The 115,343-nt window shown below is 46.8% G+C and carries 103 protein-coding genes and 2 pseudogenes (2 of these 105 cut by a window edge); 37 read left to right on the top strand and 68 right to left on the bottom strand.

Going from position 1 to position 115,343, the window contains the following annotated elements:
* Both ACJJIP_RS01565 and mnmH read left to right on the top strand, forming a co-directional pair.
* Positions 1 to 276: the final stretch of a sterol desaturase family protein gene (locus ACJJIP_RS01565; protein WP_353375599.1), read on the top strand. The gene continues 630 nt to the left of window position 1, outside the view; the window shows 276 of its 906 coding nt (coding positions 631–906); its start codon lies off the left edge, out of view; the stop codon is at positions 274 to 276.
* 483 nt (positions 277 to 759) lie between these two features.
* Positions 760 to 1,854, top strand: coding sequence for a tRNA 2-selenouridine(34) synthase MnmH (mnmH, locus tag ACJJIP_RS01560; protein ID WP_444946093.1), 1,095 nt, complete (start codon positions 760 to 762; stop codon positions 1,852 to 1,854).
* A 42-nt stretch (positions 1,855 to 1,896) separates the two neighbouring features.
* Here mnmH and ACJJIP_RS01555 read toward each other — a convergent pair whose 3' ends face one another.
* The 9 genes from ACJJIP_RS01555 to ACJJIP_RS01515 form a co-directional block, all read right to left on the bottom strand.
* Positions 1,897 to 2,826, bottom strand: coding sequence for an SDR family oxidoreductase (locus ACJJIP_RS01555; protein ID WP_020414412.1), 930 nt, complete (start codon positions 2,824 to 2,826; stop codon positions 1,897 to 1,899).
* Positions 2,827 to 2,831: 5 nt separating this feature from the next.
* Complete coding sequence (locus ACJJIP_RS01550) at positions 2,832 to 3,224, bottom strand: VOC family protein (protein WP_444946092.1); 393 nt, start codon at positions 3,222 to 3,224, stop codon at positions 2,832 to 2,834.
* Positions 3,225 to 3,278: 54 nt separating this feature from the next.
* Entirely contained in the window at positions 3,279 to 3,647 is a 369-nt protein-coding gene (locus ACJJIP_RS01545; protein WP_020414410.1) for a DUF2750 domain-containing protein, read from the bottom strand.
* A gap of 183 nt (positions 3,648 to 3,830) precedes the next feature.
* Positions 3,831 to 5,195, bottom strand: a complete 1,365-nt coding sequence (rlmD, locus tag ACJJIP_RS01540) for a 23S rRNA (uracil(1939)-C(5))-methyltransferase RlmD (protein WP_444946091.1) — start codon at positions 5,193 to 5,195, stop codon at positions 3,831 to 3,833.
* 47 nt (positions 5,196 to 5,242) lie between these two features.
* Complete coding sequence (locus tag ACJJIP_RS01535) at positions 5,243 to 5,950, bottom strand: M48 family metallopeptidase (protein ID WP_444946090.1); 708 nt, start codon at positions 5,948 to 5,950, stop codon at positions 5,243 to 5,245.
* Positions 5,951 to 5,979: 29 nt separating this feature from the next.
* Positions 5,980 to 6,408, bottom strand: coding sequence for a hotdog fold thioesterase (locus ACJJIP_RS01530; protein WP_020414407.1), 429 nt, complete (start codon positions 6,406 to 6,408; stop codon positions 5,980 to 5,982).
* 75 nt (positions 6,409 to 6,483) lie between these two features.
* Complete coding sequence (locus ACJJIP_RS01525; protein WP_444946089.1) at positions 6,484 to 7,095, bottom strand: DUF2799 domain-containing protein; 612 nt, start codon at positions 7,093 to 7,095, stop codon at positions 6,484 to 6,486.
* Between the two features lie 45 nt (positions 7,096 to 7,140).
* Positions 7,141 to 7,791 carry an MBL fold metallo-hydrolase gene (locus ACJJIP_RS01520; protein ID WP_020414405.1) on the bottom strand — a complete coding sequence of 217 codons (651 nt, stop codon included), beginning with the start codon at positions 7,789 to 7,791 and terminating at the stop codon, positions 7,141 to 7,143.
* A 37-nt stretch (positions 7,792 to 7,828) separates the two neighbouring features.
* Positions 7,829 to 8,722: a hypothetical protein gene (locus ACJJIP_RS01515; protein ID WP_020414404.1), complete on the bottom strand. Its 894-nt coding sequence runs from the start codon at positions 8,720 to 8,722 to the stop codon at positions 7,829 to 7,831.
* 435 nt (positions 8,723 to 9,157) lie between these two features.
* Here ACJJIP_RS01515 and malT point away from each other — a divergent pair, with 435 nt between their 5' ends.
* From malT to ACJJIP_RS01495, 4 genes are all read left to right on the top strand, one after another.
* Positions 9,158 to 11,872 (top strand): HTH-type transcriptional regulator MalT, encoded by a 2,715-nt coding sequence (malT, locus tag ACJJIP_RS01510; RefSeq protein ID WP_444946088.1) that lies wholly within the window; start codon positions 9,158 to 9,160, stop codon positions 11,870 to 11,872.
* A 245-nt stretch (positions 11,873 to 12,117) separates the two neighbouring features.
* Positions 12,118 to 13,767 (top strand): alpha-amylase family glycosyl hydrolase, encoded by a 1,650-nt coding sequence (locus ACJJIP_RS01505; protein WP_444946087.1) that lies wholly within the window; start codon positions 12,118 to 12,120, stop codon positions 13,765 to 13,767.
* A 318-nt stretch (positions 13,768 to 14,085) separates the two neighbouring features.
* Positions 14,086 to 16,617: a plasma-membrane proton-efflux P-type ATPase gene (locus ACJJIP_RS01500; protein WP_444946086.1), complete on the top strand. Its 2,532-nt coding sequence runs from the start codon at positions 14,086 to 14,088 to the stop codon at positions 16,615 to 16,617.
* Positions 16,618 to 16,659: 42 nt separating this feature from the next.
* On the top strand, positions 16,660 to 17,535 hold the full coding sequence (locus ACJJIP_RS01495; RefSeq protein WP_353375595.1) for a polyphosphate kinase 2 family protein: 876 nt from the start codon (positions 16,660 to 16,662) through the stop codon (positions 17,533 to 17,535).
* Positions 17,536 to 17,551: 16 nt separating this feature from the next.
* Here ACJJIP_RS01495 and ACJJIP_RS01490 read toward each other — a convergent pair.
* Both ACJJIP_RS01490 and ACJJIP_RS01485 read right to left on the bottom strand, forming a co-directional pair.
* Positions 17,552 to 18,297: pseudogene (locus ACJJIP_RS01490) on the bottom strand (alpha/beta hydrolase).
* 566 nt (positions 18,298 to 18,863) lie between these two features.
* Complete coding sequence (locus ACJJIP_RS01485; protein WP_282952334.1) at positions 18,864 to 19,274, bottom strand: GFA family protein; 411 nt, start codon at positions 19,272 to 19,274, stop codon at positions 18,864 to 18,866.
* A gap of 112 nt (positions 19,275 to 19,386) precedes the next feature.
* Here ACJJIP_RS01485 and ACJJIP_RS01480 point away from each other — a divergent pair, with 112 nt between their 5' ends.
* Positions 19,387 to 19,752, top strand: a complete 366-nt coding sequence (locus ACJJIP_RS01480; RefSeq protein WP_282952333.1) for a winged helix-turn-helix transcriptional regulator — start codon at positions 19,387 to 19,389, stop codon at positions 19,750 to 19,752.
* 94 nt (positions 19,753 to 19,846) lie between these two features.
* Here the strand turns inward: ACJJIP_RS01480 and ACJJIP_RS01475 are convergent.
* The 3 genes and pseudogenes from ACJJIP_RS01475 to ACJJIP_RS01465 all read right to left on the bottom strand — a co-directional run.
* Positions 19,847 to 20,098 (bottom strand): annotated as a pseudogene (locus ACJJIP_RS01475) (DUF1203 domain-containing protein); the annotation flags it as partial.
* A gap of 371 nt (positions 20,099 to 20,469) precedes the next feature.
* Positions 20,470 to 20,784, bottom strand: coding sequence for a cupin domain-containing protein (locus tag ACJJIP_RS01470; protein ID WP_444946085.1), 315 nt, complete (start codon positions 20,782 to 20,784; stop codon positions 20,470 to 20,472).
* Between the two features lie 57 nt (positions 20,785 to 20,841).
* A complete protein-coding gene (locus tag ACJJIP_RS01465) occupies positions 20,842 to 21,723 on the bottom strand; it encodes a LysR family transcriptional regulator (RefSeq protein WP_020414395.1) in 882 nt (293 codons plus the stop codon).
* A 121-nt stretch (positions 21,724 to 21,844) separates the two neighbouring features.
* On the opposite strand from ACJJIP_RS01465, the gene ACJJIP_RS01460 reads away from it, so the two are divergent.
* The 3 genes from ACJJIP_RS01460 to ACJJIP_RS01450 are packed head-to-tail and all read left to right on the top strand — an operon-like array spanning position 21,845 to position 23,356.
* The gene (locus tag ACJJIP_RS01460) at positions 21,845 to 22,519 is read left to right on the top strand and encodes a type 1 glutamine amidotransferase domain-containing protein (protein WP_020414394.1); all 675 of its coding nucleotides are present in this window, start codon (positions 21,845 to 21,847) and stop codon (positions 22,517 to 22,519) included.
* A 56-nt stretch (positions 22,520 to 22,575) separates the two neighbouring features.
* Positions 22,576 to 23,028 (top strand): DMT family transporter, encoded by a 453-nt coding sequence (locus ACJJIP_RS01455; RefSeq protein ID WP_020414393.1) that lies wholly within the window; start codon positions 22,576 to 22,578, stop codon positions 23,026 to 23,028.
* A 37-nt stretch (positions 23,029 to 23,065) separates the two neighbouring features.
* A complete protein-coding gene (locus ACJJIP_RS01450; protein WP_282952332.1) occupies positions 23,066 to 23,356 on the top strand; it encodes a putative quinol monooxygenase in 291 nt (96 codons plus the stop codon).
* Between the two features lie 145 nt (positions 23,357 to 23,501).
* On the opposite strand, the gene ACJJIP_RS01445 is transcribed toward ACJJIP_RS01450, so the two are convergent.
* Both ACJJIP_RS01445 and ACJJIP_RS01440 read right to left on the bottom strand, forming a co-directional pair.
* Entirely contained in the window at positions 23,502 to 24,956 is a 1,455-nt protein-coding gene (locus tag ACJJIP_RS01445) for an aryl-sulfate sulfotransferase (RefSeq protein WP_444946084.1), read from the bottom strand.
* A 288-nt stretch (positions 24,957 to 25,244) separates the two neighbouring features.
* Positions 25,245 to 25,625, bottom strand: coding sequence for a DUF1269 domain-containing protein (locus ACJJIP_RS01440; protein WP_353375590.1), 381 nt, complete (start codon positions 25,623 to 25,625; stop codon positions 25,245 to 25,247).
* Positions 25,626 to 26,746: 1,121 nt separating this feature from the next.
* On the opposite strand from ACJJIP_RS01440, the gene ACJJIP_RS01435 reads away from it, so the two are divergent.
* Positions 26,747 to 26,986 carry a hypothetical protein gene (locus ACJJIP_RS01435; RefSeq protein WP_444946083.1) on the top strand — a complete coding sequence of 80 codons (240 nt, stop codon included), beginning with the start codon at positions 26,747 to 26,749 and terminating at the stop codon, positions 26,984 to 26,986.
* Positions 26,944 to 27,390 (top strand): L,D-transpeptidase family protein, encoded by a 447-nt coding sequence (locus ACJJIP_RS01430; RefSeq protein ID WP_169337133.1) that lies wholly within the window; start codon positions 26,944 to 26,946, stop codon positions 27,388 to 27,390. Before ACJJIP_RS01435 ends, ACJJIP_RS01430 begins: the two co-directional genes overlap by 43 nt.
* Before the next feature lie 51 nt (positions 27,391 to 27,441).
* On the opposite strand, the gene ACJJIP_RS01425 is transcribed toward ACJJIP_RS01430, so the two are convergent.
* Both ACJJIP_RS01425 and ACJJIP_RS01420 read right to left on the bottom strand, forming a co-directional pair.
* Entirely contained in the window at positions 27,442 to 28,848 is a 1,407-nt protein-coding gene (locus ACJJIP_RS01425) for an alanine/glycine:cation symporter family protein (protein ID WP_020414386.1), read from the bottom strand.
* 166 nt (positions 28,849 to 29,014) lie between these two features.
* Complete coding sequence (locus ACJJIP_RS01420) at positions 29,015 to 30,532, bottom strand: MFS transporter (RefSeq protein ID WP_020414385.1); 1,518 nt, start codon at positions 30,530 to 30,532, stop codon at positions 29,015 to 29,017.
* Positions 30,533 to 30,716: 184 nt separating this feature from the next.
* Between ACJJIP_RS01420 and ACJJIP_RS01415 the strand changes: the two genes are divergently transcribed.
* The 3 genes from ACJJIP_RS01415 to ACJJIP_RS01405 all read left to right on the top strand — a co-directional run bounded on the left by ACJJIP_RS01415 (position 30,717) and on the right by ACJJIP_RS01405 (position 38,561).
* Positions 30,717 to 33,158, top strand: a complete 2,442-nt coding sequence (locus ACJJIP_RS01415) for a glycoside hydrolase family 31 protein (protein WP_444946082.1) — start codon at positions 30,717 to 30,719, stop codon at positions 33,156 to 33,158.
* Positions 33,159 to 33,210: 52 nt separating this feature from the next.
* Complete coding sequence (locus ACJJIP_RS01410; RefSeq protein WP_444946081.1) at positions 33,211 to 35,142, top strand: alpha-amylase family protein; 1,932 nt, start codon at positions 33,211 to 33,213, stop codon at positions 35,140 to 35,142.
* Positions 35,143 to 35,444: 302 nt separating this feature from the next.
* The gene (locus ACJJIP_RS01405; protein ID WP_444946080.1) at positions 35,445 to 38,561 is read left to right on the top strand and encodes an FG-GAP repeat domain-containing protein; all 3,117 of its coding nucleotides are present in this window, start codon (positions 35,445 to 35,447) and stop codon (positions 38,559 to 38,561) included.
* 88 nt (positions 38,562 to 38,649) lie between these two features.
* Here ACJJIP_RS01405 and ACJJIP_RS01400 read toward each other — a convergent pair whose 3' ends face one another.
* Positions 38,650 to 41,196 carry an alpha amylase C-terminal domain-containing protein gene (locus tag ACJJIP_RS01400; protein WP_444946079.1) on the bottom strand — a complete coding sequence of 849 codons (2,547 nt, stop codon included), beginning with the start codon at positions 41,194 to 41,196 and terminating at the stop codon, positions 38,650 to 38,652.
* Between the two features lie 2,030 nt (positions 41,197 to 43,226).
* Here ACJJIP_RS01400 and ACJJIP_RS01395 point away from each other — a divergent pair.
* Positions 43,227 to 44,078 (top strand): universal stress protein, encoded by an 852-nt coding sequence (locus ACJJIP_RS01395; protein ID WP_020414378.1) that lies wholly within the window; start codon positions 43,227 to 43,229, stop codon positions 44,076 to 44,078.
* A gap of 60 nt (positions 44,079 to 44,138) precedes the next feature.
* Here the strand turns inward: ACJJIP_RS01395 and ACJJIP_RS01390 are convergent, their stop codons facing one another.
* Positions 44,139 to 45,791, bottom strand: a complete 1,653-nt coding sequence (locus tag ACJJIP_RS01390) for an alpha-amylase family glycosyl hydrolase (RefSeq protein WP_020414377.1) — start codon at positions 45,789 to 45,791, stop codon at positions 44,139 to 44,141.
* Between the two features lie 276 nt (positions 45,792 to 46,067).
* On the opposite strand from ACJJIP_RS01390, the gene ACJJIP_RS01385 reads away from it, so the two are divergent.
* The 4 genes from ACJJIP_RS01385 to ACJJIP_RS01370 all read left to right on the top strand — a co-directional run bounded on the left by ACJJIP_RS01385 (position 46,068) and on the right by ACJJIP_RS01370 (position 50,817).
* The gene (locus ACJJIP_RS01385; RefSeq protein WP_020414376.1) at positions 46,068 to 46,928 is read left to right on the top strand and encodes a DUF3014 domain-containing protein; all 861 of its coding nucleotides are present in this window, start codon (positions 46,068 to 46,070) and stop codon (positions 46,926 to 46,928) included.
* A 127-nt stretch (positions 46,929 to 47,055) separates the two neighbouring features.
* Positions 47,056 to 47,304, top strand: coding sequence for a hypothetical protein (locus ACJJIP_RS01380; protein WP_020414375.1), 249 nt, complete (start codon positions 47,056 to 47,058; stop codon positions 47,302 to 47,304).
* Between the two features lie 1,259 nt (positions 47,305 to 48,563).
* Positions 48,564 to 50,474 carry a VCBS domain-containing protein gene (locus ACJJIP_RS01375; RefSeq protein WP_444946078.1) on the top strand — a complete coding sequence of 637 codons (1,911 nt, stop codon included), beginning with the start codon at positions 48,564 to 48,566 and terminating at the stop codon, positions 50,472 to 50,474.
* 43 nt (positions 50,475 to 50,517) lie between these two features.
* On the top strand, positions 50,518 to 50,817 hold the full coding sequence (locus ACJJIP_RS01370) for a hypothetical protein (protein ID WP_020414371.1): 300 nt from the start codon (positions 50,518 to 50,520) through the stop codon (positions 50,815 to 50,817).
* Positions 50,818 to 50,968: 151 nt separating this feature from the next.
* On the opposite strand, the gene ACJJIP_RS01365 is transcribed toward ACJJIP_RS01370, so the two are convergent.
* From ACJJIP_RS01365 to ACJJIP_RS01345, 5 genes are all read right to left on the bottom strand, one after another.
* The gene (locus ACJJIP_RS01365) at positions 50,969 to 52,477 is read right to left on the bottom strand and encodes a tryptophan halogenase family protein (protein WP_444946077.1); all 1,509 of its coding nucleotides are present in this window, start codon (positions 52,475 to 52,477) and stop codon (positions 50,969 to 50,971) included.
* 135 nt (positions 52,478 to 52,612) lie between these two features.
* Positions 52,613 to 55,480 (bottom strand): TonB-dependent receptor, encoded by a 2,868-nt coding sequence (locus ACJJIP_RS01360; RefSeq protein ID WP_444946076.1) that lies wholly within the window; start codon positions 55,478 to 55,480, stop codon positions 52,613 to 52,615.
* A 167-nt stretch (positions 55,481 to 55,647) separates the two neighbouring features.
* Positions 55,648 to 56,610, bottom strand: coding sequence for a glucokinase (glk, locus tag ACJJIP_RS01355; RefSeq protein WP_020414368.1), 963 nt, complete (start codon positions 56,608 to 56,610; stop codon positions 55,648 to 55,650).
* Positions 56,611 to 56,838: 228 nt separating this feature from the next.
* Positions 56,839 to 57,147, bottom strand: coding sequence for a DUF1272 domain-containing protein (locus tag ACJJIP_RS01350; protein WP_211214947.1), 309 nt, complete (start codon positions 57,145 to 57,147; stop codon positions 56,839 to 56,841).
* Positions 57,148 to 57,711: 564 nt separating this feature from the next.
* Positions 57,712 to 58,011: a hypothetical protein gene (locus ACJJIP_RS01345; protein ID WP_444946075.1), complete on the bottom strand. Its 300-nt coding sequence runs from the start codon at positions 58,009 to 58,011 to the stop codon at positions 57,712 to 57,714.
* A gap of 453 nt (positions 58,012 to 58,464) precedes the next feature.
* On the opposite strand from ACJJIP_RS01345, the gene ACJJIP_RS01340 reads away from it, so the two are divergent.
* The gene (locus ACJJIP_RS01340) at positions 58,465 to 59,058 is read left to right on the top strand and encodes a TetR/AcrR family transcriptional regulator (RefSeq protein WP_020414365.1); all 594 of its coding nucleotides are present in this window, start codon (positions 58,465 to 58,467) and stop codon (positions 59,056 to 59,058) included.
* Between the two features lie 62 nt (positions 59,059 to 59,120).
* Here the strand turns inward: ACJJIP_RS01340 and ACJJIP_RS01335 are convergent, their stop codons facing one another.
* The 4 genes from ACJJIP_RS01335 to ACJJIP_RS01320 all read right to left on the bottom strand — a co-directional run bounded on the left by ACJJIP_RS01335 (position 59,121) and on the right by ACJJIP_RS01320 (position 64,705).
* A complete protein-coding gene (locus ACJJIP_RS01335) occupies positions 59,121 to 60,254 on the bottom strand; it encodes a hypothetical protein (RefSeq protein ID WP_444946074.1) in 1,134 nt (377 codons plus the stop codon).
* Positions 60,255 to 60,349: 95 nt separating this feature from the next.
* Positions 60,350 to 61,534 (bottom strand): hypothetical protein, encoded by a 1,185-nt coding sequence (locus ACJJIP_RS01330; RefSeq protein ID WP_444946073.1) that lies wholly within the window; start codon positions 61,532 to 61,534, stop codon positions 60,350 to 60,352.
* Positions 61,535 to 61,545: 11 nt separating this feature from the next.
* Positions 61,546 to 62,367 carry an outer membrane lipoprotein-sorting protein gene (locus tag ACJJIP_RS01325; RefSeq protein WP_444946072.1) on the bottom strand — a complete coding sequence of 274 codons (822 nt, stop codon included), beginning with the start codon at positions 62,365 to 62,367 and terminating at the stop codon, positions 61,546 to 61,548.
* Entirely contained in the window at positions 62,348 to 64,705 is a 2,358-nt protein-coding gene (locus ACJJIP_RS01320) for an efflux RND transporter permease subunit (protein ID WP_444946071.1), read from the bottom strand. Before ACJJIP_RS01320 ends, ACJJIP_RS01325 begins: the two co-directional genes overlap by 20 nt.
* Positions 64,706 to 65,521: 816 nt before the next feature.
* Between ACJJIP_RS01320 and ACJJIP_RS01315 the strand changes: the two genes are divergently transcribed.
* Positions 65,522 to 66,823 carry an amidohydrolase gene (locus tag ACJJIP_RS01315; RefSeq protein WP_444946070.1) on the top strand — a complete coding sequence of 434 codons (1,302 nt, stop codon included), beginning with the start codon at positions 65,522 to 65,524 and terminating at the stop codon, positions 66,821 to 66,823.
* Positions 66,824 to 66,867: 44 nt separating this feature from the next.
* Here the strand turns inward: ACJJIP_RS01315 and ACJJIP_RS01310 are convergent, their stop codons facing one another.
* Positions 66,868 to 68,343 carry a DEAD/DEAH box helicase gene (locus tag ACJJIP_RS01310; RefSeq protein ID WP_444946069.1) on the bottom strand — a complete coding sequence of 492 codons (1,476 nt, stop codon included), beginning with the start codon at positions 68,341 to 68,343 and terminating at the stop codon, positions 66,868 to 66,870.
* A gap of 447 nt (positions 68,344 to 68,790) precedes the next feature.
* Between ACJJIP_RS01310 and ACJJIP_RS01305 the strand changes: the two genes are divergently transcribed.
* Both ACJJIP_RS01305 and ACJJIP_RS01300 read left to right on the top strand, forming a co-directional pair.
* The gene (locus ACJJIP_RS01305; RefSeq protein ID WP_444946068.1) at positions 68,791 to 69,393 is read left to right on the top strand and encodes a GNAT family N-acetyltransferase; all 603 of its coding nucleotides are present in this window, start codon (positions 68,791 to 68,793) and stop codon (positions 69,391 to 69,393) included.
* Positions 69,394 to 69,896: 503 nt separating this feature from the next.
* Positions 69,897 to 70,556, top strand: a complete 660-nt coding sequence (locus ACJJIP_RS01300) for an alpha/beta hydrolase (protein ID WP_444946067.1) — start codon at positions 69,897 to 69,899, stop codon at positions 70,554 to 70,556.
* A 125-nt stretch (positions 70,557 to 70,681) separates the two neighbouring features.
* Here ACJJIP_RS01300 and ACJJIP_RS01295 read toward each other — a convergent pair whose 3' ends face one another.
* Entirely contained in the window at positions 70,682 to 71,740 is a 1,059-nt protein-coding gene (locus ACJJIP_RS01295) for a hypothetical protein (protein WP_444946066.1), read from the bottom strand.
* A gap of 425 nt (positions 71,741 to 72,165) precedes the next feature.
* Between ACJJIP_RS01295 and ACJJIP_RS01290 the strand changes: the two genes are divergently transcribed.
* Positions 72,166 to 73,677: a CoA-acylating methylmalonate-semialdehyde dehydrogenase gene (locus tag ACJJIP_RS01290; protein WP_026305203.1), complete on the top strand. Its 1,512-nt coding sequence runs from the start codon at positions 72,166 to 72,168 to the stop codon at positions 73,675 to 73,677.
* A 42-nt stretch (positions 73,678 to 73,719) separates the two neighbouring features.
* On the top strand, positions 73,720 to 74,610 hold the full coding sequence (mmsB, locus tag ACJJIP_RS01285) for a 3-hydroxyisobutyrate dehydrogenase (protein ID WP_444946065.1): 891 nt from the start codon (positions 73,720 to 73,722) through the stop codon (positions 74,608 to 74,610).
* A 132-nt stretch (positions 74,611 to 74,742) separates the two neighbouring features.
* On the opposite strand, the gene ACJJIP_RS01280 is transcribed toward mmsB, so the two are convergent.
* A complete protein-coding gene (locus ACJJIP_RS01280) occupies positions 74,743 to 75,465 on the bottom strand; it encodes an SDR family oxidoreductase (protein ID WP_020414351.1) in 723 nt (240 codons plus the stop codon).
* 121 nt (positions 75,466 to 75,586) lie between these two features.
* Between ACJJIP_RS01280 and ACJJIP_RS01275 the strand changes: the two genes are divergently transcribed.
* Positions 75,587 to 76,501, top strand: a complete 915-nt coding sequence (locus ACJJIP_RS01275; RefSeq protein WP_444946064.1) for a LysR family transcriptional regulator — start codon at positions 75,587 to 75,589, stop codon at positions 76,499 to 76,501.
* Positions 76,502 to 76,570: 69 nt separating this feature from the next.
* On the opposite strand, the gene ACJJIP_RS01270 is transcribed toward ACJJIP_RS01275, so the two are convergent.
* Together ACJJIP_RS01270 and ACJJIP_RS01265 are read right to left on the bottom strand one after the other, a co-directional pair.
* A complete protein-coding gene (locus ACJJIP_RS01270) occupies positions 76,571 to 76,843 on the bottom strand; it encodes a hypothetical protein (protein ID WP_282952299.1) in 273 nt (90 codons plus the stop codon).
* Positions 76,844 to 77,520: 677 nt separating this feature from the next.
* Positions 77,521 to 77,697 (bottom strand): hypothetical protein, encoded by a 177-nt coding sequence (locus ACJJIP_RS01265; RefSeq protein ID WP_444946063.1) that lies wholly within the window; start codon positions 77,695 to 77,697, stop codon positions 77,521 to 77,523.
* A gap of 255 nt (positions 77,698 to 77,952) precedes the next feature.
* Between ACJJIP_RS01265 and ACJJIP_RS01260 the strand changes: the two genes are divergently transcribed.
* A complete protein-coding gene (locus ACJJIP_RS01260) occupies positions 77,953 to 78,225 on the top strand; it encodes a histidine kinase (RefSeq protein ID WP_444946062.1) in 273 nt (90 codons plus the stop codon).
* A gap of 275 nt (positions 78,226 to 78,500) precedes the next feature.
* Positions 78,501 to 78,752, top strand: coding sequence for a LytR/AlgR family response regulator transcription factor (locus ACJJIP_RS01255; protein ID WP_353375725.1), 252 nt, complete (start codon positions 78,501 to 78,503; stop codon positions 78,750 to 78,752).
* 832 nt (positions 78,753 to 79,584) lie between these two features.
* Here ACJJIP_RS01255 and ACJJIP_RS01250 read toward each other — a convergent pair.
* The gene (locus ACJJIP_RS01250; protein WP_020414347.1) at positions 79,585 to 79,905 is read right to left on the bottom strand and encodes a hypothetical protein; all 321 of its coding nucleotides are present in this window, start codon (positions 79,903 to 79,905) and stop codon (positions 79,585 to 79,587) included.
* 325 nt (positions 79,906 to 80,230) lie between these two features.
* On the bottom strand, positions 80,231 to 80,713 hold the full coding sequence (locus tag ACJJIP_RS01245; protein ID WP_020414346.1) for a hypothetical protein: 483 nt from the start codon (positions 80,711 to 80,713) through the stop codon (positions 80,231 to 80,233).
* A gap of 659 nt (positions 80,714 to 81,372) precedes the next feature.
* Between ACJJIP_RS01245 and ACJJIP_RS01240 the strand changes: the two genes are divergently transcribed.
* Positions 81,373 to 81,840, top strand: coding sequence for a hypothetical protein (locus tag ACJJIP_RS01240; RefSeq protein WP_157533585.1), 468 nt, complete (start codon positions 81,373 to 81,375; stop codon positions 81,838 to 81,840).
* A gap of 190 nt (positions 81,841 to 82,030) precedes the next feature.
* Here ACJJIP_RS01240 and ACJJIP_RS01235 read toward each other — a convergent pair whose 3' ends face one another.
* The 23 genes from ACJJIP_RS01235 to ACJJIP_RS01125 all read right to left on the bottom strand — a co-directional run bounded on the left by ACJJIP_RS01235 (position 82,031) and on the right by ACJJIP_RS01125 (position 100,712).
* The gene (locus ACJJIP_RS01235; RefSeq protein ID WP_444946061.1) at positions 82,031 to 82,999 is read right to left on the bottom strand and encodes a contractile injection system protein, VgrG/Pvc8 family; all 969 of its coding nucleotides are present in this window, start codon (positions 82,997 to 82,999) and stop codon (positions 82,031 to 82,033) included.
* A 10-nt stretch (positions 83,000 to 83,009) separates the two neighbouring features.
* Positions 83,010 to 83,219, bottom strand: coding sequence for a tail protein X (locus tag ACJJIP_RS01230; protein ID WP_444946060.1), 210 nt, complete (start codon positions 83,217 to 83,219; stop codon positions 83,010 to 83,012).
* On the bottom strand, positions 83,209 to 83,613 hold the full coding sequence (locus ACJJIP_RS01225; protein ID WP_444946059.1) for a phage tail protein: 405 nt from the start codon (positions 83,611 to 83,613) through the stop codon (positions 83,209 to 83,211). Before ACJJIP_RS01225 ends, ACJJIP_RS01230 begins: the two co-directional genes overlap by 11 nt.
* Positions 83,613 to 85,328, bottom strand: a complete 1,716-nt coding sequence (locus tag ACJJIP_RS01220) for a phage tail tape measure protein (protein WP_444946058.1) — start codon at positions 85,326 to 85,328, stop codon at positions 83,613 to 83,615. Before ACJJIP_RS01220 ends, ACJJIP_RS01225 begins: the two co-directional genes overlap by 1 nt.
* A gap of 173 nt (positions 85,329 to 85,501) precedes the next feature.
* Entirely contained in the window at positions 85,502 to 85,774 is a 273-nt protein-coding gene (locus ACJJIP_RS01215) for a phage tail assembly protein (RefSeq protein WP_020414340.1), read from the bottom strand.
* Between the two features lie 99 nt (positions 85,775 to 85,873).
* The gene (locus tag ACJJIP_RS01210; protein WP_444946057.1) at positions 85,874 to 86,383 is read right to left on the bottom strand and encodes a phage major tail tube protein; all 510 of its coding nucleotides are present in this window, start codon (positions 86,381 to 86,383) and stop codon (positions 85,874 to 85,876) included.
* 33 nt (positions 86,384 to 86,416) lie between these two features.
* Positions 86,417 to 87,925, bottom strand: coding sequence for a phage tail sheath subtilisin-like domain-containing protein (locus ACJJIP_RS01205; protein WP_444946056.1), 1,509 nt, complete (start codon positions 87,923 to 87,925; stop codon positions 86,417 to 86,419).
* A gap of 39 nt (positions 87,926 to 87,964) precedes the next feature.
* On the bottom strand, positions 87,965 to 88,591 hold the full coding sequence (locus ACJJIP_RS01200) for a hypothetical protein (protein WP_020414337.1): 627 nt from the start codon (positions 88,589 to 88,591) through the stop codon (positions 87,965 to 87,967).
* A 17-nt stretch (positions 88,592 to 88,608) separates the two neighbouring features.
* Entirely contained in the window at positions 88,609 to 89,916 is a 1,308-nt protein-coding gene (locus ACJJIP_RS01195; RefSeq protein ID WP_020414336.1) for a phage tail-collar fiber domain-containing protein, read from the bottom strand.
* Between the two features lie 78 nt (positions 89,917 to 89,994).
* Entirely contained in the window at positions 89,995 to 90,543 is a 549-nt protein-coding gene (locus tag ACJJIP_RS01190; protein WP_020414335.1) for a phage tail protein I, read from the bottom strand.
* 13 nt (positions 90,544 to 90,556) lie between these two features.
* The gene (locus ACJJIP_RS01185) at positions 90,557 to 91,156 is read right to left on the bottom strand and encodes a prolyl hydroxylase family protein (protein WP_020414334.1); all 600 of its coding nucleotides are present in this window, start codon (positions 91,154 to 91,156) and stop codon (positions 90,557 to 90,559) included.
* A complete protein-coding gene (locus ACJJIP_RS01180; RefSeq protein ID WP_444946055.1) occupies positions 91,143 to 91,787 on the bottom strand; it encodes a 2OG-Fe(II) oxygenase in 645 nt (214 codons plus the stop codon). Before ACJJIP_RS01180 ends, ACJJIP_RS01185 begins: the two co-directional genes overlap by 14 nt.
* A 9-nt stretch (positions 91,788 to 91,796) precedes the next feature.
* Positions 91,797 to 92,738 (bottom strand): hypothetical protein, encoded by a 942-nt coding sequence (locus ACJJIP_RS01175; protein WP_444946054.1) that lies wholly within the window; start codon positions 92,736 to 92,738, stop codon positions 91,797 to 91,799.
* Between the two features lie 29 nt (positions 92,739 to 92,767).
* Positions 92,768 to 94,573: a collagen-like domain-containing protein gene (locus ACJJIP_RS01170; protein WP_444946053.1), complete on the bottom strand. Its 1,806-nt coding sequence runs from the start codon at positions 94,571 to 94,573 to the stop codon at positions 92,768 to 92,770.
* Positions 94,574 to 94,831: 258 nt separating this feature from the next.
* On the bottom strand, positions 94,832 to 96,670 hold the full coding sequence (locus ACJJIP_RS01165) for a hypothetical protein (RefSeq protein WP_444946052.1): 1,839 nt from the start codon (positions 96,668 to 96,670) through the stop codon (positions 94,832 to 94,834).
* Between the two features lie 13 nt (positions 96,671 to 96,683).
* Positions 96,684 to 97,046 carry a hypothetical protein gene (locus tag ACJJIP_RS01160; RefSeq protein WP_020414329.1) on the bottom strand — a complete coding sequence of 121 codons (363 nt, stop codon included), beginning with the start codon at positions 97,044 to 97,046 and terminating at the stop codon, positions 96,684 to 96,686.
* Positions 97,047 to 97,048: 2 nt separating this feature from the next.
* On the bottom strand, positions 97,049 to 97,999 hold the full coding sequence (locus tag ACJJIP_RS01155; protein ID WP_020414328.1) for a baseplate assembly protein: 951 nt from the start codon (positions 97,997 to 97,999) through the stop codon (positions 97,049 to 97,051).
* Entirely contained in the window at positions 97,996 to 98,337 is a 342-nt protein-coding gene (locus tag ACJJIP_RS01150) for a GPW/gp25 family protein (protein ID WP_020414327.1), read from the bottom strand. The genes ACJJIP_RS01155 and ACJJIP_RS01150 overlap by 4 nt, the downstream gene beginning before the upstream one ends.
* Before the next feature lie 8 nt (positions 98,338 to 98,345).
* A complete protein-coding gene (locus tag ACJJIP_RS01145; RefSeq protein WP_020414326.1) occupies positions 98,346 to 98,942 on the bottom strand; it encodes a phage baseplate assembly protein V in 597 nt (198 codons plus the stop codon).
* Positions 98,939 to 99,511 carry a hypothetical protein gene (locus ACJJIP_RS01140; RefSeq protein ID WP_020414325.1) on the bottom strand — a complete coding sequence of 191 codons (573 nt, stop codon included), beginning with the start codon at positions 99,509 to 99,511 and terminating at the stop codon, positions 98,939 to 98,941. The genes ACJJIP_RS01145 and ACJJIP_RS01140 overlap by 4 nt, the downstream gene beginning before the upstream one ends.
* Positions 99,512 to 99,692: 181 nt before the next feature.
* Entirely contained in the window at positions 99,693 to 100,130 is a 438-nt protein-coding gene (locus ACJJIP_RS01135; RefSeq protein WP_020414324.1) for a hypothetical protein, read from the bottom strand.
* Positions 100,127 to 100,429, bottom strand: a complete 303-nt coding sequence (locus tag ACJJIP_RS01130) for a hypothetical protein (RefSeq protein WP_020414323.1) — start codon at positions 100,427 to 100,429, stop codon at positions 100,127 to 100,129. The genes ACJJIP_RS01135 and ACJJIP_RS01130 overlap by 4 nt, the downstream gene beginning before the upstream one ends.
* On the bottom strand, positions 100,416 to 100,712 hold the full coding sequence (locus ACJJIP_RS01125; protein WP_020414322.1) for a hypothetical protein: 297 nt from the start codon (positions 100,710 to 100,712) through the stop codon (positions 100,416 to 100,418). The genes ACJJIP_RS01130 and ACJJIP_RS01125 overlap by 14 nt, the downstream gene beginning before the upstream one ends.
* Positions 100,713 to 102,626: 1,914 nt before the next feature.
* On the opposite strand from ACJJIP_RS01125, the gene ACJJIP_RS01120 reads away from it, so the two are divergent.
* Positions 102,627 to 102,986, top strand: a complete 360-nt coding sequence (locus ACJJIP_RS01120) for a helix-turn-helix domain-containing protein (protein ID WP_353375559.1) — start codon at positions 102,627 to 102,629, stop codon at positions 102,984 to 102,986.
* The gene (locus ACJJIP_RS01115) at positions 102,973 to 103,428 is read left to right on the top strand and encodes a helix-turn-helix domain-containing protein (RefSeq protein WP_020414318.1); all 456 of its coding nucleotides are present in this window, start codon (positions 102,973 to 102,975) and stop codon (positions 103,426 to 103,428) included. The genes ACJJIP_RS01120 and ACJJIP_RS01115 overlap by 14 nt, the downstream gene beginning before the upstream one ends.
* Before the next feature lie 10 nt (positions 103,429 to 103,438).
* Here ACJJIP_RS01115 and ACJJIP_RS01110 read toward each other — a convergent pair whose 3' ends face one another.
* Positions 103,439 to 103,969: a hypothetical protein gene (locus tag ACJJIP_RS01110; RefSeq protein ID WP_353375558.1), complete on the bottom strand. Its 531-nt coding sequence runs from the start codon at positions 103,967 to 103,969 to the stop codon at positions 103,439 to 103,441.
* A gap of 54 nt (positions 103,970 to 104,023) precedes the next feature.
* Positions 104,024 to 104,518: a hypothetical protein gene (locus ACJJIP_RS01105; protein WP_444946051.1), complete on the bottom strand. Its 495-nt coding sequence runs from the start codon at positions 104,516 to 104,518 to the stop codon at positions 104,024 to 104,026.
* 320 nt (positions 104,519 to 104,838) lie between these two features.
* Here ACJJIP_RS01105 and ACJJIP_RS01100 point away from each other — a divergent pair, with 320 nt between their 5' ends.
* The 3 genes from ACJJIP_RS01100 (at position 104,839) to ACJJIP_RS01090 (ending at position 106,575) form a co-directional block, all read left to right on the top strand.
* On the top strand, positions 104,839 to 105,639 hold the full coding sequence (locus tag ACJJIP_RS01100; RefSeq protein WP_444946050.1) for a helix-turn-helix domain-containing protein: 801 nt from the start codon (positions 104,839 to 104,841) through the stop codon (positions 105,637 to 105,639).
* A 51-nt stretch (positions 105,640 to 105,690) separates the two neighbouring features.
* A complete protein-coding gene (locus tag ACJJIP_RS01095; RefSeq protein ID WP_020414314.1) occupies positions 105,691 to 106,197 on the top strand; it encodes a hypothetical protein in 507 nt (168 codons plus the stop codon).
* Positions 106,198 to 106,329: 132 nt separating this feature from the next.
* Entirely contained in the window at positions 106,330 to 106,575 is a 246-nt protein-coding gene (locus ACJJIP_RS01090) for a hypothetical protein (protein WP_020414313.1), read from the top strand.
* A 370-nt stretch (positions 106,576 to 106,945) separates the two neighbouring features.
* On the opposite strand, the gene parE is transcribed toward ACJJIP_RS01090, so the two are convergent.
* The 6 genes from parE to ACJJIP_RS01060 form a co-directional block, all read right to left on the bottom strand.
* A complete protein-coding gene (parE, locus tag ACJJIP_RS01085; protein WP_020414312.1) occupies positions 106,946 to 108,832 on the bottom strand; it encodes a DNA topoisomerase IV subunit B in 1,887 nt (628 codons plus the stop codon).
* Between the two features lie 11 nt (positions 108,833 to 108,843).
* Complete coding sequence (locus ACJJIP_RS01080; protein WP_026305199.1) at positions 108,844 to 109,467, bottom strand: YqiA/YcfP family alpha/beta fold hydrolase; 624 nt, start codon at positions 109,465 to 109,467, stop codon at positions 108,844 to 108,846.
* A gap of 76 nt (positions 109,468 to 109,543) precedes the next feature.
* Positions 109,544 to 110,221, bottom strand: coding sequence for a hypothetical protein (locus ACJJIP_RS01075; protein WP_444946049.1), 678 nt, complete (start codon positions 110,219 to 110,221; stop codon positions 109,544 to 109,546).
* A 298-nt stretch (positions 110,222 to 110,519) separates the two neighbouring features.
* Positions 110,520 to 111,344, bottom strand: coding sequence for a 3',5'-cyclic-AMP phosphodiesterase (gene cpdA / locus ACJJIP_RS01070; protein ID WP_245556712.1), 825 nt, complete (start codon positions 111,342 to 111,344; stop codon positions 110,520 to 110,522).
* Between the two features lie 41 nt (positions 111,345 to 111,385).
* Positions 111,386 to 111,907, bottom strand: a complete 522-nt coding sequence (locus ACJJIP_RS01065; protein WP_020414307.1) for a DUF1249 domain-containing protein — start codon at positions 111,905 to 111,907, stop codon at positions 111,386 to 111,388.
* An 87-nt stretch (positions 111,908 to 111,994) separates the two neighbouring features.
* A complete protein-coding gene (locus ACJJIP_RS01060) occupies positions 111,995 to 112,657 on the bottom strand; it encodes an NUDIX domain-containing protein (RefSeq protein ID WP_020414306.1) in 663 nt (220 codons plus the stop codon).
* 157 nt (positions 112,658 to 112,814) lie between these two features.
* Here ACJJIP_RS01060 and ACJJIP_RS01055 point away from each other — a divergent pair, with 157 nt between their 5' ends.
* Positions 112,815 to 113,855: a glycosyltransferase family protein gene (locus tag ACJJIP_RS01055; protein WP_444946048.1), complete on the top strand. Its 1,041-nt coding sequence runs from the start codon at positions 112,815 to 112,817 to the stop codon at positions 113,853 to 113,855.
* Positions 113,856 to 113,894: 39 nt separating this feature from the next.
* Positions 113,895 to 114,950 (top strand): glycosyltransferase, encoded by a 1,056-nt coding sequence (locus tag ACJJIP_RS01050; RefSeq protein ID WP_353375556.1) that lies wholly within the window; start codon positions 113,895 to 113,897, stop codon positions 114,948 to 114,950.
* Between the two features lie 64 nt (positions 114,951 to 115,014).
* Here ACJJIP_RS01050 and ACJJIP_RS01045 read toward each other — a convergent pair whose 3' ends face one another.
* On the bottom strand, positions 115,015 to 115,343 hold the 3' portion of the coding sequence (locus ACJJIP_RS01045; RefSeq protein WP_444902540.1) for a DUF4136 domain-containing protein. 223 nt of this gene lie beyond the right edge of the window; only the last 329 of its 552 coding nucleotides appear in the window; its start codon lies beyond the right edge, outside the window; it ends in the stop codon at positions 115,015 to 115,017.

Here is a 115,343-nt window from a genome sequence, read left to right as displayed (position 1 = left end):
AATCGTGAGTATCTGGATAAAAATTATGCCGGTATTCTAATTATTTGGGACCGGATTTTTGGAACCTTTGCTGAGGAAAAATCAACTGTGCGGTACGGGGTTTTTCCCAGAATTAACAGCATCAACCCGTTTACCATCTTTTGCCACGGCTACGCCAAGCTATTCCGGCAGCTCTGGCAGGCTAATGGCTGGAAAGCACGCTGGCATCTATTGATAAAATCCCCTGAGTGGATATGGAAACATCACCAGAATCGCAATAGCTTTCAACAAAATTAAATACTGTGCACCAATAAAGGCAGATTTTTCTATCTATTAACTATAAATTAAATGGTTCTATCTCATAAGCTATTTTGACCATTTTTTGATAAGTGATACTCACGAACAAGCCTGAACTAGTTAACAAAGACAAAGCGATAATTGCACCCTATTTATTCTCATAACTTAATCTGGCATCAATGTGGCAGAGTATTTCTCCTAAAATCCCAATAGAGAAACAGAAGTAAAAGAGATCCATTTTGTTACGCTCAACAATTTCTCAGGAACAGCCCTGCCACTCGCTATATTTGTTGGATATTCCATATTACATACGGACTATTAGTGCTTTTTTACCATCGACAACATATCTTATCTTCCATATCTCAGTTTTCCTAACTCCGGCGAATGACTTTCAAAGCCAGGATATTCTCTTCAGGCATCTGGTTCACAGAAGCGGCATCAAGTATCTTATCGATATTCCCCATATTAATAGAGAGGCTTCCATTGCGGCAGGGTACATCCAATTACCGAGAAATTTTCCTCCGTGATACTCCACTACTGGATGTGCGCGCACCGGTAGAGTATCAGCGTGGGGCCTTCCCCTCTGCAGAAAATCGTCCATTACTGGATGATCACCAACGCGAACTCATCGGCACCGAATACAAACGGCGAGGACAGCAGGCCGCCATAACCCTTGGATGGAAACTCGCCACTCAAGAGGTGGTACAGGCACGTCTCACCGCCTGGGAGGCTTTTCTCGATGAGCACCCACAAGGCTATCTCTACTGTTTTCGTGGTGGCCTACGCTCACGTACTACTCAGAAACTGCTTCGCGACGCAGGTTTTGATTACCCTCTGGTAGAGGGTGGTTACAAAGCTATGCGCAACTACCTTCTTGGTGAACTGGAAATCCAAAGCCGGCAGTTATCATTTGCTGTTATTGCTGGCCATACCGGCAGTGGAAAAACGGAACTAATCCAGTCGGCCAGTCGAGCTCTGGACCTGGAGGGCATAGCCAAGCATCGTGGTTCCAGCTTTGGTCGCACCGGATACAAGCAACCAACGCAGATCAATTTCGAAAACCAAATCAGTATCGACTTACTCAAGCTGGCACAAACCTCTGAAAGGGTTTTTATCGAGGATGAAAGTCACCTCATCGGACGCTGTGCCCTCCCCCCCGCCCTGCAAAGCGCAATGAAAGCAGCACCACGTATACTGGTTGAGGAACCCGTAGAGAATCGTGCCCGCCGTATCGTGCGCGATTATATCAGTGAGGCCTTACCACGTTTTGACGACACTGAATCCCCTGCTGCGGCACTTGGAGCGGATCTGCATGAAAGCTTGGGGAAAATACGCAAACGCCTAGGCGGGCTGCGCTATCAGCAATTAGACACACAACTGGCCGAAGCCAATGGGGAGCTACAGCGCAGTGGCAACAGCGACGCCTATATTCCATTGGTGATGGCACTGCTGAAGGAGTATTACGATGGGAGTTATAGCTATCTGATGAAGAAGCGTGATAGTGAAGTCCTATTTCGCGGTACCTACGCTGAAGTGAAAGCCTGGTTGGCAGATTCGGAAACTCTTATCCCCAATTAACTTTCACCCAGCACGATTACCGCAATAATCAGAAGCTACACATCAAGCCTTATGTGCCAACCGATTCAATTTAAAGCGACGCAGCATTATCCAGTCCCGAAGTCCGCGGGGCAGCCAGCGTGCCAACCAGGGCAATAAGCTACTGCGGTTTCCAATACGTACCAGAGTTCGTGGCCGCTTTCGAAGTAACTCACGCACCAACTTACGTGCAAGCGTGCTGGCCAGAGTGGCATTTTGCTGCGACTCCTGTGCGCGGGAGCGCACGGCCTCCTCCTGGCGCTTATATAAAGAGTCCGGCGGCAGTAACCCGCGCAGTGATACCTCTGCATGACGGCCAAATTCCGAGGCGATAGCCCCCGGCTGCACCGTCATCACGCGAATGCCAAAAGGCTTTAACTCGAGACGCAGTACTTCGGAAAGTGAGTGAAGGGCAGCCTTGGAGGCACAATAAGCACCAGAGAAAGGTGTCGCCAGTACGCCGGACACCGAACCAATATTACAAACAACACCACCCTTGCCGGCACGCATTAACGGCACACAGGCGCGGATCAGTGCAAGCGGTGCGAATACATTAGTGCGAAACTGATTTTCCAGGGCCCGAGTATCCAACTCCAGCAACGGCCCCATCTGGCCATAGCCGGCATTGTTGATCAGAATATCGAGGCGGCCATAGGCGGCTTTAAGAGCGTGAACAACGCGGTTTATATCCGCCTGGCTGTTTACATCCATGGCTTCAGTGGCAATGCCCAAATCAGCAAGCTCCTGCAAGCTCTCCGGACGCCGCGCCGTGGCAATAACAATTGTACCGCGACGATGCAACGCCAGGGCCAGCTCACGCCCGATACCGCTGGAACATCCGGTAATCAGTGCGACTCGGTCTGGCGCCACATAGCCCCGTCCGATCTGGGCCAGGCTCTCAGCTGCAAAGCCCTGACTTGAAGTGCGAAAGCTGGATACTGGCGGTCTGTTCACGGGGACTACTCCGTTAACTGTTCCAAAACCTCCGGCTGAACTTGTGGGTGCTCAATCAACCCAAAAATATTGCCGTAGGGATCGAGAAAACTTGACATCAGCACGCCCTCGCCAACATCCACCACATCGCTATGTTGTCGCGCACCCATGGTTCCGAGACGTTCGACCTGTGTGGCCATATTCACAACCGCCCAATAGGCGACCACGCCATCCGCACGGCTGATCGCACTGCGCGCGTCTGGATTCAAGCCCAGTTCACATTGGCCAATTCGAAACCCCACATAACACTCACTATCAAAATAGGGTTTCTGCTGCAGTAATTGTGTGTACCAGTCTTTGGCTTCAGCAATATCTGTTACACCGTAAATAACCGTGTGCAAGCCGAGAATCTGCCCCATTTGAGACACCCTATTGTGTGATTTTTATCCACTGATGGGGCACTATGGCGCAGCTTACTGCAGTTCCTGCTCCAGCTGCTCCAACAGGTCGAGTGGTTCCAGCTCCACTCCCTCCAGTTCAACATTCCAATTCAACCCTACCAGCAGCACGTCTTCATGCATACCGGTAAGCCAATCGTCCATAAACTCTTCCAGATCGATAGCTACAGCTTCATACTCGGCCCAATCACCTTCACAGTGCATCTCAGCAAATTCACGCTGCGACCAAAACGGCATTACTTCAGTCTGTGCACGTTTTTCTGATTCACACAGCGCAAAACCCTCTTCCCCCTGTAGTGCCCAAACACAGCCCTGCTCAGCAGCCTCAGGCAAAAAGCGCGCACAGTTCTCTTCAAAATCATTCGTTAGGGGTGCACTTTGCATAACATCTTCGCTTAATGGATTTGCCAGCAGTGTACGTTAGTTTTCTCTTCGCACCAATGCAGTAACCTGGCGTAATTTTCCCGGCCTGGCCTTAGCGAGGCTCACCAGCCATTTTTAACTTATGCATAAAACCCAGCTAATTTTTTCTTTATCTCGAATATTTTTGCTTAGACAATTATCGGCTTAGGCATCCCTTTCAAATACCGCCATAGATTCAACGTGATCGGTATGGGGAAACATATCCATGACACACGCCTTTGTCAGGTGGTAACCGAGCTGTGTCAAGGCCCCCGCATCCCGCGCAAGGGTTGCAGGATTACAGGACACATAAACAATTTTCTTTGCATTAAAACTCGCAATACTCCGCACAGCCTGCAAAGCACCACTTCGCGGCGGGTCCAGCAGAATCTTATTAAAGCCGCCCTGGGCCCAAGGCTGATTTATTATTTCCTCATTCAAGTCTGCTGCGTAAAATTGCACATTATCCAAAGTATTCAGCTCGGCATTCTCTACACCGCGACGGGTGAGTGCCCCCACGCCCTCAATGCCAACCACCTCGCCGGCACATCGCGCCAAAGGCAGGGTAAAGTTCCCCAGGCCACAGAAAAGGTCCAATACCCGCTCATCGGGTTGGGGATCCAGCCATTGCAGGGCTCTACTTACCATTTGGCGATTAATTTCGAAATTGACCTGGATAAAGTCCAATGGCTGGAAACGCATGGTGAGATCAAACTCTGGCAGCGCGTAACTGAGGAAGGCCTCCCCCTGCTCCGGCCATAAACGTCGAACTGATGTCGAATCACCAGGTTGTATATACATGTGTATACCAGATACTTTTGCGAAGCTTATCCAGCGCTCTCGGTCACCTTCCGATAACGGCTTTAGGTGGCGCAGTACCAGAGCCGCAACATCATCACCCACAGCCACATCCAACTGAGAAAAATAGGCTTTGCCATCGCAGTCAGCCACAAGCTGTTTTAACGTCGGTATTTGTCTGGCAATTGCCGGGTGCAGTACATGGCATTCATCGATATCCGTCAGATCATTACTGCGTTTTTCACGGAAGCCAAAAATTAACTCTTTCCCCCTACGGGATTTTAACTGGCGAATGCCGATACGTGCCTTGCGCCGATAGCCGTAGGATGCAGCAACCAAGGGCGGTAATATCTCTTTGGGCTCAATACCAGCAAAACGAATAAGTTGGTCCAGCAGGATTTTTTGCTTCTCAATAATCTGCGCACCAATTTCCAGGTGCTGCAGAGAACAACCTCCGCAGAAGCTGATATGGGGACAGCAAGGCGCGCTACGCTGAAGTGATGCCTGCAAGATTTCCACCGCTGAGCCCTCATCGAACCGGGCCCGACGAGCGCTATAACGAAAAAGTACTTTTTCACCAGGCAAAGCGTTATCGATAAATACAGTTTTCCCCGCAACGCGGGCAATGCCACGCATATCATGGCTGAACTTCTCTACGCAGGCTTCGGCCTGCGCCGGCAAATTTTTTGTCACCGGCTTGCGCGAGGTAATAAAACGCGGTTTCTTGCTCATGTTAATTAATTGAAGAATTCGAAAGATCTGATTTGTACTGATATTTTTTACACAGTGAGGCGGTGGCCATTATCACGGAGCCAACGGCGCAATTCTTTGAAACGGGGACAAACACTTTGCACCAACTCCCAAAAGTCACGGCTGTGATTGTGATGTTGCAGATGGCAGACCTCATGGGCAATGAGGTAATCCACTACAGGTTCCGGAGCCAGACAAACCAACCAGTTGTACTGTAGCTCTCCACGGATACTGCAGTGCCCCCACTTGCTTTTAGTACGCCGTACCCGCACCGAAGAAAATGCCAGCCCCAGTCGATCCGCCACCAACTGGGACTTTTCCGTTAACAGGACCAGTGCTTCGCGCTGATACAAGCGCTGCAAAGCTCCTTGAAGTTGCTCCTGTTCAGGAAATTGGGTGCGGGTATAAAGAAGGATTGCCGCTTCACCAATTCCTGCAGCTTTAGCATTAGAGGCACGCGCAAGTGGCAATGACCTGCCGAGCCATGGAAATCGCTCACCAAAAGCATATCGGTAACGCGGCACCTGGGATGCCCGCTGACTGGCGGCCAGTAATTGGGCTCGCACCCACTGAATATTGTCCTGCAGAAACTGATGACCATGGCGAGCTGCACAGCGTTGAGGGATACGTACCTCTACCCCTGACTGCGCCAATATCAATCCCAATCGCTTGCGTCGGGGTGAACGCACCAAGCGATAGGGAATATCCTCAAAAATAAATTCATCCGCCTCACTCATTGGAGGCACCCCAAAAAATTTGGCATCTGCTAGCCACCGTGAGCCACCACCGCCATGGTGATTCGGGAAATACAGCTTAACTTGCCATTGGGTGCATAAATCAATATTTCCCAAACCTGGCTGCTTCGTCCAATATGCACAGGCTTAGCCCGGCCAGTAACTTCACCCTCCGGCACCGGTCGCAGGTGGTTGGCATTAATCTCCTGCCCAACACAGTAGTATTTATTGGGATCCACCAACAGATTGGCACCAATAGATCCCAGAGTCTCTGCCAGCACCACATTAGCACCACCGTGTAAAATCCCAAAAGGCTGGCGTGTACGGTGGTCCACCGGTAGTTTACCCTCTAAGTAATCTTCACCAATTGCCGTAATTTCCAAACCGAGATAGCCGGGCATGCAGTTAGCACTGCCCTGATTAATCTCTTCCAAGGTCGGAGTACTGTGCCAAATTGCCATGAAAAACTCTCTAGAAATGAAATCGTAAAGGTGATCATCTGAGTTTAACCACTCGGTAGCACACCACCGTTAAACTCACCAATAAAAAAAGGCGGAGGAGAAAAAACCACGGGGATAAAGACCGGGGATAAAATAACGAGGACCGAAAAGCCCATAGCGATGCAGCTCCAAATCCAACATGCGTAACTCCCACTCGAGCCGACTGTGCTGGAAATACAGGGCGCGGCGCTGGCTGTCACTGTCAGTGTGCCGGAGGGCATAATGCAGAGAGTAAAGCTCCCGCTCTAAGTTGTCGCGACGCCACAATAAGTTTTGATACTGTTGTTCGATACGGTATTCAACGAGTCCACGCTGGTAATTTTCGACGAAGAGATCAGCAGTAGGGCCTGTACATACCCCTTCATACTTGTACCCCCGACGCCCTTGCCGATAACCATTATCCGGGGTGCAGAACTGCTCTATACCTTCCTCATGACCGCGCAACCAAGCCTCATTATCCACATAGATTTCGTAACTCAGGCATTCCTGAGCCAACTCCTGCACCAGCAGCGGGGAGCGTCCGCGGGCACCGTCCTGAACGCCACGCTCATACCAGAGCCCAGCGCGGCACTCATCTTCGGAAATTACTGCACAACCACTTAACACAGCAGCAAAAATAAGTAGGTATAAACTCACTTTCGTAGGCATAGGGTCGGCCTCCCGTTTTAGTTACTGTTCTCCCACAATAAAAACTCAGCCGAAACGTTTATCAGCTACGAAGGGGTTGGTTTTACGCTCCTGGCCAAAAGTCGACATAGGGCCGTGCCCAGGTACAAAGCGTACCTCGTCACCGAGCGGCCACAAGCGCTCCTTGATCGAGCGTATCAGAGTATCGTGATCTCCCTGGGGAAAGTCTGTGCGTCCGATAGAGCCAGAAAACAGCACATCCCCCACCAGGGCAAGGTTACTGGGACGGTGAAAAAACACCACATGGCCCGGCGTGTGGCCGGGACAGTGATAAACTTCCAGCTCTTCCTCACCCACAGTAACGGTATCACCCTGCTCCAACCAACGATCCGGAGTAAAAACTTCCACCGCGGGAAAGCCAAACATCTGGGCCTGCATGGGCAGCTGTTCTATCCAAAAATTATCATCTTGATGAGGGCCCTCAATGGGTAATTGCAGCTGCCCGGCTAGCGCAGCTGTCCCCCCCACATGGTCCAAGTGGCCGTGAGTAAGGAGTATCTTCTCCAACTTGAGGCCGCGCTCCTCTACAGCGGCAAGGATCTTGTCAATATCACCGCCAGGGTCCACTACCGCAGCGCGCTTGCTGTCCTCGCACCAAAGCAATGTGCAGTTCTGCTGAAAGGGAGTAACCGGGACCGAATGAAATTGCAGCGACATAGGTATCCTTAATGGGATCAGTTACAGGGAACAGAGATTATACCGTGAGTACCCGTTGAGATCGCTGAGCAGGTGCCGAACCTCCACGCTGTCCGTTTTGCAGCAGCGCGCGCAAGTCCCCAAGCAGCTGTTGCAGCACCAGGTCACTGGACCAGTAATCTTCCAGAGGCAACACCTGTGGACCTTGGCTACCCATATGGGAATCACTTAGTGGACGCGTCTCATAATCTTTAAACACGGCCTGGTTATAAGTAGGACTCAGTGGCTTTAGGGGCCAACCAAATAAATCATCGGGGTGATAGAAGTTCTTCCAACGAAATCGATAGCCGCGGGAGTCCGCGGTGACCGCCTGGATCTGCTCACGCCCCCTGCCAGCACACCAGAGCGGATTACTGGCTCCGAGGGTGTACCAGTAGCTCAGGGTCTTCAGTCGCAGGAAGCGTTCTCGCGCAGAACCCTTACGCACACCTCCGGGACCACCATCACGCCAAATTCCATGGCCAACACTCGAACGCTGGGCATCCCAGAGGTAATTGGAAAAACTGACGCAACCGAAAGAATGACTTAATAGCACCACCGGTGTTCGCTCACCGGCCGCTGCTGCAGCCTTTTGCAACATGCGATAAATCGCCCCTTGGGTTTTCTCATAGGCTCCATCACGCTGCTGGATATCTCCCAATTGGGCTGCGCCCTGGGCCATAGTACAAAGCAAGAATTTGCGCGCGCGCAGATAGTCCATCTCGCTCTTGCACATCCCCTGGAACACCCGATCTGTATTGCCCTGAAGGGATTCCACTGCCGTCAGGGTATCGCAATACAAGCGCGACCAGTCACCGCCGAGAGCATCTTTTAACGCCGAGAATAATGGGCTCGCAAAATCCCTGGGGGCCACCCCGGCTCCCGCAACGGCCAGGACTACAATATCTGCCATATTTGCCTCTTCTTATTATTTTTGTTGAATTGGCATCAGACCCTCTGCACACCCGACAGTGATCCAAATTGAACTCACTGCGTAAAAATATGTTGCGTATTTTGGCAAAAATAATCCGGTCAGGAGGACCGGAAATTGCCGCTATAACAATGCGCTAGAAGGTGATTAATCTGGTCGGTAAGACCAGTTTGCACGCCAGCTTTCGGGGGCAAAGGGACGTGCCCCTGCCGGCGGCTAACCTTAAGGGATCAGTGTGACTAATTTGATCCGCCCAGTAATATACTGCCCAAAGTCAAGTCCGCGCCAGTCTTAATCGAAACAAATCTACCAGTTTTACCCCTGCCCCCTGTCGCAGCGCTGTCACATTAGCGCTTTCCTGGTGCATAATAACCTTTGTACAAAAATCAGACGTTTAAAACGATCCCGCCCGCAGCGATGCTATTAACCTCCAAATACAGCCTGCCGGATTGCCCCGAGCACACACTGGCGCGCCCCCGCCTGCTGTCGTTACTTAACGACGGTCACAGCGACCAGTTGCTGTTGGTAACAGCACCGGCGGGCTACGGTAAAACCACACTTGTCACCTCCTGGGCCTCAGGTCAGGATAACCCGGTGGCCTGGTATACCCTGGATGCCAGCGACAACGAACCGAATCAATTCTGCCGCTACCTTGTGGAGAGTGTGCACCGCGCAACCGGCAACGGCGTACCCCAGACCTACCAGTTGCTAACAGCCCCCCAGTGTCCGGACCCAACCTCTGTCGTCAGCCATTTGCTGGCTGAATTGCGCGGACTGCCTTGCGAGCTGCGCATAGTGCTGGACGATTATCACCAGATCGATAATCAGGTAGTACACGACACAACCCGTTTTCTTCTGCGCCACGCCCCCGCCGGTGTGGGCGTCGTCCTCACCAGCCGCAGCCAGCCGCCCCTGGGGCTCGCTACCCTGCGTGTGCAGGGACGCCTACTCGAGCTGGGCAGCGATGCCCTGGCACTCACTACCGAGGAAATCGGCCAGCTGCTGAAGCAGCGCCTGCCATTTAACCTGGACGCTGATCGCGCCGCCCAACTACAGCATTTAAGTGAGGGCTGGCCCCCGGCTGTGCAACTATTCACGCTCTCTGTACGCGACCGCGAAGAGGTCGACCGTTACCTGGCAGAACTGGAGCAGGGCCATAGCCATATTCTCGACTACCTCGCCGAAGAAGTACTGGAACGGCTTGAACTCCAGCTACGTGAGATGCTCGCATGTACCTCAATTCTCACCCGCGTCAATGCCCAGCTGGCAGAGCGCCTGAGTGATCGCAGCGATGGCCAGCAAATGCTGGAAAGTGCGGCCAGGCGTGGGCTCTTCCTACAGGCACAGGATTCCAGTCGACAGTGGTTCCGTTTTCACCCAGTGTTTGCGCGTTTCCTGCAACGTCAACTGAGCGACCGAGATCAGTTGCAGCATTTACACACCATTGCCTGCGACACCTGGCAAGAGCTGGGCCAGCCGGTTGAAGCCCTGCGTCACGCCCTCGCCGGTGGTGACCGCGAACGCCTGCGCCAGCTGCTGAACGAGCAGGGAGAGCGGTTACTGCGCGGGGGCCAGTCCCGCCTGTTGCGCGATTGCCTTGAATGGCTGGGCGCTGAAGAGCTACAACTCAATGCGCGATTTACCCTGCTTTCAGCCAAGATGGCGCGGGAAAACTTTGAGTACGACCAGTGTGAGAAGAACCTCGCCGCCACTGAGAGCTGGCTGCAACGCCAGGATCCGCAGCAATGGCACCAGTATGAGGGTGCCTTTGCCACTATGCGCGCCCAGGTCGCTATCGCCCGCGGCCAAACCCTACAAGCCAAGGAATACGCTGAGGAAGCCCTGGGGCTGTTGCACCGTGAACAGCTGGGGGAGCGAATTTCCGCATTACTGGTGACCGGCGAAACCAGCTTCTGCCTGGGCGCATTGGAACAAGCCCTTGCACATATGCAGGAAGTGGAAGCCCTGGCTATTGCCGAGAAAGATATTCCCAGTGCCGCGTGGGCCATCTGCCAGCAGACCGAGATCGCTTTCGCCCAGGGTCTTTTGAAAAAATCCGCCACCCTGCAGGAAAAGGTGTACAACCTGGTGCAGAAACACCACCTTTCCACCCTACCAATTTCCGAGTTTGTCTGTCGCCTGCGCGGCCAATTGCAGTGGGAGTGTGGAGACCTGGAAGGCGCCGAGCGCTCCGCCCGCCGGGGAATGCAAATCAACCGCAAAGTGGGAGAGCACTGGCTTTTGCCTGAATACACCCTATTGCTGAAAATTGCTCAGGCGCGCGGCGAAAAAGAGGAGTCCCAGGAATGGCTCGACCGTATTGAGCGCCTGCTCTCAGGCGAACGCTATCATCGCGACTGGGTTGCCAATGCCGACGCCACCCGTATCCGCACCTGGCGCGCCCTGGGCAATCAACAGGCTATTACCACCTGGCTGGAACAGGCTGAACCGGTAGCCGACAGGCCCAGTAATCACTTTGAGCAATGTCACGGACGCAACCATGTACGCGCATTGATTGAGCTACATCGCTGGTCTGACGCCAATCGCTTGCTGAGCCGCTTGCAGCAGGTCGCCAAGGAGTGCGGCCTGGTGACGGACCGTCTACGCAATCGGGTATTGGAGTCCCACCTGCTTTGGCTGCGCGAGCGGCACAGCGAAGCAGTGGAAGCCATTTCCGTGGCGCTGCAGTTGGCCGCCGGGCGAGACTTCCGCGCCAGCTTCCTGCAGATCGGTAAACCACTGATCGTCATTCTGAAGGCCGCCCTGGAGCAGGGTCTGGAGGAGGCAGAAGCCACCAAGGCGCAGGAATTGATTCGCGTGACCCAGCAACAGCCTGAACTGGATGGTGGCATTCGAATTGAGCTGGATGACACCATCATCCGGGAGATTCTCGCCAGCGATGCGGTACCCGATTTTCTGCGCCATTCGCCACTGACTCCCAGGGAGTGGCAGGTACTCAATGCCATTCACTCGGGGCTATCGAACGAGCGCATTGCGCGTCACTTCAAGGTGGCACCCAGTACTATCAAGACCCATATCCGCAGCCTCTATCAGAAACTGGATGTCAAAGACCGCCAAGAGGCCATCGCCCTGGCCGAGCAAATGCTGCGTTCAGTGCAGGATCGTCCCTGAGACCACTCACAGCACAAGGATGTACTGACGCATTCCCACCGCAGCTCACTATAATTTGACGACACACCCAGGGTGAGTCAGATATTAGTGTGTCCTCCAACTACTCTCCCCCAGCGCGCCACAACTCTCAGCCTCTCCCCCCTGGGTGGGGAGGAGGTAGACCACTGCACGCTACCCCATACTCGGCGCATCCTTCCAGAGTGGGCCTGTCCCACCCTTCAAATAATGAAACAAGGCAGTAATCCATGAGCGGCAACAGCACAGAATGGTGGCGCAATAGTGTTATCTACCAGATTTACCCCCGCAGCTTCTGCGATGCCAATGGCGATGGTATCGGCGATCTTCCCGGTATTACGCAAAAACTGGATTATGTGAAATCTCTAGGCGTAGATGCCATCTGGATCTCCCCCTTCTTTAAATCCCCGATGGTGGATTTTGGTTATGACGTGGCGGATTATCGTGATGTAGACCCGATTTTTGGCAAACTCGAGGACTTCGACCAACTGATCGAAGCAGCCCATGAGCGCGGCCTGAAAATTATTATCGACCAGATCCTCAGCCATACCTCAGACCAGCACCCCTGGTTCAAAGAGAGTCGCTCCAGCCATGATAACCCCAAGTCAGACTGGTATGTATGGCAAGATCCCAGGGACGACGGCACCCCGCCAAATAACTGGGTATCCGTATTTGGTGGTGGCTCATGGCGCTGGTGTACCCGCCGCCGCCAATTTTATCTGGCTAACTTTCTCAGGGAACAGCCGGACCTCAATGTGCACAACCCAGAAGTGCAGGAGCAGCTGCTAGCCGACATGAAGTTCTGGCTGGACCGAGGAGTGGATGGTTTCCGCCTGGATGCAGTGAACTTCATTTTCCACCAGCAGGCCCTGGCTGATAATCCAGCGCGCCCACTCAGGATTGACGAAAAAGGGTTGCCGCCGGTGAATCACTACGATTATCAATGGCATCAACACGATAAGTCCCAACCTGAAAACCTCGTCTTTTTACAACGCGTGCGCAAGCTGATGGATCAGTATCCGGGCACGGTTACCGTGGGCGAGGTGGGCGATGACAACACCCACAAGATCATGGCCGACTACACCACAGAAAACCGGCTGAACATGGCCTACTCCTTCGATCTGTTGACCGAGGATTGCAGTGCTGAATTCCTGCGGGAAACACTGGAGAAAAACCGCGAGGTAATTGAAAGGGGTTGGCCCTGTTGGTCCATCAGTAACCACGATGTACCCCGCTCAATTAGCCGCTGGAACAAAGGCTTCAGCGATGAATTAACCCATGCGCGCGCCCCGCTATTCCTGCTTATGCAGCTGACCCTGCGCGGCAGTGTTTGTATATATCAGGGGGAAGAACTGGGCCTGCCGGAAGCGGATATCGCTTTTGAGGATTTGGTCGACCCTTATGGCATTAACCTATGGCCTGAATTTAAAGGTCGCGACGGTTGCCGCACGCCTATGCCCTGGTTGCAGGGGGGCGGCGAAAGCGCCGGCTTTTCCGCCAGTAAACCCTGGCTACCTGTTTCAGAAGATCACCAGCGACGCGCCGTCAGCATCCAGGAAGATAGCCAGCACTCCATGCTGAACCAGTTTCGCGCCCTGATTGAATGGCACCACACATTGCCGCCAAGCTTAGCGACAGCACAACAGGCAGTGATCAACACCGATAACGAATTATTGGTATTTATTCGCCGTGCCGCAGGAGAGGAACTCCTTGTTGCCCTGAATCTAGGTAAACACAGCGAGCAATATACCCTGCCTGAAGAGTTTACTGGTGCCCAAAACATTACCCCAAGCCTGTTTAAAAACCAGTGTAACAACAGCACCTTAACCCTGGATCCTGCTGGAGCCTGTGTACTGCATCGGAAAAAACCCGATTCGTAACCCGCTAACCCAGGAGGTTTTTTGACCGGCAGTTACTGCTGCTGATCGCTATTTTCAGGAAAATAACAGCACCTCTCCCAGGTATTTTGTGTTGCTTTTCTGTGTCTCTGCAACGTCAGCTTATCCTTTCGACGTCTGCTTCCTCGCCGGCCCCGTGCCGGCCTTTTTATTCCCCATTGAAAATCCTCGCAGGCAGCTCTTACAACATTTGGCTTCGACCCTGCTGCTAAATTAGATATTTGCAAAAGTACAAATTAACTGCCCTGTAAAATTACCCGGAATTTATGCTCAACGCCTGCGACCAAATGGAATATGCCCGTGCCTGAATCTGGGCCAGGAATTCAAACTGCGAATACCTCGTCGGTAGTGGCCAGCCAGGTAGATCTGCAAAAGGCAGAGCTTGGCGACGTCTATTCTGCACTCAAAACTACACCTAAGGGCCTAACCCGGAGTGAAGCTACAGCTCGGCTTAAGCAGTACGGCCCCAATACGATTCAAGAGAAAGAACAGAGCGCACTCGCCAGGTTCTTCCGTTTTTTTTGGGGCCCCATTCCCTGGATGATCGAAGCCGCCGCTTTACTTTCCGCACTTATTGGGCACTGGCCGGACTTCGCTATCATCATGGCACTGCTTCTCTACAATGCCATTGCCGGATTCTGGCAAGAGCATAAAGCCTCCAATGCCCTCGCCGCCTTGAAAGCCAGTATGGCTCCACAGGCCGAAGTACTACGGGACGGCAAATTCCAGACTATTGCAGCGGCCAACGTGGTGCCAGGTGATATTTTGCGTATAAAGCTTGGTCAAGTGGTACCAGCTGATGTGCGCTTTATCGACGGCAAATCTATTAGCATCGATCAAGCCGCTCTCACCGGCGAGTCCCTGCCGGTCAGCAAAAAAGTGGGAGATATTGGCTACTCAAGCAGTATTGCAAAACGTGGAGAAATGAGCGCTGTTGCTATTGGCACCGGCCGCAATACTTTCTTTGGACGCACCGCAAAATTGGTCGCAGGTGCAGGCCAGGAGGCCTCGCACTCACAAAAAGCCGTCACTCATATTGGCGACTTCCTGATTGTGCTCTGCCTGATATTGGCGATGTTACTGGTTGGGACCCAGCTGTATCGGGATATAGTAATAGCGCCCAACTGGCACTGGTCCGACATTATCAACATTTTGCGCACAGTATTGGTGCTGCTAATCGCCTCCATTCCGGTAGCTATGCCCTCAGTGCTTACTGTTACCAATGCCCTGGGTGCGTTGGCACTATCGCGCAAAAAAGCTATTGTTTCCAAACTCGAATCTATTGAAGAACTCGCCGGTGTAGATATCCTTTGCTCCGATAAAACCGGCACTCTAACGAAAAACCAGTTGAGCTTACATGATCCAAAATTATTTGATGCTCAAAGCAGCGATGAACTTATTCTCGCCGCAGCTCTAGCTTCAGAATCCGCTTCCAGTGACCCCATCGATCAGGCAATTTTTGCCGGCCTTAAAAATAAAAATCAATTAAATAACTTTCGACTAAAAGAATTCACTCCTTTCGACCCCGTTACTAAGCGTGCTCAGGCGCAGGTCACAGACGATAAAGGACACTTACTTTCTTTTTGCAAGGGTGCCCCCCAGGCGGTGATGACACTGTGCAATCTCAACGGTGATAAAGCAGAGAAAGCAAAATCCTGTGTAGAGGAATTAGCTTCTCACGGCCTTCGTTCACTGGGAGTGGCACGCTGTAATAATGGAAATAACTGGTCTTTTCTCGGAATTCTTTCCCTCGAAGATCCACCTCGGGATGACTCTAAACAAACTATCAGCAGGGCGCGGGAACATGGGCTACAGGTAAAAATGATTACTGGAGACGATGTCGCGATCGGTAAGGAAATCGCCTCCCAGGTAGGTATCGGCCAGAATATATTTGCAGCAGGGGATGTATTTGATCAATCGGAAAATATGGACCACCTGCCAAAGAAAGTGGTTGACTGTGTAGAGCGAGCTGACGGATTTGGCAGGGTATTTCCAGAACATAAGTATGCCATTGTAAAAGCATTGCAAGGGCGCGGGCATCAGGTAGCTATGACTGGTGACGGTGTAAACGACGCTCCTGCCCTTAAACAGGCCGACTGTGGTATTGCCGTCAGCGGCGCCACCGATGCCGCTCGCGCTGCGGCTGCTATTATTCTTACCGCCCCAGGATTATCGACCGTTGTCGATGCTATCGACGAAGCACGAAAAATATTCGAACGTATTATTAATTATGTGCTTTTTCGGGTTTCCATGACATTGGACATCATGGTTGTTGTGGTATTCGCCACCATTCTTTTTGGATTCTCTCCCCTTACCCCCGTAATGATTGTACTTGTCGCATTACTGGATGATATTCCCATAATGACCATCGCCTACGACAATACCTTACTGCCCAAAGAGCCGGTACACTGGGAAATGCGTGATCTGCTGCTTGGGTCAACGATTATTGGAATTTTTTCTATTGCACAAACAATGGGCCTCCTTTTAATTGGCATGGAATGGCTACAGAATAGCCAGTGGCAATCCTGGATATCACTTAGTAAGGAACAAATCCAGACAATTATTTTCTTGCAAATTGTCGCTGGTGGTCATCTGCTGCTGTTTGTAGTGCGCTCACGTAAAGCTTTCTTTAGTAAACCATTCCCAGCAATGAAACTGTTTTGTGCGATTGTCGGCACTCAAATCCTGACGGTGCTAATGTGCGGATTCGGCTGGCTGGTTCCCGCCATCCCTTGGAGCATTATTGGCTTGGTATGGCTATATATGATCATCTGGATGTTCGCCCTGGACTTGGTCAAAAAATTACTCTACCGCCGCCTGCAGGACATTTGAAAAGAGTTTAACTTTTTCTCAATTCACTAAATGGGAATAGCCATGGATTGTTTTAAAACCTTTCAGGTTAAACCTGGCAGTAAAGTCAAACTGGATAAAATAGATCCAGGATTCAAAGACTGTTACAACAGTCGCGAAGAAGCCAATCCAATAATAGAAAAGCTCGATAGGAGAATTCGAGCCCAGCAGTACCTGATGTACGCAGAACATAAGCACTCATTATTGATCTGCTTGCAGGGCCGGGATGCTGCGGGCAAGGATGGCACTATCAATCATGTATTGGGTGCTATGAATCCCCAGGGTTGTAACGTAACCAGTTTCAAACAACCATCTAAAGAAGAAGCTGCTCATGATTTCCTCTGGCGATGCCATAAGGTAACACCGGCTCAGGGCCATGTGGCTATTTTTAACCGTTCACACTATGAAGATGTCCTGATTCAACGGGTTCACAATATGGTACCCAAATCGATATGGTCTAAGCGCTATGAGCATATCAATAATTTTGAAAAACTACTGGCCGACCATGGCACCCTGGTCCTGAAGTTCTTCTTGCATATTGATGCAGATGAACAGTTAAAGCGTTTCAAGCAACGTATTGATGATCCCACAAGGCATTGGAAAATCAGTGAAAATGACTACACAGAGGCAAGCTACTGGGATGCCTATACCAATGCCTTTGAGGATGCATTAAGTAAATGCAGTACGGCTTATGCTCCGTGGTTTATCATCCCAGCAAATCACAAATGGTTTCGTAACCTAGCAGTAGCTTCTATCGTTGCAGATGCTATGGATGCTCTGAAGATGAAATTCCCTGCCCCCACTGTCGACATAGACAAAATCAAGAAAAAATATCACAGCCTGGATAAGATAGATATAGAGGAGGGGCTGGTAAATGCCCCTAAAAATAAAAAGCAGTGAATCTCAGCCACACAGGCTAATTACCTTGCACGTTCTTTATGGAAAAGAATTTCTCAAAAGCATCATAGACAGCCAGATGTAAAGCATCACCGTGATCCAGCTGCCCAAAATAACCAAAGTGCACCCTGGCTTTATTTTTCTCACTATCTAACTTAGTGAATAGCGACCTTGTCAATCTCTCCATAACCTCACCCTCTTTCCCTACGCCGACATAAACTAATTCATCAGCACAGCAATCTTTTGGAAGATCAGCCAATAATGATCCTCCACTCCACCAAAGACTTGGACTGATGATAATATAATTGTCGAAGTGTTCTGCACGCCTAAATAGAATTTCGGTAGCTAGAAGCCCTCCTAATGACTGGCCTATCAAGGTAGAATCCCCTCTCACCCGATAGTGACTTTCAACCAGTGGCCGCACTTCCTTATCAAAAACTCTATAAACTGATCTGCCCCCCCTGAAGATGGGAATTCCTTACGATCCCGGGATTCCGTAGAGGGGAAGGTAAAATCCCGCTTTCTGCCTACATTCACAACTCCAACAAGAATCGACTCAGGAACCATATCAATCCAGAAAAAGGAACCAAACTGTAACAAGGCTGCAATATGAATAAAATCTTCATTTGTAGATCCATCCAAAAGATATATTACTGGATAGTCCCTTTTTGGTTCTCTTTGATCACTCTTCGGCAGGTAAACATTCAGGCTACGCTTTTCATCCGATATCTTGGATGGAAAACTTATAGAATCTCCAATAACCAAAGGTGGTTTTTTAAAATCCTAAGGTCCCAACAACAGCTGACACCAGTGAAGTACAAAAGAGGATAAGCTATTTAGCTATTATTTTCATAATGGTAAAAATAAATTTTATTATTGAGTAAGGCGACATTAATCACTAGATTTCCACCCAAAATCATACAGCAATCAGTATAAAATTAACTATCGAAAAAACTATTAGATAGTACTACTACCCAAACAGTTTTTCTGCAACCGGACTGATATATCCAGTCCGATTGTATGTCACAGACTGCTGCGTGGTTAACTACCTCAGCATTCCTGCTGAGCATTAAATTCCCTTTTCTTGGCCTCATACCACTCCTGCATCACTTCAGGACTTTCCATCAGATTCTGCTTTTTTGCATGGCTTGTAAGTGAAGGGGATCCTGTTTTTAATACATCTCGACACCATGCCTTTTACTCATTTCCGCCATCTCTTCAAAGGTGCTGGCGCGAAACTCAAGGTCACAAGCATCTCCTAATTGTGTACACGTCATTATTCTCATTGGGATATCCCTCATTCAGTGATGGCCTTTTCAGCTCCAATCAACTTAGAGCTCAGGCATCTTTTCAAATTTAGAGAGGTCTGGGTCCATATAATCCCAGGAAGCACCACTGCCCGAGTACACGACCATGGATGGTCTGAACTTTTCCAAGTCGTGCAAAGTTCCTGCCCGCAAAAATTCAAACTGGGGCATTCCACTATTTTCCGCAGATATATGGGAGCCGCAATGAGGACAGAACCCTCTTGTTATCAGGTTGCCACTTTCCGCATACTTTTCATGGTATGTGAGCTTGCCAGAAATATTAAGACTATCTTTTGGAACTGCAATATTCGATATGTGTCCTGCACCACTAATTTTCTGGCAGTCCGTACACTGGCAATGCCCCGCCATTACAGCATCACTATCACACGTATAACTTACAGCACCACATAGGCACTCCCCTGATAAATTTGACATTTTTTCCTCCATAGTAACTTACGATTTTGAAGTTATTAAATCCTATAAGCATAACTTCAATTTTGCAAGTTACTGTATTACTATTTATCGCATTGAATCGAATGGAACAACCGTGACCCCTGATAAGAACTTTTTGCGCTCCGGATGTCCGATAGTGAGCGGACTGGATGTATTTGGTGACAAATGGACCTTGGTAATACTCAGGGACTTGATTTGTGGAAAAGAGACTTATACCGAACTCGCTAATTCACCAGAGAAGATTCCAACAAACCGGCTGGCCGAAAGGCTTAGAATGCTGGAGTCGGAAAAAATTATTGAAAAATCCTTGTACCAGGAAAAACCCAAGCGTTACAAATATCTGCTAACAGAGAAAGGCCGAGATATTTTGCCGATCCTCCAGGAAATTGCCCGATGGGGCAATAAATATATTGAAGATACCTGGGTTCCACCTAAATGGTTTATGCAAAAAGAAAGGTAATTTAAAGCAAAGTAGAAGTTGTTCAGCTGTTAGACTGATTATCAGTCATCCAGAGCAAGAATTAGCTTTGTCACAAAAGGTAAATACCACAAGATCATATACGGTATACAGCGCAAATAAAGCAACCAGGAGCCGCATTGTGAATATGAACATAATCAACCTTTGCACTACTGAACATTTTTTTTAGCCCAGCTTCCAAGTCAACCCCCTGGCATACCTCTGCCGTCACCATTAAATCATTACAACAGTATGCCCTTAAAGAGAGTAGTCGGTGCTTCAACATCTCTGGAATTTCATTAACATTCAATGTTGTCGGTTTTGCACCCTCCCTAATAAAAACCGGACCTGAGGCACAGTAAAAGCCTCGTTAATTGAAATGTACGAATGGTATACAAAGTATTCGTTCACCAACCTCAGCATCTAGCAGTGAGATCCTCAGGGATAACCAGGGCTGGCATCTGCGAATTTCCAATCCATATTTTTAAATTTTAGATGAGGTTCTGAGCAGTTATATAAGTGATGTAAATTCGCTGGATCAAGACCTTTAATTTGAAAATTCACGCTAATTTTTCCCTAACTGATAATTAGGCCAATAAGCATAGTTTCCAAACAAGCCTTCGGCAGGCCAATTTCGGAAGTGCAATAGGTACCAATATGGTTTTACAGGTAACCTTAAAATAGGATTATCCTTGAATGCTTCATTAGAAATGGCGACATCTATGTATAAAAAACAGCAAGCCAAACTGTAGCTTCTTCTGAAGAGGTCTCCAATACCCGATGCTTTCTCCCCGCTGTAATCTCGACAAAATCACCAGCCTCCAAGCGCACCTTCTCACCGCAATTAAATTCAATCATTCCATACCCTGATAAAACGATTACCCACTCGTTCTGCTCCTGATTATACCAACCCTGTTCAGGGGAGGATTGCCCATAAGATACGATTCTCTCAATACGCATATCCCCTGATTTAACAATGTCTGTAAAGTGCTCCACAGATGTATCTGCAGGTAAGTGAGCGAATATATTTTTCATCCAGGCCAACTCATTATTGATTAGTCGAGGATACATAAGGTAGCTACTTGTTCAAAATTATTCTTTCCAACCAGAGAAATACTCCACCAAGTAGTCAATCGCCATTCTTGCGCGTAGTGGCAAGAAGCGACGATTCTGGTAGACAATCCAGCTACTGGCTCCCCGGCTCCAGAAAGGTTTAAGAATTGGCTTTAACAAACCTTCCTCAACAACTTCACTAAAACTGCCCTTAGGCATATAGGCAATACCTAACCCCTGTTTACAGGCTTCTACAACGGTATGGGCATTATTACTTCTCCAGCGCCCCTTAACCTTCACAACCTCTTGTCCTCCATTTACTTCAAACATCCATTGATCATTATTTGTCACAATACAGCTATGTACTTTCAGTTGACCAGGGCGCTCGGGAATGCCGTTTCGTCTTAAATATTCTTTGCTGGCAACTGCCATCATCTGCCGGTCTGCAAGCTTTCGAGCTACCAAACCGGAATCTTCCAGGCGACCATAGCGAATGGCAAAGTCGATACCATCTTCAACAAAATTAACCATCCGACTATTGAAATCCATATCAATATTTAATTCTGGATGCTCTACACCAAATTCCATCAGGGCCGGGGCGACATATTGCTCGGCAAAGAGGCCAGCACAGCTCACCCTGAGGGTTCCACTGAGCTGGAACTGCTGCTGGCTTACCTGTTCATTCGCCTGTTGCAATCCAGTCACCAGTTCCTTACAGCGCTGGTAATAGACTGCTCCAGCCTGGGTAAGGCTGACCAGGCGTGTGGTGCGGGCCAGAAGGGCGCAGCCCAAACGTTCTTCCAAACGTGAGACCTGCCGACTGACATGGCTGGTGCTACACCCCAACTGCTTCGCTGCCGCAGAGAAACCCTGGCTTTCCGCCACAGCTACAAACTCGACCAGGCCGTCAAAATTTTCCATATTTCAAACTTCTATTATTGCCATATAGCAAAGGTATTTAACCGAATAGATATATTATCAGCAGATTAAGGACAATCTACAATCCCTCCCCACTGAATGCTTACCAATAGAGGAAACAGACATGAAGAAAGTACTTATCCCGGTTACCAATCACGCCACCCTGGGTGAAACCGATCAAGCCAACGGCACCTACTCACCCGAACTGACCCATGCCGTTCATGTATTTAAGGAGAATGGCATCGACTACGATATTGCCTCAATCAAAGGCGGCAAGGCTCCTATTTACGGTACGGATATTGAGGGCGATGAGGTAAACCAGAAGATGCTGGACGATGAGGATTTCCAGAACCGTATCAACAATACCATCCCCGTAGATCAGCTGAATATTGACGACTACGATGCAGTATTTTATCCAGGGGGATTCGGCTTGCTCTCCGATCTGGCAACTAATGAAGAATTCGCCAAACTGAGTGCTGAGCACTATGAAAAGGGCGGCATCCTGGCGGCAGTCTGCCATGGTCCAGCTGGCTTCCTGCCCATCACCCTAAGCAACGGGGAAAAGCTTTTGGCCAGCAAATCGGTAACGGCTTTTACCCGCGAAGAAGAGATTGACTTCGGTACTATTAACGATATTCCCTTCCTGCTAGAAGAGTCTCTCGTTAGAACTTCGGCCCGGTTTAACAAAGTCCAGCCCTGGCAGGAGTTTGTTATTGAGGACGGACGTGTAATCAGCGGCCAAAACCCAGCTAGCGCACACGGCGTAGGCTTGGCCATTGCCAAGCAACTTGCCAGCTAATAGGGCTGCGGGCCGGCCCAAGTACCGGCCCACAACCTTGAGTAGAGGTTCCAAAAGTGCAAAATGCAATTTTTTATCCGTCCTTAATGCTCCTGGCAGGTGTCGGTATACCGGTAATGGCAACACTGAACAGTGGTCTCGGTGTTAAGCTCGGTAGCTCAGCCCTGGCAACGACACTACTGTTTTTTGTTGGATTGGTAATCTCCTCAGTTTACCTCTTTAAAACGGAAGGGATCCCAGGCGAGATTTTTCACAAAGGCATTTCCTGGTATTTCTACCTCGGCGGGATTTTAGTCGCATTTTATATATTGAGTGTCACTTGGGTGTCCCCAAGATATGGAGTGGGCAATGCAGTATCTTTCGTTCTTCTTGGACAGCTGCTCGCTATTAGTGTTATCGATCACTTCGGATTACTTGGGGCGCAGCAATCCAGCCTGGACACAAAGCGCCTAATTGGACTGGCCATGATGGTTATTGGTGTTTTGCTAGTAGTTAAACGCACTTCGTGACCTTTTAAGCACAATTTAAACCTTTGGAGTAGAAGCAATGGCTAATTTATACGTTATGGCGCGAGTCACAGCCCAGCCGGATAAGGCATCCCCGGTATTAAAACTGCTAACAGAACTGGCAAAGGAATCTGAAAATGAATCCGGCTGCCTATATTATAAAATACTGCCCGCCACGGATCAGAGTAATATATTTACGACTCTTGAACTGTGGGAGTCTGCGGAAGCTGAGCAGCAGCATTGGAACACAGACCATTTGAAAAATATACTATCCCAGCTAGCCCCACTTTTAGCAGAAGAAGCAAGAATTGAAAAATACACTGAATTATAAAATATAAATTAAGTTAACTGATTATGGAGTTTTCACTCAATAGGTAAAAGCAAGTCCACAGCATCTGATTAACTGTGGACTTGCTGGGCTTTTAAAGGTAGGCCTTTATGAATTGGAAAAGGGTAATAATGAAGCGGCTATCAAACTAGTTGTTTCCAGAACTTCTTCCTAAAAGTTCAGCCCAACTAACACGCTCTGCTCGGTAAATTGTGGTATCAACAACCTCCACCTCCCAAGCAGTCTCAGGTATATCTCCTGATGTCACTTCTATCAAGTGCGCATTGCGATCACCACCTGTACTTGCACTTCCTGGGCCCCCAGCACATATTAAGATATTTCCACCTATAAGCTCATCGACATCTCCAAGAGATGCAGTATATTTAGGCGCAACAAATTCCCAGGTTTGCTCCGCAGACATAGTTTCCGTATCTAATCGAAATTTAACTGCGCGGCTGTTGTAAATATCTCCACTTAATTCAGACTCATTTCTATTGTCATAGACTAATATTTCTCCATCGCCAGTCTTCATTGCAGCATGCTGGGAAGCCATCCAGCTTCCATTATCAAGGGCGAACAACTTCTCTGATAGCTCTTTAGAAACTACTGAGTCCCTCCCCATAATCCAGTTAATTTCACCACTCTTATGGTCGATACTGACCACCCAACTTTGGGAACGGCTGGAGAGAAGAATAGAATCATCTTCAGCGATATAATGCAGTGCATTAGAGTGAGTCCAATCCAGAGCCCCATTGGATAACACTCTTGCGGCCAGATCGCCTGGGAAACGGCCTGTATCCAGGTGATCAAAAGCAGACCACTCCCATACAATGTTACCCTGGGTATCGAGCTCTATAATTGCGTCTCCCTGTAATAAAGTTCCATTGATTGTTTCGGTTTCATTGCTCAATAGCAGTATGTGACCATTTTCTAGTAATAGAGCATCATGATGGTAAGGGGGCAGCTCAATAGAGGATAGGGTTTCCCCTGTAAATGAAATAGTGCGCGCCTCACCACTCAATAACAACAGTAGGCGTCCATCATGCAGATTTCTCGCTATCTTGGTACCTGTTGCAGGCAAATCACCATGTAAGTACCAGACAAGCTCGCCCTCTTCATCAAATCCCCAGAAAGTACTACCAGTATTGCCTGATGGCGCGAAAATGGTAAGCCCCCCTTCACCCTGCTCATTTTTTGCAAGAAGATTTACCTCAGGTACTCCAGTGGGTTGAGGGCCCGTCTTAAACTCCACAGCCTCACTCAATACTTTTTCACCAGACTCAAATACAGCTACTGCTGTGAATTGATAAGTCGTATCAGATCGCAAACCGAGCACTACTCGGTTATGATCAGTCCCGAAATCAGTATAAGCCGTACGCCTTCTTTCTGTATCAGCAGAGTTGAATCTGATGGCCACTCTCGCATTAGACGCTGTGACCACACTGGCATTAACCATCAGACTATTATCAGGATGAGGGCTCAGTATTAACTCCACTGCCCCCAGAGTTGTTTCATCCGCCTGACTCACCTCTGCCCTGGAAAACCCGCTAAGGAATATATAAAATAATAAAAAAAATTTCAGTAACACATTCTTCTTATACATGTTCTACTCCGTTTATTTATGGAAACCCAACTATTCAACGGAACCCAAGGGATTTGGTTTACATAAAATTAATTTTTTACTCTTCCATAAGCAAATACCACATTCATAGCAATATCTATTCGAACATTTTCATAAAAACAGGAAAAAGTTTAATACCACCCCCCAAAAAACAAATAACATACGTAAATCAGTTTTTAATATCGGCAAACAAAACTTTAAGCCAGCATAAATCTTCTGGGCCCAGGTGTGCTTTTTACGCCAGCTTTTATTAGAATAAATATCTTTATATTAATGAAAAATTGCTTTCTCAGTTAATCCTCTCCAGTGCTTGCCATCCAATTCTGGAATTGATCCACTAGCCAGATTAGGGTCATTCAACGGATCATGTTGTTCTTGCGTAGTTCTTAAGGCCAATTCCAATTCCTGTAAAATTGGATTGACAACCTTGAGAGTACTAGCCTCAGAAAATTTTATGGCAACGTCTTTCTCTGCTTTTGCTATGGCTCTCTTAGATTGAGCTTCATCAATTTTCTCACCGACTGGACGCAATCCAAATTTGTTGACTATCCCACCTACACCGGGAACCAGTACTTTCGCTGCCAATCCAGCACCAACAATAGGATTGAAAACCGCCGCCACACCACCAATGAGCAACATTCCCAAAGTCATTTTTCTATCTAAAGTGTCAATATCATCGGCGAGCTTGGCTTAAGGATTTCTGTGCTTTTCTTTATGCTCAAGTGAAAATTCCACGGCAGACTCCACCATGAATTTACGCAGGCTGCCTTCATAATATTCATTGGAGAAGTGAAAATACGCCGCTTAGGCAGGTCATTAACCTCTGGGGTTTCTTTGGGCAGACACCGCATAGTATGCAAGGTAAAACCTACCTCTGAAAGTTCAAAAGGAATTACAAAGTAGTGTTTTTCATCAAAGATCTGAGCAGTTTTATTATTCCTCTCGGAAGAGGCAAAAACAGGCAGCTATTCAATCAAACCCTGAACAACCTTAACACCGGAAGTAAAGCCCTCAGGAATTCACGAAGATAAATCATCCAGTATATTCTTGCTCTTATTTAGATACTTTTTCATAATTATTCTACTCCCCCCTTTTTACTACATCACGTCTCCATCTCTACCAGTTATCCGGAGAATATTTTTCTATTCCATGAACTTAAGTTTTCATAAAACTCCTTTCGCTCAATCTTTTCTGTCAAAGGATAATCGGTAGACAAAATAGGGGCACCGAGTAGTCCGAAATGGTATCAGCTTTATTAGTTCAAACGCTGACCAACAAGCTTGGCACTAACAAAGAAGTCCCTTATTCCATTTTGGTGTGATTGGCCCAAGATGGCGACCTTAACATCCTCTTGACCTGTAGTGGCAAATACCACTGCTAACCCATCCCGCAGTAAATGCCGAATATAACGGCAATCTGCACTGGGGAATCACTCACTGTTGTCTTATCCCGCTTAACTGGGAGCCTGTCTCTCGCCCTGGGATTAGTAACAGTAGTTCGCAACTGCGGTTGTTTGCACAGCCCACGGGCAATTGAGAGGTGTGTAATGCATAACCGACCTTCGCTGCAAAATCATCGAACTATACATACACAACGGAAAACACCCCTACAAAAAGTGCAGGGATCTCTACGTAAAAACTCTTCATTCGCCGCCGCACTGGTGGTTGTAGGATCGGCAATATTAGCTCCCTTGGCCTATGCCGTAGATTACTCCAATCCCCACGCCCGCCAAGGCTCGAGATACGTCTCTCACCAGGGACATGGAGGGCACTATGGCGGGCATTCCAGGTACAGCAGGGATTACAGATACAGAAGGGATTACAGGGGACACTCGAGATACAGCAGGAATCAAAGGGGATATTCAAGATACGGCCGATACCAAAGGGCACAACCACGATACGGCCGATACCAAAGGGCACAACCACGATACGGCCGATACCAAAGGGCACAACCACGATATGGCCAGCATATGTGGTTCAAAGCCCATGTGCAGGGTACGCCACGCATTGTGATCGACCTTAGTGACCAGATAGCCTACTTCTATAAAGGTGGGCGCCTTGCCGGTATGTCTCCTGTCTCTACCGGCAAACCCGGCCATCGCACTCCCACAGGCAACTTCCGTATTTCTGAGAAGAAATATAGTCATCGCTCAAACTTATACGGTCACTATATCAGTGCCCGCGGCCAAGTACTGCGCAGCAATGTGGATGTACGCCGCCATCGCAAACCCGCCGGGTCTCGCTTCCGCGGCGCATCAATGGATTACATGATGCGGATTAACGGCCCGGTCACCATGCACGCCGGTTATGTACCCGGTTACCCGGCCTCCCATGGATGCATCCGTATCCCCTGGCATATGGCGAAGATTTTCTATCGCCACGCTAGAGTTGGAACAAAGGTATCCGTCGTACCTTAGGCAAAATTGGGGCGCTATAAAAAGGCGGACTTAACAGTTCGCCTTTTTCTTTTATTGGGAAACTTTTGCCCCCTTCCGCCTTGAAACTTCCATGCGGGTGAAATAATCATGAGCAGCTCGATTAACATGTCGCGCCAGCAACAGTGTAGATACCATGGTAGGTACGGCCATCACAGCGTACATGCCAATAATAATACTGTTAACTGCACTCAAGGACGCCACCGCCCCCAACACAATCAGCACCATATAGAGCCCGGTATAAAGCCCCTGCCAGCGACTGCCAAAAAGAAACACATAGCACTTCATACCGTAGTACCAGCAGGTAACGATTGTACTAAAGGCCAAGGGAAACACCATAAACAGCAACAGAATGGGCCCCAACTGGCCAAACACCTGAGAAAATGCCTGTGCGGTCAGAGTCACACCAGCCACACCCTCACCTTGCTGCCAAGCCCCGGTAAGTAATATTACCAGGGCGGTACAGGTGCAGATCAGCAGGGTATCCACAATAGGCCCCAACATAGCAACCACGCCTTCGCGCACCGGCTCGCAGGTTTTTGCCGCACCGTGCGCCAATGATTCGGTACCGATACCCGCCTCATTAGAGAAAGCCCCTCGGCTTACGCCGATCGTGATCACTGTACCAAGAGCACCACCGGCAATCGCTTGGCCACTAAACGCATCACTAAAAATAAGGGCAAATGCCGCTGGAACCTGCTCCCAAAAATTTCCGATCACAATCAGGGTCAAGGTGAAATAAAACAGTACCATCCCTGGCACAATTCTCTCGGAAAATTTGCCAATACGCTGGATTCGCCCGGCAATCACGTACGCTGAGGCAATAGCGATTAATAAGCCAATAATAAAATCAAACAACAGAGAACCACCCGGTGCTACCCAGCCCAGCGGTTCGGCGAAAGACTCTCGCAATAATTGAGTAGTCTGGTTGGACTGAAATACCGGCAACATGCCGCACAATCCGGCCACAGCAAATAAAACAGCCAGTGGCATCCAGCGTTTACCAAGACCTTCACGGATGACATACATGGGACCACCCTGCAACTCCCCATTCGTATCACTGCCACGAAACATCACGGCGAGGGTCGCGGTATAAAATTTTGTAGCCACCCCCACCAAAGCGGTAACCCACATCCAAAAAATGGCCCCCGGCCCACCGGCGGTAATGGCAATGGCCACACCGGCAATATTGCCCAGCCCCAGAGTACCGGAAAGTGCTGTAGATAGTGCCTGGCTATGATTTACCTGGCCTGGATCATTTGGGTCATCATAGCGACCACTTAACAGCCCGATACTGTGCCCCAAATGACGATAGGGTCGGCCGCGAGAATAAAGCAGTAATGCCAATCCGCCACCAACTAGCAAGACAAGCAGCGGTGGCCCCCAGACAAAATCGGCAAAGATCTTTAGAGCTTGTTCGATTACATTAAAAAAGGACATAGGAGATTGTAATTTTCTGTGAGACAGAGCCAGTCTAGGTAGACAGGCACCAAACTGTCAAAATCCAGGGGCTCCCCCAGAGTTTCTGGCCAATCCATTCAGATAGACTAACACCAATAAAAAAGCCCCTGAATAAGGGGCTTATTAGCGGAAAAAGGGATTTAATTTAAGCTGTAGTACCAGCCCGTAATTCAGTTTCCGATTCTACAGTTTCCCGCACAAAAAATACTGATACCGCACCGAGCAGCATACTCACCCCGGCCAAAACAATAATGTAAATCGCCTGGTTGTCGAACACCGACTTCAAGATCAGCCCCGCCACCAAAGCAGAAATTATCTGGGGTGCAGCAATTGTGAAATTAAAGATTCCCATATACACACCGGTTTTATCTGCCGGCAGGGTGTCGGATAAGATCGCGTAGGGCATTGCCAAAATTGCCGCCCAGGCAATACCGACACCAATCATTGGCAGTAACAAACCCAGTGCACCGCTGGGCACAGAGACCTGGGTGATCAGCAGATTCACCTCGGTCGGCTCGCCACCCTGAAACAGCAAGAACCCAATATAACCCAACCCTCCCAGCGCTAAAGATAGTGAGTAAGTCAGTCTGCGCCCCAGCAGTTGAGCCACCCTCGCCAACACAATCGAAAACAACGCAGCAAACAGCGAATAGGCAGCGAAGATAATACCCACCCAGTCACCCGCCGCACCCTTAGCTGCGGCGATATACGTGGGAATTTCACTTACAGTTTCAAGGTAAGCGGGATCAAACCACTTGGCTTCCACTCCCCAAACATGCTGGGTAATCGCTGGGGTTGTGTATACCCACATAATAAACAGGGCGAACCATGAGAAGAATTGCACCAGGGCCAACTGGCGCATAGTGCGGGGCATACTCAGCATCAAACGGAAAAAGCCACCCAAACGCTGTAAAAGTGTCCCTTTCTGTTCCCGCTCTTTTTGCAACTGCTCCGCATCAAGGCCTTTATAAGCATTGTACTGCTCCGGTGGGTATTCCTTGGTACGCACAACTGTCCAAAGCACACTACCCAATAATACTGTTGCACCTATATAAAAAGCCCAGATCACCGAAGGGGCCACTTCGCCGGCACGGGCAGTATTTTCCAGGCCGATAACATTGGTGAGGATAAATGGAAGCATAGAGCCAAAAATGGCACCGATATTAATCAGTAGGGATTGGATGGAATATCCCAAGGTGCGCTGCTCTGAGGGCACCATATCTGCCACCAGTGCGCGGAAAGGCTGCATGGTGACATTGAAGGCGGCATCCATCAGTGCCAGCATTACACCGCCGAACAAAATTGGCGCCACCAGAGCTACGACAATTCCAGCATTGGGCATAAACGCCATACCCAGAGCTGCGGCAATAGCACCAAACAGGATATACGGATTGCGGCGCCCAAAACGGCTCCAGGTACGGTCCGAAGCAGAGCCCACGATAGGCTGCACAATAAGCCCCATCAGCGGAGCCACTATCCAGAAAAGTGACAGCGAGTGTAAATCCGCTCCCAAATCAGACAAGATCCGGCTGGCATTCGCATTTTGCAGGGAGAAGCCAAACTGCACTCCCAGGAATCCGAGGCTGACATTCCATACCTGCCAGAAGGGCAGGCTCGGCTGTTGGGCCCGGGGCGCGGCGGCGCCGTTTACTGATTGGGTCATTGGGATCACCGCATCTCTATTTATGCTTATTTTGCCATTCTGTCACGCCAACCTCAGGTCTCCATCCTCCCCACAGGGGGAGGATGCAAGCACTAAATAGTGCCTTAGCATAGGCTTGGGTCCCCTGTGCCCGCACAGGTCCTGCAGCCACAAATAGTCAAATAATCAACTGAAGTTCCGCGCGATGATCCCAAATCTGCCCCTTCTGCGTCTAATTGCCCTTGCCAGCACCCTCTGCTTGAGCGTACTCGCTGTAGCCGGTGAATCAAGAAGTTACCTGGCACATCAGCAAAGCAAAGACTCACTTACCATACAATTAAATGATGGCGAGGTCTCCCTTACACCGGTCGGCCCTTCGGCACTCTCCCTGCACTACCACAGCGAAGGTATCAAACAGCTGCCTTCTTTTGCTATTGACGACAAGCCGGAAAGTTCGTTCAAGGCCCAGTTGCGGGACGGAGAGGACAAGCTCATCTACCAAACTGGCTCCCTTACAGCAATTATCCACAAGTCTCCCTTCCGAATTGAGTACTTTCGCGGTAAAGAGCCAATCCTAAGTGAAGAAAGCGGCTTCTTTGCCACCGAGACAATGCGCGGATTCCGCTTTGCACTGTCGCCAGAGGAAAAACTACTGGGCGGTGGAGAGCGGGTTATGGGGATGGACCGTCGCGGTCAACGCCTGCCCCTGTATAACCGTGCCCATTACGGGTACACCACCGAATCCAACCAGATGTATTTTTCCCTGCCTGCAGTACTGTCCAGCAACAAATACATTCTGCTGTTCGACAACTCTGCCACCGGCACCCTGGATCTGGGCGCAAACGAAGAAGATATCCTGCAATTTGAAGCCGTAGCCGGGCGCACCGCTTACATCGTGGTAGCCGGTGAGACTTATCCACAGTTGCTGGAAAATTATGTATCCACCACCGGCAAACAGCCCCTGCCACCCCGTTGGGCCCTGGGTAACTTCGCCTCCCGCTTTGGCTATCACAGCGAAGCCGAAGTCCGCGCAACCGTGGATAAGTTTGCCGAAGAAGATTTCCCCCTGGACGCCCTGGTGTTGGATCTCTACTGGTTTGGCCCGGATATCAAAGGCCATATGGGCAACCTGGCCTGGGACAAGGAAGCCTTTCCCGAACCAGAAAAGATGATGGCCGACCTTAAAAAACGCGGCATCAATACCATTCTGGTGACCGAGCCTTTTGTCCTCTCCACCTCCGAGCGCTGGCAGGAAGCCGTGGCGAATAATGCCCTGGCCAAAAACCTGGCCGGAGAGCCCAAGCGTTTTGATTTCTACTTCGGCAATACCGGCTTGATTGATGTCTTCTCCGAAGATGGCCGCGACTGGTTCTGGAATATTTACGACGGGTTATTGGAACAGGGCGTAGCCGGCTGGTGGGGCGACCTGGGTGAACCGGAAGTTCACCCCTCCGATACCGTTCACGCAATCGGTATGGCCGATGAAATCCACAACGCCTTCGGCCACGCCTGGGCACAATTACTACACGAACGCCAAACGGCAAAACACCCTGAACGCCGCCCCTTTATTATGATGCGCGCCGGTTTTGCCGGCTCCCAGCGCTACGGCATGATCCCCTGGACCGGCGACGTTGCTCGGGAATGGGGTGGCTTACAGCCCCAGGTGGAATTGGCTCTGAGTATGGGCTTGCTGGGCTTTGGCTACACCCATTCAGACCTGGGTGGCTTTGCCGGTGGTGAGAAATTTGACCGTGAACTCTACATCCGCTGGTTACAGTACGGCGTATTCCAACCGGTTTACCGCCCGCACGCCCAGGAGCATATTGCTTCCGAGCCAGTTTTCCACGACCGCCGCACCCGCGACATCCTGCGCGAATATGTAAAACTGCGCTATCGCCTGCTGCCCTACAACTACACCCTCGCCTTCGAAAACAGCCAGACCGGCATACCGTTGATGCGCCCGCTGTTTTTCGAAAACGAAAGTGATCTGTCCCTACTGGACTACAAGGATGCTTACTTGTGGGGTCAGGATTTCCTCGTTGCCCCAGTCGTGGAAGAAGATGTGGATGAGGTCGCGGTAAAACTGCCCGGCGGCACCTGGTTCGATTACTGGACTGATGAACAATATTCTGGCGATCAGGCCCTGGTAGAAGTGAACCTGAAAACTATTCCTGTACTGGTGCGGGCCGGCGCCATTATTCCCACCATTGACGGTATTCACAGCAGTCGTGATTACTCCAGTAAAAACCTGACCTTGGATTACTACGCGCACCCATCAGCAGCAAAATCTGAGCGCTATGTTTATGAGGATGATGGTGCTACCGCGCAAGCTTTTGAAAAAGGCAAATACGAGAAGCTGCATTTCTCAGCAGAAAACAAACAGCAGGGTTTATCCTTTTCCTTTAGGCGTGAAGGCGAGGGCTATACCGGTATGCCGGAGTCCCGCAAGGTCACTTTAAAGATTCACAACTGGCAACAAGTGCCCGTGCAGCTCAATATTACCGGCAAATCCCTGCCTATTTTCGACAGTGAAAAAGACCTTGCTCAGACACCCCGTGGGGCCTGGTACAACAGGCGCAAGCAGCAACTGCTGATTAAATTTGACTGGCATAAAGAACCGCTGGATTTAACGCTCAAAAATCAATAATTCAGCAAACCGCTGTTCACTGACTAAAAACTTTTAAAGTCATCAGGAAACAATGAAGAAGTTACATTCCCTGTTTATTGCCAAACTCATTTCGGCTTCATTACTAGGTGCTGCTCTATTCGGCGCTGCCAGCTGCAGCCAGGAGAGCGGCCCGGAAGAAATACAGCCCGCTGAAAAAGTTGCAGAGAAAAAAGCGGTTATCTACCAAGTGCTGCCGCGCTTATTTGGCAACACTAACAGCACCAACAAACCCTGGGGCACACTCGAAGAGAATGGTGTGGGTAAGTTCTCCGACTTTACCCCAAAAGCACTGAATGAAATCCACGCGCTGGGCGCCACCCATATCTGGTACACCGGTGCCCTGCACCACGCGCTCGTTGGCGACTATACGGAATACGGTATCAGTAACGATGATCCAGACGTGGTTAAAGGCCGCGCCGGCTCTCCCTATGCCATCAAGGATTACTACAGCGTAAACCCGGACCTGGCCAATAACCCAGCAGAGCGATTACAGGAATTCCGCGCACTGGTGGAACGCAGCCACGCGGCCGGTCTGAAAGTGATTATCGATATAGTGCCCAACCATGTAGCCCGCGCCTATCATTCTCTCGATAAACCCCAAGGCGTACAGGATTTTGGAGCTGGCGACAACACCCAGGTCACCTACGCCCGCAACAACAATTTCTACTATGTGGTGGGCGAAGACTTCCGCGTGCCCGTTGCAGAAGACAGTTATCAGCCACTCAATGGCGAAGTCAATGATCTTGTCGATGGGCAGTTTATAGAGAGTCCAGCGAAATGGACCGGTAATGGCGCGCGCAGTGCACAACCTGCCATGCACGACTGGTATGAAACGGTCAAAATTAATTTTGGCGTTCGCCCCGATGACAGCAAGAATTTTTCTGAGCTACCCCAGGAATATGCCGAGCGCGACTACCGGGCCCACGCCCAGTTTTGGGCAGACAAGAAAGTCCCGGACACCTGGGAAAAATTCCGCGATATCGCCCACTACTGGCTGGACTTTGGCGTGGATGGATTCCGCTATGATATGGCCGGTATGGTACCGGTAGAATTCTGGAGCTACCTGAATTCCTCCATCAAAATGCGCAACCCCAACACACTGTTACTTGCCGAAATCTATACTCCGGAGCGCTACCGGGACTATCTGCACCTGGGCAAAATGGATTACCTCTACGATAAAGTCGGCACCTACGACGCTATTCGCGCGGTCATGGAGAACAAGGGCAGTACAGATAAAATCGCAGAGGTGCAGGCAGGCCTGGTAGATATTTCCTCTCATATGTTGCGCTTTATGGAGAACCACGACGAGCAGCGTATTGCCAGCCCACAATTTTCTGGCAACCCAGAGGCAGGCAAACCTGCAATGCTGGTATCCGCCGCGCTCTCTCCAGCCCCTACCCTGGTTTACTTTGGCCAGGAGTTAGGAGAACCCGCCAACAAAGATGCCGGCTTCGGTAAAGCCAGCCGCACCACCATTTTCGACTACTGGTCAGTACCCAGTGTGCGCCGCTGGAATAATGAGGGCGCTTTTGACACTGCTCTGCTGACAAAAGAAGAAAAAGAATTGCGCAGCTTCTACCAGCGCCTGCTCAACTTCTCCAAGCAAAGCTCTGCCTTACGTGGTAACTATTTAGATTTGCATAACTACAATCGCAAGCAAAGTACTGGCTATGGGGAAAAGCAATTTTCCTTTGCCCGCTGGGACAAATGTGAAAAACTATTGGTAATAGCCAACTTCAGCAGTCGACATTCTGAATTTGATTTTGTTTTACCAGAAGGGTTACTTCGTAAATGGAATTTGAAAGATGGAGTGTATCAGGTTAAGGGCCAGATTTCTGATAGGACGATAAATCTCCTAATAAATAACAGGCTAGGGAAGATTCACTTTAAACTAAAGCCCTTTGAAAGTAACATATTCCACATTTCAAGTGCATCACCTCAAAATTCACCAACAAATATTTAGTGAAATTATATCGGGGAGTGGACACTCCCCAAAAATTCAGAATCGATAAAAATCATATTTCTGGCTATTTCTTTTCTGGAAATCATTCACATCCCCCATTTAAAACCAGATATACGCATCGAAAAACTGTGAAACAGTCAACAATTACTTAAAGAAATAAAAAATTATTTATTTTGCCTCCCATTACAAATAACATGCATCGATTCCAATAATATTAGCTAATAGAATACTAATAATTGAGACACTCGAACCAGTTACAGGGAAATCATGTTGATTATTGCTGCAGATACATGGAGGACAATGTGAGTATATATATTAATAAACCCTGGATTAAACTCATTAATCTGGCAACTATGTCTATAATATTGACCGCTTGTGGAGGAGGGTCATCCAACAGTAGCTCTAATAGTGAGCCCTCCTCAGGTCAAGGGGATGGAGCAAACAATACTCCTCCTGTAATCAATAGTTTATTACTATCACCTGAACAGGCATATAACGATACACCCCTCTCTATTCAGCTAGATGCAACCGACGAAGACGGTGACCAGCTGGAAGTCAGTTATATATGGAAAAATAACGAAGAAGTTATTGGTGAAGCAACCAATAGCAACCTTGAACCTGCCTACTTTAACCGCGGCGACAATATTCTTGTAGAAGCTTCTGTCACCGATGGCAAAGATACGGTAACGCAAACCGCATCTATTACTATTCAAAATAGAACACCGGTTATCGAGAACCTAAGTTTTATTAACTTGCCTGTTTTTACCCAGCCGGATCTAAAAGTTACTTCAACAGTCTCTGATGAGGATGGTGATCAGATAACCTCCACGTATCGGTGGTCAGTTAACCAAAAAGAAGTTATCGGTGTAACAACAGATACATTACCTTCGGACTACTTTTCAAAAGATGACCAAATAACAGTAACATTAATCGCCTCAGATGGCGATCTAGCTACCGAGCTATCTGCCAGCACTGAGGTACAAGATTCCCTGCCTGTACTGACTATTGTCAATATGCCGGAAACCGCACAATATGGTGCTGAAGCCACTTTTCAAATAGTAGCTGAAGATTTTGATAACGATCCATTCACGCTTGAATTTCAAGCACGCCCCAATGGTATGGAAATGGATGAAAGTGGTATGGTCAGTTGGACGCCAACTGGGCCTATGTTCGATACGGAGATGGATGTCACTTGGGAAATTCTACTGACCCAATCAGAATATTCACATAGTGAAAGCAGAACAATTAAAGTACTCGACCAGAATCGGCAATTTCCACTTGCAAGAGGCCATTCAAATATATTTTCTAAGATTCAATTATCAACTGTTGGAGATTTTGATGGAGATGGAGCACAAGAAGTATTGTCCACCAGTCAGAACAGCAGGCGACTTTCTATCTGGGGATATGACGGTTCTGATTTCGCAATTAACTGGGAATACCCTTTCTCGATAAGCAGCTATAATGATGGTCTTTCACCCGCATCAACTATTTCATCTGTTGCCTCTGCCGACTTCGATGGCAATGGCCTAGATGAAATATTGGTAGGGTTAAAATATTATAACTCCTTGGTAGGAGACCCGCCCCAATTAGGCCTGTATAAATTCAATGAAAATTTTAAGCCTGCGAAAATTTCAAGTGTTGATGGTTACGATATTCATGAAATCAAGGTTTACAATCTGGACAATGACCCAAATTTAGAGATCATTCTATTAGTCCAAACCACAACCTCCCCTTTTCCAGTACCTGACAGTTATCAGCGCAAAGAAAAACTAGTCATTCTGGACAGCACAGATTTTTCAATTAAATGGCAGTCAGAATCACTAGCCCTAGGGACTAATTTTACCATCGGTAATTTAGACCTTGATGATGAAATGGAAATCGTAACCGGTAATGGCTTTCTATTGGACCGTGATGGAAATAGTTATAAAACAGCTTGGCACTATGAGAATGGTTTTACTAGAGAATGGCGTAGTATAGAAACAGCAGATATAAATATGGATGGGGTAGAGGAAATTATTGGAATTCACCCGGACACCGGATATCTTACTGCGTACGACACTACAACGAAAAGCATAATCGCTGAGAATCCGGGTTCCATAGATTATTTTCGCATCATCCAATCTCCAGAGGAAACGTCTGCAAGGTTTGTGACGACATCAGGTTCGTTCCCAGTAGTATATTCCTTTAGCCCAGATACTCTCCAATTTACCAGCTTATTAACAGGAGAAAGAACAATACCTAATCAATTCTCCTCAAATGTGATGATTTTCAATATGGATGGAGATCCAGAACTGGAGTATCTTTATTACGATGGAAAGAATTTGGCAATTTTCTCAGAAAATCCAGGAGACTCTAAGCTCCAGTTAGAATGGAATTCAGATGAAAGAGCACCCAACTTCCGCAGCTACATGCTTCCTATAGAACAACATGAGTCTAATACTTCTGAGATCCACGCTTTAGTTCTTTCGAATTCCCTAGATGAACCCACATATGTATTTTCTTTAGACTCAAGCAACGGAAAAACCTCTTTGAGCCCAGAAATCTATCTTCCAAAAGGCGATGATTATGACACTCAATTAACACTTTTAGACTTACAGGATGACGGCATAAAAGAGCTAGTTTTCGTAAATAATGAAAGGCCTGGAATTTATGATTTCTTTTCAGAGTCAATAATATGGTCTGGAGAAGCCACAGGGTCAGATCCAAGGCACATGGTAGTAGGTAAACTTGGCAATAATACGGAAAGCAGCATCGTAGTCACGAATGAGGACTCATCTCTTCAAGCCTATAATGCAAACACTTATGAATTAATTTGGAGTAATACATCTGATGGTGGCAACCATCTAGAATTATTCAATATCAACAACAGTGGGAAGATGGGTATTGCTGTCTCAAACTACGACAAAATAAGTATTTTAACTGAAGAAAATAGCTACCAATCCCCAGTATTTCAATTCCAAATTAACGATACTCCAGATGAGTTTAGAGACCCAATATTTTCAGAAAATATTGACGACATATGGTTCAACCCTATAGAAACGGGGGATATAGATGGAGATTCAATTGATGAAATTATTGTCACGATGGGTTTAAGACCCGAATACAACCACCATTGGATGATGATATTAAATCAAGATTTAAGTGTGAGAAGTGTTGCTTACCTTCCGGATGTCGATCGGGTTAATGCAATACAGATACAGAACTACGGCTTATCACACAGAAACATTTTATTAGCTATAGCTAAATTCAATACAGTTTACATTGCGGAAATGGACCCCAAAACTGGAAAAACCATCAGCATATCACCCGAATTGGCATCCTCTCCGTGGAGGCACATGAATTTTACAGACACCAATAAAGATGGAATTTATGAATTAACATGGTTGTCGGGGGAGCTCACTATTAATGTAACTCGATAACCTAAACTATTCTTTTCTGTATATATAGACAATTTAAAGCAAGAAAAAATAAAGCAGGCCTAATGCAAGGCCTGCTTTATTTGTTCATCTATAGACCATCCACATTGTAAGTCATCGTTTGATCATTAATCCGCACCGTATAAATTCCTGTAACAGAGATGTAAATATCAGAACCATCCCGCTCAAGAATTTTGTCGGTATTGTTATCGCCGTAGTTTTCACTCCAGTCACCATTGACATCAAATTTAAAACGCTGCTGGGATTGACCATCGAAGTTAACCGAAATTTCCCAAAGGTTATCCGCCACTAACTGCATTGCCTCAGCTCCCCAATTATTTGGCGTTCCACGGAAATATAGGGAGGAAAAATTAGAGGCGTGGCCGCCACAATCCACACAGGTTAGGGAGTAACTGAGTGTTTTATCATTCACTTCAACAAGATAAGTACCAGCCACATTGGTATAAATATCATTGCTGCCCTGCTCCAGAAACCCATCGGCATTGTTATCCCCGTAATTTTCATCCCAGTTAGTACTTACATCAAACTTGAAACGCTGATTACTACTGCCATCAAAAACGACTGTTGTACGCCAGGTATTATCCGCTACCAAACTCATGGCCTGAGTGCCCCAGCTATTGGGCGTTCCCCGAAAATGCAGTGCAGTGAAGTTTTGTGCATAGCCTCCATTGGGATCAATCACTGTAATAGTCGCAGTGGCACTATCCGTCAGGTCATCGTTATCCGTTACCGTCACTGTTTCTGTATAGGTACCAGCACTGTCGAAACTCAGGGAAGTACTGGCGTTGCTGCCACCACTACTCCAGCTATAGGACACCACACTGCCATCAGTATCGCTAGAAGCGCTGGCATCCAGAGTGATACTTTGATTGATCGCAACGGTAACTGCTGAGGGAGAGACAACCGCTACCGGTGCCTGCTGGGAGGAAACTTCAGTAAGGGTATAGCTCAGGCTCTGATCATTGACTTCGATTCGATAATTACCACTTACAGAAGTATAAATATCTGCACCGGTCTTATCCAAAGTACCATCGGCACCATCATCGCCGTAATTTTCGGCCCAATCACCATAAATATCCAGTTTAAAGCGCTGGTCCGCCTGACCGTCAAAGTTCACTACCAACTGCCAGATATTATCGCCCACCTGTTCAAATGCTGTACTGCCCCAGTTATTGGCAGTACCGCGGAAGTACAGGCTAGGGAAGCCAGGTTCAGCGCAATCGTCACAAGGTGTTACTAACTGGCCACCATGAATTGCCGCAGCAGAGTTGGCAGCCACATTAAAGGTAGCATAGCCATTGCCATCCACAGTAATCACATCACCACTGCATTCATGATCGTCCGCCAACACATTGCAGTAATCCCCCGCGGGCATGCCGGTGTAGAGACTTTGGCTCAGGGAGCCCCCCTCATTATTGATCACCACAAAACCCTTGTTGCCGCGGCCAAAAGCAATCTGGTTATTGCCATTGTCCCACCAATTGTTCATGGCAGTACCGTTGGTATAGTTACGGAAACCTACCATATTGGCGATATTGCCCCAGCGGTGTTGACAGACCCAAGCGCCATTTTGACAATTATTCGGGCCATTGCTGGGAGGACCAATATCAGTATCGGTAAAGTCATACCCCGACATTACCTTAGGATAACCGTAGGGATGAGCCAACATAAAGACATTGGCCAGGTTGTATTTGGCCCCATCGTGATAAGTCAGATTACCACCACCACCATGACCTCGCTCGCGGTCGTGGTTATCGATAAAATGTACCGCATCGCCAGAAGGGAGCAGCCCCCAGCTTTCACCAATAGTGGCAAGATTTTTAATCTGACCATTGAAGTTACTGGCCACATCAGTGCCATATTTGAATTCGGTGACACTGCCTAAAAAAGTGTAATTGTAAGGCTGAATTTCCGAAGCTTCGCCGGCAGCGCCAATAACCTCAGAGAAGACCCAGGGGTTGTCCGCTTGATTCACAATGGCGTGTAAATCGCTTGGGGACATATGCTTGACCGCATCTATACGAAAACCATCAATTCCCATGCCTTTTAATTTACTCAAGTAAGCAGCCAGTTTTCCCTGTACATAGCTGGAACCGGTATCCAAATCCGGCAAGCCACTCAACCTACAGCTCCATACGTGATTGGCATCATTGTAGTTATTGATGGTGCAATCGGAGTGATAGTCGTTATAAGAAAACTCCGGATGGTCCAGCAAGGTCCACTGAGTGCCCCCCCAACCGGTACCACCGCCATTCCAGGCCGCCGTATGGTTAATTACCGCATCGGCGTAGACTTTCACACCTGCTGCATGGCAACGGTTGATCATGCTTTGCAGTTCCTGCTCAGTACCGCTGCGACTGGTTAAGTTGGTATAAGTCACGGGCTGATAGCGCGCCCACCAGGTGGATAGGCTGATATGCTCATTGGGCGGAGATATTTGCACCGCATCAAAACCCTTAGGCCCGAGAAAGTTCTCACACTCACTGGCGATATCATTCCAGCTCCACTCGAATAAATGTACAAAAGCGGTACCGGCATTAACATGGGCACTAGATAGTGTACCAAGCACAAGGCCCGTACTGGCCAGTAGCCTTTTTAGGGGAAATGGATTGTTCATTATTGCTTTCTCTTAGTCATCTTTTCGCTGTTATTTTTTTAATCCAGGTATCTGAGCCCTCAATCACACAAACGGCAGGTCAAGGGAGCAAGATTTCCTGAATTTAAATACCAAAGTCACCACTTTAGAAACAGCAAGCCTTAAAGCTCAGGAGAGCTTCCCAACAGAGATAAAAGAAGCTAATGCATAACAATCAATATGAGGTTCAATTTACTAAGTACTCACAGCAAATGCTCACCAGTTGAATCCAACCAAGCGAATGACTTGCATCAGTGAGTGCAAATGATTGCCGGGAAATGACAACCTGAGAGATAACTAAACCTAGTTATCGTTGTTATATTTAACCCTAATAAGTGCTTCTAACCCAGTGACTCCAGTACAATGGGCCACCCTCCATGAAGAACGACCTATAGCAGAGTAAAGAAGTGGTACTAATGCATACATCCCCCTTCAGGGGGGCGTAGTAGCTTTATCTGCAGAGGTTTGAAATTAGCGACAAGTGAAGCTCTGTACTGTTCAAAAAACAAACTTAGCTTGTCGACCGGCTTTCCGCTAAGCGCCAAGCCAGGCCCAACTACGGACGTTAATGATCACAAAACATGTGAGAGTCATACTTCTCTTTTTTAGCAGCCTGCTTGGCACGTATGCATTTGCATACTCAGGCAGTGAAACTTCAAAAATGTCAGAACAATATAGTTCTTCTGATGCTGTCTTTCTGGCAAGGCTTAGAACTACAAGTTCTTCCTAGTTTAAGTGGGAGATAAGTGAGGTAATAAAAAGCTCCAAGCCGCAATTATCAAAAACTATTGAGCAAAGTATAATTTCCTGTGACCCACGGCTTAAGGAGGAACAAGAATGACTTTTATCCACCAAAGGAAACGAACCCCTATACTGAGCAGGTGCAGCTTTAACCTTCAAGCTGAATGTCTCAATAGGGACTGGCGTAATAAGCTATCGAACAACCATTAACATATCTAAACAAACAGGCATACTAACGCGTGTGTTTGTTCAAAGCGTTAAAACATGATAAATACGGTGAGCTTAAAGAAATTCTCTCTGATAGTTTTTGTCTCTTGTATTCTTTCAGCATCCTCTTTTTATGGTTACCTACTAATACATGATCAGATAAGTAGCTACATCAGGTTCGAAGATAGAGCAGGGAGCAATCAATTTATTGAGTACAAGCCAAATAGCTTCCACCTTAGGGCACAATTAGAAGAATCTAAAGGCAACATAGAACAAGCATTGCTAAATCAGCTTCATCAAGATTTTGAGGAATACCAGGGATCACTATCATTATGTAAAGTTAGGCAAATTTATGGTGACCCTACCTACTCTGTTTTGGCAGAAATAGACTGCGAATACTCCCAGTGAGTTTTAACAAACGGCTTTTCTTGCCCCTTCGGGAGTTGCCCCGCTACATTACGCTTAATTACCGCAAATTCAGGGTGTTAAGAAATTTTTCACTGGAAGAGAAGGTGTCAATAAATCAATGTAAAATGCCTAACCAAATTGATTGCCACTCCCTGCTGAACTAACATATACGGCACCATGCACCCTAGTATAAAAACAACGGCACTAAAATAGGTAATCACTTCTAGATATGTTGGACTTGCTTCTTAACCGTCTAAAGCAAAGCAACTGCCCAGTTATAGAAGCCTTCTCCCGCAGGGAAGCTATTCCCCAAAAAATCTGCACAAGTCGCGAGCCTGTCCAAATCAGTAATTGCAACTATTGCCAATACCTAACAAATACTGCCATCACTAATAGCTGAGTAATGTATTTCAGCCAGATAGTGATTATTGTATCGATAGCCCCAGAGGATAGCCCTGCTGGCAACTCAACTTGATCTAACTCAATACGTGCTTCCCCCATTGCTTCATTATGCGCCGATAACAGGGCCAAATGGCGCATATTTCTACGTATTTCAATAACAAAATCTCCGCGCCACTATCGCCCCGTGATAGATTAGACCCAAGAGTCAACTGCATAAGGCAGGGACCAGAAATACCCTTTGATCTGGAGGAAAGATGGAGCAGCAAAGCACCGTATTCGTGGTAGTGGACCCCAACGATGAAAAGCATGTAGCTCTGGAGCGAGCTCTGACCACTTCCCGCGGGCGCAATCCACAACCGCGCCTTGCAGTGTTTGTAGCCGTTGATGGTGAGGCTGTAGATACGCGCGCAGTAAACGACCACCTCTTTCGTGATGAATCCTGGTTTCGCGAGCAAATCCGCGAGCCTATTTCCGAAGCAGGGCTATCCTGTGAAATTACTGTATGCTGGTCCAGCGACTGGCAAGCAGCCATTGTGCAGGAATCCAAGCGCTACAATGCGGAAATGATCTATTTGCCGGTACACGCAAAATCCAGCCGCCGCTTTACTTTTGCCGAGTCCAAGTGGCAGGTATTAAAAACTGCACGCTGCCCAGTGGTTCTAATCCGTCCTGGCGCCAAGGAAGAGCGAAAAGTGGTATTGGCCACCGTGAACTACCAGGCTAAAACCCTGGAACAGCGCCAGCTAAATCGCCAGATCAGCGAGCGGGCTACTTATATTGCCGGTCACTATGGTGCCGAACTGCACTTGGTAAACGCCTACCTGGATTCCATGCTTTACCCGGATCGAGGTGCGCTGGCCAAACTCGCAGACAAAACCGGAGTACCAACACACCGCATTCACGTGAAGCAGGGATATACCAGTGATGTGGTGGAAACTATTGCCCGCGAGATTGATGCGGACCTGGTGGTAATGGGAACCCTGAACCAGTACGGTGAAACCGGCTCCTTCCTGCGCGGTAACACCGCCGAACGAGTGATCGGCCAGCTAGACGTGGACGTGATGGTGTGCAACCAGTTCACTACCACTGAAATGAAACACGATTGAACGGCTTTAATAAAGCCCTTTAAGGCCTGGCAATCGAAAAATTGCCGGGCCTTATGCTTGCTATGATTTCTTCGGCTTGGCCGAGAGCAGCAGTAACTCAGCCTGAGTATCAAACATTACCCTACCGCTTTTAACCCTGGCACGTTTGCCGGAGTAGTAGTCCGTCAGCTCAGTGCCATCAGCAAAAACCCCCACTACAGAGACAGTCTTTTCTCCACGAGGCAGATCCATAGCAACTACGACCGATTGCTCGCCGGATAAGGTACGAGCGAAGGTGTAAGGTATATCAGCGATTTTCTTGTGCACACCAGCACCCAGCGCTGGGTGGGCTTGGCGGAACTGGCCGAGCTTTTGCCAGTGAGCCAATAATTTACGGGTCTCAGGCTTTTTTAGGTCATCCCAGTTCATCCTGGTACGCATGGAGGCATCTCCATAGGCACGATCATCGATCATGGGGCGAGCCAGTTCATCGCCGTAATAAATCTGTACCGCACCGGGAGCCAACATCAACTTGGTAGCAGCACTCACAGTTTGCTCGCGCTCACGATCAAATGAATGGTGATCATCGTGTGAACCCAAGTAGTTGAGTACCCCTAAACCTTTCAAGTCTCCGTTATTTAGTGCTACTGAATAGCTGGAGAAGATCTCCTCAGCAGATTGGCCGGCAACTTGGGCGAAGTCAAAATTGATCAAACTGTCGAAGCCATGCCGGTAGAAATCCACTTTCTTATCATTGTAATTGTAGGCACGCCCAACTGTGGGACCGAAGTTATTAACCCCAAAGTGATAGACCTCCCCCACCATAAAGAAGTCACGGTCATCAAGTTTCTTATGCGGGTTTCTGGCTTTCCATTCCGCCAGTGCCAGATCTGCTTCTTTTCTCAATACTGCCCAGGCTTCTGCCTCTACATGTTTTACTGTATCCACACGAAAACCATCCACCCCATACTCACGCACCCAGTCTGTCAGCCATTTGATCAGATAGTACTTGGGCGCACGGGGATAACCTGTACGCTCGAAGAATGCATCCAGTTCACTCTGCTCCTGCTCCAAGCGTCCCTCATCCTTCCACTTTTCAAGCAACTGCGGCGGTAACGCCACAGCATCTTCACTTTCCGTAAGAATATCTGTGAGGTTCTCGTGTATCGCACATTCAACATTCCCGGCGTAATCAGACCAGTCACACTGCTGACCATTTCTCAACCAGGAAGCCGGCCATTTCGCGTCTTGTTCCGTAACAGGCCCGGTATGATTAATGATCACATCCATTAGTATGCGAATACCGCGGTTATGGGCGACTTCAATCAGCTCCGCTAACTCGGCCTCAGTACCGAAGTTTGCATCCACAGCGGTCCAATCCTTGGGCCAGTATCCATGGAAAGCATAAGTGCGCTTATCGGACTCGTTATAGCCGTGGATATTCTCAATCACCGGAGCCATCCAGATAGCATCCACCCCGAGATCATTAAAATATCCCTCCTCAATTTTCTCTATCACCCCACGCAGGTCACCGCCCTCAAAGCCGCGCAAATAAGCTGCGTCAGCTTTCCGTTCGTAGGGGAAATCATTTTTGGTGTCGCCATTCAAAAAGCGATCCGGCAACATAAAGTAGACAGTAGCATTACGCCAGAAAGGATCTACCGGCTCGACAGCTACAGCAGCTTGCGCGGCTCCCAATAGCAAGGCCATCAAAAAGCTGGTCAATTTATACATTATTTCCTCTTGTCTCACCGCTCACTATTTGCCCATTGCACTCTAATATGCACAGTAAAACACACATCCTCCTGCTAGGGGGCGTAGATTCGGGCTATTGCGACCGCAGCGTCCGGTTAATATCCCTTTTTCACCATAAGCCTCATGAAAGCACAATTCCCCTTTGCGACTGGCTGCAACGGAGAGTAATGTAAAACTCATACACCACGGAGAAACCGCAGGGCTTTATCGTGGTCCAACCGTTACATTCTGATAGCAGCAAAAAGGAGGCAGGGAATGTCGGAACACCAGTCTAGGCAAGGGTGGATCATCGGAATTATTGTGGTGATTGTCGTCGCCGCGGCAGCCTATTGGTTGTGGACCGGCGAGGAAAAGAAGAATGAAGTTCCCATCACCAAAGTAATCGAAGAGCCCCAAACCACCCCCGAACCGGAAACAATGGCGCAGCCAGAAGTGGCCGCACCCATTCCAGAACCCCAAGAACCCGCACCGGCAGAAGAACCCGGTAGAGAACCCCCTCCTCCACTCAACGAGAGTGACAAAGCCGCTTATGATGACCTGATGACCCTGGCACCAGATAACGCACTATCCCGCTGGCTGGTGTCCGAGGAGGTAGTCCGCAAATGGGTAGCCGCTGCCAATGCAGGCTCACGCGGCCAATTGATCCACAAGCATCGCCCACTCAAAACAATTCGCGGCCCGATTATTGTCGATGGCTCATCTATGGAAGGCTACCAGTTATCTCCGGATAACTATCGCCGCTACGATCAACCCGTGCGAATTTTCGCCCTGATGAACACCGATATGGCGGTAGGTCTCTATCAATACTGGTATCCGCGCTTGTCCCAAGCCTGGGGTGAACTGGGTATCCGCGATAAAAGCTTCCACCAAGTAGTACTTGAAGCCATTGACCAAGTGCTGGCAGCACCGGAAGTAGAGGGCCCTATCCAGCTGGTACGTCCGTCGGTTTACTATAAATTTGCCGACCCTTCACTGGAAAAACTGCCCGGTGTGCAGAAATTGATGATCCGTATGGGTCCAGATAACGCCACACGAGTTAAAGAAAAACTCAAAGAGCTAAAGGAAAAGCTACAGGCCATACCAGTACAACAGCCCCAACAGGAACAAAACCAGTAATTCCCATAACCAGCCTGTGCCAACCTACTGGCACAGGCTAATAAAAGCCCTCTCTCAATATCTTATTCGCCCCCTGATCTCCTTCTTACCGATAAAGCCCCTGCTAACAAGCCTATAGAGGCCCACTTTGAAATATCTTGCCCCCGGCAGGCCGCTGGCTGTCGCACTTATCCTCATTGATTCGGTCGCGCACGCAACCCTGGAAATACATTTTGCACCGGCTCCAGAATGGGTAGTAGAGCTGGCACCAGTAAAATCCGGGCGGCCACCAGAAGACAATGTGCGTGTGCATTTATCCAAGTCCCAGATACTGCACCAGGGACAAGAACAGAAGTATTATTTCCAAGCCACTATGCAGCCACTGTACCAGCTTTAGGTCAGTGAAATTGTGGAGCACAACTGGCCAGTGGGAAAATATTGAAGGATTATTTAAGCAGATTTTCCCGCTGCTTATTTTCATTATGGCAGTTATCTGCTTGAAATAAGCGATAAAGATCATAACAGCAAGGGGATTGAATATCTGAATAAATCCGCCAATTCAGGATTTCCTCTCGCTCTCTAACTGAGTGCATATATCGCCAAAAACAAATTGCATAACCAGCAAAAAATGGACAGCTAGCCCCGAAAAACTAAGAAGCTACCGCCAAATGTCGATGCATCAAAGATCAGTTTTACATGGGCGCTCTGAATGCCAATGGAAATCTAGTACAGACCAACCACGAAAACGCCTACGACCGGTAGGCTCTCTGTGTCAAGACAAATAATCTGGAATACCTTACCAGCACTGCCTTAGGGCTGGTGTAAAACAGAACTATCAGCATGCAGCGGAAAAGAATCAGTATGCTGTAATACAGGGTTCTGTCAGGGCCAGTTATAATCTAGGTTCACTCTATCAGGGTAGTCAGGAGGTGGAGCAGGACCTCGGGCTGGTAATCGAGCTCCTCTCTCAGGCAGCAGAGGGCGGCTCGGCAGTGGCAATGCAAAACTTGGTCTTGATCTACTCAAATCCCAAATATAGGCTAAAGGGTTACCTCAACGCTCTCCAATCGTTTGAGCGAGCAACGGAAAATTAATTTTCACGAGGTTATTTTAATCAAACTCGCATGCTTGAAGAATGTCTAGAGGTAGACAGAAATCAGGATCGCGCAATAGAACTCTATAAGAAGTCTTCCAGACTTGGGCATGCTACTTCATCTCTTAAACTAGCAAAGGTATACAGTAAAAAGTATTCCAGTAACAGCGATCAAGTAAAAGCTTTGCGTTATTTAAAAATAGCCATAGAACAAAGCGAGATACAACCATAAAACATACATTAGAGAGGTGTCAGAAATCACAAAACTGTGATCCTAAAGCAGAGAAACAATAACCAGTTATTTATCCACTGAAGATCATTAAAAAAATACTTATAGTTTCAGTACGTTAATACGATGAGTGCCCTGCTTGTGACTCTCCCCTCACACTAACACCTTCCTACCATTGGCTCATATGGGCAGAAATCGACTGTTTCGAACTCTAAGGTTGTTCATAATCTGTAACGGAACCTTAAATTCACACCCGACGTCACAGAATAACAATTTACCCTCCCTATAATTCGATTCAATTTTCATCAACTACATTCGAATTAATTAAGAAATTATGAGAGAGCCATTAAAACTACTAACAGTCTTCAGTTTATCCGTTTTCTTGACAGCCTGCGGTGGCGGCAGCGGTGACAGTGGCCAGAGTCCGGACGATGACAATGCCAATAACCCCGTAAGTGATGGCAGTGGCGATAACGGTGATTCCAATAATGGCAATGACGGTTCAGACAATAGCACTGGCGGCAATACAGATACTGATACCGGCAATGACACAGATAGTAACGGAGTAATCAGTGGAGGTGAGGGTAGCGTCACAGAAAATGTTGAAATAACTACTTCAGGTCAATTGATAGATAGCGGCAACACAGATCAAACCTTTGAGGAAACTGGCCTTCAAGGAAAATATGGCAACCTGAAAGTCTCTTCAGATGGCAATTGGAGCTATACCCTAGAAAGTAATCTGGCTGATCCACTAAATGCAAACGAACTGGTTACAGATGAATTTTCTATTGGCATTGGAAGCACAGAAAAAACAACAACTATTACCATATCAGTCACAGGTACTGATGACGCTTACACTTTTGATCCCGGCTCTCCCTTAGCTACTATGATCGTAAATAGCAGAGAGCATGCTAACGGAACTATGATGATAGAGGATGTCGATGGTAATACTCCAGAATTTCCTGAGGAGACTATTTCAGGTAGCTATGGTGAGTTCAAACTTCTAAAGAATGGAGATTGGGAGTTTACGCTAAACAACAATGCAGATAGCCTGAAAGAGGGTGAAACAGCTGAAGATACCATTGCATTTCAATTAACAGACGGGACAGAGCAATCTGTTACTTTTACCATAGCCACTATTGACCCATCAGAGAGTAGTATAGTATTTATTTTAATGAACTTCTCTGATGGCCTGGCAACAGACCAGGGGGATCTTACTCACATAGCGAATACTGTCTTCAATGATAAAGATTCACTGGATAATGCCTATAGAGAAAACTCTTTTGGGCAGTTAAAGTTCCTACGCCATAGAATCAACGATAAGTCTCTACAGCACTACTGTTACGGCGAACCAGGCAATGAGGATACCTCTGTTGACTGTGTGGTCTTCAATATTCCAGATAGCGAGAACGGCGGTACATTAAGCATTGCAGATGCAGTTGCCCGTGCCGAGGCCGGCCGGGAAGGGGAATATACAGATGACGGCTTCACATGGCGTGACAAAGCCTACCAGTGGGCTAGTGATAATCTCGTTGACGAAAATAACCAGCCACTAAACTTACGCAACTGGCGTCATCAGGTCTTCATTTATCCAAACGCGTCTTACAAAGCTGGTCTTGTAGGAGCTGGTGTTGCCAGCGTTGGAGGGGGTATGAGCCTTGTTGCCTCTTTCTCCGATCAAAATGTTATGGGACATGAACTAGGTCATAATATCGGCCTAAGCCATGCAGGCCTGGATAGCAATAATGATGGTGATACTAACGATAGCGGAGATAGTGAATATGGCACTGATGGCTCATTAATGGGCAATCGTTCTCGATCAAGATTATTTGGCAGTGCGCATCGAGAATATATGAAGTGGTATAACCTCTTCCCTGAGTACACAACAACAGTTGAACAAGTTTCCAGCTCATCCCAAGATGTGGAAATCGAAGCCATTGAATTAACTGCTGGAGAGCTTTCTGGCTCTCTTCCCCAGCAATTAAAAATAGAGAGTAATGGTAGCAGCAATGGACAAAACCACTATTATGTTAACTACCATGTAGCTCACGATATACTGAATCCTAGGCCTCACTTTGAAGATTCAGTAACCGTTCACTATCTCAATGGTAGAACGTCCAACCATGTAGCAGTTTTAGAGCAGGTTGGTGATAGCTTCACTGACTCAAAAATCGGACTCACAATTACGTACAAATCATCCGACTCAATCAAGAAATCTGCTGTAATCACAGTGAGTTACAACTAATTACCTTAGAGAAAGTTAACAAAGTATTGGAAGGATAAATAATATGCTTAGAGTTTTGACACTGATCACAGGTATAACACTCGCCGTTTTTGCTCAAGCAGAGGAGGTCGTAACCGGCACTTTGGAAGAAATTATTTCGGAAGACTTTGAAACGGGAAAGGTAGAAAGACGCTTTTCCCTCAAAGATGAGCAAAGTGGTCATTATTACTTTATTGAAGCTGAAGAATTAAAGCGCAAGGGTATGAAAACTGGGGATCGAGTAAAAATTCGCGGTGAACGCGGAAAAAAACGGATGCTACATATCAAGGAGACCCAAAAACTTGAGACTGAGGGAGAGGAATAAGTTAGCCTGTCGATTTACTATAGTAAACACTGACTATTTAAATTTTTCTCTCTGGACGCCTACATATAGTGCGCCCAAGAAGTTACAGCTTTATACTGACCTCCAGCCCCGCTTTACGCGGGGCTCTTAACATCCCTGGATTGCAATGCATCTACGAAACAAGTAACTTCAACTGTTGAATATGTGAGGTAAAATTTAGGGCACAGCGACGATTAAAATCCATAATTTCTTCAATTTTATACTTGTTCGCCAACTCATTACCTGGACGTAACTGCTCCTGTCCCGGGTAAATTCCCTTGCCAGTCAATAGGCAATTCCAGGATACATTCGGGAAATAGACATCCAGTTTTTGATCCAGTAGTTCATCAGTAATATTCTTGCCTGCCATCCAGGACATCAAGATTGAGCGCAGGGAGGGAGATATCTTTTCATTAGTGCCATTGGCAATCCAATAATCCGTATCTGTTCTCGAACTAATACGGTAGTGACAGACAATATAGTCCCGTACCGCATCAAAACGAGCGCTGATACGATCATTAAAGTCAGCCCTATACTTATCTGTATGATCACCATTGTTATAGGCCTCTATAAAGCGCACAACGGTTTCCTGAACCATATCCAACGCCGTTGCCTCCAAAGGCTCAATAAACCCTTGGGAGAGCCCCACTGCCAGGCAGTTCTTGGCCCAGTGTTCGGCAACCCGACCCACCTTGAACTTTAATCTACGCGCCTCGACATCACTGTCCAACAGTCCCAAGTGAGCGCGAAATTCCGTTTCCGCCTTGTCATCATCGACAAAGCGGGAACTGTAAACATAGCCGTTGCCATTGCGATTAGTCAGTGGGATTTTCCAGGCCCAGCCATATTTCATCGCAGTAGAAATAGTGTGCGGTGCATACTCCCTTTTTTGGTCTGTAGCAAATACAACCGCAGAGTCGTTAAACAGACTCTCAGCGCTACTAATAAAAGGAATTTTCAGGGATTGTTGTATGAGACTTCCACGAAAGCCGGAACTATCCACATACAGATCCGCTTTGAGTACCTCACCATCAGAAGTTTTCAGGTGATCAATATTCCCCTGTGCATCGAGCATGGCGCCAGCCACTGTCGCCACCTTATAGCGAACCCCTTTCTTTTCTGCAACACGCCGCAGGAACTGGCCCAATAAACCAGAATCAAAATGGTAGCCATAGGCAATTTCAAAGGGGAAGTTTTCCGATGCGACTGGAGCTAATTTTTGCCGGATCAACTCAGTTGCCAGAAAGAAGTGGTCCGGGTGCCCCTCCAGGTCAACGCCTTTCCTTCGCAGATAACTATTATGAAAAAATGCCGGGATAGTAAATTGGTCCGGCTGGCCGACAAAGGGATGAACATACTCGGTATAGCCCGGTTTGACCGACCAATCCCTAAAGGTAATACCGACCTTGTAAGTAGCGTTACAAGCAGGCATCCACTCCGATTCGCTAACCCCTATAGTCTCCATAAAACCCTTTAGTGGCGGAGTTGATCCCTCCCCCACACCGATAATTCCAATATCCGGTGATTCCACCAGGGTGATTTCAAACCCTTTATTCTGCCAATGGGTCGCCATCAGATTGGCGGTTATCCAGCCAGCGGTACCCCCGCCAAGAATAATTATTTTTTTACATTGATTGCTCATGGCGACTCTCAAAAATTCGGCACCGCACTTGTTTTCGGGCCATTTGATATTCCAAAAAAAACCGCCCGGCAAGCGTAGCTCAGCGGGCGGTCTCTTATCACATCTCCGGTTTTACACCGAAAGAATCAGCGATACTTAGTAGCTATAGTTCAAGCCGAGGTAGAACTGACGCCCAAACTCAGTGTATTCACCGAGAACGCCATCTACTCCGTAGGATTTCACATCAGCCTCATCCGTAAGATTGTTCGCTGAGAAAATCACATCGATACCATTATCAAATGCGTAGGATATCTGTGCATCGACAGTGGTATAGGCTTGTGCTTCCACAGGTGTGGAGCTACCTGGTACCGGCATATTCAGGATAAATTCATCCCGATAGCGAACATTGACGTGGGAGCTGAAATTACCGATGTCCCAGAATACTGTAGTGCTCCAGACATTTTCAGAGAGGCCCGGCAACGGCAGGTTTTCACCATAGAGGTTACCGCCACTCACTTCGGTTTCACTCTCAGTATATGAATAGCTGGCGGTCATACCCAAGCCAGCCCAAATACCAGGCAGCTGATCAAAGGTTTTGGTACCCGCAAGCTCGATGCCTCGAATATAACCACCCTTGTCGTTGTTCACGTAAGTCTCGAAAGCGCCGGCTTCCAGACCCACGGGAATTTCAATGCCCAGGGAATCAAACAGCGCCGTTCGATCTGCCTGGCTGTCCAGGTAGATATACTGCTTTTCTACGAGGCTTTCGATATCTTTCCAGAAAATGGCTGCAGTTACCGCGCCGCCATCTTCGAAATAGTGCTCATAAGCCAAGTCAAACTGGTTTGCACGGAAAGGATCGAGGTAGGGAGACCCCTTGGTCCAAACGTTGTACTCCGTAGCGCCATCGTTGTTAACACTGTTCCAGGAGCCAGCGCCGCCCTTCAGCTGCCCAACCGGCGGACGGCCCATCACTTTAGCTGCAGCAAAGCGAATGTAGTCCTGCTCGGTCAGCTCAAAGTTCAAGTTAAGGGAAGGCAGGGTGTCTGTGTATTCGGGGCCGTACTCAACATAGTCGTAGCTATCTGAAGTTACATCCACGTCATCAGTAATTTCGATACCATTGCCAGCACCCACATTTTGGATACCGCTGGACTTCACATCGGTTTCAACAACCCGTACACCGAAATTACCAGTTACTGGAATACTACCCAGCTGGGTTTCAATATTGGCCATCAGGTAGTAGGCAAAAACTTCCTCTTTCACAGCACCGGACTCAACGAAAGTCCAGTCCTGGCTAAATACCTTTTTACCTTCGTAATTACCGGCACCAAAAATGCTGGAAGCCAGGGCATCCATATCGTTGACTACGAATTGTGGTATCCCATTGGTGGATTCAACGCTGACATAGCCGTCCAGTAGTTGCGGCTCACAATCGATGTCGGACAGGTTATCCGCACAGTAGTCATTGAATTGACCATCGCGGCTACCGTACAGGAAAGCACCACGCTCAGAATCGAAAGTACGCTCAGAGACACGGAATCCAGTCTCAATAGAGGTAATCGCTCGCCACTCCAAATCAAACTTGTAATCGAACTTGAAGGCTTCAACTTTATCGGTGTACTCGTGGGGGTACTCTTCGTAGCGCGACAAACGCATGGTATCCAGATCGGTGAAATCTACACCGGAGAAAACGCCTGAGGGAATACCGTCACCATTAAGGGAATAGGCAAAGCTCTGCCCAGCAGCTTCTTCCCAGGTCTCTAAGTTCCCATTGTCATCGTAGGTCAGGTCGTAAGCGTGCATGGATACAATCTGATCCTTGCGCGTCTTGGTGCCCTTACTATAGGAGTAGTCAACGGCCAGAGTGTGGCGGTCACCAAAATTCCACTCCAGGTTCAGGCCAATACTATCGCTATCCGCCTGAGTGGATTGATCCTCAGAGCGGGATTCAAACCAGGGGCTGGAATCGTAAACAGTTTTTGGATCGGTAATAATTACCGTTCCATCGGTAACCACTCCGCCGTTTACTTCCGTATCGGAAAGGGTATACATGTCTGTATTGGCCAGCCCACCAACCGTAATACCGTGGCGGGTATCCACACGCTCAAAGTCAGATTTGAAGTAATCCAACTGGGCCTTGAAACCATCGGTAGGCTCAAAAACGACGCTGGCCAGGTAACCATTACGGGTATCGGTACCATCACCTGACTGCCATTGGAATGCGCGCGGCAAGGCATCTGCGCTGCCGTCACCATCGTAATCGCTTGCCGGCGGTTCATAACCGATCTGGGCGTCTGCACCCGTGCGGGACTTTACAAAGCTGTTCGGCTGCTCAAGGTGGGAATAACCCAGGGCGACGCCCACCTTATCATCCATAAATTTACCCATGTACGACAGCGTGACACGCTCACCGAATTCGTCGGCACCGACGTCGTCGGCTGCGTCGTTAAACGACATACGCACATTGGCATTAAAGTTGTGTTCTTTCTCGGCGTCGAGAGGATTGGCTGTTTTCAGCTCTACAGAGCCCGCTACACCACCTTCAATATGAGAGGCTTTCGGAGTCTTGTAGACCGCTGCCTGATTAATCAGCTCAGCTGGATACTGGTCAAAAGAGATCCAGCGAGTACTTTCGGTATAACCACTGGTAGAGGCCTGCTCACGACCATTCAGGGTGGTCTGCAGGAAGTCGCCATTCATACCGCGGATATTTAGCTGTGAGGACTGACCGTTGGATCGCACGGTGGTTACGCCGGGCAAGCGGCCCAGGGCATCAGCGATTGATTGATCGGGAAGAGATGACAGAGCGCCCGCATCTACCACATCGGCCACAACATCGGCGGCGCGCTTGGCTTCAACTGAGTCCAAAACGCTGGTGCGAATACCGGTAACTGTTACCTCTTCCAGTGTTTCCTGCTCTTGCGCATAGGCCCCAACCGAGGTGGACACGGAGGCCGCGATGGCAGCAGATAGCAAAGTGGGTCTGAGCGCCCCTTTACCTTTATTGGATAGACTCATCATCTTCTCCCTGGACTTATCGTTATGTTGAGACCCTGCATCCTAGGGCGGCCCCTAATCCATAACATCCTCCCCCGAGGGGGGAGGAGGTGGGAGAAACTGTGATTTTGTTCACAGGGGCGCATCTCTACACCCCACACTTTAGTATGTTGGCTATTTATACAGGAAAATCACCCCTCAAGCTGTACCGCAGCGCCAATCAAGGCTTGGTAACCGGCTTTAAGAGCATAAACAGGCACAGCCTCCATCCACTGGGCTACCCGGCCCTTATTCAGAAAACGTTGCTCGAATTCACTCTCCGGCAGCAGTTCCGCAATACGTGGCAGTATCCCACCACCTAAGAAGACACCCCCTCGGGCCCCGATATACAACGCCGCATCCCCAGCCGCACTTCCAAGGAAATTCAGGAAATCCAGTAAAGTTTCACGGCATACGGGATCTGTTCCGCCCAATCCGCGCGCGCTAATGTCGGGAGGGCTCAAGTCTTCCGGTTCCTGTCCATTCAATTCGCAGACCGCACGATAGAGGTTCACCAAGCCATTGCCCGACAGCACCCATTCATTAAAAATAGGTGCGCGGCTCTTCATCATGATTTGCAGAAGCTGTAATTCTCGCTCAGTGGATACTGTCAGATTGGCGTGGCCGCCCTCTCCAGCAAGGACATGATAGCGGCCATCTGCCTCAGCCAAACCTGCTACACCAAGACCGGTTCCCGGCCCAAGTACAGCCATTGGCGCACCCCGCAGCCGGGGAACATCTCGCAATACTTCATAATCGTCTTTTCCCAGACGAGGCAGGGATTGCGCCAATGCGGCGAAGTCATTGATCAGTTCGAGGTGCGGAAAGGAAAACTCCCTGGCCAACTCTCCTGCATCAATACTCCAGCCAAGGTTGGTCATATAGACGCGGCCACCGGAGGCGGTCTTTTCTAGAGGGCCCGCGGCCGCAATACACGCCTTCTCAGGCCGGGGGCCTTCCAGTTCATCAAGCCAGTGTTGCAGGGCGGCATCAAAGCCCTGAAACCGCTTACAGTCCACTACTTTCAGATCTTCAAGCTGGTAACCAGCCGCCACCGGTTTGGCAATGGCAAAGCGGGCATTAGTGCCGCCGATATCCGCTACGATACTTGTCATATTTATCCCTATGAGATCCCCCCAAAAAAGGCGATATAAGTTACGGTGTCAGAGAAAATATTGCCAGCCCCAAAAGTTTGCCAAAGGGGCTATCTCAGCCCGGAGAGGAACCGGATAGTCGATAGACTGGCCATATTTGCGATTAGGCACTTAATAACAGCAAAATCTAGACTGCAGGGCTAGATTTGGTCAAACAACCAAACTAGCTTTATACCTCTTTAAGGGCTTTCAGCGCTCTTGAGGGGCTACTCCCTTCACGGACACAGCAAAGTCCTGCATCTCCTTTTTACTGTAGCGACTCAAAACTCGCTTTTGCGATGCAGGTTGAAACCGGATCCCCACTCCTTCACGTCTTGCCAACCGCGGCCGTACAGGGCGAGGGCAAAATCCACCACCGCAATTGGGGCAGACATTACTCAAAACCTCTTCAACACAGGATTTGCAGAAGGTGCACTCATAAGTACAGATCATTGCCTCAACAGAATTTGGCGGTAGATTTTTATCACAACATTCACAATTCGGCCTCAGCTCCAGCACTGGAAACACTCCTCTATTATTTTGCCAACTCCACTAATTGATCATCTATCGAAAAGAAAAACCAACCCATAATCAGATAGACATGTCTGTTTTTATACTGAAAATTTTTCTCATAAAAAATAACAATAAATTTCTCTTCTACTTAAACTCGTTTTACAAAAAGTCCTCACTTTTAAAATAAGCGAAAAGCAGTTAAATACCTCTCTCATGCTCTATGACCAGAACCCTTGCCACCCCTAAAGGATGTACGAGATGTTCTGTACCTTCCGACGTATAAAATATACCCCTTGCATTTAGCACTCCGGAGCATACCTTACCTTCACGCTTGTAAAATATTTCCACGCTTCCATCCATAACCGCAAAACCTCCTGTCCGTCATTTACATGCCCAACATAAGATTTGTCCATCCAGTGCAATTTGGTAGTAATTCCCTTCATATTGACAATCAACTTTGATTGCCAGGCCTTCTCTCCAACAAATTGACAACGCTTTACAATTTCCATCAGATATAAAGTTCCAAACTCAACAGAGAGACAAAGATTAAATAGCCGCTGAAATTTATTACTAGAAAGGGGTGCCCCCAATCTCCTGTGCCTGTTTAGGACGCTCAGTCTCATCATTATAGTTCTCAGCAGCATCGTCTATTCTGCGCACGCCAAAAGTTACAGTAGGAGGAATGCCCATGCTCAAATCAATATCAGCAACACGATAATTACATCCCTTGGCCCTCAGAATGGCCTTCACTTTCTCCTGTTTTTCTACCGCTTTAATAACCGTATTGGCAATCACTTCATCACTACTAAATGCGGTCACAGATTCATTGACCTTGTCGCCAAGTTCCCTGGCTTTATCAAAAATACCCACATCTGTTCCCCTTATCATCTTTACCTATAAAATGAATAAGATCATAGGGAATAACTCAACCCTTAGGAACTGTCTCCAGGCATTCAGCTGGGATGGGTTGCACTACCCAAAGTATTACTTTTACCCAATATCCCTTTACTTATAACCTGATAAAAGTGTACAAAATTGTTTGAATAGTAAACGGTAATCTGACGAATCAGTCATTAACCTTATTATCACAAAGGTAAAATTTATACTGAATATTAGTGGGGGTTGTGAAACTGAGAAGTAAAGATTGACTAACCAGCCACCTCCAGAACTATCCTCTACAAACAAAGCAGGACGAACCTTACCCTGCAGTATCAACGGCTATAGACATCCTGAAACTCTATATTTTACTCTGTGCCGCTCCATGTCTTGCCCCCCCCCTGGTCGTTATGTCAATATGATTTTTTTGATGTTTGGTAACAACGCATGAGTGGACGCAAACAGTTCAATGAGTCAGAAGTCCTCGATAAAGCCATGCGCGTCTTTTGGGAGAAGGGCTACAAAGGCACCTCCCTGTCCGACCTTGAATCAGCTATGGGTCTGAATAAATCAAGCATCTACAACTCATTTCACAGTAAAGAAGAGTTGTACGGTCGCTGCTTGGAACATTTCCACTCCCAGTACGCCTGCGACGCAATGAACACCCTGGACCACCCGGATTTTAACAGTGCCATGGGCAGCTTTTTGGAGATGCTACAGGCGGGTATGGAAAGCTCAGAAAATCCAGAAGGGTGTATTGCCACCATGGCAGCTATGGAAGTTGGCGCTAGCGAGGGATTTCTCGCCGACCTGGTGGCCAAAGGTACAAATGAAATGCTGGAGCGTATTGAGTCCAGAATGCAAAAAGCGGTAGAAGATGGCCAGCTGAAGGTTGATACCGACTGTGGTGCTCTTGCAGCACTGGTGATGGCTGTAAGCCGTGGCGTTGTAGCCTTGAATAAAGGTACTGGTAACAATATAGCGGGCAAACGCAGTTACCAGCAGCTCACTGCAATACTGGGCCAATACACCAAGCCCTAATCATCTTGCTGGCTGGAGCTATTTTACGCTGTAATTACATTGCCCTGAGTAACATAAGTAATTTACTTCGGCAGCATACCTTGTAGTGGTGCAAATTCGTTTAGCTCTTTAAATCTGCGCTCGGCCAATGGCCCGGGATGCAGACGTGGTATCCTCGTCCGATCTGTTGCCTCGTTTGCCCGCTCAAAGGCTTGCAGAAATTCCTGGTCGCTATTCAAATGCCCCTGTTGCCTTAGAATTACAGACATTCTGGCGATCTTATTAAGGCCTACCGTGCGACTAAAACGGCGAAACCCTGCATAACTAAAAATTTGATCGACATGGTCATTACTCATGGCTAAGAGCTGATCCATCAACGCAAATAACAGTGTGTTGGCATCCAGCTGGGTTAACAAAAGGGTAATCTCTCCTGTTTCTAACTCCGGTAAATCGCATCCATTTGGCAATTTCATAAAAATATCTACAAGCCACTGCCCTTTGTAGCGCATTTCCATATTCCACAGTTGAAAATTCGCTCCAGCATATTCAACCTGCTGTAAACAATTTCGTAACACATTGGTAATTTCACCTTCATCAATAGGTGAATCACCCAAAATAAAGTACTCAGAGTTGCGCGCTATTTGCGAAAAATTATGATGGTTATTAAATGGCGTGCTGGTATGACAGCCTACTTTCAGGCGAAAGCGCTCACGTATTTCATGCTCTCGCGCTTTTTTGATCGCCAGAAAAACAGTTTGAATAATTTCTAAAGTTGGCAACTCCGGCTCTACCCGCCACTTACGCCCATATGCAATTTTGTTTCCCCAACCCTTACTCCGGTAGTTATCAGGACCAATAACACCAACTTGAATAAAAATTCCCCCGGCATCCTGGTCTACGAATATCGGATAATTCTCCGAGCACTCAACTTCGGGTATTAACTGTTCCACAGTTTCCCCTGGTTTGTTTGTAGACCAGATAATACTGTGAAATGCAGTGATTCCCATTTTCCATGGCGAACACTGGGGGCATATTCGATGGGGGACTCCCCCAAGCCGGGAAGAAAAGAAAATTCCTTTAGGTTTATCTTTAGGTTTATATTGTTCAAGGTTCCAACATTTCGATGATTGATGCCGATCACAGGTTGATATTCTAAAGCCGCACTCTATACTGGGAAGCGCAAAAAAAACCGACAGTATGTGGCGAAAATTCACCACTAGACAGCCCCCTACAACTTCTGCTTATCGTAAAAAACACCCTTTCAAAACTGATTTTGGAAAGGGCGCAGAGGGGTTCCTGTGAAAACTATTTTTTAGAAATAGCGACGCAGCTCCAGTTGTAAATAGTCGTCGTTGCGTAGGCTGTAAGTTGGATCCCCCTCATCGGCATTACCGAAGAAACGGGCCTCGGCCTCCAAAAGCCAGCGATCGTCTAATCGATGAGTAACTTCCAGGTTGGTAAAGCGGCTGCCATTATCCAGATCGGTACTTACTGCCAGCAGGAACTCAGTATCCTGTGTATTATTAAGAGCGTAACGAACCCCTACCGCTATATCATTTTGGTTTGCAGTAGACCAAGGCCCACGGCGATCATCAAATTGATATTCCATCAACAAGCCAAGATCGGCCACAGTTTCACGAATACCATATAAACTATATTCGAAACCGCCGACAGCAGCTGTCTGACGATCTTCACCGCGCGGCTTAAAAGAAATGGCTTCAAACTTCCACAACCAATCACCTCGAGTAGTCTGGATATCCACTCCTGTTTGGTCTACCTGAGCATAGTAAGGTGTGAGCAAGCCATCATTGCTCGACAACAGCAGAGGATCCCGATTTGTACCAGAAAAATGACTTAACCCCAGATCCCAATCTCCAAGCACATGACTGTAGCGTAAGGCCCAATCTATGTGTTTTTCTTCCCGGTCAGACTGGTAGATTGCCCCACCCTCATCAACAGGTAGGGAAGCACGCAGCCGTCCCTCACGACCAGCAAATTGCCGCTCGCGAAAACCCAATAAGCCATAAACCTCTAAAGTGCCCCAATCACGTTCCATCAGAAGGTTCACCATGGGCTGGCCTAACTTGTCTTCACCATCGATATTTTCCAGAGCATCGTCCTGATTAATCACATCCACTAAATGCAGGGTTTCAGTAACCCCCCAAAAAACCTTACGCACACCAGCATAGAGTTCAAAACTATCATAGGCCTTCCACCAGTACAGCTCACCGAGATCACCATGGCTGCGCTCGCCATCCTCGCTATCCCAACGACCAAAGGCACTGGCTACAAAGCGCTGATTACCATCGTCAAGGTCCCGATAATACTCAAGACTTAAAGATGCGGAAATCCCTGCATCACTCTGGATAGAATCTGCTGGGTCCGCAGTAAAAGCGCGAGCCTCCAGGCCCGCGTAACCGGTTAACTCATTTGCCACTGGCGCCTGACTCAATGCAGCCATCAACGGAAAAAAGGCGAGTATTTTTCGGTTTGCCATGGGCACGCTTCCTACTTCGCCCTTGACAGACTGTTTTTGGTAAAGTCACGATCGGTAAAGCCGTTGCCAAAAACCCAGTCGCTATACTGCAACACAGTAGATTTACCGGTTTGGTGATTTACCATCTCCATTTTATTTGCGCGCCAGTATTTATCGTCATACTGGTTGTAATCGGAAACCGTAAGAGTCTTCATCAGGTCTCCTTTACGATCATAAAAATCTGTCCTCCACGCCCGATATTCTTCCATATCAATCCAGATATGCTGGATGGAGTAACCGGATTTAGGGTCTACCGGGTCCAATTCCAAAACAAAGTGATCTCGCCCATCAAAAGTCTCATTGCGCAGATACTTGTAGGTATATTTCTCCACTTCTTGAGAGGCAATATCCTCATAGGCAAATTCACTACCCATAAACGGGCCGGATTTATTGCTGGAGGAAATACGCTTAACGCGTTTTAGTGCAGGTAAGTAGAGCCACTGATCATCGGAACCCACTTTATGGGTAAAGGACAAAAATGCAGTGCCCTTCACATCTCGCGGGTTGTCAAAAATTACCAGGGATTTATCTCCATCATCTTCCTGCTCAAGTGTCTTGGTACGCATAGAGCGCATGCTCGCCTCACCATATTTATTTCGTAAAGTCATTGTGAGGTTGTTACTGATATCACCGAATCCTAAGTCGCGGCGATCGGCCTCTTTCGCAATTTCCAGGCCTTTCTCTGCGGCCAGGTCCAGTTCATTAGCAGCGACTGAAAAAGTAGCCAGTGCCAGTGCCAGTGTGCCGGCAAGCACTCGAGTCAGAAATTGTTTTTTAGAGCGGTTGGGTTGCATAGTCTTGCTCCTTACTTTCAATAGAGGGGATAGCTGGGTCATATGCCTTGGCATCAAGTTTCATCAGAAGAATCGGTAATAGTAGGAAGTCCGCCAGTAAGGCCATCAGAATACAAATTGCAGTTAATATGGCCATGGAGGAATTCATACCGAATGAAGACTGAGCCAGTACCATAAATCCGGCAATCAGAATCAAAGAGGTCACTAAAATTGCCACACCCACAGAAGAGAAGGCGTAGCGCAGCCCATCTTCCACGTTGTAGCCGGCACGGCGGCGACGAAGATATTTACTGAGAAAGTGCACGGTATCATCCACCACAATACCCAGTGCCATACCAGTAACCATGGTTACCGCAACATTGACCTCCGCTACCAGGGCACCCCAGAGGCCAAAAGCCAAGCCAGCGGGTAACAGGTTGGGTATCAGGCTCAAGGTGCCGAGTTTTACACTGCGCAGGGCAATACCAATAAGAGCGGAGATCAGCACCAGTGCCACCAGAGTACCCACCAACATGCCCTCCATATTACGCTCAGCAATATTCGCAAACATGATGGCCGGACCTACTCCGTAAGCAGTGAGGCCAACATTTTTTTCCAGCCAATTACTGCCGGCGTCAGCCACTGCTTTGAGCTCTTTCGACTTCAGATTGTCGAGGGTTACGACTACCTGCGTGGAGGACTTGGCCACATTAAGCTGGTTATTCAAGTCCAGACCATAAGGCAAGGATAATTCATACAACAGTAGATACTGAGCTGCCAGCTCCTGATCGTCAGGCAGCTTGTAATACGCCGGATCATCACCATGCAGGTTTTTGTTCAAACGTTTGAAAGTATCGCCAATCGTATTGACATGACGCACGCCAAGTTGGGTTTCCATCCACTCGGTAAAACGATCCAGCTTAGCGAGGAACTCAGGGTTACTTACACCATTGCTATCGCCAGATTCCAGGGAATAGATCAATTGATAAATACCAGACAGGTTTTCATTGATGTAATCGGAGTCAGCCCGGAACTCTACAGATTCATCAAAGTAACCAACGAAGTCATCATTGATTTCGTTACGCGGCACCATAACCAGTAAAGCCAGGGAGATGATGACACCAACCAGAAGTATCGGGCGTTGGCGACTTATAACAAAATCTCCAAGGGCATCCATAAAGCGGCCAATCTTGGATTCGCTGACACGGCTCTTGACCGGCAGAATCGCCATCAGTGCGGGCAGCAAAGTGATTGACAGGAAGAAGGCCACCATCACACCCATAGCAGTGATATTACCCAGATCATGAAAAGGGGGCGCATCGGAAAAGTTCATTGACAGAAAGCCGATCGCTGTAGTGATCGACGTAAGAAACACTGGACCCATGTTGAGCTGCAGGCTCTCTTTAATAGCCGCATGCTTACTGAGGCCACGGCGTATAGCAGCAAACAAGCTGACCAGGATATGTATCGAATCTGCCACCGCGAGGGTCATAATAATGGTTGGAGCGGATACAGAGGGAGGAGTCAGTTTAACGCCGATAAAACCAGCCAGTCCCATACCTGCGGCCATGGAGAAGATAATTACTAATAACGCGGCAAATGTGGCACTGACACTGCGCACCAGCAAGAAAACTACAGCAATGATGACAAGATACATGAGTGGAACCAGAGTACTCATGTCTGACTGAGAAGCTTCAAAGAAGGCATTACTTAGCAAAATGATACCAGTCGCATAGACTTCAACATCATACTTAGCTTCAATCTCTTCCATCAGCGCTTGAGCCGCGGCAGCTGCCTCAGGTGTTTCATTCATGGATTTCTGCGGTAGCTGGAAGGTAATATTAATTCCAGTCACAGAGCCATCACTATTTACCAGACGCTCTTTCAAGGTAGGATCCGCAAGAGCTGTGGATTTAATGGAAGCTAATGTTTCGGTATTGAGCCCACTGGCATTTTCCACCAAATCCTGAACTAAAAGATCATCTTCCTCAGCAATGGTATGCTGGAAATTAGTAATAGAATCCACCCGCAGTGCATAAGGCAACAACCAGGATTTTTCGGTCATTTCTTCCACCGCCGCTAGGGCACTCGTGGAGAAGGCTTCGCTACCTTTAGGCACTATGGCAAAAAGAATGTTGTCATTCTTGGTATAAGTACGCTGAATCTGTTCATAGGCCTGTAACTGAGGATTAGCATCACTAAAGAATGCTCGATAATCGTTGTTAAAACCGAGGAACCTAGCACCACTTACCGCGAGAAAGGTTAACAACAGGGCACCAATAGCGACCAGCCAGCGATATCGAATGAGCCAGTCCGCATAGCGGCCAACCCAATTCGACTGTAATTGGGGGGAAGACATAAAAGCAGCTCCTTCAAACTACCTGATAGAGAAGAAAAAATAGTCTTTAACCAGTATTAGTAGATTTCATTTCCCCATGCGGATTGAGGTAATTAAAAAGTGGGCAACAAATTCATTAAATAATTCAGTGTAATTTTATTAGCATCAAAATAAATGCGGACCTATATATATTAACTTTTAATTGAATTAACCAGCCAAGTTTTTATTGGCACACACCCACCCCTCCCAGTTAAAGGATGACTATAAAACCTTAAAATTAATTTAATAAGAACCTAAGAAAAAATCTAATGTTGTAAATAACAAAGCTATTCCTAGTTAAGCCAAAATTTTTAAGTCCTTTCATCCCCCATTATTAAGAAGAAGAAAAAAATCCGGGACAGAGGGTGCGCCTTTATATTGGTTGGGCAATCTCCATCTCTCAATACATGCCTTCAAGTCCTAATGAAATTAGTAAACGGGCACACAATGCACTCTGTGAAATAAGCACTTTTCCCTTCCGATCCATTAGAGTTCGGATTTACTAGTCATTACATAACAAACACACTTAAAAGACCGGCCTCTAATATCCATTCGAGCATCGCATGCCCTCTTATTATTTCTGTGGCTGTATTGATTCCCACAAGCTCTGCCAGCAATCTTGAACCGTTCGGTTCACCTTGTCAACAAATTATGATTGCCTGGTAGCACGAGAGGATTGCCTAAAAATACGACCACCTAAGCCTCATCAGTCGGACACTGATTGAATTAGTCATCGGAGCTTTAAAGCCTATGAGGTTAGAATCCCAATAACCATAACGATAACCAAGGAAATATGCTGTGAAGAGATTACTCCTGCCCTTGGCCATCGGCGCCTCGCTGCTGGTCACTCAGATATCTGCTGCCGCCACCAAACCCCAGCAGTTGCTGGAAAATACCGAATCCAAGGTTATTGAGTGGCGTCGCCACCTGCACCAGAATCCAGAGTTGGGTAACCGCGAGTTTGAAACAGCTAAATATATAGAAAAACATCTCCGTTCATTAGGGCTGGAGGTAGAAACTGGCATTGCCCATACCGGGCTTGTTGGGTTTCTGAAAGGTGCCAAACCAGGGCCGACAGTAGCGCTACGCGCCGATATGGACGCTCTACCGGTAACTGAAAGGACCGATGTTCCTTTTGCATCCAAGGTGAGAACCACTTACCAGGGCAAAGATGTAGGCGTAATGCACGCCTGCGGCCACGATACCCATGTCGCCATGTTGATGGGCGCCGCTGAAGTACTTGCCGGCCTACGTGAAGAACTCGCCGGCAATGTACTCTTTATTTTCCAGCCTGCCGAAGAGGGGGCGCCAGATGGTGAAGAAGGCGGAGCCGAGCTGATGCTCAAAGAGGGAATTTTCAAGAAATACAAGCCAGATGTTGCTTTTGGCCAGCACGTTACCTCCTCACTTCCTGCTGGCGTAGTCGGTTACCGCTCAGGCCCCTTGATGGCCGCCGCTGATGAATTCCGCATCACTATTAATGGCCACCAGACTCATGGCTCCCGCCCCTGGGGCGGAGTGGACCCTATTGTTGCAGCCGCGCAGGTAGTTATGGGTACCCAGGCAATTGTCAGCCGTCAGATAGATATCACTAAGGAACCAGCAGTTATCTCTTACGGACGCATTGATGGCGGTGTGCGCAATAATATTATTCCGGATAGTGTTTATCTGAATGGCACCATCCGGAATTTTGATATGGATAATCGTGCGGAAATTTTCAAGCGCTTGAAAACAACAGCTGAATTAATTGCTGAGAGTTCTGGCGCTAGCGCAGATGTAGAAATTTTGGAAGGATACCCTGTAACTATCAACAATGCGGAATTAACTGAAATGGCTCTCCCCATTTTGAGATCCGTAGCGGGTGACAAGCGGGTGATAGAGATACCTAAAGTTACTGGTGCGGAAGACTTTTCCTACTTCGCCAATGAAGTGCCCGGTTTTTACTATTTCTTAGGAGTAACCCCACAAGGGCAAGATCCCAGCAAAGCCCCCAGTAACCATTCACCTCTATTCTATGTGGATGAAAGCGCTTTGCGTAAAGGGACTGAAGCTCTAACCTTACTAACCTTGGACTACATGGCCAATTACAAACGACGGTAATGGAAAGCGAGCCTCCATTGAGGCTCGCTTACACTATTTTTATTTTACGCGCTTTCCGAGCGCCCCCTTGCTGGACGGCGGCGTGGTGCACGTTGGAGCCCTTGTGAATCGGAGCGGTCTGTTCCTTCAACTCTATCTCGCCCCTTGCCATTATTTCTTGAGCGAGTCCCAGCATTCCCACCATTATCGTTATTACTGCGAGAACGGCTTTTCCCACGCCCCTCATTATTACCGCGGCTGTTTGCGCGATTACCTGAACGACTGTCCTTGCTGCTTCGGCTACCACGGCTGTCGTTATTGCCGCGAGCGCTCTCTCTGCGTTTTTCCCCACCAGAACGTGAGGGCTGGACTCCTCTGCGCTTAGGGGTGCCTGAGGCCGGCAGCTGATGATCTGGCTCGAAATCCTCAATTTCCTCACGAGGGATCGGTTTACCAATCAAGCGCTCGATATCGCGTAATTGCTTGATTTCATCGGCGCTCACAAGAGACAAGGCTTGCCCCTGAGCCCCCGCACGCCCTGTGCGACCAATACGGTGGACATAATCCTCAGGGACACTCGGCAGATCAAAATTCACTACCTGAGGTAATTGATCAATATCAATTCCGCGGGCCGCGATATCCGTTGCAACTAGGATCTGCACCTTGCCAGCTTTAAAGTCCGCCAGGGCCCGGGTTCTGGCATTTTGGCTCTTATTGCCGTGAATAGCAGCTGCCAGAATGCCATCTCCTTCCAGCTGCTTCACAAGTCTATTGGCACCGTGCTTGGTACGACTAAATACCAGTGCCTGATGCCAGCTATTCTCCCGAATCAGATGACTAAGCAGTTTTGTTTTTCTAGCTTTATCCACAGGGTGCAGCTTTTGGCGTACCGTTTTTGTGGTGGAGTTACGAGGGCTGACATCAATCTCCAGCGGGTCCTTCACCAATCCTTTGGCAAGCTGGCGAATTTCTGGGGAGAAGGTTGCAGAGAACAGCAGATTCTGGCGTTTGGTCGGCAGAATCTTCAACACTCGCTTAATATCATGGATAAAGCCCATATCCAGCATACGGTCTGCTTCATCCAATACCAGAGCCTCTAGCCGATCGAAACGGATTGCCCCCTGGTTGTGCAGATCCAACAGGCGCCCGGGGGTCGCCACCAGAATGTCGGCACCGCCGCGCAAGCGGGATATCTGGGGATTTATCTTAACACCACCAAATACTACCGCATGACGCATTGGCAGGTACTGGCTATAGCTCTGCACATTATCGAACACCTGAGCGGCCAGCTCGCGGGTTGGGGTAAGTACCAGCGCACGCACATGCCCCTTACGGGCACGTTCACCGGCACTGAGCCGGTGCAATAGTGGCAAAGTAAAACCGGCTGTTTTACCTGTACCCGTCTGGGCCGCCGCCATAATATCACTGCCCCTCATTACTGCAGGGATAGCCTGCGCCTGAATGGGCGTAGGCGTACTGTATCCCTGCTCTGCAACTGCACGGGCAATATCCTGGGCAAGCCCCAGATCTTCAAACAACATAAAAACCTCAAACTGCGCTCCAGGCGCAAGCAAACACATTCGCACCACAAGGGTGCAAATTTAAAAATCGGAGTGGGCATACAGAGCTTGTTGGTGCTCAATGCATACAGCCGTCTATTCACCGGTCGTCCGGCGCGCGGCATTCAGTAGAAAGTTCCGGGAAGAATTTAAGAAATGTTCCTGGGAGGGCACCGGTGAAATACCGGCCTACAAATGACGCAGCTGAGAAATCACAGCGCGGGCACTATAACATAAATGTACTGACTGTATAGTTCTATCTGTTAACACCCAGGCTTCATAGCTTTATACATAGGGGTTGTTAGGAAAACGCCCAGCGCGACCGTAATATAGTTTTGCGTTCGCAACGCGAGCGTCTATCTTTTTGATATCCACCCCCGTTGCGAACTAGAAACAAAGCTGCCAAGCGCAGTTGGGATTTTTATTGATATGTCATTTAACAACAAAGTTACCCCGGAACGAAAAATAGAATTAATCACTCTCGGCAACGGGCGCAGGGTATCAATCCGCCCCATTTGCCGCAGTGACGGGCAGCTGGAGAAAGAGCTCATTGAGGACCTCTCCCCCCAAACCCGGCGCGATCGCTTTATTGGGGGCAGCTGTAAAGCGAGTCAGCAACTGATTGAACTGCTCACCGACAACGACCATCAGGTTCATGAAGCTTTTATTGCCCTTTGCAGTAGCGACCACGCACAGAGAGCGGTTGCCACCGCGCACTATGCAGTAGATCCAGACGGACAAGCCTGTGAGTGTGCCGTAGTGGTTAGTGATGATTGGCAGGGCCTTGGCCTTGGTAGACTGATGTTAAAACGCCTAATTCACTGCGCCCAAGAACAAGGCTTAGAGCGTATTTACTCTATTGAATCTGCCGAAAACAAACGCGTTCATTCTTTCGCAAGGTCAATGGGCTTTGTTTGCCAGGCCGACGCTCGAGATTACACCTTACTGACTTATACTCTAAATCTACAGCCGGCAGCGCAAACCATCGAATTTGAGCAGAAGTCAGAAGATAACCGAATTAATCTAAACTGAAATACCATCGATTAGGGGCTGCCTGGTATGGCTTGGCAGTCCTTCATCGACCTATTACCTTGGCCGAATCTCCAAAAACATAACGCACTGACTAGCCGGTCAGCACTATATTCTTTCCAATACTCGAAATCCAAGCATTAACAGCTACACATTAAACATGTCAGCCTTTAAGCCGATAAAAAATCAAACAACGATTAAAAAAAGTAAATGAAGCTGAAAAAACTATTTCTAGTTTCGTACTATGTTTCTGCATATCATCCTGCTCTTCAAGTATCTCCTGGTATATTAATAACTCAAAAAGCTTCCCACACAATCGCCTAGTTACTCAATAACAGATTCAGCTATGGGGATTCAATAAGAGGAAATATTGCCAGAGAAAAAACAATCTTTGTGTTAACTATTTTTATGCAACTGCTTAAACCAATAAGAAAATTAATTATTCTATTGAAGTTGAATCCTACAAGTCTGAAAGTACAGTTAATCTCGAACTTAACCGAAATGCTTTGGAAAGTTCTTTTTCAGGTACTGTAATGCTTCTACATGGATTTCGCGCTTCAAAGGAGTTCATGCTTAGCTCAGCGCTCTATTTTCACTTTCTTGGGTTTGATGTAGTAATCCCAGACCTTCTGAGTCATGGAGAATCAGGTGGCAAAAAAGCCTTTGGAGTGGGCGACAGTGAGATCTTCAACGCTTTGGTCGATAACCTTATTCAAAAAAGCATTATTAAGAAAGATAATCTCTATTTGCTAGGCCATTCAATGGGAGCTCTAACCGCTGCACGAATCTCTGCTTCTCGTCAAGATATCCGTGGCCTAATTCTTCAGGATCCCATGGTGAAATTTGATCAAGCAGTAGTAAACTATGCTCGAGCCGCTCACCCTTTGATTAGCGGCCTTATTCCAGAAAATAACTTCCGCGAAGGAGCTACTCGCGCACTGGAAAAAGCCAATATCTATCTCTACGACACAAGAATAAAACCACTCCTAATTTCCTCCAATACTCCAACGCTTCTATTCCTCTCACCATCAGACCCTTTTGCCCCCTATAGCGAATTTAAGGACTTAACAGATAGTAATATAAATTTGGTCTTACTTAGGGAGAGAAATCACCCCAGTATGGGAGTGATCGGAAAAATGAGCATGAGGCACTTATTAATTGGCTAAAATGGTATGCTTAGGACTGCATGCTAAATATATTTTTATTTCATCATAATTTCAGCATTCAGTGATACTTTTTGTATCACTGAATGTCAAATAAAAACTAAAAGTAGGTAAAATCAATTCAACAGCTATTCAAAAAAATCATTACACGCTAGTGGACCACTGAACTCCAGCAAGGCTTGCGGCATTGTGACTGTCTCAACAAGATCTCCTTTTTTATAAAGCGAGAAATTTACGTTAGCCTGCATAGATTTCATATATCTCTGCTCCCCACCAAAAATAATTACAGAAGGAAATTCAAGAGGATAGAAACTATTGATATCAGCCTTAGCTTCCACAACAAGCTTATATCTTATCTTATTGAGTTCAATTCTCATAAATCCAGAACATGAGTCTATCACCCTTTTAACAGATAAATTATTAAACGCAGGATAGAATATCAAATCGTACTCATCAGAAATATACCGACCGGCCCACATTTCAAAGTCAGAATTACCAAGCTTGGCTCCAGTAAACATATAGTAAAGTTTATCAGATAGCCCCATACTGTATGCCATCCCCGCACTGGACTCTTTGTCATACCAACCTTTGTCCAGCTGGGCATACCCTTCTCCCATCAGTGATTGTGTACCATCGTGAAAGCTATACTGTATAGGAGTCCCTACCGTGTATAGAAACCATCGCCCCCCCACCCCTGGAATCTCAGGAATAATACCAAATGGTGTTTGCCCCGGATTCAAACCATGCCAATAATGATGGTGTTCACCATTCCATCGCATACTGAAATTAAAATTTTCATGGTTCACCCAAATAGCTTCATCATCAGCCACAAGGACTCCGGGCACTTCATAATAAAACTTACCGGGATCATCCGGGTGAGTTAAAATCACCTCATCCAAAAACAAATCATATTTTACAGATTCTCCATTTATTGGCGTAAAAGCCAGATGAATATAGGCTTTTGGAATGGGGTCAGAAAAATTTGGAGCAATATATGTCTGAAAGCTGACCTTGAAGTAGCCTACATCAGGAACCGCAATATTGTAGAACCACTGTTCGGCCCAGGTCTTATCTGAGGTTGGGTTATGAGCCTTTACGTCATCTAGAGTTGTTGCGTACCCTTTTATATGTGAAAAAATCAATACTGAAGCAAATAAAAAATATCTTAATTTAATAAAGCAGCGCATAGCATTCTTCCCATGAGAAATACTGTAGACCAGCAATATAACTGACTATCCTTTACAAAAAATGTAAATAGTAATAAATGTCAGATTGAAAAGCCCACCGAGCTAGAAACAGCTAAGCCGGTTTTTTGGCGAACAGGAGCATAACAGTCTTTATCAACCAGATAGGATACCCACCAACATTAGACTGCATAAAATGAGAGAGAGCCCACAATTAAAATCAAAATATCTTTTATATTGAATGCCATTACATAATTTAAACAATAATTAGTGGAATAAAGGGATACCGGCTCAACCAAAAAACCTAGAATCATTAAAACTGGTTAATTTTAGGTTCTATTTAAATAATATGTGGCGGATAATTTCTCTTTTATTTTTGAATCACATCTAAAATAAGAAAATCCAATTCCCAGCCTGACTCTCTTAAAATGGATAGATCTATTCCTCCCAAACTCCCAATCTACATAAATGGTACATGGGTAAGCTCTAACAGCAAAAAATGGCTAGATGTCACCAACCCCGCCTCAGGGGATACACTCTGCCATGCACCATATACAACTTCAAAAGAGCTACAAAATGCAGTAATTTCTGCCACCGAGGCATTTAACGACTGGAAAGATACACCGGTTTCCATACGAGCTCGGATAATGTTGAAATATCAAGCTTTATTGAAGGAAAACCAGGAATCACTAGCTGAAATACTGAGTGAGGAGACTGGTAAAACCTTTGAAGATGCCAAGGGCGATGTTTGGCGTGGTATTGAAGTGGTCGAACACGCAGCGAATATTGCCAGCCTGATGATGGGCGAGACCGTTGAAAATGTCGCCACTGGTATAGATTGCTATTCCTACCTCCAGCCAATAGGTGTTTGTGCCGGAATAACTCCGTTCAACTTTCCTGCAATGATTCCCCTCTGGATGTTTCCCATGGCAATAGCTTGTGGCAATACTTTTATCCTCAAGCCATCAGAGCAAGACCCGATTACTCCCTGTAAGCTCGCAGAACTCTTTGAGGAGGCCGGTGCGCCGAAAGGAGTTTTACAGGTAGTACATGGAGGTAGTGAGCAGGTAGATTTCCTACTGAAAGATCCAGGCATCAAGGCAATATCCTTCGTTGGATCAGTGCCCGTAGGTCGTCATATTTATCAGACAGGTACTCAGCACTTAAAGAGAGTCCAGGCATTTGCAGGAGCTAAAAACCATATGGTTGTTATGCCTGATGCTAACAAGAGGGCTGCAATCAATAATATCGTCGGCTCCTCTGTTGGTGCGGCAGGTCAGCGATGCATGGCAATTTCAGTCGTGGTGCTAGTAGGTGAAGCACAGCAATGGATACCTGAAATCCGTGAAGCCATGGCCAAAGTTAAACCGGGCCATTGGACAAATCCAGACTCTGACTTTGGCCCACTGATTTCTCCAACAGCCAAGAAACGGGTATTGGGGTATATTGCGAAAGGAAAGGCAGAAGGCGCAGACTGCCTGCTGGATGGTTCCAATATATCAGTCGAAGGTTACCCCAATGGGAATTGGGTAGGGCCAACCCTGTTTGCTAATGTCTCTCCAGAGATGTCCATTTACACTGACGAAATATTTGGGCCGGTCTTATGTCTCGTCAATGCGGATTCACTGGAAGATGCTATCCATCTGGTCAATTCTTGCCCCTATGGTAACGGTACTTCAATTTTTACTTCCAGTGGTGCCGCCGCTCGCAAATATCAGCATGAAATTTTAGTGGGGCAGGTAGGAATAAACGTTCCCATTCCTGTCCCCCTACCTTTCTTTAGCTTCACTGGCTGGCGAGCCTCATTTTACGGGGATCAACATGCCTATGGAAAGCAGGCCGTGCGCTTCTATACGGAAACGAAGACGGTAACTGCGCGGTGGTTCGACTCCGATATCGAACATGCGGAGCATACCAATATGACTATACAGCTCAAATAAATTTAAAAGTGCATTAAACTACGTTCAGTTAAGGAGATCATCGTGGCCACATCAGTCGCCTTTTTTGGATTGGGGCATATGGGAGCTCCAATGGCATCTAACCTGGTAAAAGCTGGATTTCAGGTCAAAGGGTATGATCCCGTTACAGGGCTCCTCGATAACGCAGAAAAGCAAGGTATAGAAAAGTGTGTATCTCCACATCAAGCAGTTGTGGGTGTAGATTTTATTGTGAGTATGCTACCTAATGATAGTGCCGTCGAATCACTCTATCTTGATGAAGAGAAATTACTGGAGCAAATTACCGAAAATACATTGGTAATCGATTGCTCAACTATTTCGACAAAGAGCTCCAAGAGACTTCTTGCTTCTGCTCAAGATAAAAAGTTACATGCTATTGAAGCTCCTGTATCTGGTGGTGTCGCCGGTGCAGCAGCAGGTACGCTTAGTTTTATGTGCGGTGGAAACCATAGCGATGTCGAGCGAGCAAGGGAAATTCTTCAGCATATGGGGGCCAATATCTTCCATGCTGGTCCCGCAGGCGCAGGACAAACCGCAAAAATCTGCAATAACATGCTACTGGCCATTCATATGATTGGTACAGCCGAGGCCTTGCAACTCGGGGTAGATAATGGCCTCGACCCCATTGTACTCAGCGAGATAATGTCGAATAGCTCTGGGGCCAACTGGTCACTGCAAAAATATAACCCCTATCCCGGTGTAATGTCTGATACCCCTGCAAGTAAGGATTACACCGGTGGATTTATGGTGAAGCTGATGTGTAAAGATTTGGGACTTGCGCAGCAGGCTGCAAATAACAGCCAAAGTTATACTCCACTTGGTTCCCTGGCCCGTAATCTTTACGGGCTACATGATCTTGCAGGCAATCATGAGCTGGATTTTTCCAGTATACAGCGAATGTTCCAGAAGACTTGATAACTACCTGAAATCTGCTGGAATTAAGTACGAATGCGTTTCCTCAGGAAAAAATAATCTATTTAGAAAACTAGACCTAACTGTTGTAGGCCCCTATAAAAGAGAGGCCTAAATTATACTTGGGATTAACTATTAGCGCTCTTGTCCTGTAGGTGCTATCTGGATTTCTCTGATAGTTACTTGTTGAGGCTGTGAATACATAAATAGTGCTGCGCGTGCTATATCATCTGCATTTATTGCGCCACCAATAGAATCCTTCCACTTTAGATAGTCGTCAATAATTGCCTGTGAAGTGGTATGGCTTACAAGATCAGTTTCCACTGCACCTGGACTTATTGTCATCACACGTACGCCACTGGATGCGACCTCTTCTCGTACCGTCTCACCAATGGCCGTAACCGCATATTTGGTCCCACAATAAGCAGCGTGGTTAATAAAGGTTTTCACTCCTGCCAGTGAACTGATATTGATAATACTGCCACGCTTTCTGTTTTTCATGCCACCAAGTACTGCCTGCATACCATTTAGAGTTCCAAGCACATTCACATCAAACATCTGCCTCCATTCAGTAGGGTCTTGGGTTTCCACATTACCTAAAAGCATCATACCGGCATTGTTAATCAAACAATCAACAGGGCCAAATTGATGTTCAGCTTCTCTAATTGCTGCTTCAAGGTCCTCTCGATCGGTGATATCTACCTTCTTACACAAGGTATTAGGTAGATTAAGGGATTCCATCTTCTCCAAACGGCGCGCCAACAGTAGAAGGGGATATCCAGCATCTGACATATGCCGAGCGATGGTGGCGCCGATGCCTGAGCTGGCTCCAGTAATCACAATAAGTGGTTTGGTCATAACAATCTCTCTTTTCTTTTCCATAGCCGGTCTATCTTTCGGCACTCATTTGATGGACCAAGTATAGGATTTACGACTATGATGATTATCCTCACCAATCTGAAAACATTGTTTGGTTTTAATGAACAAGCTATCCTGGCGAGCCATCAGGGCCTTTTTATCTGTAGCAGAATATGGGAGCTTTACTGCCGCCGCCGAGCACCGTGGGTTTTCCAAGGCCAATCTGAGCCAGCAAGTATCTGAGTTGGAAGCTGCTCTCGGGGTCCAACTCCTTTACCGCACCACCCGCAAGTTGCGGCTGACGGAAATCGGTGAGGGCTATTACCAGCGTTGTAAACTGGCAATGCAGCAGCTGGATACTGCCGCGGAGTGGGCATCTCAGAGTAAAGCAGGGATTAAAGGCAGTATTCGGATAAATGCTGTTGGCGGGGTGATTGGTGAAGAGCTTATTGCGCCACTCGTGATAGATTTCCAGCGTAAATATCCCGAAGTGCGGGTTCACTTAGACTTTTCCAGCGTACGTGTAGACCTGGTTGAAGAGCAATACGACCTGGTCATCCGTATGGGTACGCTGCCGGACTCATCGCTGATAGTGCGCAAGCTGCATAATATTAAAACCCGGTATGTCGCGAGCCCCGACTTTTTAAGTGCCCACGGGCCTATAACCAAACCTTCTGACCTTTCCCTGGTGCCTCTGGTTTATGGCAGTGTTGACCAATGGGTCATGACACGAGGTAAAGCCCAACAGGTTGTTCAAGCTAATCAAGGAATTAAACTCGTCAGCGGCCGGGCTATGCATCTCGCATCATTGGCTGGCCTGGGAGTGACTCGCTTGGCAGATGTTTATGTGCAAGCAGATATTGCCGGGAACAGGCTTGTAGAAATCTTACCTGGCTGGTCAGAGTCCACGATATTGTCTATGGTGTGCCCACCCCTGAAGCACCAGCTAATAAGAGTTCGCAGTCTTATGGAATGGCTAAAAGAGCGCTTCCCTAACGCATATCAACTCTTACTGGAAAATGGTCCGGCTGGTTAACTCCGCACCTGCTTATTTTTCTTCTTGTTTTCAAAAAAAATTCTATTAACAATTTGTCTCGGAAAATATTTATTCCTCTGATTTATCAGCTCGCTTAATCGCCTCTAACTCTTCCAAAGTTAACGACTTATAACCACGTAAATAAGGCCATCCAAACCCCCACCGAAAAGGTGTAGGCAAAAAGGGTGTCCCACCGATACGGACTCCCACCAACATTAGTAGCGCAACTTCGTCCTCACCAGTACCAACAACACAAGCTTTTAATTTTTCATCCGCCAGCTTGCGCTCTTCATAGGTACCGCCTTTCCAGTAAGCGTAGTCATGAGCCAGGCAACAGCTCATCCATAGTTCTCCATGCTCAACAGTCCCATCAGGAAAAACACTACAACCATCTGTTTGAAAAGGTTCTATTTCCAAAGCCCATAATGTAGATGAATAAAACAATACGATTATTAATAGGTACTTCATAATACTTTAATTTGATCAGCAGCAGACACAACCTACCCAACTAACTCCAGAATAGGATGAACTATATTTTATAACATCCTCCTCCAGTTAGGGGGTTTACCATAGAAATAAATGGGAGCTTCCAAGATTTTCCTGCGATCAATTCTTCCAACCAGTTGGCTACAGGTACCGGTTAGATAAATAAAGTTTCAATCAATTCTCATTGGGCTCAAGCCTTGCCCACAAGAGTTTCAAAAAAATCAAAAGAGCTTGCTGATGGAGCTGGATAACTATGCTGTTTACCCAATTCACCTAGGGCAGCAAGAATAAGTGTATCACCAATGACCTGGCGCACTCGAGCAAAAACCAAAGTAGCACGAGAATACCTGTCATGTGAGAACTCAGCGCTGACCAGGCTAAGATTGGGCTTATGGCTATGGACTTCGGCGCTCTGATATCGCTATCGCTCATAGGAGATCAGCCCTTCCATAGCAACTCTTCCCTGATAACGTTCCAGCATCAACAGCTCTATATACTTAGCTATGGATTCCACCAAGAAGGCTCTATCTCATTTAATCCCATTTCAAACCAATGGCCAAACCATTAGCCAAACCATTAGCCAAACCGTTAGCCAAACCGTTAGCCAAACCGTTAGCCAAACCGTTAGCCAAACCGTTAGTCAAACCGTTAGCCAAACCGTTAGCCAAACCGTTAGCCAAACCATTGGTATGCAGTTTTATGAACTGCACGGCGATAGGCCTGACTGCTATCTTACCCTTTATTTGGCACCCTTATCTTACAACTACCCCTGAATATTCCTACATTAAGTTTATTACCATCAGAAAATCATAAACCTTTCGACACACTAAATTTGCTTGTGGTCTTGATTTTCTGGTTAGTCACCACTCCTTTAATTTTGGCCTTCGAGCGAGAACACAATACTCGGAAGCTCGCTGAACTGACAAATGAACAGACCCAGACTGAGCTAAGAATGTTACAACAACATGTTAATCCCTACTTTTTTTAATACACTAAACAGTCTATATGCATTACGCTTAATGCAGTCGAATCAAGCGGCACCGATGTTGCTGATATTATCTGACCTTCTACGCCATTTGGTGTATCAGGGTCAAACAGCTGAAGTAGTACTAAAAGATAAACCTGCCTATTTACAAAATTATTTTGAACTGCAAAAAATAGGAGTAGAATTTCTCTGCAGGATTGGAATGGATATAAATTACCAGAGGAATCAAAAAAGATTCCGCCTCTATTACTGATTATACTAGTAAAAAATACCTTTAAACATAGTACTGAAATCAGCCACGATAAATGCTTTGTTCACATCCTTTTATATGTGCAAAGTAACAAATTAATGTTTGAATCTATTAATAGCGCACCTGATCAATCTATCAATAAGAGCATCGTGGGTATTGGTCTGGAAAATATTAAACATCGTTTACAATTAAGACAACCAAAACGTTTTACCCTACAAAGGGTAGTTGCAGGAACAGCATTGGCATGCTCGACTAACAATACAATTATGAAAACCTGAATTATAAATGATGAACCATTAGCTCATGATATCCATATACACCAAAGCCATATACATGTTGATCTTGAAATAGCAGAGCAGTGTTATAGGGCTGCTGAAGGACTTTCTTTTCTAGCTGACCAGGAATTTGATCTGATACCATTGGATATTCACATGCCTGTTTTATCCGGCCTGAAAATGATTAACATACTGGCTAACCGCCCTCAGGTTGCTCTTTGCACTGCTTATCAGGAATACGCACTTAAAGGTTAAGAATCAGATGTAACCGACTATCCGTTGAAATCAATCAGTAATGAACGTTTTCCCCAAGCCATGGATAAAGTCAGACGTCATTTTGGAGAGTCAACACCGCCAGTAAACCTAGAACATATAAATTGTATTGCAGAAAGAGTAGAACAAAAAATCCTAAATATTAAATTATTAAATTATTAAATTATTAAATTATTAAATTATTAAATTATTAAATTACTTTATTTTGAAGCTTACGGAAAGTATGTAAAAATCTGGCTTGGGGATGATATTTGCTTACCGCATCTACCAAAAAAATTTAATCAGAACTCTACCTTATGGGCACTTTGTTTAAATACATAAATTAATTTTACCTATTAATAAAAATTTTTCAGCCTAAACAGAAAAATGTCATATCGGCCAAAAAAAAGCAGTAAAATTTGGTAAAAAACTTCAGCAAAATACTATAGATTCATGGTCATGCTAAGTTCATTCATGACTGCTCCACAATAAGAAAATTAATATAGACAAACCTCAATATGCCATCCGGTCTATTAGAACAATAGTATAATTATAAAAAATATTACAATATATTCATAAACTATCATTTTTTCTAAAAAGTGAAAATTTGAATTTCACATAAAGCTCTTTTAATTACAATTAAAAATTTGTCCGACAATCTTAAGTCATCTTTCTTTTCAAGTTGCCTCTATCAATACACACAAATAACTTTCTGCAGATATCTTATTCCGAGCAGCCTTAGCAAATCTATAAACTTCTTCACTTATAACTAGCATCTCAGCAAGAGACTTCACATCTACTTATCTTCATACTATAAGTAAATAAATATAAATATTTAATCTTCCTTGGGAAGCGGTACTGCGGTATCTAATATCGTTACCCCATTCAAGCTATAGCCATTTATATCTGGGTAATCTACTTGCATTCTTTTAACGAATTCACTAACCAAGAAGTCTAGCCCAACGTCTGAGATAGGTCCACGAACACGACCAAAATTACTGCAATGTAGAGTCCAAGCTTTCTCTGCCTCTCCCCCACTAACAGTATAATTAATTAAAAGTAGCTTTGGACCAAAACGATTCCACAACATATCACCTAAATTAACAATCTGTAATAAGACAATAATTATCATTATGCCTAATACTGTAGCATCCATTTAAAATTCCTACATATAACTTTTCAGTAGATTAGATTTACTCTTCAGTTGAAGGCCTTTTCCAATGAATAAATTTACTTTTAGCCTCTGTAATTATGGCCGCCCGTTTTCGTTTCTGACGCGCATCTTTACGTCGTAGGCTGTCACAGGATTTGCATCGACTATCGCGACCACTACTATTTTTGGAGTTTAAATAGTAATTCTCTGGAGTTTGCCAGTAACGACATATGCAACACTGTAGACGGCCTTGACTATCTGTCTTCCGGCGAGGGCGTCCTACTGTAGGGTGTTTAATCATATTAGGAAACTGCCTATGAATTTATACTTATTCTGCATGCCAGGTTTTAATCCGTGGGGTGCGAGGTTGGCGCTGCTCAAACGCTGTCTTTTTAAAGTTTGCTGCGTTAGCCTTTCCGAACAACATGCCAACTAACATCCAGCGTCCAGTATTGAGATACTCCACATATTGACGACGACTCATTTGAATAGACTTGGCTCTTGCAACTTGAGTTTCAAGGCCTGGCTTGCCAGCATGTAACTCTAACTCTACGACTTGACGAGCTTCAGATAGAAGCTGCCCTAACGTCATTAGACAGCGATCTACTTCTTCTGCTCGAGGGCATTGATAGCCATTATGCGGAGAAGTTGATCGTATTATTTCACCACCACTAGACATAAGTGCAGCAATTATATTTCCGCTTCCTGATAACCCTTGGGGAAGGCCGTCATACCCTGCGGAGCTCCATTGCAACCACTCCTCTAAGCGTTGCTCTAAAGCTTTTTTTAGTTTGTTATCTAATTGCGCCATAAATCTATAGTCCCAATCCTGTGAACAAAGGCGATCTATAATTTTTAGAATGTCACTCTGATGTAAGTAACTCTTAATAAATTATTTCAAGTTTCAGTGATATCATTTTTTCATTGTCAGCGTGGTTAGTTTTTTTATTTAGCCGGTATGACCTTTTTTCCTTTATTTAATGATCGAGAATTTTCTTAATACGTCAGTTGCGCTTTAGTTCTTTGTATTTGTTGTTATTTCAACTATAAATATCTCCCTGCTAACAATTAAGCCAGGACGAGTTTTGTCAAAGTACAGAGGCCAACAGCTGACTACCTCAAATGTTCACCTTAAGTGAACATGTAGAACAATGTACATTTGAAGCGTACTTTTATCAACATTTATTTCTAGATTTTTTGTGTAACGTTCATCTCGAATGGGCTTACCCCTCACAAAAAGGGTAATTTTTTGCTAGATGGAGCTGTAGATTGAGTTATCAACTTCTCGTACAAAAGTACATGCTCTATAGTTGCGTAGTGAGTTCTACCGATTAGAATGTGCCTGCGCCTTAAAGGAAACGACGTTCGTTCCCCGCTGAAAGGTTCATTTATAATGGACTTATGATAGTGGTTCACCAACAGACAAAATGAAGCATGAAAACAGTGAAAACTGGTAAGAAGAGTGAAACTTTGAAAGATCCCAATAGCCGGGGAGCTAGTGAACGTTTACATAAGCTCCTCACCCAAAAAGGTTACCCCGTAGGGCGTGGTCGATTGTCTAGCTTCTGCAAGGAGTTCGGTATTGGCAAGACTACAGCAGCAGCTTGGCTTAACAATGATGTATTGCCTAGAGACCGAATTGAGCAGCAACGCATCGCCAATGCACTGGGAAGTAGTGTTGGCTATTGGGCGACGGGTGAGGGCGAAACAGAATTACGACAAATTGACTTTCTGCTAGTTGGTAAGTGCGTCAATGCTATCGTGGTCTATTTACGCGATGAGTGTGAACTGGATCCGGATACTTTACCAGACGTGGTACTGGCTGATGCATACGGTAGCTTGTATCGTTACGCCCAGGAGAACAATGGCGAAATTTCCTCAGAGTTAGTCGCCAAGGTTTCTGTTCAGGTACTTGCGAAGCTGGCTCAAAAAAGTTAAACATCAACCTCAGAAAACTACTATTACGCATACTTAACTAATAAGTAATCACCTATTATCGAGAGAGGTGTATTAGCTGATTTTGAAGTTATCCTACTTATAAAGCAGAGAATACTTACCGTGAATGAAAACTATTTCTCTGACCATAAAGCTAATAATATAACTCTGATACTTACGAATTTTCAGCAAGCTATGGCTGTAGCGCCGCTTGAACTTGCGTTGTGTAACGCTGGTTTTTCCCAATACTGTGGGTAGCCTGATCCACAGTCCATACACCATCAATTTGCTGGTGGAAGTTACTTAAGCGCAGAGGGGTTTTGGCTCTAAGATTGGGATTTCCATCCAGGGTAAATGACAGCTTTCCGCTCTGGCGGTTTAGATTACGTAGACGAGCAGCAGCTGCAGTTTCCGCATCTGTTGGTCCAGATCTCAGTTGTGGTAACCGATCTACCGCCCCACTGCGATCGCCGATTAAAACCAATTGTTCTGTAGCCGTAAGCGGGTCATGCCAGCGAGCTTCAACACCACTATAGAGATTACGATCGGGTAGGGTAAATCGCCAGTTCTCGCATGTATCTGAGTTAATTTGCATCTCAAGTAACTTCTTACCACTGGCACTTTTGGCTTCATCTACTGGAACAAAAATCAGACGATCCTCTACCAGCTTGGCTATAGCCTGCATTTCCAGTGCAAGACGAGTAAGTAAGTTCATATCACTTTCGTTGGTTTGATCTAGATGCTGGAACTTGTGATTTGCTAGGGATTCAGCCACAACTGGAGTTAAACGGTTATCTTTACAGATTTCTGTGATTAGCTCCTTTAAAGTAAGATTATCCCAACTACGTGATTTATGCGTCTTTAATTTATCACGAAAGTTGCTACCACGGGCAGTTATAGTCATCTGACGCAGCGGCCCACTTAATTCAATCTCATCTACAACAAACCTTGGTAACATTTGTAAGTCATTGCCATAACCTAGCTGAGCGGAAATTAAAACACCCTTTCGCGGTATAGCTAGGCGACCTTCCGTATCATCCAAAATGACACTAAACGTATCAGAAGTTTGGCCTGCCTTATCCACCCATGTGAACCCTAGAGCTCTTTGGTTGAGTTCACTTCCTTCAATACCATCCACTTCTATTACAAAACGCGGCTGCATAGAAGAACCTCTAATCCCATAAGTTAATCATTGGACTTTTTACCTTCGCATCGCTCAATTCTGGCAGAATTATACGCACGCCCTCTGGCAACACTGATGGCAAAAGGGCTAACTTAGGATTTGCTTCTAGCACTTCGGGTACGGCGGACTCTCGGCCATAGTAACTTTTGCAAACTTGGTCCAGGACATCCCCAGCTCTTGTACGGTAATCAGTGATCATACTTTGCTCCGTAATACGTCAAAGAAATAGAAAACTCCACACAGCGAGCCACACCATCTGCCAATGGATCTTTGTCGGTGCGCTCTATACTGGTAATTGCCCAAAACCCCATAACTTCACCCACTCCGGATACAAGCTGTAAAGGCTCTCCTTGAGCAGCAGTATCTGCCATTTCTTGAAGTTGATTAGGCTTACCAAACTCTAAAGGATAGATTGTCCCACTCAGAGTAATGTCACGTGTTCCCTGCCCAGTAAATTGAGGCTGTGGATACCCCCGAGGACGGTTACTATTCTGCCAGTTGAATTTCCATGCCTGGCGCAACTGATCGTAACCAGCGGTCTGTAGAGCAAATGGAAAGTCTCCTAATTTCAGCATAGTTTCAGATACGTTCATCACGTCGCCGCTCCATTCAGTATACCCAGGTCAAACAATACACTGCGTTGCTGCGCTTCTTGATTTCGTTGGCGTTTATCCAGTTCTTCCCCTACTTTTCGTCCTATCGACTCTTCATCCACTCCTGCTGAAGGGTAAATATTGATTGGGGAATTCATACTATTTTGTACCATGATATTACTGCCACCTCGAGGCCGCACGTCTGTTTGCGTGTCTATTGTCGTTGGCTGATTTTCAGGATTCTCTTCTTTACCGAATAGCTTTCCACTCAACCAGGAGGCTCCACGAAATAGCAAACCTAAAGGACTTTTACCCAATATTTTGAAGGCAAAGTCTTTGATCTTGGTTAGGGATTTACGTGCACCTTCAGGTAGCTTATCCCATAAACTACCCAAAGTTTTATCGCGAATCTCTTTAAGCCAATCTCCAAACTTACCAACCGCTGCAACAACTTTGTCCCAGTGCACCCAGAGTAAGGCTACGGCAGCAACGATACCTGCAATAATAATCCCAGGGAGTGATAACAAGCTAATAAAAGGCAATATCGCAACAGTCATTATTCCAGTTAGCACAGAACCAATAGACTTAGCTATTCCGCCAAATTCACTAAATTTACTGACTAAAGAGCCAACGCCTTTAACCACTTCGATTAAACCTAGAGCAAAATTACGGATAAACTCTTTAGCTTCTGGTTTTTGTAGCCACTGCGTAAAATCCTTGAACATACTCATAAGTGTTGGCATCAGCTCAGTAGCAAGAAGGTTTTTAAAGCCAGTAAGCGTAGTGGTCAATTTTAGCCAGCTAGTGTTAAAATCCGCCGCAAGCTGAAGTTGTTTACGGTCTAAAACATTACCTGTCGCGTTAGCTTCCTGGTGCATCTGCTCAAGCCCACTACTCCCACCGCCTAACATGTTGACCATGTCGATACCTTGAGAACCAAAAAGTTTATCCGCTATAGATATACGCTTACTTTGACTTTCAATAGTCACCATAGCGTCCGCTATAACTTTCAATTGTTCTTCAGGTTTCATCTGGGCCAGGTTCTGTGCATCCAAACCCAGATCTTTAAGTGCAGACGATGCCTTCACATCACCCTTCGCAGCCGCAGTAATACCTTTGATCATATTCTGGGCGCTCATATCAAACGTTTTGGCAGTTATGCCTGAGCGCTCTGCGGCAAAACGATACTGCTGCAATCCCTCTACAGTGAACCCAAGCTTGTTAGCGGTATCAATCGCTTGATTACCTGAGTCAGCCGTACTTTTTACAAAATTGAAAAGCCCTAAAGCTGCGGTGGTTGCACCTGCTCCTATGCCTTTTAAGTGAGAGATGGATTTTTTAGCTATGCCAGGTAGACGCCCGAGGGATTTAAGGCCTGCCGAGCGTCTTTCTAAGCGCTCTAATTTTCGATCCACATTAGCAACACTGATACCATATTTTTGAGCTGCTGTGGCTGCTCTCCAAAGCTCCTTACGTTTACGCTCAACAACCTGACGAGCTCTCTCCCCTTTAATACTACTGGCCTCGTAACGCCTTTCCAGTTTGGAAAGACCATCTCGTTGCTTTTTTAAGCCCTCGGCCGCAGCCATTGCTTCATCGGTCTCGTTAATAGACTTACTAAAGCGCTGCAACATTGTCTGGCCTTGTGTAACAGCACTTTTAAATCCAGACGTTAAGGTGCCATCTAGGCTCACTAATAGGGAAAACTTGCTCATGGATACGGATCCAAAGGGGATAAATTAGATAGATTGCCTCGGTACAGCTTCATCTTTAGGCAGATGATCAACCCAACTACTCAGTTCCTCACAACTCATATTTGAGAGTTCTGTGAGACTCCAGCCAGTCCAGCTAGCCAGAGTTATTAATAGTCTTCGGATAGCAGAGGCGCTTAGGATAAAAAACCTTCATAGGTCTCATCTAGTTTTTTGAAGTCTGCAGCATCCATATCTTCAATGACTGCAGGGGAGACTTCGCAGAGATTGGCATAGGTTTCAGTTGCCAGCTCACCATCTCCCACTGGCTGGCGTTTGCGTTCTGATTCTTTTTGTTTACGTTCAATAGCTAGCAAGTCACGCACCTTGGGACGCCGCATTTGCAATTCGGAATAGATAATACCTTGATATTCAACTGGAAAATCCAGCTTAATTACGTTCTCGGACATATTTTCCTCAAAAAAAGCCCACAAGCATTAAGAGCCTGTGGGCAAGTCAATTTAGAGAGTGATAAAAAAGAGGGAATTGAAAACTCTTAAGAGCCTGGGTTATCGGCCAATAGCAGCGCGAAGCTCTGCCGTCTGGTCAACACCATCAACAACACGCTTGCCATTTAACACGTCAATCTCAACGACTTGACGGCCATCAATGCTCACAGAGTAATAACGCAGTTCTGCGCTGTATTTCTGTTTGTTCATCTCACCGGGCTTATGAGAACCAGCTTCATAAGTACGTACCAGCCCTCGCATCTTAATAACCACCGGTACCACCGAGCCATCGGCTTCACTTTGAGCTGCCGCGCGTAGGGTCAGGGGTGTACCGGCTTGCCCTGCTTGACCCCACTGGGCCAATGTTTCGGCATGGTAGCCTGCCAGGGTCCAACTAGCTTCCAGTTTTTCAACCCTGCCCATATCTACACCAATAGCGGCTCCTAAACCGCCACCGTTATAGTCTTCAGTAACGACTTTGAGGCTAGGTGCTTCAAACTCTTCCACCAAACCGGCATACCCCTTACCATCGGCAAAGAGCTCCATATCTTTAAAAATAAAACCTTGCATTTGTTTCCCCGCGCAGTCGAAAATATTATTAAATTAAGCTACCAGATCGGTTAGGTAGCGATTAGTGCTAGCAACTTGGAAGCGGATACTCTCTGCGATACCAACAGGGGTATATTCTACGTTGAAGTACACTCGTCCAGCAGCCAATTCACTTGTACTATTAAGCTCTGGATCTGGGGTACAAGTGCCTCCATGAATTGCTCCAAGCAGAGTCAAGCGACGTAAGAAGTTATTAACACTTTCTGCGACATCTTCAAAAAAGGTTCGATTTAAATTACGATCTACTGCCCAAGCAACACCTTCTTGAATGCTGTCATCAATTGCATCAGCGATACGTACATGCGTTTCAAATGCCCACTTGGGATCTGCAGAACAAGTACGGTTTCCCCACAGACGAAAACCACCTTGGCGAATTACTGTTGTAATCTCATGTTGATTCAGCAGATTAGCGCGGCTATTAGGGTCACCTTGAATGAAATCTACAGGGCGACTGCTACCAACAATTCCTGAAATTTCCTGATTGGAGATGGATGCCCAAAAACCTTCTTCGCTGTCTCGCTTAGCACGGATACCTGCGGCAATCGCCGACAGAGGGACTCGTTTATTATCTCCACTGGTCTTATCAAATTTGAGCACGAACGGATCAAAAATCTGTAGACGCTTACTGCCGAAGTTAGTTCGAAATGCTTTTGCAGCAGCATCATCGGTGTCAGGGGCATCAATATATGCAACGCCTTTAACTCGATCAGCGACGACGTTCATTTCACTCGCGACTGCCGGATCAGATGAAAAGCCTGGGGCAATCACAATACGGGGGCGCTCTCCCACAGCACTTTCCGCACCACGTAATGAATGTAAACCAGTATATTGGCCAGCGCTTTCGCCCCCAATAACGTTTGCACGAGTGGAGGAGTCATCAGGGCCTTCTGCTACCCTTACTACTACAATTAAAGCACCGGCCTGATCTAAAATGGCATCAAGAGCATCAGGTAAACTGCCTTTAGCAGTACCCAATGTATCCAATGCTGATGCCTGCAGTTCAGAACCCGCAATCAATACGGGTTTGTTGAGAGGGAAAGGTTCATCGGTACCGCCAGACATCCGGAGTGCTGGCTGCGGCGAAAGAACACCACTACCATCACTATCACCGTTTGCCACAGAAAATAGTGCTGAAGCCTCCGCATTTGCTGCTAATGCCGTGCGAACATTATCAGCTGTGCTAATAAGCTTGCTACTTGAATCTGTGGCAAGTGATACCGTTACTGATTTACCATTAATGTTAATGGAGAGAACGGCATCTGCGGTATTTGGATTGACAAACTCAATACTGATGGCATTGCCCGCATTGCCAGGGCTTGCTGCCGAAAAAACAAGCTCTGTATTTGCTTCAGTAGTGCCAATAGCCAAAGAGGCATTGGTTGCTGCCGCAGCATTTGGGGCCGTCCCCACAATACCAATACAACCCAGTTTGACTAGGTTGATATCGCGTGCGCCGGCGTCACTATGGGTTACCCCTACGCCGTGTAAAATGTTGGTGCTCATAGAATAGCTCCTGCTTTTAGTGATCAGTTAGTAGAGACATCAGCTGATAGCCAGTGCCGCCAGTTCATCAATAGTTTGTTGCGCTTGGGCCCCATAGTCTGAGCCCTCCGCAAGCTCCAAAATCTGAGCCTTACCACGTAGGCGGAGATCGCGGATTTGGTCGAGTGCCTCGAGCCAGACACTATGTTGAAATTTAATTTCTGCCACTGCTTCTACAGCAGTTTGTCCAGAAGTATCCATTTGTACTTGTACAGCTAGAGGGGTGGGGCCAGGAAATCCATCAACCTCATAAGCTATTGCTACTTCATAAGCTCGGCGACGTTCTTCATGCATAAATTCACCGGGCCCTAAGAGTTGAGCACGTACTTGGCCGGCAAAGTGATCAATGCTGATTAAAGCATCAGCACGTCTCTGTTCCTCGCTACGGGTATCAACCTGCAGCTCTGCCCACAGAGTGGCATGGTCAGCAATTACCTGCTGAAAATCATCGAGAGTTAAAATTACATCATTAGGGCGAATGGGGTCTTGCCATTCAATCTCTCCCTCTACGCCATCGAACTGTACTGCGTGCACTGCATCGAGAATATCGTAGTCAGCCAAGTCCATTTCCACAGTGTTACCATCCACTGTAACTAAGCTCTCGGTAGCCATAATCGTCAGTTGCATTATCTTTGCCTCTAGATTTATGGTGCTATACGCTGTACATAGGCCAGCGCATAATAAGGAGGTAAAATCGCCACAGTGTGCTCATGGCCATCATGAGTAGAGGCGCTTGCCGTGTGGTTATGTGCACCACCACCACCACTGTAGCGGGTATAAGTATTGAGCCCGTTATCCCAAGTACCTCCATCCCACTTAAGTATCCATCTTTGCTGGTATGTTCCGGTACTTCCGTTCGTGTAGGCACCTAGATCATGATGGTGCCGGTGGCTAGGAATTTGTGATAAGGTCAATGTGTGGTTATTAACTGTTATCGCGTGGGAGTGGGCACCATTCTTACTTGTCCTTGCTGATGTGGCACCACCAGTCGCCCCAACTGAATAATTGTCTCCAGCGCCAAGTACAAATCGGTTACGCAAATCACGTGTACCGTTACTGCCATTACATAGCTTGTATCCAGCTGGCAAATCTTGGATCTCCCCACCCCAGATATAAATTAACTGACCAGGAAATTGCTTATTGATATATCCCTTTAATGTTTCTGGAGTGACGGCCTTTTTCTTTTCATTGCCAATGTCAACTTCACTCTGACTGGCCAGCGCTACGATTCCGCTCTGGCTAGTACCAGCTGCTACTGGTTTATTATCATTGAGTTTATTCTGCAGTGTCTTTGGAGTAACTACGAGTGTTGAGCTATTTCCATCATCCACAGCCTCCTGGGTAGCCAAACGGGTAAAACCATCTCGATTCGTAGTTGCATAAACATGACTGTGGCTGGAAAGAGCCAATACCGACAAGCGCTGATGGAGCGTTTTTGGCGTTACCACTTTATCATCAACGCTCCCTATATTAACTTCGGCTTGAGTCGCAATAGGAATAACGCCCGCACGTTCTGTGGTAGCTGTTGGGTTGCTAAAGCCTGTATCTCCAACGGAAATATTATCCGCGTTACTACCAGATAGTTTGATATCTAGGGATAACAAGTAAGTTGAATTGGCTCCTTTATTCCCTACCGGGTCGGCTCCAGGGCCTACCGAATATACGGCATAAAGTATTCCCGTATCGGTATACAAGCCAAACTCATTAACATCATAGATATCACTGCTCTCATCTTTTAAGGTGATATGCAGCATATCATTGGCAACTTCTACGTTACCGGATATGGTAGGCAGTCTTTTAAATTCTTGTTGCAACCCTGTAGCACTGGCATCCGGGTTCCAGCGCCCTGTACCCAGGGCAATCTTTGACAGTTTTACCGGTAAAGTACCGGCGTTATTCTCATCCACAATGGCCTTCTGGCCTGCAGTGGTAAGTACTAGCGCGAGTGTCACGGGTTTACTCCATGCACGGGCGAGCCACTCAGCCAAAAAATACCGAGTGACTCGCGGGCAGATTTATGGGAAAAGTGTTTAGGTCGCGGTAAACCGCAATCGGTCAAATACAGCAGCTCGCGCTAAACCTACAGATAAAGTCGTAGCACTTGCCTGTGTCCCCAGTCGCATAGTGAAATGGGAACGAAGCGGTTTAACATATGTTACCGCTTTCACAATATCTTTCTGAAATTCAGCACTCACTGGCTTACCAAATGCATCCACAGCATTTAGTACCAGATCAAAAGTATGAGGCTTACCTGGAGGATCAGTTTGAAACCACTCAACAATTGCTACATCTCCACCAAAAGCTGCAGCTGCAGTTTCTACTGCAGATCGAGTACCTTTTGTTGTATGTGTAGTAAACGCTGAGCGAATTACGGCACGTTTGGTAGCGGTAGGCCAACTATCATTCCATGTATCCACACTATGTTGCCAGGCTAAAAAAGGTAGGAACGTTGGTGGACATTTATCTGGGTCATAGAGTTCTGTAATGTTTACCGGTATTGCATTGAGTCTGGTAGCAATAACAGACTCTACAGCTAGCTCCAACTGGCTCGCATTGGGTGGCAATAAAGTGTTATTCAAGATTTACCCTCCATTAGTCAGCATAAAAAAGCGCGTTGGTCACAATATATTTTGTACCCTCTAACACTGGTAAAGATTCATGTAGCTCCGAGGGTGGAAACAGCAACAAATCTCCAGTAGTCGGAGCGATATTTTGACCACTTTGCAAAAATTTTAGCTGTCCACCTGAATAGTTGTCGTTCAAATAAAAGACCAGGGTGAATACTTTGCGCCACCCAAGGTAATAGTGCCCCGCACGAGCCCCATGATCAGGATTTTCATGAAAACTCAGCGGACGAGGATTATCCTCGTGAGCCCGTAGGTATTCACCCATTTGGTAACGAATTACACGAGACTCATAGAAGTAACGCTGAGGTCCTCCACTTCCTAAGTATTTATCTAAAGTACGTGTAGCAGCCGCTATCAATTGATCCCTTACCCAAAGTAGTGGCTCATAGCGCTCAACCCAAGTTTCTGAACTGGTTCGTGAATCACCGACAAAATTATCTGATGTATAACCAACTTGACCCGATCGTAGCCACCGACCATGTTTCTCAGCAGCCTCAATAATTTCTGCACATATTGCTGGAGGTAGAGCTCCCTGGTTAAAGCAGGCTAACTCATGCGGCAGCATGGGATTCTCCCTTTTTTATGCCTATTAGTTCAGCCTTATCCGCAAGAATATCCTCACAAGCAGAGAGCCAATTTAACAAAATATACTTATTATCATTTTCCGGCGGGAATGCCTCATGGAGGTAATTATCAGATACTGGAAATACTACCGCGCTCCCGGGATTTGTATTACAGCAGACATTCTGCTGAGGGAAAAACAGCTGCCCACCATAAGTGTGATTTAGATTAATGACCATAGTTAATTGACGCCATTCACCTGGTCGGCAATGGCGTAAGTCAGAATGCAACCGAAAAAATCCGGTTGGCCTATAGCGTACTATACGCGCAGGCTCGGCCACTAAGTAAGCCTCTACATTCGCTACATTTTTTCGATATAATTCGGCAATATCTTGGTAGAGAACTTCCAGTTTTTTTTCCAAATCGGTCAGCTCAGAATGCTGACTAAGCCAGATCTCATGACAGCGGCGACTACTGGGGACCACTACATTTCCCACGCAGTTCCCCATTACTACCCGGCCGGGCGTGTTAAATTTTACTGATTCAGCTAGCTGGATAATCTGCTCGCATTCAGTTTTTTTAAACACATCGTGGACATAAATAATTCGGGGATCCGTAGTACGTTCTATTTCCATCGAGTTCTCCTACGGAATATGTATTCCCATACCTACGCCTATACCCATACCCATACCAACTGTAGAATATTTTGTAGCTTTCAGGCCAATAACGTCATCAAATAGGTAACTACCACCAATTAATTTTATACGTACCCGCACTCCGCATGTGTAGGATCCATTACTGGTTCGATTGCGGTATGCATAGCGAGTACCATTAATAGTCCCCACAGAACCTACTGACGGCGAAGCACCAGAAATATCGGAATTGTCGCCGGATACACTGGCATTATCGAAGCGCATCTGGAATTTATCACCTACAGTGCTACTAGCAGGCTTAATCCAGGCTCCCTGACTAACGGGAGAACTAGACTGACTTTCCAAATATATGTATCCGTTGCGGGCAATTTCTAAACGTGCTACCGCGTTAGTCGGTGAGCCCGCTGACGCTGAAAAACTACTTGGTAGATTACCTGGGAGAAACTGGTAATGGTGAAAGGTTATCGTAACCGTATTACTGTAGACAGTACCTATACCATCGGTCACCTTGCAACGGTATTGGCTGGTTGTTATTTCTCCTGTATCCGAGCGGCTAAGAGTCACGCTCCTTCCATTAGCGGAAACTGACAAAGTGGTACCACTGACCTTTTGCCAAGTGTAAATAAAATTCCCAGTGCCATTGCTCGGTTGGCTACATGTCAATGTAGTACTGCAACTTACTGAACCCGTACCGGCATTTTGCTTGACTGTGGTACCAGATAAAGATGGTGTACCCATAGCTACATAATCGGTAGCACTATAGAAATCTGCACTATCAGCAGCACCTGAAGTCGGAATATTATTATTTTGTGAAATATTCGGTACAAAACTACCGCCTCGATAAAATTGTGAAGTATTACCGGCACCACTCTGTCCAAATACACTTTGTAGATTGGCACTACTAGCCTGGCCGCTACTGGGCATAGTTGCCATAATTATCCCCGCTATTTAGTTTGATCTCGCTAATTTTTCTGCAGCTCTTTTATCGTTTTACTACATTCTTTAATGATCTCAGCCTGCTGTTCAAGTCGTACTTCCTGGTCTTTACATACTTCAACGAGTAATCCCGTCACAACGTTATAATCGGCCTGATCATATCGCTTACCATGCTTCCTGAACTTCGATTTGTAAACAGTACCTGGTAGTGCTTTACGAATATCGGGGCTCATCAAACCGCCAGAACCACGACCACTGTCTTTCCAATCGAAAAGAACGCCATTAAGTTTTTTCAATCTGGAAATTGGCTTGTCAATCGTGCGTACATTGGTTTTAAGAATTGGGTCTGATCCAACTGAACTAGACTGCCAATACACATGGCCATCAGCATGGAAATTACCATTGGAAACATCGAACAAATATTTCGTTGTGGTGCCTGAGCGAATATATAAGTCACCAGTATGTAGACTCAAATAACCGTGGCTTCCGCTATGCATCATACGCATATCCGCACTGTTACCCCAACGAACCTCTTTGAGGTCCTGCCATTCGGTATGTCCTGTTACATTATCATCAGTATCGGAACGAATAAGCTGTGAACCGTGTAAATTATCTACGGTGTCCGCATTCCCGGCACTAGTAGCACTGGTAGCACTATTGGCACTAGTGGCATAACTAACATTCAGATTCAGCGAGAGGTCGCCGTTTGCATCAAAACTTGCTGAGCCACTGGCATTACCGCTGACTGAAACAGTACCACCGGTTTTTATCGCACCGATTTCTGCTGGGGTAGGCTTTTGCCCTTCATGATAGATTTTTTTATTATCGCCATAAGTCAATCCGCCAGATTGTTTTATATAAGCTGCGCTAGGTTCCGCAGCCTGCCAAACGGCCTCATCATTGTAGGTAGTAGATACGCCATTAGATTTCGTCGCGCCAATTTCGAATACACTTACTCCGAAGTGATCAACAGCCTTCTGTACCCACAGCTCAACCGGCTGACCATACCCCGCACTAATCAGCCGAAAAGCGTCATCTTTAAAAGCTCCACTATGGTTAAATGCATAGGAGATACCGCTATCGGACACTAGGGTATTTGGTGCGGTCTGCTGAACGACATGGACACTCACCATTGTATGACCACGAATAGATGAACCATTAGTTGTCAATAATAAAATCAATGTGGCATTGGCATAATCAGAATTGGGCATATTGAATGTAGCAATTTTCGCCCAATAATTTGCACTGCTCATTCCCGCATTCTTTAAATTGCAAACCCGCCTCCCCAAGCCCTCTACTGGAAAGGGGCCGGTGTTTTCTTTTACTCCATCGGTATAGGTAATTCGCAAGGTGCCATCAACTAATACTTCCATACTGGAAATACCGCGGCCAGTATCGCCCTTGGGACCAGCCAAGTTACCAATTATGGACCAACTACCAACACTCTTTTGATAAAGAGTTTTATTTGGGCTATCCAGCTCCACATAATACTCGCCATTTCGGCCCAGGCTGTCTGCAGGTATACCATTACCAGCGAAAATACCCAGGCCTTGTTCGCCCTGAATTCCTTGTATACCCTGGTTACCCTTATCGCCCTTATCTCCTTTTGGGCCTTGGGGGCCCCGTAGATTACGCAACTTCGCCCAACTGTTATCACTTTTTCCATACAGGTCGGCACTATCATAGTCCAAGTATTGATCGCCATTGTTACCGAGGCCCGCAGCAGGTATACCACTACCCCAATGAATTGTTGCGCCTTGAGGGCCAGTTGGGCCGGATGGGCCCGCTACACCGCTCTGCGCCAGAGTTAATGTCTGGGTGATTTCGCTCATAATTTTCTAATGGTTAAACAGTGACGTGCGGCGTCACAGTGACGCAGCCATATATCAGGCATTTGCACTATCAGTTTTGGGTTTTAAAGAGAAGTTGTAGAGGGCTGCAGGCCAAGCAATTATCAGCCTCGCAAGGGCTAAGTGTGCATAACAAGGAGCAATACCCTCACGACTAAAGTCTTGAGATTTTTATTTTTGTCTAGCTAAAAATTAGCACTGCTAACTTAACTTTCGCTAGGTATAACGGCATAGTTAATACTAGTTTTCAATCCGGCTTTGAAGACTTTTCATCATATGCTGGAGTTTATTAACAGTTTTACCTTGGTCCTTGATAGCTTTAAAGTCATCACTCTGCCGCTGCAATCTATTCTCCAAGTCTTTACACACCTCAACCAACAAACCAATGACGGCATTATAATCGGCCTGATCATATCGCTTACCATTCTTCTTAAATTTGGATTTGTAAACGGTACGTGGTAGTGCCCTACGAATATCCGGGCTCATCAAACCGCCAGAACCACGACCACTATCTTTCCAATCGAAAAGAACACCATTAAGTTTTTTCAATCTGGAAATTGGCTTGTCAATCGTGCGTACATTGGTTTTAAGGATTGGGTCCGATCCAACCGAACTAGACTGCCAATACACATGGCCATCAGCATGGAAGTTACCACTGGAAACATCGAACAAATATTTCGTTGTGGTGCCTGAGCGAATATATAAGTCACCAGTATGTAGACTTAAATAACCGTGGCTTCCGCTATGCATCATGCGCATATCCGCACTGTTGCCCCAACGAACCTCTTTGAGGTCCTGCCATTCGGTATGTCCTGTTACATTATCATCAGTATCGGAACGAATAAGCTGTGAACCGTGTAAATTATCTACGGTGTCCGCATTCCCGGCACTAGTAGCGCTGGTAGCGCTATTTGCGCTGGTAGAATAACTAACATTCAGATTCAGCGAGAGATCGCCATTTGCATCAAAACTTGCTGAGCCACTGGCATTACCGCTGACTGAAACCGTGCCACCGGTTTTTATCGCACCGATTTCTGCTGGAGTAGGCTTGTGCTCCTCATGATAAATCTTCCTATTTTTTCCATAAACTAGCCCGATAGATTGTTTGACATAAGCTGCACTAGGCTCCTCTGCCTGCCAGCTAAAATCGTTATGATAAGTAACCGTCACTTCATTAAGTGCGGCAGCCACTTCGTGAACACTCAAAGATACAAAAGAATGCTTCTTTCTCACCCAGAGTTCTACAGGCTGACCATATCCATTAGATATCAATTTAAACGAATCATCTGCAAAAATTTCACCATGATTTGCAGCAATATATACCCCAGACTCTGCCGCCAAAGTATCGGGGCTGGCTCCCTCACGAAACTTTACAGTGATCACGGCCGCGCCATGTACTGCTTGATCCCCACAAACTAGAGCTAAAACCAGCCCAGCATCAGCTGTACCTGTCGTAGTTCTTAACGTTGCGACTTTGGCCCAGTAATTTGAATTATCAGCTCCTGGATTTTGTGATAGTGCTACACGCCGTCCCAAACCCTCTATCGGAAAAGAGCCAGTATCTTGATTCGTACCATCAGTGTATGAAACTCGCAAGGTGCCATCTGATAATACTTCCATATCGGAAATACCTCGGCCAGTATCACCCTTTGGACCAGCTAAGTTACCGATTACAGACCAATTACCAGCACTCTTTTGGTAAAGGGTTTTACTTGGGCTATCCAGCTCCACATAATGCTCTCCATTTCGGCCCAGGTTATCTGTAGGTACACCATTACTAGCAAAAATACCTAGGCCCTGTTCACCCTGAACTCCCTGGATACCTTGATTGCCCTTATCCCCCTTATCTCCCTTTGGCCCTTGAGGGCCACGGAGGTTGCGCAGCTTTGCCCAGCTATTATCACTTTTTCCATATAAGTCGGCACTATCATAGTCGAGATATTGGTCGCCGTTGTTACCGAGGCCCGTGGCAGGTATACCACTGCCCCAATGCATTGTTGCACCTTGAGGGCCTGTTGGGCCGGATGGGCCCGCTACACCACTCTGTGCCAGAGTTAATGTCTGGGTAATTTCGCTCATAGTTTTCTCATAGCTAGACAGTAACGCGCGGCGCCACAGAGACACTGCCATATATCAAGCGCTCAGCACTATCACTACTGGGATTTAGAAACAGATCGTAGATAGCATCGCGCCAGGTAAAACCAGCGGTTACGAGACCCGGTATTTCAATTTTTAGCTGGCCATTATTTGGGTCACCGCTGTCGCCTCCCACCTTCAGCCCATCTAAATTGTCTAAAGATAGCAGTAGTGTTTTATCATCATGGTTATCACGTATTTGTAGACGTGCCGTGTAGCCAGTCAAGTTACGAGGTGTTCCTGGTGGAGCTTCAATAGTCATTAGCAAGCCATAGCCAGCCCCTTGCTCCAGTTCAATATTGTAATTAGAGCCGTACATATTTACCCCCGTATAATTTCAATACCTGCACACCACGCGGTCTGATGTGGTTCATTGAGGATATCGAATTCTGGTTCGTGCAATTGCACTCTTTCTATACCCTCTTGATGCAATACTTTGGATAACCCCGATCTGGCTACAGTAAGGCCCAAACCATGGCGTTTCTTTGCATAAGCAATTGCGGCCTCTTCAGCACGTTGATATAACGCTTCATCCACAGGTCCTGGCATTGGAGTCAGAGTTGCACTAATAGAGTACTGTTTAATTTCAGGCTCTATTATCTCTACCTTATCAGTTAGAGGACGTATGGACTTTTCTGATAAGGCATTATTCACAGCTTCAAGTAAATCCGGTGAAGCCGAGCCATTACCCTCAGTGCTGAGGATAACCACATGTACCACTCCATCACTAGGACTGCTTGCCAATGCATCTTTTACGCGGGGGTCAGCTGCAAGCGCATGGCTCTTATAGGAGCCTTTAGGACCAGCAGTGGTGAGGCCCTCGAAGGCAAGAGGAATTCGCCCGCGGTAGCGGGTGTCATCCTCACCTTCTAGCCGGCGAGTCTTGTTATTCTCTCCCAGCCGATCCAAATCTCCATCAACCGCAAAAGCAACCATGACGCCCCGAGCCGCATCATTGACTCGCTGACGAGTGAGCATCTCTCGGTAGGCAGCTACTTGTAATAATCGAGCTAAAGGCTCGCTTTCCATTTGTACATAACTAAGATTCATCAGAGAATCCGCTGGGATTTTGAAGTAAGGTGCTCCATCATCAGTAACTAGATCTGCCCTCACTGTTTGTGGCTTAATCACCTGCCCCATTTCATCAAGTAATAGAGGGGAGGCACCATCAAGCAGAGCTACCATTTCGCCATAGATACTTTCAAAATCTAGAGTTTCCACTATATTTGGTGCTGGTAAGCGACTGATGTCCACTGCACTTTCTGTTGTCATATTTTTATATTCTCCAGAGTTATAAACTCGCCGCTGTCCACCATATAGCCGGACAGTTTCATAGTTATACCGCTGCTCTCCATACGTACTACCTGCATTTCTGTACTCTGAAAGCGAGGTTCCCAAAGGCTTAAAGCCTCTGCTGCATTGGAGTAGATATCCACTATGGTGGAGCGAGTTAATGGTGCATCCAAGGAATGGAAAATTTTTGCACCATAGTTCCGACGCATTAATCTAGACCCTACTGGAGTAGTGAGAATGTCGGTGATTGACTGACGCAAGTGCTCCAGCTCTGTGATAGCCATACCACTACTACTATCCATACCGTATCGCTGCACGCTTCCCCCTATTGTGGTTTCTCAGTGGGGCTACCCACCGATTTCACTATATGTGTATGCTTGGGTAGGCTGATGCCATTACTGCTAAGGTCATCACCGGTATGCTCAACCTTTCCTTTCATTTGAATTTCAGTCCCTTCTAGCCTGAGACTTTCGCTCTCTAAGTTAATATTTTTCGCTTTTAAACTTATATTCTCAGCCTCAGCAACAATCGAGCCCGCCACTTTCAACTGGGTATTACCATTTTGATACTCAATCATGTCACCATTGGCGAATGTGCGGCGAAAAAGGTCGGCAGTATCGCCATTAGCTGGTGCTTTATCGCTATAGATCGCTGGTAAAATCACACCTGCACGTAGCTCTCCACTAGGGCTTAATACTGCAACCTGTTCACCAATACTCGGTGGACGCCACTCGGTATCATTAGTCCCAGCCGCTGGGGCAAACCAACGTAACCAGGTTGTTAGGTTTTCTCCTAAGCGCACGCGAGCGCAGGCTGTGTCATAGTCCACCTCCTCCACAGTACCGAGACGTACTATATTGTCGACCCGACGCTGTAACTCACCAAGCTGCTGTAGAAGTGCAGTTACTACTTCTGAGTTCATGCCTCGCCCACCTCACCAATTTTGGTATAGTCATCGCGATGCTTTAAGCCAACTTTTGGTTCATAACCCACATGAACTTCTACCGGCTTAGGTATTGGCGTAAGATCATGTCGCCGGTCTTCTCCGACCCATATTTTCTGAGTAAACCTTAAGGTGTAAGCAGCAAGAACACCGTCACCAGTTTCATTAAGCTGCAAAGGCTGAAGCCCTTGGAAATTCAAACGTCCAGACTTTTCAATTAACTTGGCTTGTGAATCGGTCAAGTGCTGCTCAAATACTAGGACTGTTGAAACCGCAAGATCTCGAGCTGCTCGGTTATTAGCCACCAAAGTAGTCAGATTGCCTACAATGACTATAATTTCCCATTCTACTGAAAGCGGCTGCACGCCATTATTAAAAGCAGCTATTGGTTCACTAGAAACGAGTCTTAACAGTAAGGCTGGAGTGCTATCAGGAATCTCACTACTACCTACCTGAAGTTCCTTTATTATTTCTTCACATTTAATTATGCCGGGAATACTTTGTAATTTAAGTAAAATATTGTCAGATATAGTGTTAATACTGGTCATAAATGTGCATCTCTTATCCGACCTCAAGGAGCAAATAAAAATTAGATCCAATGTGAAATTCAAAAACTAAATCTGAACCACTGAAATTTTAAAAACCCAAAAAAAATAAATAAATTTGAGCAACACAACCCAAAGGAATTTAAAACTTTTGAATCTAAAATTTTTCGGCCACTAAATAAATTTAGCTATCTTTAGATAAACCCGAAGGAGAACGGGCCATATGATAGCGAGCTATCGCTTCGCTGATTTTATTCGGAGCAAAATAAAAAGTAAGAATTACTCCTACCGGTAATCCCATTTTCGAGGCTGCTGAAAAAGTAATTTCAGCAGCATTAGCGAAACTTTGACTATAAGGCTCAAATGCTGACCACACACACAATATCAAAGCTACGAGACTTTCTAGCAGCCAAATAAACGTAATTGATAACGCTAATAAACGCCGGGTAAGGTTCTGGCCAGCAGTTACCTGCTGCCACTTCAGCATCCAATCTAATACTCTTGCTTTGAAATCAGCTTTTTCCTCTTCAGTATAAACTAAAGCATCACCGGTTCTAATTACGGCATCGACACTCTGTTCGATAACATCGCTAGTATCCCATAATCTCTTCCATAAACTCATGATTTAAGCCCCAATTTAATTCCCCACAAGCATGGCTCTCGAGATAAATATTGATAAGCTGCTTCCGCCGCTTTATCATAAACTTCGTTTAGAGTTAAGAATCCGGCATTAGTTGTCTCTATATATGGATATTCCTTTAGTGGCTTAAATAGCCCTCCGCCATTACATTGCCAGACTGTCATAGTTTCGCTATTAGTAGATACTGCTATCATAAATTCTTTTGTTGGCACCACTAATACAAGTACTTCTGATGAACCTATAGACTCTAAGGTAAGGGGGCTCTTTTCAGTTTTGTTCATATTTGTGTACAGGATTTCGCATTAAGAAATTCTTAACTTGGTTCACATCAGCTCCCACTTGATCAATACTATTCTGTAAATTCTCAAATTTACGGTCAGTTTTCTCTTCCAGGCGACGATTAGCCTCATCCAGGCGTGCAATATCATTCTTGTGGTTGTGCTCTAATGCTTGCCATTTGCTCCAAAACATTCCAAAAGAAAAAACTGCCCCACATAGCATAATTACCAAACCAATAGCCACCGGTGTATCACGGTCGATCGCTTGAGGTTGATCACAACTCATAAATTCCCCAGGATACAAAAAAGCCCCAGAATTTCTGGAGCTTTCTCAATATTCAGATTAAACGACTTCGAAAAATATTAATCGAAATTAAATTTACTGTCTTAGCTTCTGCTGGTCTTACCTTACCCACACTACAGAAACCTTATCGAAAAAATCTGTAATCACCAAATATATGACCCTTTTAAATCGGGCCTGTAATTTGACTATGGACTAATAAACAATTTAGGCACGCAATAACGACCACAAAAGCATACTTCAATACCTGTCATTCTCCTCAGAGCATATAGACAGAAAATTCAAACTATCAAGCCAACTGCCACCAAAGCAGCACTGGTGGCAGCTATCAATCAAGCATAATTAATTAACATTTTTGGAAAACCAAAAAAATCTGAGAATTTGTGACGCAATCGATTAACAGCCGCAGCAGCTATCGTCACATCTCATTTTCCTACCCTCACCTTTATGGGCTTACTTCGCCCACAATGCAGAAACTTTAGCAAACAAATCCGTAACTGCAAAATACATGACCCTTTTAATAAACCTCAAAGATTATATCTATATTGCAGTGTATAACTCTACCTAAGAATGCAATACGACTCTTATGAATACCCCTCAATAACTTCCATTTTCTTCAGAGGATATAGATGAAAAAATTGCACCATATAGATATCAAGCCAATAGCCGCAAAATTAAATTTTACAGCTCTGGCCTGTTATTCACGAGCTTACCTTGCCCACGATACGGATACTTTAGCGAAAAAATCCGTAATCACCAAACACATGACCCTTTTAATTCAGACCTCACTTATAGAATATGGAAGGAACAATAGATTAACAGCCAATAAATTCTTCACACTAATCAATATGTAAGCAGGCATTGCAGTAAGAAGAGTTCAAAAACTGAAGCTAGCTTGATAGCTTAAGCCTAACTTACGAAAAACTAATAAGTGCTAGAATGAGTCCTCACCACTAAATTCCTCCATAGCTCGCTAGGCTAGAAACTTCTTGTGCCCAGAAATTTAGACCTCAAAAAAGTGCGTCACGGCTTCGCTCTATACCTGCCAAACACTTTAGGTCGTTTAGTGCTCGCACCGGTTAAGTTTCCGATAGCTGTGCGCCATTGTTTATTCCTCCTCAATCCCTCATTGCTTATAAATTTCCGAAGGAGTCTTGAATATCTGGATATCCCACCATAACTATTACCTCGAATTTGACAATTCTCTTGCACAAGTCACAAAGCGACGACAAATAATTATTTCAGTAATATTTGCACTAAATTGCTCAGAAATTTTTTACAAGATATTTCGCCATAATACGAGATAAAATAGGACCTAATAGGTTGAAGCGTTTTATTTAGATTAATTAAGGCTAAATATATCGCAACAACCTGAAGTCGAGAAAAGGTAATGCTTTAAGGTAATTTGATTTGTTTTACTCTATCTAACTTTGTCATCGGGTACAGTTAAGCTTTAATGTACATGCCTCGCATTTTCTACAAAGATCTGCACGTACGGATGCAATACAATGTAAGGTGCCCTTTGTTTTAACCTCAGCTTTGTAGGTATCCTCAGACAGTGCTTCGAATAGCTGCCGTTGAATAGAAAGGGCTTGTGTCATAGTGGCGCCCTTAGCTAGAGCAATTTTTGCTGTTACTCTGGCAGCTACTCGCGCAGCTCGATTTTTAGTGTTTATACCCCCATTTTTTTCCTGAAATTGGGTTATTTTTCTAGCTTCCATGACAATCCTCTCACTTTATTGTCGTAATACAACAAACAAGAGAACAATATACCTATTGAGGTCTATCGTAAAAATCCCTGATGGGTCAGACTTGAACCGGTTTATTAAAATAGATTCGACATAGATACGATTTCATGAAAGTTGCACTATCGTATAAATGCTTTTAAGGAGAATGGTGGTGAATCGCTTACCCACTAACTGGCTTGAGTTGAGCCCAGGGTTGCGCTTGGCTCAACAGCGTCGAGCGCTGGGTTTGAGTCTAGTAAAAATGGCTGCGATCTCGGGTATCAGCGCAGAGCGCTTGCAGCGTATAGAGAGAGGCAATGGCAGGTTGGCTCCTGGAGAACTATTGCCTTTACTGGGCGGCTACAATTTGAGCCCCAATAGCTGGCTGGTCGGTATGGAGAAAGTGCCATTATTAGGCATCGAAGCCAGCCCGCAATTCCAACAACACCTAAGCCTGCTAGACCTGGATGAAATGGAGGCTGTAGAAAAATTTGTGTTCAACATCACCGCGGGACGTAATGCCCAGCCGTGAACCCACCAGGGAAGAGCGGGACTATATGGAAATGTTGGCAGCGATAGCGAAATCTCTGCGCTTGGATGCCGGGCAGGGAATCACCGCTACGGCACGGGCTTTGGGGATGAGTCTATCGAGTTACAAACGTTTAGAGCGCAGTGAATACCTAGCCAATGGAGCGGATTTACAGCAGCTCGGGCGCTTATATGGGCTTGATGCCAACCTCTTAGTTTATGGGGTAACCTTAGTCGGGCAACCGCTTTCTGGTGAGGCGAAGTTAGCGCGCACCTGGCAGCGTCTACTATATCGTCTACGCGCACTGGACATTCAGACTCAGGGAGCAGTAGGGGAATTAGTGGCAGATCTATATCAGTTGCACCTAAAGCGTGGTGGAGCTCCAGCCGAGATAGCTATAGCAAGAGATCAGCGACGCTTACAAGCATTATTAAAATCAGAGTAAGGGCTACTAGCTACAGTATATTCATCTTGTCTTGTCGCTCCCTGCGATGCATCTCAACCAGTACCCTTACGGCTGCGCGTGCTACTAGGTCCTTGCTAATTTTGCCTTTGTTCTTCTTGGCATCGGCATAAAGTTCGCTGTAGGAACGTGTAAGGATTTCATCATCTACAGCGATATCTACATCCCCCCCCAAGGCCTCATCCAAATAACACACTACTTCGTTAACACATTGGCCAGCGAGTACAAAGTCTTTGACAGTTTTTGGGGGGGGGAGATCGGAGCATAGAGAATTACGATCGGCAGCATAGGCCCACCAAATAGCATCTGAACCCAAAGCTTCGGCGATATCATCCATTTCCTTGAGGTCGCGGGGGAGAATATCCTGACTGAGCCAGCGGGTGGTATTTGCCTTACTTACTCCAAATCTGCGTGAAAATTCCGCGCTACGTCCCGATCCTTCAGGAGGAAAGCCAGCTTTATCTAGTAAGAGATTCAAACGCTCACTACATCCCTCTGTAGCCACTAAGTATTTATCAACCATTTTCCCCTCTACCTATTGTTGAGTTGGGTAAAAACCTTATGGCTATCTACCCTGTCATTGCGCACTCAATTGTTTTCTATGTACTGCTAATACGTTGACAGCTGTAAGTGATACATGGTCCGGATCAATGTTTCCGCTATTACTACATGCATACTCGTAAAGCTCGATATAACCGCAGTTCAAAGCCTCTCCTTCAAGATCCAGCGGTCTATCCATCAGGTCTGCCAATCGTTTTAGAAGTGCATTTGCACACCGGCCAAAAAGTGAAATATCGAATACCTCTTGCACAGAGGACTCCTCTTCTCCTTTACCTATTGCCCACCAAAATGGATCTGTACCCAGAGCATCAGAGATTCGTTTCAATTCTGTCATATCACGAGGTACTTTATCGTCATTAAGCCATCTGGTCGCGTTAGCCGTATTTACCCGAAACTCCCTCGAAAAGGCGGCTACACGCCCCTTACCGTCTGGTGCGAAGCCTTTTGCATCCAACAGTCGATGCAGGCGCGCGCTACTCCCGGCAGTACCTAATGACTTCTTTTTGCTCAAGTGTATTTCCTTAGTACTGCAAGTATCACTTGCGAAGTAATCTTTGACCCGTCTTCTGTAGCGTGACTTTTCTTTTCCAAACCGCCCAAAGTCGATTGATAGTGGGCCTTTTGTACTGAGAAATGATCATACCATAAGTGTCACTATAAATTGTCAGAATAAAAATCAGGCAATTAAGCCTAAAATTACACAATGAAAGAAATAAATTTATCAAATTTTGGTGAAATAATATCCATATAGCAGGTTAGACAGGTTGCAACAAGCACCACATGTGGAGTATTGTTTTTTAATCCACAAGCGATACCTAAGGGAAAGGGACTGTGAGTTTAGAACTAATGACGCGAGTCTGGAAGCTCGAAAATCTAAATAGTACCGAAAAATTTGTTCTTCTAGCTTATGGTAGCTACGCCAATGAAAAGGGTTGCTCCTGGCCGAGTAAAGAAACTGTTGCCCGTCGAACTTCATTATCCAAAGCCACTATAAAGCGCACAGTAGCTCGGTTATGTGCCACGGGTCGCCTAGTAGAAATGCCCTTACACGTGGGGTATGGCGCAGATAATAAAAGACGCAAAGTACGGGCGTATTTGGTTCAACCCGAAGGACTATGCAACGACGAGAGCGAGGAGAAACTAGGTGCATTAACTGGGGTTCCAAAGCACTGGGTGCAGAGTGAGCCAGGTTCATTGAGTTCCCAAACTAGGAGCACCGAGTACCAGGAACACCGGAAAAACGCGTCAAGTGGGGTTACTGTTAGCCCCAATAATGTAAAAAATAATAAATCTATAAAGTATATAAATCGACACAGAGGAATTATCCTTGATAACTTGCCTGATTCTATTGATCCAGAAATTGCTCGGGAAGTTATAGATCACCGAGAGAAACAGAAAAAACCACTAACCCAAGGCGCATTTAATCGACTGATAAAAACTGCTCTGCAAGCACCCCAGATCGCAGGTATAACAGCCAATGAAGCCCTACAAAAGATTCCCGATCGTGGCTGGTACGGACTGGAATTGGAGTGGCTCGTACCTATGCAGTCAAAGATGTCCCCTCGTACATCAAGCAGCAACCGCCGCTCTCGTGATATCCCCATCGCCGACATGCTCAATGACCAATGGTAGGTATGAAAATTATTTATTCAACCACCATTACTAAGCTTTTGAGCCTCCACAATGCTTGATTTTTTAACTCCAGCCAATAGAAATTATTTTTCTTATAAAGAACTGCAATGTCGCTGTAACAACTGCATAACAGAGCGCCACCAGGGCGATACTTGTGTGGGCAATGCACAGAACATGAATCATGAATTTATGCAGCATCTAAATCGGGTACGTGAGAAAGTGTACTGTCGCTCAATGCCAATTTCCAGCGGCTACCGTTGCAGTCGCCACCCTGTAGAGTTGCGCAAGCGTGAGCAAGCCAAGCGAGATGGAAAACCATATATTCACGGCGATCATCCCAGTGGCGTGGGTGTAGATGTAAGAATATATGGTGCTAATGCCCATGATTTGATTGAGGCACTGCACATTTACAATTGGTGGCATAGCCAAAGAGGCATGCCGCGCCCTTTTACTGCTATTTGTCCCAATCAGCGCGGACCATACACAGGGCGCTTTATTCATATTGGAGGGAACACTGATTTCCCTGGGCGCCCGCGCCCCTGGCTATGGACCTATTGAGGGGACCGAGATATGGAAACAATATTTGTCATAAATTCCCATCTATATTGAATTTCCCTTATTTACGATGAAAACCAATATGGATTTAACCAATTTTTAAAAAAAATAAACTTGTTAGGAGACAAAAGAATAATGGACAGATTTGCAATTTTTTACGGCAGCTATAATCTGCAGATGGGTGGAGCAAAAGATTTTAAAGAGTCTCACCCAAATAAAGAAGAGGCACGGAAAAGAGCAGAGGAAATTGCCAAGGAAAATTTCTTTGCTAGCTGGGTTCAAATCTTTGACAAAGTAACCGATGAGCTCACCATCTACAATGTGGTTGATGGTGAACTCAAGGAAAGGGACTGCGATCAATATTTGGCTACCCCCAAGTAAAAATAAAAAAAGGCCAGGAAGCACTTATCAAGTACATAACTTAGATGGATCAAATTAAGCAAAAGCTGGAAATTTGTCTCTTGAAAATAAGCGTTTTACTCAGCTGATCAAGGCAACTAAATTTAAAAGTAAAAATGGAGGCGATCGCATGAATGAAGAACTAACGTAAAGATAGATATCCTACTATTCATCGTATTTAAATGAAATGGTACTATTAATGACAGATCCTTTTAATTTACGAGCAGGGATATTCCCTTCATGAGATATTTAGAGCTTCCTTGCTCAGACAATATACGTTAGTTTAATGCTTTCCCCCCAAATTTATAAGATGTTCCTGCACTCCAATAAATTATTGCTACAACCTAAAAAATTAACCGACCTCGGCAAGGTTCCCTTTACTCTCCAGCCACTGCTTACGATCACCCGCACGCTTTTTGGCAAGTAACATATCCAACAACTGATTGCTGTCATCACCGGCATCTATATAAAGCTGTACCAGGCGACGGGTATTGGGATCCATTGTGGTTTCACGCAGCTGCATAGGATTCATTTCACCTAGGCCTTTAAAGCGAGTAACCTGGATCTTGCCCTTTTTCTTCTCTGCACTGATTCGATCGAGAATGCCCTGTTTTTCTGATTCATCCAGCGCGTAATAGACATCTTTGCCAATATCGATACGAAATAATGGCGGCATTGCTACATACACATGGCCATTGGTCACAAGCGGGCGGAAGTGTCTCAGGAATAGGGCACAAAGCAGAGTAGCAATATGTAATCCATCTGAATCGGCATCTGCAAGAATACAAATTTTGTTATAGCGCAAACCTTCAAGGTTATCGCTACCGGGATCTACTCCCAAGGCTACAGCAATATCATGCACTTCTTGGCTGCCCAGGATTTCTGCTGAATCAACCTCCCAAGTATTCAGAATTTTTCCGCGCAAGGGCATGATAGCCTGAAACTCACGGTCACGAGCCTGCTTGGCGGAGCCACCCGCAGAGTCCCCCTCGACCAGGAAGAGTTCACTGCGGGAGGTATCGGCACTGGAGCAGTCTGCTAATTTGCCGGGCAGTGCAGGTCCCTGGGTTACTTTTTTACGTGCAACTTTTTTGGCGGAGCGCATACGTTTTTGCGCATTGCTGATGCATACTTCAGCGAGTTTATCGCCCTCTTCCGTGTGCTGGTTCAACCATAGGCTAAAGGCATCCTTAGCCACACCGGAGATAAACGCAGTAGCTTCGCGAGAGGACAGCCGCTCTTTGGTCTGACCTGAAAACTGAGGGTCAGCCAGCTTGGCAGAAAGTACGTAGGAACATTGGCCCCAAATATCCTCAGGACCCAACTTAATACCGCGAGGTAACAAGTTGCGGATTTCACAATACTCCCGCATGGCATCCAGCAAACCTGCTCGCAGCCCATTCACATGAGTGCCACCCTGAGCGGTGGGAATCAGGTTTACATAGGACTCTGCAGTAATTTCTCCACCTTCAGGTAACCACTGTACTGCCCAGTCTGCAGCTTCTGTAGATGCAGCAAAACTACCGACAAAAGGTTCTGCAGGCAGAATTTCCCATCCTTGGTTAGCCGCAGCAAGATAATCTTTTAGTCCATCTTCGTAGTACCATTCGTCCGACTCCCCGTCCTGCTCATTGATAAAGGTAACGGTGAGCCCAGGACAGAGCACAGCTTTGGCACGTAGCAGGTGGCGTAGGCGCACCACGGAAAATTTTGCGGAATCAAAATACTGCGGGTCTGGCAAAAAACGAACGCTGGTTCCGGTAGTACGCTTGGGGCAGTCACCGACCACTTCAAGATCAGAGGCTTTTTCTCCATCCTTGAAACCGATTCGATGTACTTTACCATCCCGCTGGATAGTCACTTCAAGCACCTTCGACAGGGCGTTGACCACGGACACACCCACACCATGCAAACCGCCAGAAAACTGGTAGTTTTTATTGGAAAACTTACCTCCAGCATGCAAGGTGGACAAAATTACTTCAACACCTGGACGCCCCTGCTCGGGGTGAATATCCACGGGCATGCCACGCCCGTTATCACTAACAGAGATCGATTGGTCTTTGTGTAAGACGATTTCGATTTTATTGGCATGACCTGCGAGGGCTTCATCGACACTATTATCGATGACTTCTTGGGCCAAGTGGTTGGGGCGGGTAGTATCTGTATACATACCGGGGCGTTTGCGCACCGGATCCAGCCCTGTGAGAACCTCAATATCTTCGGCGGAATAATTGGCCATAATTTAATTAATTACTGCTGATTAAATAAAAATTCAACTATAGGATCGCAATATCGTGCGAACCCCTGAAAGCTGTGATCACCACCGTCTTCGATAGTTTGACGCTGGCCCCGATAAAAGTCCTCTGCATCACGGTAATCGAGTGTTTCATCACCTCGCTGGGCTAAAAGCCAATAGCGACTGCTCAAAGGGCTGGGCAGCTCAGCTTCCAAATGCTCCAAAGTATCTACGTCCCCCCTACCAAGGCGATAGTCTCGCTGTTCACCACTATAAGGCCGTAATACCTGCCCAATATAGGCGGGCATAAAGCGGGACGGTCGTACTGCAGGGTTGATAAGTGCTGCTGGCAGGTTAAAGCGCTCTCCCAGATAGGTGCACCAAAACCCTCCCATAGAACTTCCCACCAACCCAATAGGGCCACAATCAGCAGACTTCAGGAAACCCTTTAATAAGCTAACCAGGGATTGCTGTGCAATTGCCGGATAAGGAGAGATTTGTGGCGCACAGAAAATAATGCTCGGATGATCAGCACCGAGCTGTTCGCGCATCAACTGACACTTAAAAGATTGCGGGGACGATAGAAAGCCGTGCAAGTAAATCAGCAGCGGCCTTCCCTTGGAGTCTTGTGTTTGCATAGGCGGGGATTATAGCGCCCTTGAGAGCCTGTGGGAGCGTAAGCTCCATACCTACCCGCCGAATATTTCACATTATCTACAGTAGAGCCTTATCGAGGCTGGCAAAGGCCCGGCGCATATCTACACGCATATCAGCCCAAAAAGTTACGCTTGTAAAGCGCTCAAGCCGCCCCCCCGGCCCGTTCGTACCAAAGTTTTCTCCAATATCCCGCCGGTCGCGAAAGCGCATCACCGCATTGCCATCGCGGTCGTAGAGAGTTCCTACCAGTACACCATAGGCACTCTGTTCAGTGTACACACGCCACGCCCAGGGTGAGGGGTCCAATGGAGCAGCCACTGAAAATTTTTCCAGTGACATTGCCAGGGTGTAATCGGCCTCTGACTGCTCAGAAACCAGCACACCATTGCGCGCACTAAGAAACTTATCCGAGAAAGTTTGTGCCAACAGGTTATTAAGGCGCTGCAGATCCCGTTGGTCCAGCTCATAGTCCTTCTCGCGATAATTACTGCGTGGCAAAGTGGAAAAACGCTTGCTGTATTCAATTTGTACAGGGCCGACATAAACCTTTGCGCCACTGAGATCCAAAGCAAAAGCTGCTGATACCTCATCCAAATGGCTGGGACGAGGCTCCAAACCATCCTGCTGTACCTGAACAGAGCTACCTTCAGCAGATGTAACCTGTATTGGTTGCTGGGTACAGGCTGTAACTATTAATACTGTACCCAACATTGAGCTAAGTAATAATTTTTGCATTTCTAAACTCCTGACTTCCCGATGTTATCAACCCGGCGAATGGAGCTCGAACACAGCGATCAATTACCACACTTTTTAGGCTGCTCATTGCAGCGTCACACTTTTATAGCTCTGATTTTCGCCGATCAATCCCTATACCAATGATTGGACTTGCGCCCAATCCAGGGAATTTCATTGTACGGCGACCGGTGAGGAAAGATAGTAGTTAGTTCGTTAAGAATGGTTTTGTACTATTCAACAATCAAGAGACAGAAGACAGGCAACCCGCTACAGCTAATTGGTACCGGGTTGATGCAAATCAATAACCTGAAGAGGCAAGATCCACATAATATTTAGAGATGGCCACGCGCTCCACGCCAGTGGTGTAGGTGCCATCATTGTGCAGCTCAAACCAACGATAGCCAGGCATTTCGTCATCTACCGCGAAAGGGCCGCTGCCAGGGGTGAACTGTACCGAAGTAGACGGCGTTGCGTGCAAGCCGATCTGTCCTCGGTTGCTGTCAAATTGCTGGTGTACATGGCCCCACACCAAGGCTTTAACTTGAGGTGCTTGATCCACCATCTGTAAAAGTTGGTCACGCCCCGCACGAAGCATATGGCCATCAATCCATTTACTGCCCACAGGAACAGGCTGGTGGTGCATCATAATCATCACCGGATGCTCTCGAGTTTCCCATAGTAGCAGTTGAAGGCGTTCCAGTTGTGCCTCACCCAGTCCACCACATATCTGGCCCTCCACACTGGTATCCAGCAGTAATAATCGCCAATTACCCAGTGCGATCAAATCCGTGCTCCGATTGGGAGCCAACTGCCGCATACGTGCACTCACATCATGATTGCCGGGAAGCCAGTACCAGGGAATAGGAATGGTGCGAATTTTTTGCAAAAAGCGACAATAGGAGGCCTCCGAGCCGTTCGCACTGATATCACCGGTGGCAACCAGGGCTTGAGCACGGGGTTGTTTGGCGATAACTGTCGCCAAAACCTCGTCGAGTGTGTGGCCGGTATCCAGACCCAGCAATTGATAATCGGGCCTGCTGCCGATATGTGGATCTGTGATCTGGATCAAACGGTGCGATGTCGCCCCAGGGGGAGACTTCGACTTATTGTGTTCGCGAATCACTTGCTCACCTTGTGTTCACATCCATGTGCTCTACTGCAGAATCAAAATCTCCGGCCATCCAGCACCAGATCAAATTCTGCGCGACCATTTGCGAGACAGTACTCAAGCCATTCGCCGAGATAACGGTTCGCCTGAGGTCTCTCATCTGCGCGTTGCATACGGGGATTCGGGTAAGCGGTATCAACTCCTTTACCACCCACCGGCCCGCGACCATTGGCTGTGATTACCTCCGCCATGCACGCATCGTGATAAAGACGCACAGTTAAGTCCGGGGGTTCCAGCCAGCGGCACTTACTGAGGCTTACCTCCGCGCTCAGGGACACTTCCGTCGTGTACCTAGATCGCGCCTTCACTCCCAGTATCAGAGTGCCTCCGGGCAATTGATAGCGCCACAACTCCCTCTCTGAAAGCTGTGGCAGCAATTTGATCAGACGCAGGTAGTTTGCATCGCAGTCGGCATGATATGACGGCAGATCGACTCTATACACTGCACTTTCATTGCCATTTGGCGACAATTGTTGCCGTTTGCGCTGTCGCGCCTGTGCCTCGCCCAGTACAGCCATTATCAACACTCCGATTCTATTGCCGCCGTGACTCAGATCTCAGTTTGCCCTTACAGCAGGTAACAGAGTGCAAGGCATAATGACCGGTCAGGCAGTTAGCGTCATCTTTACTAGTTTTTCCCGGTTTAACTCCAGCCACTGCATGCAAATGATAGTGGGTGCATTATCGATAGGGTTCTCCCCTGGAGCATAGTCCCCACCCAAAGTCCTAAGAATCAGATCCCGGGTAAACACCCTTAGGTGTATATCTTCATTCTCATCTTCCAGGCCAAAGTACCCCTCTGCAGAACTCAAGTCCACTAGCCCACAGTAAAGGTGTAATCGCTCTGAACTGCCCCCTACACTGGGCATATAGCTGTGGATAAAGTGCAATTCCTGCACTTTCAAACCGGCCTCTTCCTGCACCTCGCGTTGGGCCACATCCCGCAGATCTTCTCCCTCCTCAACCATTCCGGCGACCACCTCCAGACACCAGGGCCCAGCTGAACGCTCTAGAGCACCGGCGCGAAACTGTTCAGTTAATGCTACAAGGTCCCGTTCTGGATCATAAAGTAGTACTCCGACAGCAGGCCCACGGACAAACACCTCGCGTTGAAATGTGCTGCTCCAACCGCCGCGAAATAGCCGGTGGCGTAGCCTCAAGCGCAACATGGTGAAAAATCCCTTGAACACTGTTTCCTTGGAAAGGATTTCCACAGAATCCGCAGAAAACTCAGGATACAAATCGTTTTGACTACTTTTTCTTGGCATTGTTCGCCTTCCTCTTTGCGATACAGGTCTTTCGCACTCTGGGTAGTACAGGGCTATATGGACCCGAGCCAGCTGTTATACTCTGCGCCCACCGTAACAGCCTCTGAACCAAGCGGCCATACGAATTATCTCCCTGGATTTTAGAGAGTGCGCCACTATGAGAGTGCTCAATATCGCCTATCAGCAACTGCGTCGCTACGGCAAGACACGGGTCAGCTGGGCGCAGAAATTGACTTTTGGCCTGATCAAAAATGATCACAACACCCAAGTATTCAGCGATCGGGATGTAGCCGCATTTGAGGCCCCGTTTGGCATCCGCGACCTGGGTGTGAGCAAAGCCAACCGCCGTTTGTTAGAAACCGTAGAAGCATTTGAACCGGACTTGGTGATCGCAGGCCATTGCGACATGATCGGTAACGATACCCTGAGGGAAATTAAAAAGCAGCAGCCCAACTGCATGATTGCGCACTGTAATAATGATCCTCTGTTTGTCCCCAGTAATGTGGAGCGAATTAAATACCGCGCGGAAATCGCCGATGCAGTTTTCGTGTCCACTGGGCGCCGCGAACTGAAAATTTTTGAAGGCTTCGGCGCTCGGGTTTACCACATGCCAAACCCAGTAGAGACATCGATCGAAAACCTTAATAATGCTGAGCGCACAGATCTGCCCATCGACTTATTGTTTTGCAGTAACAGCAACAATTTTACCAAGCGCCTGCAGATGGTTAAGAACCTCAAGGATGCCTTGGGGGACTCATTAAATTTTAAAACCTATGGCAGTTTTGGTGAGCCGCCGGTCTGGGGAAGAGATTACGATCGTGCACTCTCCCAAACTAAAATGGGGCTGAACTTTAATCGTCAGGATACCCACTACTGGTATTCATCCGCACGCATGGCACAACTTGCCGGTAACGGCATACTGCAGTTCACCAGTGACAAATTGCACTTTGATGAGTTACTACCGCCAGAGAGCATCGTTTATTTTTCAGAAGAGCAAGATCTACTGGAAAAAATCCGAGAGTTTCAAAATGATGATGCCAAACGCCGTGCCTGGGCAGCAAAGGCCCGGGAATTTTTCCATACGGAAATGAACTCCAAGCTCTATGCGCAGTATATTGTCGAAGCCACAAGCTTGCAGCCATTTAGCCATGACTATGCCTGGGCACGCGATATCAACCTGGATGGCACCCTGAATTAACGGCACTGCCAAACCAATCACACTTAATATGTTGGATTTATGAGTAACAAGCCAATTCGAGTGGCACAAGTCCTCGCCGGCGCCGAACACGGTGGTGCGGAAAATTTTTTTGTACGCCTGGTAAGTGGATTAAACCCAAGAGGGGAAATTAACGAGAAGGCATTTATTCGTAACCACGACCATCGCGTACAGGCACTGCGTAACAATGGCGTTGAAACTGAAGGCTTCAAGTTTGGTGGCAAGCTGGATTTTCTCGGCCGCAGAATTTACCGGGAGGCCTTGGGCAACTGGCAGCCCGATATTGTGATGACCTGGATGGGGCGCGCCACGATTATCACCCCCAATTCAAAAAACTACTTACTGGTTAGTCGCCTAGGGCACTACTACAATCTTAAGTACTACCGCCATGCAGATTACTGGATTGGTATCAGTAAAGGCATCTGCCAGCATATGATTGATGGCGGTATCCCCAAAGACCGCATTTTTCATATCCCCAACTTTGCCGACGAGACTCCTGTAGAACCTCTACCACGCAACAGTTTTAATACTCCGGAAGACAAACCCCTGATTCTCGCTGCCGGACGTCTGCATATCAATAAAGGGTTCGATGTTCTGCTGCACTCCCTGGCACAGATTCCCAATGCGACACTGTGGCTAGCAGGTGCTGGGCCAGAGGAGGCCAAATTAAAGGCCCTGTGTCACAGGCTTGGCCTGGATCAGCGGGTACGCTTTCTGGGCTGGCGCAACGATGTCACCACCCTGATGCGCACTGCCGATCTATTTGTGTGCCCATCACGCCACGAGGGATTGGGCTCGATCGTAATGGAGTCCTGGGCGCACCGCTGCCCAATAGTAGCAACCAACTCCCAGGGGCCGGGTGAGGTAATTACTGACGGTAAGAGCGGCCTAATCACTCCGATCGATGATGCAGACGCACTAGCTAAAGCCATTAAATCAGTACTGGACAACCCTGAGTTGCGCCAGAGCCTGATTGAAAATGCGTCGGAGGTCTATGCAAATGGCTATTCGAAAAAGTTTATCGTGGACTCCTATATTGAGCTCTACGATAAACTAATGCACCGAGGGCGCCCTTAATGAACAAAAAAAGCCACCAATTTATGGTGGCTTTTTTCACATCAGGCCAAAATTTTGGCACCTGCTACTGATAAGCCTCCGGTAAATCCTTCAATAAGGCGCTCACACCCCGGACAATGAGACGCTGGCGCTGCTCAATGCTATCTGGGCGAGTCAGTAGTTCACTGGCACTTCCACCCCAAATAATTTCCCCCCCTGGGCGACCAATCCCCACACTCATAATCACCAGAGGGGCATCAGTAAGCGGCGGTAACTCTACAACCTCTTGGGGCGCATTACTGTCAAACTGTTTATCCCAACTGGGGTCCCTAGTATCCCCGGAAAAAAACTCATCAACAACGGCAACCTGGTAGTCGACCACCATGTCGGCTTCCTGGTCCTGCCCCACCTGAC

The organism is Microbulbifer variabilis, from assembly GCF_052467165.1.
This window is presented reverse-complemented; position numbering and strand designations above follow the sequence as displayed.

What these genes read in the sequence shown, in the direction of transcription:
- ACJJIP_RS01550 (WP_444946092.1), bottom strand. Translation starts at nt 3,224, where the DNA reads ATGGGGCAGATTCTCGGCTTGCACACGGTTATTTACGGTGTAACAGAT.
- ACJJIP_RS01545 (WP_020414410.1), bottom strand. Translation starts at nt 3,647, where the DNA reads ATGCAAAGTGCACCCCTAACGAATGATTTTGAAGAGAACTGTGCGCGC.
- rlmD (WP_444946091.1), bottom strand. Translation starts at nt 5,195, where the DNA reads ATGAGCAAGAAACCGCGTTTTATTACCTCGCGCAAGCCGGTGACAAAA.
- ACJJIP_RS01535 (WP_444946090.1), bottom strand. Translation starts at nt 5,950, where the DNA reads ATGAGTGAGGCGGATGAATTTATTTTTGAGGATATTCCCTATCGCTTG.
- ACJJIP_RS01530 (WP_020414407.1), bottom strand. Translation starts at nt 6,408, where the DNA reads ATGGCAATTTGGCACAGTACTCCGACCTTGGAAGAGATTAATCAGGGC.
- ACJJIP_RS01525 (WP_444946089.1), bottom strand. Translation starts at nt 7,095, where the DNA reads ATGCCTACGAAAGTGAGTTTATACCTACTTATTTTTGCTGCTGTGTTA.
- ACJJIP_RS01520 (WP_020414405.1), bottom strand. Translation starts at nt 7,791, where the DNA reads ATGTCGCTGCAATTTCATTCGGTCCCGGTTACTCCCTTTCAGCAGAAC.
- ACJJIP_RS01515 (WP_020414404.1), bottom strand. Translation starts at nt 8,722, where the DNA reads ATGGCAGATATTGTAGTCCTGGCCGTTGCGGGAGCCGGGGTGGCCCCC.
- malT (WP_444946088.1), top strand. Translation starts at nt 9,158, where the DNA reads ATGCTATTAACCTCCAAATACAGCCTGCCGGATTGCCCCGAGCACACA.
- ACJJIP_RS01505 (WP_444946087.1), top strand. Translation starts at nt 12,118, where the DNA reads ATGAGCGGCAACAGCACAGAATGGTGGCGCAATAGTGTTATCTACCAG.
- ACJJIP_RS01495 (WP_353375595.1), top strand. Translation starts at nt 16,660, where the DNA reads ATGGATTGTTTTAAAACCTTTCAGGTTAAACCTGGCAGTAAAGTCAAA.
- ACJJIP_RS01485 (WP_282952334.1), bottom strand. Translation starts at nt 19,274, where the DNA reads ATGTCAAATTTATCAGGGGAGTGCCTATGTGGTGCTGTAAGTTATACG.
- ACJJIP_RS01470 (WP_444946085.1), bottom strand. Translation starts at nt 20,784, where the DNA reads ATGAAAAATATATTCGCTCACTTACCTGCAGATACATCTGTGGAGCAC.
- ACJJIP_RS01465 (WP_020414395.1), bottom strand. Translation starts at nt 21,723, where the DNA reads ATGGAAAATTTTGACGGCCTGGTCGAGTTTGTAGCTGTGGCGGAAAGC.
- ACJJIP_RS01460 (WP_020414394.1), top strand. Translation starts at nt 21,845, where the DNA reads ATGAAGAAAGTACTTATCCCGGTTACCAATCACGCCACCCTGGGTGAA.
- ACJJIP_RS01450 (WP_282952332.1), top strand. Translation starts at nt 23,066, where the DNA reads ATGGCTAATTTATACGTTATGGCGCGAGTCACAGCCCAGCCGGATAAG.
- ACJJIP_RS01445 (WP_444946084.1), bottom strand. Translation starts at nt 24,956, where the DNA reads ATGTATAAGAAGAATGTGTTACTGAAATTTTTTTTATTATTTTATATA.
- ACJJIP_RS01440 (WP_353375590.1), bottom strand. Translation starts at nt 25,625, where the DNA reads ATGACTTTGGGAATGTTGCTCATTGGTGGTGTGGCGGCGGTTTTCAAT.
- ACJJIP_RS01435 (WP_444946083.1), top strand. Translation starts at nt 26,747, where the DNA reads ATGGCGGGCATTCCAGGTACAGCAGGGATTACAGATACAGAAGGGATT.
- ACJJIP_RS01430 (WP_169337133.1), top strand. Translation starts at nt 26,944, where the DNA reads ATGTGGTTCAAAGCCCATGTGCAGGGTACGCCACGCATTGTGATCGAC.
- ACJJIP_RS01425 (WP_020414386.1), bottom strand. Translation starts at nt 28,848, where the DNA reads ATGTCCTTTTTTAATGTAATCGAACAAGCTCTAAAGATCTTTGCCGAT.
- ACJJIP_RS01420 (WP_020414385.1), bottom strand. Translation starts at nt 30,532, where the DNA reads ATGACCCAATCAGTAAACGGCGCCGCCGCGCCCCGGGCCCAACAGCCG.
- ACJJIP_RS01415 (WP_444946082.1), top strand. Translation starts at nt 30,717, where the DNA reads ATGATCCCAAATCTGCCCCTTCTGCGTCTAATTGCCCTTGCCAGCACC.
- ACJJIP_RS01410 (WP_444946081.1), top strand. Translation starts at nt 33,211, where the DNA reads ATGAAGAAGTTACATTCCCTGTTTATTGCCAAACTCATTTCGGCTTCA.
- ACJJIP_RS01400 (WP_444946079.1), bottom strand. Translation starts at nt 41,196, where the DNA reads ATGAACAATCCATTTCCCCTAAAAAGGCTACTGGCCAGTACGGGCCTT.
- ACJJIP_RS01395 (WP_020414378.1), top strand. Translation starts at nt 43,227, where the DNA reads ATGGAGCAGCAAAGCACCGTATTCGTGGTAGTGGACCCCAACGATGAA.
- ACJJIP_RS01390 (WP_020414377.1), bottom strand. Translation starts at nt 45,791, where the DNA reads ATGTATAAATTGACCAGCTTTTTGATGGCCTTGCTATTGGGAGCCGCG.
- ACJJIP_RS01385 (WP_020414376.1), top strand. Translation starts at nt 46,068, where the DNA reads ATGTCGGAACACCAGTCTAGGCAAGGGTGGATCATCGGAATTATTGTG.
- ACJJIP_RS01375 (WP_444946078.1), top strand. Translation starts at nt 48,564, where the DNA reads ATGAGAGAGCCATTAAAACTACTAACAGTCTTCAGTTTATCCGTTTTC.
- ACJJIP_RS01370 (WP_020414371.1), top strand. Translation starts at nt 50,518, where the DNA reads ATGCTTAGAGTTTTGACACTGATCACAGGTATAACACTCGCCGTTTTT.
- ACJJIP_RS01365 (WP_444946077.1), bottom strand. Translation starts at nt 52,477, where the DNA reads ATGAGCAATCAATGTAAAAAAATAATTATTCTTGGCGGGGGTACCGCT.
- ACJJIP_RS01360 (WP_444946076.1), bottom strand. Translation starts at nt 55,480, where the DNA reads ATGATGAGTCTATCCAATAAAGGTAAAGGGGCGCTCAGACCCACTTTG.
- glk (WP_020414368.1), bottom strand. Translation starts at nt 56,610, where the DNA reads ATGACAAGTATCGTAGCGGATATCGGCGGCACTAATGCCCGCTTTGCC.
- ACJJIP_RS01340 (WP_020414365.1), top strand. Translation starts at nt 58,465, where the DNA reads ATGAGTGGACGCAAACAGTTCAATGAGTCAGAAGTCCTCGATAAAGCC.
- ACJJIP_RS01330 (WP_444946073.1), bottom strand. Translation starts at nt 61,534, where the DNA reads ATGGCAAACCGAAAAATACTCGCCTTTTTTCCGTTGATGGCTGCATTG.
- ACJJIP_RS01325 (WP_444946072.1), bottom strand. Translation starts at nt 62,367, where the DNA reads ATGCAACCCAACCGCTCTAAAAAACAATTTCTGACTCGAGTGCTTGCC.
- ACJJIP_RS01320 (WP_444946071.1), bottom strand. Translation starts at nt 64,705, where the DNA reads ATGTCTTCCCCCCAATTACAGTCGAATTGGGTTGGCCGCTATGCGGAC.
- ACJJIP_RS01310 (WP_444946069.1), bottom strand. Translation starts at nt 68,343, where the DNA reads ATGTTGTTTGAAGATCTGGGGCTTGCCCAGGATATTGCCCGTGCAGTT.
- ACJJIP_RS01305 (WP_444946068.1), top strand. Translation starts at nt 68,791, where the DNA reads ATGTCATTTAACAACAAAGTTACCCCGGAACGAAAAATAGAATTAATC.
- ACJJIP_RS01295 (WP_444946066.1), bottom strand. Translation starts at nt 71,740, where the DNA reads ATGCGCTGCTTTATTAAATTAAGATATTTTTTATTTGCTTCAGTATTG.
- ACJJIP_RS01290 (WP_026305203.1), top strand. Translation starts at nt 72,166, where the DNA reads ATGGATAGATCTATTCCTCCCAAACTCCCAATCTACATAAATGGTACA.
- ACJJIP_RS01280 (WP_020414351.1), bottom strand. Translation starts at nt 75,465, where the DNA reads ATGACCAAACCACTTATTGTGATTACTGGAGCCAGCTCAGGCATCGGC.
- ACJJIP_RS01275 (WP_444946064.1), top strand. Translation starts at nt 75,587, where the DNA reads ATGAACAAGCTATCCTGGCGAGCCATCAGGGCCTTTTTATCTGTAGCA.
- ACJJIP_RS01270 (WP_282952299.1), bottom strand. Translation starts at nt 76,843, where the DNA reads ATGAGCTGTTGCCTGGCTCATGACTACGCTTACTGGAAAGGCGGTACC.
- ACJJIP_RS01260 (WP_444946062.1), top strand. Translation starts at nt 77,953, where the DNA reads ATGTTAATCCCTACTTTTTTTAATACACTAAACAGTCTATATGCATTA.
- ACJJIP_RS01250 (WP_020414347.1), bottom strand. Translation starts at nt 79,905, where the DNA reads ATGGATGCTACAGTATTAGGCATAATGATAATTATTGTCTTATTACAG.
- ACJJIP_RS01245 (WP_020414346.1), bottom strand. Translation starts at nt 80,713, where the DNA reads ATGGCGCAATTAGATAACAAACTAAAAAAAGCTTTAGAGCAACGCTTA.
- ACJJIP_RS01235 (WP_444946061.1), bottom strand. Translation starts at nt 82,999, where the DNA reads ATGCAGCCGCGTTTTGTAATAGAAGTGGATGGTATTGAAGGAAGTGAA.
- ACJJIP_RS01230 (WP_444946060.1), bottom strand. Translation starts at nt 83,219, where the DNA reads ATGATCACTGATTACCGTACAAGAGCTGGGGATGTCCTGGACCAAGTT.
- ACJJIP_RS01225 (WP_444946059.1), bottom strand. Translation starts at nt 83,613, where the DNA reads ATGAACGTATCTGAAACTATGCTGAAATTAGGAGACTTTCCATTTGCT.
- ACJJIP_RS01220 (WP_444946058.1), bottom strand. Translation starts at nt 85,328, where the DNA reads ATGAGCAAGTTTTCCCTATTAGTGAGCCTAGATGGCACCTTAACGTCT.
- ACJJIP_RS01215 (WP_020414340.1), bottom strand. Translation starts at nt 85,774, where the DNA reads ATGTCCGAGAACGTAATTAAGCTGGATTTTCCAGTTGAATATCAAGGT.
- ACJJIP_RS01210 (WP_444946057.1), bottom strand. Translation starts at nt 86,383, where the DNA reads ATGCAAGGTTTTATTTTTAAAGATATGGAGCTCTTTGCCGATGGTAAG.
- ACJJIP_RS01205 (WP_444946056.1), bottom strand. Translation starts at nt 87,925, where the DNA reads ATGAGCACCAACATTTTACACGGCGTAGGGGTAACCCATAGTGACGCC.
- ACJJIP_RS01200 (WP_020414337.1), bottom strand. Translation starts at nt 88,591, where the DNA reads ATGCAACTGACGATTATGGCTACCGAGAGCTTAGTTACAGTGGATGGT.
- ACJJIP_RS01185 (WP_020414334.1), bottom strand. Translation starts at nt 91,156, where the DNA reads ATGCTGCCGCATGAGTTAGCCTGCTTTAACCAGGGAGCTCTACCTCCA.
- ACJJIP_RS01180 (WP_444946055.1), bottom strand. Translation starts at nt 91,787, where the DNA reads ATGGAAATAGAACGTACTACGGATCCCCGAATTATTTATGTCCACGAT.
- ACJJIP_RS01175 (WP_444946054.1), bottom strand. Translation starts at nt 92,738, where the DNA reads ATGGCAACTATGCCCAGTAGCGGCCAGGCTAGTAGTGCCAATCTACAA.
- ACJJIP_RS01170 (WP_444946053.1), bottom strand. Translation starts at nt 94,573, where the DNA reads ATGAGCGAAATCACCCAGACATTAACTCTGGCGCAGAGCGGTGTAGCG.
- ACJJIP_RS01165 (WP_444946052.1), bottom strand. Translation starts at nt 96,670, where the DNA reads ATGAGCGAAATTACCCAGACATTAACTCTGGCACAGAGTGGTGTAGCG.
- ACJJIP_RS01160 (WP_020414329.1), bottom strand. Translation starts at nt 97,046, where the DNA reads ATGTACGGCTCTAATTACAATATTGAACTGGAGCAAGGGGCTGGCTAT.
- ACJJIP_RS01155 (WP_020414328.1), bottom strand. Translation starts at nt 97,999, where the DNA reads ATGACAACAGAAAGTGCAGTGGACATCAGTCGCTTACCAGCACCAAAT.
- ACJJIP_RS01145 (WP_020414326.1), bottom strand. Translation starts at nt 98,942, where the DNA reads ATGAACTCAGAAGTAGTAACTGCACTTCTACAGCAGCTTGGTGAGTTA.
- ACJJIP_RS01140 (WP_020414325.1), bottom strand. Translation starts at nt 99,511, where the DNA reads ATGACCAGTATTAACACTATATCTGACAATATTTTACTTAAATTACAA.
- ACJJIP_RS01135 (WP_020414324.1), bottom strand. Translation starts at nt 100,130, where the DNA reads ATGAGTTTATGGAAGAGATTATGGGATACTAGCGATGTTATCGAACAG.
- ACJJIP_RS01130 (WP_020414323.1), bottom strand. Translation starts at nt 100,429, where the DNA reads ATGAACAAAACTGAAAAGAGCCCCCTTACCTTAGAGTCTATAGGTTCA.
- ACJJIP_RS01125 (WP_020414322.1), bottom strand. Translation starts at nt 100,712, where the DNA reads ATGAGTTGTGATCAACCTCAAGCGATCGACCGTGATACACCGGTGGCT.
- ACJJIP_RS01115 (WP_020414318.1), top strand. Translation starts at nt 102,973, where the DNA reads ATGCCCAGCCGTGAACCCACCAGGGAAGAGCGGGACTATATGGAAATG.
- ACJJIP_RS01110 (WP_353375558.1), bottom strand. Translation starts at nt 103,969, where the DNA reads ATGGTTGATAAATACTTAGTGGCTACAGAGGGATGTAGTGAGCGTTTG.
- ACJJIP_RS01095 (WP_020414314.1), top strand. Translation starts at nt 105,691, where the DNA reads ATGCTTGATTTTTTAACTCCAGCCAATAGAAATTATTTTTCTTATAAA.
- ACJJIP_RS01090 (WP_020414313.1), top strand. Translation starts at nt 106,330, where the DNA reads ATGGACAGATTTGCAATTTTTTACGGCAGCTATAATCTGCAGATGGGT.
- parE (WP_020414312.1), bottom strand. Translation starts at nt 108,832, where the DNA reads ATGGCCAATTATTCCGCCGAAGATATTGAGGTTCTCACAGGGCTGGAT.
- ACJJIP_RS01080 (WP_026305199.1), bottom strand. Translation starts at nt 109,467, where the DNA reads ATGCAAACACAAGACTCCAAGGGAAGGCCGCTGCTGATTTACTTGCAC.
- ACJJIP_RS01075 (WP_444946049.1), bottom strand. Translation starts at nt 110,221, where the DNA reads ATGCAAAAATTATTACTTAGCTCAATGTTGGGTACAGTATTAATAGTT.
- ACJJIP_RS01065 (WP_020414307.1), bottom strand. Translation starts at nt 111,907, where the DNA reads ATGGCTGTACTGGGCGAGGCACAGGCGCGACAGCGCAAACGGCAACAA.
- ACJJIP_RS01060 (WP_020414306.1), bottom strand. Translation starts at nt 112,657, where the DNA reads ATGCCAAGAAAAAGTAGTCAAAACGATTTGTATCCTGAGTTTTCTGCG.
- ACJJIP_RS01055 (WP_444946048.1), top strand. Translation starts at nt 112,815, where the DNA reads ATGAGAGTGCTCAATATCGCCTATCAGCAACTGCGTCGCTACGGCAAG.
- ACJJIP_RS01050 (WP_353375556.1), top strand. Translation starts at nt 113,895, where the DNA reads ATGAGTAACAAGCCAATTCGAGTGGCACAAGTCCTCGCCGGCGCCGAA.